The sequence below is a fragment of the Sorangiineae bacterium MSr11367 genome (assembly GCA_037157805.1).
Taxonomy (GTDB): Bacteria; Myxococcota_A; Polyangia; order Polyangiales; family Polyangiaceae; genus Pendulispora; species Pendulispora rubella.
Genome location: CP089983.1, coordinates 9,857,501 through 9,971,027, shown reverse-complemented (window position 1 = coordinate 9,971,027; position 113,527 = coordinate 9,857,501). Strand labels below are relative to the sequence as shown.

Here is a 113,527-nt window from a genome sequence, read left to right as displayed (position 1 = left end):
CCACCTCGGGGTGCGACGTGCTCTCCAGGCGAAAACCCTGTGTCTCCGACACGTGAAGATGAAAGTAATTCATCTTCAGGTATGCGAGCTCCTTGATGTGATTTCGTAGCCAATCCATGGAGAAATATTTGCGGCCCACGTCCACCATGAGCCCCCGCTCCGTATGACGTGGCCAGTCCCGCGCGACGCCTGCGCCGAGGCTGTGCGTTTGACGTAGCCATTGTAAGAGCGTGCGCGTGGCGTAAAACGCCCCGGTCGGGGCGTGCGCGCGTATCGAAATCGAAGGACCCACCTGCAACGCATACCCCTCGTCGCCGAGCAGGGGATCGCCTGGGTCGAGCTCCATCAGAATATCGCCCGGGAGCGCGGTGGCGCTCGTTCCGGGAAGGATGGCCGGCGTCACGCTGGTGAGAGCTGCGAGATCGCTTGCAAACACGGTGGCGGCTTCGGCCAAGCTCGCGGCGTCGTCAACGTGAACGATGATTCGGCTTCTCGACGTAAAGGCATATCCCTCGGACGATGCCGGAATCCATTCTTGCAAAGCGGGAATCGTGGGTGGAGGAGACGCCAGCGCCACGCCTTCCAGTGAGGAAGAAGACGTGGACGCAGTGTCGGGCACGGATGACGCACAACCGAGGAACAGCAATACCGCGACGGTTGCGATCCAACGCAACGTGTAAAGCATCGAACCTCCCTGCTGTCGTTGTTTGATAAAGTGGCTAGTTCGATGTCGTCGAACTTGTAGTGGTCGTCTTGCTTCCGTTACGAATTTCGAGACGCACGCAACGACATCGCCACGCAGGCCGATACACGGGCATGGATCGTCTCCGTCCCATCACTTTCGCGTTCTTGCTCGCAGCGCTTGGCTCAATCTCCGCGTGCACTTCGTTCGGCTCGTCCTTCGCGCCACGATCGTCGTCGGCATCATCCACATCGGCCTCCTTCCATGCACGGCACGCGCCGGAGGAACTTCGCGAGATCGTCCCGCCGAGCCATTCCGCGTACGCCAGCGAACCATTGCCCGTACTGCAGCGGCCCGACGGATTGGCCGCCGTGGTCGATCGCACCGTGGTGCGCCTGCTGCGCGAGCGCGGGGACACCTTTCATGCAGACGGGCGCATGTCGCAAGTTGCGACATGGGTTGCGACCCGCGACGAGATCCCGGCGAGCGGCTCCACGCTCGATACGATGTCACGCCGGGTTGGACACGCCGCCCCCACGCTCTGGCTCGTCTACGTGCGCGACGCCAACGTGACGGAAGCGCGCGTCGAAGACGCTCTCCGGCGTCAGCTCGAGACGGTGCCGCGCAACTTCCCCATCACGCGCTACGGCGTCGGCACCGTCCACGTTCCGGGCGGCGACATCGTGGCCATCGCCTTTGGACCCGTCGAGCTCGAACTCGATCCCGTGCCCAAGCACCTCGCGCGCGAAGAGCCCCTCCATCTGCGCGGCGCCGTGGGCGATCGCTTCACGCGCTCGACGGTCGCCATCACCCGACCCGATGGCACCGTGCGCACCTTCGAGAGCCGCACGCGCAGCTTCGCCATGGACTACGTCGTCACCGACGTCGGCCTCTACAAGGTCGAGGTGTTCGGCCAGGGCACGAGCGGCCCCGTGGTCGTGGCCAATTTTCCCGTGTACGTCGACGTGCGCGAGCCCGAGCCCCCGCCGCCCGCTTCCAGCGCTGAACAAGAGCCCGCTATGGTGCTCACGCCCGCCCTCGCGGATCTGCGCATGCTGACCCTGCTAACCGAAGCGCGAGCGGAAGCCCACCTCCCTGCCTTAATAGAAGATGAGGAGCTCTCGGCCCTGGCCCGGGCCCACTCGGAGGACATGGCCGATCACGGCTTCTTCGGGCACGTCTCCCCGACCACCGGCACCACCGAGGAGCGATTTCGCCGCGCGAACCTGCTCCTTCCGCTCTACGGAGAGAACGTGGCCCTGGGGGATTCGCCCGAAATGGCGCATCATGCCCTCATGGACAGCCCCGGGCACCGCGCGAACATGCTCGAAAGCCGCTTCACCCACGTGGGGATCGGCTCCGTCGTTCGCCCGGACGCCTTCGGCCATCGCATGCTCACGGTCACCCTAACCTTCGGCCGACGCCCCTCTCCGCCCAAGCATCGTGCCGAGAAGTAGGCTCCCACAGTTTTTTCCTTGCCAACAGCAGCGCCACGCGTAGAGTACGCGCCTCCAAGCCCCCCTGCGGGCAAGGTTCTCGCGGTCGTAACGGCCCCTTCTGTCGCTCGAACAAGAGCCTCGAAGCGGTACGACGAAGCACCTCGTTTCTCGTAGTCACGAAATCGTCGCAGTTGCAGCTAGCTCGAGCTGCCCGAGCTTCCACCCTGGAAGAGCGGGAATCGCAAGGCGGCTGCCTCGTTATGTACCGTCAGTCAGATTCGAAAGGCGTTCGAAAGGTCCACCATGGTTAGCAAAGCGATTGCCCGCTTCGCGCGGATCTCCCCGCGGAAGGCCCGAGTCGTCGTCGACCTCGTTCGGGGCAGGCAGGCCGGAGAAGCGCTGCAGCTTCTCGAGTTCACCCAGAAGGCGGGCGCGCCGGTGCTCAAGAAAGTCATCGAAAGCGCCGTTGCCAACGCGCGGACCCGCGCGCCGGGTGTGGACGTCGATGCGCTCTTCGTCGAGACCGCTTTCGTCGACAAAGCCCCCAACAAGTTCATGCGTCGCTGGCGCCCCCGCGCCATGGGTCGCGCTACACGGATTCAAAAAGGTATGAGCCACATCACCGTCATTCTCGGGGAGAGAGCTTAATATGGGTCAGAAAGTCCATCCGTACGGCTTCCGCCTCGGCGTCATCAAGACCTGGAACTCGAAGTGGTTCGAGGACAAGTCGTACGCCAAGTGGCTCCACGAGGACATCCGCATCAAGCGGGCCGTCAAAGACTACCTGATGAACGCGAACATCGCGTCCGTCGAAGTCGAGCGCGCCGCGAACAAAGCGAAGGTCATCGTCTACACCGCCCGCCCCGGCATGGTCATCGGCAAGGGTGGCAAGGGCATCGAGACCCTGAAGGTCGGCAACCTGAAGACGGCCGCCAAGGGCGAGACGCTCTTCGCGGGTGTCCAGTCCTTCACCGACAACGAAGTGTTCATCGACGTGCAGGAGATCCGCAAGGCGGAAACCAGCGCGCAGCTCGTGGCCGAGAACGTCGGCACCCAGCTCGAACGCCGCGTTGCCTTCCGCCGCGCGATGAAGAAGGCCGTTTCGACGGCGATGAAGTTCGGCGCCAAAGGCATCCGTATCCGCTGCTCCGGTCGCCTCGGCGGCAGCGAGATGAGCCGCGTGGAGACGTACCGCGAAGGTCGCGTCCCGCTTCACACCCTGCGCGCCGACATCGAGTTCGGCATCGCCGAAGCCCGCACGAAGTACGGCATCATCGGTATCAAGTGCTGGATCTTCAAGGGCGAGGTCCTTCAGCGCCGCGTCCGCCGGCCCATTTCCTAAGTGTAGAGAGCGATCACCATGCTTTCCCCCAAGCGAACCAAGTTTCGAAAGATGCAGAAGGGCAACAATCGTGGTCTTGCCCACCGCGGCTCGGACGTGAGCTTCGGCGACTTCGCGATGCAGGCCGTCGAGCCGGGACGTCTTACGTCTCGTCAAATCGAAGCCGCCCGTATGGCGATCACCCGTCACGTGAAGCGCGCCGGCAAGCTCTGGATCCGGATCTTCCCGGACCGTCCCGTCACCAAGAAGCCGCTCGAAGTTCGTATGGGTGGCGGCAAGGGCGGCGTCGAGGCTTGGGCCGCCGACGTGCTCCCCGGCCGCGTGATGTACGAGATTTCCGGCGTCGACGAGAAGACTGCCCGCGAAGCCTTCCGCCTCGCCGGCCACAAGCTCCCCGTCGGCTACAAGTTCCTCGCCCGCGGAGTGCTCTGATCATGTTGAAGGCAAAAGACTTGAACGAGCGCTCGCTCGAAGATCTGAAGGAGCTCGAGAAGAGCCTTCGCGCGGATCTGTTCCAGAATCGCCTGAAGAACTTCACCAACCGGCTCGACGACACGAGCAGCATCTCCAAAGCCCGCCGCGACCTCGCGCGCGTCCTCACTGTCCTCAAGTCCCGCGCGACGAAGGAAGGCTAACCGATGGCTACCGAGAACCCGAACAACGCCGTTCCGCCGCCGAAGCACTCGACGCTCGCCGTCGAGCGCACGGCTCACGGATTCCGCCGCAAGATGACCGGCTTCGTGATCCGCGACAAGATGGACAAGACCGTCGTCGTGGAAGTGGTCATCTCTCGCCGCGACCCGCTGTACGGCAAGTACATCCGCCAGCGCGCTCGCTACAAGGCTCATGACGAGAAGAACGAATTCCGCAACGGAGACCTCGTCGAAATTCAGGAGCACAGCCCGATCTCGCGCGATAAGCGCTTCATCGTCGTGCGCCTCGTCAAGAAGTTCGTCGAAGAGTAGGCCGGGAAGAGGAAATCGCCATGATTCAGACGCGAACCATACTGGAGGTCGCCGATAACTCCGGCGCCAAGCGTGTCCAGTGCATCAAGGTGCTCGGCGGGTCCCGCCGTCGCTACGCCAGCGTTGGAGACATTATCGTCGTCTCCATCAAAGAAGCTCTCCCGGGTACGAAGGTGAAGAAGGGTGACACGGCCAAGGCCGTCGTTGTCCGCACCAAGCGCGAGCAGTCGCGCCCCGACGGCAGCTACATCAAGTTCGACGAGAACAGCGCCGTTCTCATCAATGCCCAGTTCGAGCCGATCGGCACCCGCATCTTTGGACCGGTTGCCCGCGAGCTCCGTGGCAAAAAGTTCATGAAGATCATCTCGCTCGCTCCGGAGGTTTTGTAATGGCGGCGCGGCTGCACACCGGCGACACGGTCGTTGTCATCACCGGTAAGGACAAGGGCAAGAAGGGCAAGATTGCCCGCATTCTCCGCGAAGACAACCGAGTCGTCGTGGAAGGCGTGAATCTCGTTCACCGCCACACGCGCCCCACGCCCCGCAATCCCAACGGCGGGATCATCGAGCGCGAGCAACCGATTCACGCGTCGAACGTGATGCTGGTCGACCCCAGCACCGGCAAACCGACGCGGGTGCATTTCAAGACGGACGACAAGGGGAACAAGATCCGCGTCGCCAAGAGCGGTGAGGAAATCGTCGCTCCGAAGCGGGAGAAGAAGTGATGGCCAGCAAGAAAGACAAGAAAGAGCAGAAGGGCAAGCCTTCCGCCGCTGCTGCAGAGGCGAACGCCGACCGCGTTGTCTCGACGACGGAAGCCGTCGCGCCGCGCTTCGCTGCCAAGTACACGAAGGACATCATTCCTGCGTTGACGAAGCAGTTCAACTACAAGAACCCGATGCAGGTTCCCCGCCTGGAGAAGGTCGTCATCAACATGGGCCTCGGCGCCGCGGTGACGAACCCGAAGATCGTGGACGCGGCCGTCGAAGAGCTCCGCGCGATCACCGGGCAGAAGCCGGTCGTGACCCGCGCTCGCAAGGCCATCGCGAGCTTCAAGCTGCGCGCAGGCATCCCCATCGGTGCGATGGTGACCCTCCGCCGCGGCCACATGTGGGAGTTCATCGATCGCCTCATCACGATCGGCCTCCCGCGTACCCGTGACTTCCGCGGCGTCTCGCGCAAGGCGTTCGACGGCAAGGGGAACTACACGCTCGGTCTCAAAGAGCAGATCATCTTCCCCGAAATCAACTACGACCGGATCGACGTCATCAAGGGGCTCAACATCTCCTTCGTGACGACGGCCAAGACCGACGAAGAGGGGCGCGCCCTTCTCCAACACCTGGGCATGCCTTTCCGGGCAGCATAGTCGAGGACTGACCAATGGCTCGTGCGTCTCAATTCGCGAAGCTCAATCGCGCCCCCAAGTTCTCGGTACGCCACCGCAGTCGTTGCAAGGTGTGTGGCCGTGCGCGCGGTTACTACCGCAAGTTCGAACTTTGCCGTGTATGTCTCCGCCTGTTTGCACTGCGCGGTGAAATCCCCGGTGTGATCAAGGCCAGCTGGTGATCTCATGATGACCGATCCGATCGCCGATATGCTTACCCGCATCCGCAATGGCGCCCTCGCGCGGCACGACCGCGTGGAGATGCCGTACTCGCGCCTCAAGGAGCACTTGGGGCACGTGCTCAAGTCCGAAGGTTTCCTCGACGACGTTCGCGTCAGCGAGAGCGACGACCTCACGGCTCCGCGCACCCTGACCCTCATCTTGCGTTACGGGCGTGACCGTCAGAGCGCGATCGACGGTCTCCGTCGCGTCTCGACTCCGGGTCGCCGCGTCTACGTTCGCTTCGACCGCATCCCGCGCGTTCGCTCGGGCCTCGGTGTGTCCATTCTCAGCACGAGCCGCGGTGTTATGACCGACCGCGATGCGCGCAAGCAGCGCGTAGGCGGCGAGCTTCTTTGCGAGGTTTGGTGATGACTCAGCAAGCAACTGCGCCCACGGGAACCGTGGAAGGGCTGCGACAGTCCCGCATCGGCAAGCGTCCGGTGGAGCTCCCCAAGGGCGTCACCGTGGGGCTCAAGGACGGCATCGTCGAAGTCAAAGGCCCCAAGGGCTCGTTGTCTCGTCGTCTGCCGGACAATGTCTCGTTCAAGGTGGAAGGCACCACGCTCACCGTGTTGCCGACCATTCCGGGTCGTGACGGCGCCCGCTTCCAGGGCCTCGCCCGCGCGCTCATCAACTCGATGGTCGTGGGTTCGAGCACTGGTTACACCAAGACGCTGCAACTCGTCGGCACCGGCTACCGCGCCGAGCTCAAGGGCCAGGTTCTCAACCTGTCCCTCGGCTTCTCGCACCCGGTCAACTTCCCGATTCCCGCCGGCATCAAGGTGGAAATCCCGGGCGACTCGAAGGGCACCATCGTGATTCTCACGGGCGCCGACAAAGAAAAAATGGGCGAGACCGCCGCGAAGATTCGTGGCTTTCGCCCGCCGGAGCCTTACGGTGGCAAAGGCGTTCGTTACCAGGGCGAGAAGGTTCGCGAGAAGGCCGGTAAGGCCGGCGCCAAGGGCGGAAAGTAGGAACTGATCATGGCCATGCAGATTGTTGGGCGGGAGCGACGCAAGCTCCGTATCCGCCGAAAGATCAGCGGCACCGCCGAGCGTCCGCGTCTCACCGTGTTCCGCAGCGCGAAACACATCTACGCGCAGGCCGTCGACGATGCTTCGGGCAGCACGCTTGCCCACGTGTCGACGCTCGCGAAGAGCCTCAAAGGCGCCGACGGCACCAAGACGGACGATGCAAAGCGCGTCGGCCAGGCGGTCGCCAAAGCTCTCCTCGCCAAGGGTGTCTCCAAGGTCGTGTTCGACCGCAACGGGTACCTTTACCACGGGCGTGTTCGCGCTCTCGCTGACGGGGCCCGCGAAGGCGGCCTCGAGTTCTAAGACTCCCCAGGGAATACGAACATGGCTTTCGATCAAATCGACGAAGACAAGCTCAAAGAGCGCATCATCCACATCAACCGCGTGGCGAAGGTCGTCAAGGGCGGCCGTCGGTTCTCCTTCGCGGCGCTCGTCGTCGTCGGGGACGAATCGGGTCACGTGGGTGTCGGCCTGGGCAAGGCGAACGAAGTTCCCGAGGCGATCCGCAAGGGGAACGACCAGGCCCGCAAGAACATTTTCAAGGTGCCCCTCACGGGCGTGACCATCCCGCACGAGGTGCTCGGTCACTTCGGCGCCGGCCGCGTCTTCCTCCGTCCCGCCACGGCGGGAACCGGCGTTATCGCCGGTGGCGCAGTGCGCGCCGTGGTGGAGAGCGCGGGCATCCACGACATCCTCACCAAGTGCATCGGCAGCGCGAACCCGCACAACGTGGTGCGCGCCACCGTGAAGGCGCTCAAGTCCCTCAAGAGCGCCGAGATGGTCGCGCGTAAGCGCGGCAAAGAAGTGAACGACATCTACCAGGCCGACCGTAAGTCGACGGCAAACGTCGCCGCGGCAGTGGCCGGCGAGGCGTGACATGGCAGCACTCAAAGCCAATCTGAAGGTCGTGCAGACCCGCAGCGTCATCGGTCAGGAAGAGACGATGCGCCTGACGATCAAGGGTCTCGGCCTTCGTGGACCGGGGTCCAGCGTGACGGTGAAGAACACGCCGTCGTTCCGCGGTGCGATCAAGAAGGTGATTCACCTCGTGACGGTGGAGGAAGTCGATGGCTGACACTCTTTCGAAGCTCATGAAGCCCGTCGGCGCGAGCCGCCCGAAGACCCGCAAGGGTCGCGGCGTCGGTTCCGGCCTGGGCAAGACCGCTGGCCGCGGTCAAAAGGGCCAGTACGCCCGCAACGGCATCAAGCACGGCTTCGAGGGCGGCCAGACGCCTCTCATGCGCCGTCTACCGAAGCGCGGCTTCAACCCGCCGTTCCCGATAAAGACCGCTGAAATCAATGTCAGCGATTTGGAAGTCTTTGCGGCTGGCGCCAAGGTCGACGAGACCGCGCTGCGCGACCGTGGCCTCATCAAGGGCCCCGTCGATCGCATCAAGATCCTCGGCGATGGCGAGATCACCAAGTCGGTCATCGTGACGGCGCACCGCTTCTCCAAGAGCGCCGCGGCGAAGATCGAACAGGCAGGGGGCAAGGCGATCGTTCTCGGCGCCGAAACTCCGGTGTCCGCCTAACAAGGCAAAGACCCGAACATGGCTCTCTTTTCCGGTTTCGCGAACATCGGCAAGGTCCCGGAGCTGCGCAAGCGGCTCCTCTTCACCTTGGTCATGCTCGCGGTATACCGGATCGGTGTCTTCGTCACGATTCCGGGTGTCGACCGGAACGTGATGCAGGCCGTCGTCAGCAAGCAAGGCGGCGGTCTGCTCGGCCTGTTCAACATGTTCAGCGGTGGCGCGCTGGGTAATCTGTCGATCTTCGCGCTCGGCATCATGCCGTACGTCAGCGCGAGCATCGTGCTGCAGCTTCTCACCATGGTCTTCAAGCCGCTCGACGAGCTGCGAAAAGAGGGTGAGCAAGGGCAGCGCAAGATCAACCAGTACACGCGCTACGGGACGATTCTCCTGTCGGTCGTCCAGGCTTTCGGCATTGCGATGAGCCTCGAGGCTCTGAACAACCAGGACCTCTCCGACAGCGCGCGGGTGGGTGACGTGGTCGTTCACGCGGGCTGGGGCTTCCGCATCATGAGCATCATCACGCTCACGACGGGTACGGCCTTCATGATGTGGGTCGGGGAGCAGATCACCGAGCGCGGCATCGGCAACGGCATCTCGCTCATCATCTTCGCCGGCATCGTCGACGGCATCCCGACGGGCCTGTTCCAGTACTTCGCGACGAACAAGGGTAACATCCAGCCGCTGAACCTCGCGGCCGTTACCGCGGTCATCCTCGCCACGGTGGCCACCATCGTGTTCTTCGAGCGCGGCCAGCGTCGCATCCCAATCTTCTATGCACGACGAACCGTAGGCCGGCGCGTCTACGGCGGCCAGACGGCGCACCTGCCCCTCCGCGTGAACACGGCGGGAACCATTCCGCCGATCTTCGCCTCGTCGCTGCTCATGTTCCCGGCCACGCTCGCGAACTTCAAGGTTCCCGGCATGGCGCAGCTCCAGGGCGCGCTCTCCCGCGGCGACTGGGTGTTCAACGTCTTCTACGTCGGGCTGATCATCTTCTTCTGTTACTTCTACACGGCGGTCACATTCCAGCCGGTGGATGTGGCGGACAACCTGAAGAAGCAGCAGGCGTTCATCCCCAGCATTCGCCAGGGGAAGCAAACCGCCGACTACATCGACCACGTCATGTCGCGTCTCACCTTCGGTGGTTCGCTCTACGTCGCGGCGGTGTGCATCGTTCCGACGATCATCAGCGAGGCGTTCCACGTCCCGTTCCGATGGGGCGGCACCTCGATCATGATCGTGGTCGGCGTCGCGCTCGATACGGTCAACCAGATCGAAGCTCATCTCATCACGCGCAATTACGAAGGGCTCTCCGGCTCCGGCGGGAAAGCCACGCGCATTCGCGGCAGGAGGGACGTGTAGTCATGGCCAACACGCGACTCGTTTTGGTGGGCCCGCCGGGGGCGGGGAAGGGCACGCAAGCCAAGGTGATCTGCGCCCGTCTGGGCATTCCGCAGATCTCCACGGGCGACATGCTCCGCGCAGCCAAAAAAGCGGGGAAGCTGCCCGAAGAGTTGGTCAAGCAGATGGCGGCCGGCGGGCTGGTGCCCGACAGCGTCGTCCTCGGCTTGGTCGATCAGCGCGTGACCGAGGCTGACTGCAAGCCGGGCTTTTTGCTCGACGGCTTTCCGCGCACGACGCCGCAGGCTACCGGCCTCGACGACGTGCTCGCTAAAAACGGCGTGAAGCTGGACGTGGTGCTCGCGATCGATGTCGCGAAGGACCTTCTGGTCGAGCGTGCCGTGTTGCGCCGCACCGACAAACGCACTGGACAGATTTACCATTTGAAGTACAACCCCCCGCCGGCCTCCGTGGCGGAGGCGGATCTCGAGCATCGCCCGGACGATCATGAAGACGTCGTCGCCAAGCGCATCGACGTCTACGAAGCGATGACCGCCGAACTTCTCCCCTTCTACGAGAAGCGCGGCAAGTTGAAGCGGATCAGCGGGGTGGGGACGGTCGATGAAGTGACCCAACGAGTTTTGGCAGCGCTAGAAATCACCAGCCAAGAAGGACAAGCCGAGCGAGCATGAGTGAAAGACGCGAGCGCAAGGAGCCCAAGGGCGACAAGCTCGAGTTCGACGGCGTGGTGCAAGAGGCGCTGCCGAACGCGATGTTTCGTGTGAAATGTGATAACGGGCTCGTCGTACTTGCGACCATCAGCGGGCGCATGCGCCAGTTTTACATTCGCATCCTCCCCGGCGACCGAGTCACCGTCGAAGTTAGTCCTTACGACCCGAGCCGTGGGCGAATCACCTACCGGCACAAGTAGTTTTCGAGTATAAGCGCCCCCCCTTCCCGGTTTTCCGCATGGAGGCGGGGGGTCTCAAAAGACATAAAGGTTTTCGTCATGAAGGTTCGTCCGAGCGTCAAGAAAATTTGCGATAAGTGCAAGGTCGTGCGCCGCAAAGGCGTGGTCCGAATCATCTGCGAAAACCCGCGCCACAAGCAGCGTCAAGGTTAAGGAATACCCATGGCTCGTATTGCCGGAGTCGACCTCCCCCGTCACAAGCAAATTGCCTACGCCCTTCCGTACCTCTACGGGGTAGGTCATGCTCTCGCGCGCGTCATCTGCGAGCGGGCGAACATTCCCCCGACCAAGAAGACCGAGGAGCTGACGGAGGCCGAAATCAAGCGCATCCGCGAGTTCCTCGAGACCGACTACAAGGTCGAAGGTGACCTGCGCCGTGAGGTGCAGACCAATATCAAACGGCTGATGGACATCGGCTGCTACCGCGGTTTGCGTCATCGCAAGGGCCTGCCGGTCCATGGTCAGCGCACGCACACCAACGCCCGCACCCGCAAGGGGCCGCGCAAGGGCATTCTGTCGCGCGCGCGCAAACCGAGCTGATTTCCTTTCATCTATTCACCACCGAGTAAGAAGACATGGCCACTGCGAAGACGCAAACCACCGGCACGGGCCCGAAAGCCAAGGGCACGAAGCGCAAGGTGAAGAAGAACGTCGCGACGGGGATCGCGCACATCCAGTCGACGTTCAACAACACCGTCGTCACCATCACCGACGTGAATGGCAACGCGATTGCCTGGTCGAGCGCCGGTTCGCGCGGTTTCAAAGGCTCGCGCAAGTCGACGCCGTTCTCGGCGCAGCTCGCCGCCGAAGAAGCAGCCCGCCGCGCGATGGATCACGGCATGCGCTCCATCGCCGTCTTCGTGAAGGGCCCCGGCGCCGGCCGCGAGAGCGCACTCCGCGCCCTGCAGACGGCTGGCTTCAAGGTCACCTTGATCCGTGACGTCACGCCGGTTCCGCACAACGGTTGCCGTCCGCCGAAGCGCCGCCGCGTCTAATTCTCACCGGCCAGGTTCCACTGGCCACGGTGGTTCGCCAGAAAGGCGTCGATGCTTGCATCGGCGCCTTTCGTCGTTCATGCCCGCGGAGTACCTCCAAGTTGCGGCGAGAAGAACGGCTGGAGAAGTTCACAGGAAGACGCGAAGACGGGAAGGGAACCTGCGCGCGCGACGCGGAACGCTTTTTTTAGGGTTCCAGTTGGCCCATTCGGCGGATTGGAAACCTCAAAAACTTCCCGTCTTCCCGTCTTCCTGTGAACTCTCTCCTCCGGAAAGCGCTCCTCAGGGCTCGCAGGCGCACGCGTTCGTTGCGGCGCCTTGCAGGATCCAGCTCGAGATGCGCTGCACCTCGCCGACGGTGAGGTTCTCGCGGCGGTCGCCGCTCCCGGGATCCGGAGGGTAGGGCATCACGTTGCCGGGGATGAAGTCGGCGAGGCGCGCGCGTTCGGCCTCCGAGAGAACCGCGTACGACACGGGCGGCTGAAACCCGCCTTGCGGTGGGGTGCCCTCGGAGCCGTCGCACTTGCGCCGCACACTCGGCGGTGTGCCTGGAGGCGGGGGTGGCGCGATCAGCAGCTTGTAAAGGAGCCAGCTGTTCGCGGGCGACCCCGGATCCACGAGCGGCATGTCCACGCCGAACATGCGGCCCGGTGACTGGGCCTGCGTGCGCGGTCCGGTGTTGGAACCGATCGCGACACGGCGGGTGCCGATGCCGATGGCCGTCGACACGACCCCGGTGGCATTCTCCAGCACGAGGCCCGCGGCCGGATGCGACTGCCCGTCGGGAAAGCGCGAGCTCGGTGTCGTAGGCCCGGGCTCGCCATGGCACTGCGATGCCGAGCAATGCTGCTGAAAGATGGGCAGCACGTCGTTGCAGAAGTCCATGTGTGGTGCGCCGCTCGTCCCGCCCGCAACCGTGTCGGTGAAAAAGCCGATGACGCGCTCGGAGCCCGGATCGAGCGTCGCGCGGTCGATGGCCCGCAGCCCATTGTTGTCCTCGTCCCCGTTCGGGACGGTGAGCACGATCTTGTACGGCTGACCGGGCTTCAACCACTCGCCCGGGCGCGGACTGCCCAGGGTCACCACCCGCGTCACGGGGTCGTACTGCACCGTGGGGGAAAGGGCGACATTGAACCCGTCGAAAATGTAAATCGACTGCCGGACGATGGTCGACGGCAGCAGCAGGCGATCGAACGCCAGCAGCACTGCCCCGTCGGGCGGCAACCTTTTGCCGGGTCCGACGTTGGCAGCGACGAGGTGTAAGTAAGGTGCAGGGGAGGACGCGTCGTGCTGGACGCCTTGGTCACATCCCGATGTGGCAGCCAAGAAGGCGCCGGCGATCGCAACGAAGAAGGCGCCGGCGCTCCAAGTCCAAGAAGATACGGAGGCTTTCAGCTCTCCGAATAGAGGGACAGTTGCTCGCGGACGGTCTCTTCTTTGATTCCGTTGCGAATGTGTTCCTTCAGGCAGTCGGCCAGGGTGATCAACAAGTCGTCGACGCCCTTGTCCTCGATGAGCTTGGCCAAGAGCTGCTTCGCTTCCCGGCTTTCGTCGCCTCGGAGGAACTGGCGTACCTGGTCCAAGGTGATTTCCCCCTGGAAATCGAGGTAGAGATTCTCGAGTAGGTACCGCACAAGCTCTTTCACGTGGCTCCTCCTTCGACCTAGCCCGGCCCCCGGACATGTCGCTATACGCTGTCCACAGGAGCCGAGGCAAGGAAAAGAGCAGCGTTCTCAGCGGCATGGAGCGAGCACTCCGTCGTCCGGCATGTGGCAAACGAAGCAAGGTCGCGGATTTCTTCGCATCTGCGTTGCGCAACCCCCGGAAAATCCGCTCTTGTGAGGGTTGAATCCACCGCCAATTCCCGAGCCGCCATGGCAAACGACGCAATCGCGCTCGACGTGGCAGCTTACGCAGGCGTTCAGGTTTCGCTGCGCCTCGAACGCGTGGTGACCAGGCCGCCGAGGCGCGTCACTCCAGATGCCCTTGGGCGGGTGGAAGCGTCCCGACTCCCGGGTGGACGGTGGCCCCGACATGGTGATGCCGACCCGTTGGTGGCACCCGAGGCAAAAGTTCTGTTCGTTGTGGCAGCTGGTGCAGCGTTGCGTTTGCTGCCGCGCCTCGATGGGGTGCATCGAGAGGTAGTCGCTCGGGTGAATGCTCTTCGGGCGCACCCGACCGTCGTGGCACCCGACGCAGAAGTCCTCCTTGTGGCAGTTGGCGCAAAACTGCGAATCGTTTCCCGCCACGTACTTGTGCCGCTCGATGAAATCCGGCGTGTGCGCGGCATTGTGAAGCCAGCGCGGCGGCTCGAGCACCCCCGAGGCAAACGCCGTCTTGATGCGTCCACCCGGGTTTTCCGCCCGCACCAACGCATTCCGCGCCGGCGCGTCCCGGTCTTTCGGGTTCGACGGGATGTGGCAGGTGGTGCAATCGCTCTTGGCCTCACCCCGGGCGGCGGCATCCGGCATTTGGTGGCACTTGAAGCACCCTCGCATGCGCGGCAATTGATCGCGCGTCGCGAGCTCCACCTGATCGAGTGCACCGTGGCACTGCCCGCAGCCGATGTTCCGCACCGCGTGTTTCTGGTGGTTGAACACCATGTTGGCCCGCGGCACCACGAACCGCGCCACCGCATTGCCGTCCGACTCTTTGTAGCCGAGATGGCAAAACGCGCACTGCCCCGAGGCCTCCGGGCCCGCGATCACCTTGGCCAGGTTCGAGTGGTCCGATTGATGGCACGCATCGCAAACGGCGCCCTTGGGGGTCAAATGGTCCGCCACCGAGTTGCTGGTCAGCGCGCCCGGGTGGCACGTTTTGCAGGTGGCTCCCTCGGTGAGGTGCAGCTTGTGATTGAACTTGATGGTCAACTGCTGCGGCGGAAAGATGGCCTGACTCGGGCCTCGGTCGTCGTCGAAGGCGCCGGGCGGGAGTACGCGCGCCGACTTCGGCGGATCCCCGGCAATGGCCACGGTGGCCGCGAGAACCATCGCGATCACCAGCAGGACATAGCGCCCGATCATTTCGTCACCGCCACGGTCAGCCAGATCATGGCGCGGTTGCGCACGCCCACGAGCCGGTTCACGTCCGCCTGGTACTCGAAGAGAACCTTGCTCCGCGGCGCAAGGCGGTAGCCAACGGCGGCCACGGCGCCGTAGCTCGTGGCATCTCGGCCTTCGCGCAGGCGATCCTCCCAGTGCCAGATCGACGCGCGCCCCTCGAAGAGGTAGCGCCCATCGTAGACGCGGTTCACGAAGAGGTCGCCGCCCACACGGTTTCCTTCCTTGCCGAAATTCCCGTTCGAGCGAAGGCCATGCACATTCTCGCCCAGCTTTTGCGTGATGGACAGGTACCCGCCTTCGTCGAAGGTGGCGCCGCTCGAGGGGTAATAATTCGGGTCCGCGTCCGTGCGGATGTTCGGCGAGCTGTTCTCGTTGAAGCTCGACGTCTGCGTCTGGAAAATGCGCAAATTGAAGCGCGCCGCCGCGGACACGTCGTCGGTGATGTCCCAGTTGGCGCGGGCGGCGATGTCGTTCATCGGCGAGCCCGCGAAGAAGTTCCAGATGGAGTCGGCGTCGTACGTCGGCGAGTAGTAGTCGTAGTCCACGCTCAGGGTGAGCTTCCGCGTCACGAAGGCATCGACGGACGCGAAGATGCTCGCCATCTTCGCCATGTACAAATCGTAGGCGAACCCCGCCCGCGCCCCGAGTACGTCGGGCAAGGTGCCGTCGATGCTGTAGCCCACGCGCTCCTGCGAGATGCGGGTCTCGTCGTAATGCACCGGCGGGGTGAGGCCGCCGGCGAACTGGGTGACGGTGGATTCACCTGTATTGTACACGCGCCGGTAGGTGAGCCGTCCGTGCAGCCAGGTGAAGCCGGTGGTCTCGGCGGCGATGCCGATGGCCGGTGCAATCTGGCTGGGCTGAAACGACGGGTAGAGCGAGGCGTCGTACCCGCTGCGGTCGCCCCGCCACACACCGTTCTGCTCGAAGCGCGGTGTGGAGAGCGGCATACCTCCGCGCACTTCCAGTCCGCCGTAGGCCTCCAGCGCCAGGTAGAAAGGTGTGGTCACCCGAACCGAGGCGCCGTCGAAGGACCACCAGCCCAACGGGTCGACCATGTACTGCCTACCCAGCTTGAAGCCGAGCCAGCCACCGGCGAACTTTCGGCCTTCGATGTACGCGTACATCAGGTCGACCGGACCGCGGGAAAACCCGGGAACCAGGCTGGCGAAGTTGTTCGGATCGTCCACGCCCCCACCGGGGCCGTAGTCCGGGTCGTAGCGGAGCCTGGCCCGAAAGGTCAGCTCGGGCAGCTTCTCGCGCCCCTTTCGGTCGGGCTCCCTGTTCCCCAGTAAATCGAACGCGCTGACGCCCAGCGTGGTGGTGAGACGCCGTCGCGCCACGATGGTTTCGCCTGTTGGGCTGCGCACGTCGTAGAACTGAGCCGACGTATCGCTCGTGACCTCCGGCTCGATGGCGAAGGCTGGCCTTGTCGCCGCCGAAATGGTCGCGACGCTCGCAACAAGGAGGAAGAAAAGCCGGGGGCGCATCAACGCCGATCGCCTTCCTCTCGCGTATCAGCGCTTCCGCCCGCCGGACAAGACCCTTTCTTTCTGCCCCGTACACGTGCCCGTGCCCCTGCCCGTGCCCGGTCTTTTCCGGTCTCCGGGCACCGGCACGGGCACGTGTACGGGCACGGGGGACAGGACGGCAATCTCGCTGCGTGTGCTTGACCCTCGGACCCTGCGGATGGCACGCTAACGAACGAGCATGTCGGATTCCGCGCAGCGCTATCGCGTCATCGAGAAACTCGAGTCAGGCGGGATGGCCGAAGTGTTCCGTGCGGAGAGCGAGGGCCTGCAGGGGTTCAAGAAGCAGGTCGCCATCAAGCGCGTTCTGCCGCACCTGTCCGAGAAGAAGAAGTTCATCTCGATGTTCCTCGACGAGGCGCGTCTTTCCGCGCACCTCTCGCACTCGAACTGCGTGCAGGTCTTCGACATCGGTGTCGGCGACAACGCCTACTTCATCGTCATGGAGTTCGTCGACGGGGCGAACTTGAAGACCATCGCGGAATCGCTGAAGAAACAGGGGAAGCAGTTCCCCGTACCGGCGGCCGTCCTCATCGCCCACGAGATTTGCAAGGGACTCAGCTACGCGCACGAGCTCTGCGATCCCAACGGCAACCCGCTCAATATCGTCCACCGGGATATGTCCCCGCCCAACGTGCTCATCACGAAGTACGGCGAGGTCAAAATCGTGGACTTTGGTCTCGCCAAGGCCAACTCGCAGCTCGAAAAATCCGAGCCGGGCATCATCAAAGGCAAATTCAGCTACCTGTCGCCCGAGGCCGCAATGGGCCAGGACGTCGACCATCGGACGGACATCTTCGCGGTCGGCATCATCCTCTGGGAGCTGCTCGCCGGGCAGCGTCTCTTCTTGGGCGAGACGGATTTTCAGACGGTCAAAAAAGTCCAGCAGGCCGTGATTCCGTCGGTCAGCCAGTACAACCGTCACGTTCGGCCGGACTTGGAGCGGATCGTCAACCGCATCTTGGCGCGCGATCCGTCGCTGCGTTACCAGTCCGCGCGCGAGCTCGGGCGAGACCTTGCAAACTGCATGTTTCGCTTGGCCGAGCCCGTGAGTTCGTTCGACATCGAGTCGCTGGTGCACGTCGCCGTGCGCGACAAGCAGCGCGTTCGGCCGCAGCAGCCGTCGATCATCGACAAGCTCATCGAGGAGGCGCTCTTCGAGTTCACCTCCCTCAAGGACGACGACCGCAGTGCGCCCGAGTCGAAGCATGCGAGCCCCAAGGCCGCGCCGCTCAACCTGGGCGACTTCGAGGATCCGTCGCGCTGGATGAGTGAGATCAACACCGGGGAATTCCCGGGGACGGGGGCTCCCCTGGGCGGTGCGCTTCCGGGCGATGCCCTCGGCGAGGGGAACCTCTCCGCGCTGGAAGATCTCGAGGAGCCTCCGCGCCCACCGACCCCCATCCCGCGCCAACCGCGCTATCCGCTCCCGCCGCGTCCGCGAGGTGGCGGAGGAGGAGGAACTGGCGGTGGAACGGGCTCGGGCGGTGGCTTCGGCGGCGGCCCGTCGGGCACGATGCGCATGTCCGCGCTCCCGCCCATGGATTCACCGCTGGTGTCCACACCGACCCCTCCGTCGGTCGCGTCGCAGTTTCATCACCCCGCCGTGGCGGGTGGTGCGCCGGCCATGGCGATGAAGAAGCCCACCAGCACGGCCACCGTGGGGATCGTGGTGGTGCTCGCCGCGCTCATGGCGACGGGCGTCGCGTGGTTCGCGCACCTGATCCCGCATTTGTAAGGCGCACAGCGATTTCACCCCGCCCGCCCCCTTGCATGGAAGGCCGTGACCGGGTGATACCTCGGCCATGCTCAAGATCGATCTGACGGGGCGCAGGGCACTGGTGGCTGGGGTGGCGGACGATGGCGGCTTCGGGTTTGCCATCGCCAAATCGCTGGCGGAGGCCGGCGCGAAGGTGTGCGTGGGCACATGGCCGCCCGCGCTCGGGATCTTTCAGACGCTCCTGCGGCGCGGCAAGATGGATGCGTCGCGCAAGTTCGCCGATGGATCGCTCCTCGAGTTCGAGAAGATTTACCCGCTCGATGCGGCGTTCGACACGCTCGAGAGCGCGCCCGCCGAGGTGCGGGAGAACAAGCGCTACAAGGAGCTCGGCGACTTCTCCATCGCCGGGTTAGCTGCGCAGCTCAAGAGCGACTTCGGCGAGCAGCCGCTCGACATCGTGGTGCACTCGCTGGCCAATGGGCCCGAGGTGAAGAAGCCGCTGCTCGAGACGAGCCGCGCGGGCTACCTCGAGGCCGTGGGCGTGAGCGCTTACTCGATGGTGTCGATGGTGGCGAATTTCGCGCCGCTGATGAAGAAGGACGGCTCGTTCGTGTCGCTCACGTACATGGCCAGCGAGCGCGTGATCCCCGGCTACGGCGGAGGCATGTCCTCGGCCAAGGCGGCGCTCGAAAGCGATACGCGCGTGCTCGCCTACGAGGCGGGGCGCAAATACGGCGTGCGCGTGAACACCATTTCCGCGGGGCCGTGGGCCTCACGCGCGGCGAGCGCCATCGGCATCATCGACGCGATGGTCGAATACGCCTCGAACAACTCGCCGCTGACCGATGCCATGACCGCGGAAGACGTCGGCAACGCGGCGGCCTTTCTCGTGAGCCCGCTCGCGGCGGGCATCACCGGCACGACCATGTACGTGGACAAGGGCTACCACACGATGGGCAAGGCCACCGACGCGCGCTACGCCCCGCCGGGCGATCCTGGCCGCAATGCTTAATCTTCCCGTGTGACCGAGAGCGAGCTTCCACCCCGTATCGTCTTGTTCGATGGCGTTTGCGGCCTGTGCGACGCCCTCATCCAATGGTTCGTGCGCGTCGATCGCGCACGGGCCCTGCGCTACGCGCCCATTCAGGGCGAAACGGCGGCGCGTCTGCGGGCGATGCACCCGGAGATCCCGTCGGGGGTGGACACGGTGATCTTCGTCGACGAAGGCACCGTGCATCTGCGCTCCCGCGGGATCCTCGTGAGCATGCGCTACCTGCCGCCACCGTGGCGCTGGGCGCGGTTTCTCCGGTGGATCCCGCTCGCATTGTCGGACGCGGCGTATCGGCTGGTGGCGCGTTTCAGGTACCGCATCTTCGGCAAACGGGAGGCGTGCAGGGTGCCAGGCCCCGAGGAGCGAGCCCTCTTTCTCCCGTGAGCCTCACTCGACGCTCTTGAGCGCGACGGCCGACCCGGCCTTCAAGAACGATGCGTGCACGCTCGGCGGCAGGCCCGCGCGGTGCGGGGTGTCGAACTGCGCGTAGAAGCGGCCGTGGACCACGCCGCCGGCGTACTCCATCACGTCGTAGGGGAAGCCCATCGCGATGCGCGACACCTCGTCGAGGCGCGCGAGCTGCGCGGCGTCGAGCTTCACCTCGAGGCACGTGAGGTTCGACGCGAGTTGCTCTGGAGTGCGTGCTCCCACGATGGGCAGCACCCCCTGCGCGCGCAGCCACGCCAGTGCGACCGCCGCAGGCTCGTACCCAGCGTCCCGCGCGACGTCTTGAACGACGGCGGCGATGCCCAAGGCTCGCTCGTTCACGTTCGGCAAGGGCATGGCTTCGTGGCGGGTGGCCGCATGGGACGCGTTCTTGGCATTGTATTTCCCGGTCAAGACGCCGCCCGCGAGCGGACTCCAGGCGAGGACGCCGATGTCGAGGGCGCGCGACATGGGCAAGAGCTCGCGCTCGACGGTGCGCTCGACCAAGCTGTACTCGATCTGCGTGGCGATGAAGCTCGTCCAGCCGCGCAACTCGGCCAGCGTGTTGGCTTGGCTGACGATCCAGGCTGGCGTATCGGACACGCCGACGTAGAGGATTTTGCCCTGCCGCACCAGATCGTCGAGGGCGCGCATCACCTCGTCGACGGGTGTCGTGTACGACCATGCGTGGAGCCAGTACAGATCGATGTAGTCGGTGCCCAGGCGGCGCAGGCTCGCCTCCACGGCGCGCACCATGTTCTTGCGCGCATTGCCGCTGGCATTGGGGTTGTCCGCGTCCGTCGAGCAGGTGTACTTCGTGGCCAGCACCACGCGATCGCGCTCGTTGCGGATGCATGCCCCGACGATGCGTTCGCTCGCGCCGTTGGTGTAGAGGTTCGCCGTATCGATGAAGTTGCCGCCCGCCTCGCGGAATCTTCGGTACACGGCCTGGCTCACCTCGTCGTCGGCGCCCCATCCCCAATCCGTGCCGAACGTCATCGCACCGAGGCACAGCTCCGACACCTTGAGACCGCTTCTTCCGAGAAGTACGTACCGCATCGTGAAATCCTTTCCAGCGCCCGCCCCGTGCGAGCCGCGGAGAAGGTAGGAGCGAGCCCCAGGCCCTTTCTTTCGCCGGCTTGCCCTGACTTTCGCGATCTTGCTGCGTATTCTGAGAGCGAATGGCCGGCCAGGGACTGTCCTCCATCGCGTTCAAGACGGGCCGCCCCGGCTGCACCCTCCTGAGCAGCGAGCCGCACGGCTGGCGCGGACTTCTGGTGCGCTCCTACCTCGAGCCGGAGATGCAAGGCGAGCCGGTGCGCGTCCCACCGCTCGCGGCGCACCACATCGTCCTCATGACCTCGGGCTGGCTGCGTCTCGAGCAGCGCGATGCCGACGGCGGTGATTGGGAGCGCTTCGACGTGGGCGCGGGCGACATCTTCATCACGCCCGCGATGACGCCGACCTACGACGTCCAATGGCATTCGCTCCGTGACGAGCCCGTCGAAAGCGTGCACCTGCATCTCGAGCCCGGCCTGCTCGAGGGCATGGCCGCCGATCTACTGGACATCCCGGCCGACCGACTGCGGATTGCCACGCGCGACGGCGTTCGTGATCCGGTGATTCAGAGCATCGCATTGGAGTTGTGCCAGTCGCTCCAATCGCCTCACGCCGCGGATCGACTCTACGTCGACAGCGCAGCCCGCATGGTGGCCGCGCAGGTCCTTCGCCACCACATCGCGTCCGGCGCTTCGGTCGTCCTCAAAGACGCCCGCGGCGGCCTCCCACCGTCGCGCGTTCGCCGCGTCACGGATTTCATCGTGGCCAATCTATCGCAGAGTCTCGATTTGGAATCCCTCGCCGCCCAAGCGGAATTGAGCCCGTACCACTTCGCGCGCACCTTCAAACAATCCACGGGCGAAACACCCCATGGCTACGTCCTGCGCCGTCGCATCGAGAAGGCGAGGGAATTACTGCGCCAAAGCGCCAAATCCATTGCCGAGGTGGCGTTCGAAGTCGGTTTTTCGAGCCAGAGCCACTTTACGACGCAATTCCGTAAGCTGACGGGAAGCACGCCGCGGCAATATCGACGGGGATGAGAAGAGAGGATTGAACAGGGAGATCGGGAGATCGGGAGGTTTTGATTTGATTCAAGACGCGCCGGTTGATCCAATCAAAAAACTCAGCCCTCCCGATCTCCCGATCTCCCTGTAAAATCAATAATCGGTGACTGCGTAGAAACGCGTGAGCACTTTGGTCATCCGCTCCGGGTCCTTGGTGCCACCGAGTTCGCGGATGGAGTGCATGCTCAGCATGGGGTTGCCCACGTCGACGGTGGGGATGCCCAGTTTGGCGGCGGTGATGGGGCCGATGGTGGAGCCGCAGGGAAGATCGGTGCGGTGCGCGTAGCTTTGGACGGGGACGTCCGAGGCGCGGCAAAGGTCGTGGAACAAGGCGGCCGTTTTGGCCGAGGTGGCGTAACGCTGTTGGGAATTGACCTTGATGACTGGGCCGGCGTTGAGGGCGGGACGGTGGCGCGCCTCGTGGCGTTCGACGTAGTTGGGATGGACGGCGTGGGCCATGTCGGCCGAGACGCAGAGAGAGCCCGCAAAGGCGCGGTGCATGTCGTCCAGCGACTTGCCCAGGCCGAGTGCGATGCGCTCGAGATCGCGCGGCAGAAAGGCGGAACCGGCGCCGGTCGCGCTTTCGCTGCCCACCTCCTCGTGGTCGAAGAGCACGGCCACCGGCACCACCGCGTGCTTGTCCGCGTCTTGCGCGGCATCGATGAGCGCGAGGATGGCCGCGTGGCACATCGCCTGGTTGTCCAGCCGTGCCGAAAAGAGGAACTCGCCGTCGGCACCGCCCACGGTGGGCGGCACGATGTCGTAGAGCATGAGATCCGTCGCCACGATGTCCGCCTTCTCGAGGCGCAGCTCCCGGGCGCATAGCTCCGTGATGTCCGCGGTGCCGTCGGCCAGCCCGATGATGGGCGCGAGGTGCTCTTGCTTGTTCAGCACGAGCCCCTTGTCGCTGACATCGCGATCGAGGTGAATGGCCAGCTGCGGAACACGGCACAAAGGCCGGTCGAAGCGCACGAGCTTCGACTCGAGCTTGCCGTTCGTGCGCACGAGGACCCGCCCGGCCAGCGAAAGATCCCGATCGAGCCATGAGTTGAGGAGCACGCCGCCGTAGACCTCGACGCCGAGCTGCGCATAGCCCTCCTTCTTGTACTCGGGTTTCGGTTTCAGCCGCAGGTTCGGACTGTCCGTGTGCGCGCCCACCAAGCGAAAGCCGCGAACATCCCGCGTGGCGGGAATGACGAACGCCACCAACGCGCTCTCCCCATGGGCCACGAAGTACTTGCCGGGTGCCAGATCCTTCCAGGAATCGGTCTCGAGCAGCGCCTGGAATCCCGCGTCCGTGAGCCGCGTCGCAGCGCTCTCCACGGCATGGTACGGCGTGGGCGAATTTCGCAGAAAGGCCAGCAAATCCTTCAGGATGTCCATGTCACGTAACCCTACCACGCACCTCCCCCTCCCCTGCAGAGGGAGGGAGAATCCGGTTGTGCCGATGAGGAGGCGATTTTCCAGGGGTGCTCGGCTTGACGTGGCCCAAGAACCGAATACTTTGTGTGCGAAACATCCGCTTTCGAACATTTTTGAGGAGCGCCATGGCGAACGAGCTGAGGTTCGATGGGAAGGTCGTGATCATCACCGGGGCTGGCAACGGGCTTGGGCGCTCGCATGCCCTCCTGTTCGGCAGTCGCGGCGCGAAGGTCGTCGTCAACGACTTGGGTGGAGGCCACACGGGCGAGGGCAAGAGCTCCGCGGCCGCCGACAAAGTCGTAGAGGAGATCAAGGCGCTCGGCGGCGAGGCCGTGGCCAACTACGATTCGGTGGAAGACGGCGCGAAGATCGTGCAGACCGCGCTCGATCACTTCAAGCGGGTCGACATCGTGGTGAACAACGCCGGCATTCTGCGCGACGTCAGCTTCCCCAAGATGACCCAGGACGACTGGGACCTCATCTATCGGGTGCACGTTCTCGGCGCCTTCCGCGTCACGCATGCGGCCTGGCCGTACTTGCGCGATCAGGGCTACGGCCGCGTGATCATGACGGCATCGGCCGCGGGCATCTATGGCAACTTCGGCCAGGCCAATTATTCGATGGCCAAGCTGGGCGTGGCCGGTTTCGCCAGCACCCTGGCCATCGAGGGCAAGAAGAAGAACGTGAACGTCAACACCATCGCGCCCATCGCCGGGTCGCGCATGACGGAGACGATCCTTCCGCCCGAGTTGATCGCGTCGCTCAAGCCCGAGTACGTCACCCCGCTGGTGGCATGGCTATGCCACGAGAACTGTGAGGAGACCGGCGGCCTTTTCGAGGTCGGCGGAGGCTTCTTCGGAAAGCTGCGCTGGGAGCGCACCAAGGGCCAGACGTTCCGAATGGGTCGGGCCATCACGCCGGAAACGGTGAAGTCGTCGTGGGGTAAGATTACCTCCTTCGAGGAGACGGAGCATCCGGCCAATGTGATGCAATCCATGGCGCCGATCCTGGCCAATGTGCAGGCCGGGCCGAGCCTCGGCGGCAACGAGTTCGTCGACGTGGACTTGGCGCTGGGGTCGGAGCTGCCGACCATCGAATCGTCGTACACCGAGCGGGACGTGGCGCTGTACGCGCTGGGCATCGGCGCGGCGAAGGATCCGCTGGATGCCAAGGACTTGCAGTTGGTCTACGAGCTTCACGGGGAAGGGTTCCACACGTTCCCGACGTTCGGCGTGGCGCCCGCGCTGGGGGCCGTGCTCCAGTTGATGAAGGAAGGAAAGCAGGCGCCGGGTCTGAATTACGGCTTCGACCGCGTGCTGCACGGTGAGCAGTACACGGAAATAAAGCGGCCGTTGCCCACGAATGCCAAGTTGGTGCACAAGGCGCGCATCAAGGACATCTTCGACAAGGGCAAGTTTGCCCTCGTGGTGACCGAGATCAAGAGCTACGACGAGAGCGGCGAAGAGCTCATCGTCAACGAGATGACCACCTTCGTGCGCGGCGCCGGTGGTTTCGGTGGCAGCCGCGGGCCTGGCGGCGATCCGTACATGCCGCCGGAGCGTGCGCCGGATGCCGTGGTGACGGAGCCGATTCCCGAGAACCAAGCTTTGTTGTACCGGCTTTCGGGCGATTGGAATCCGCTCCATGCGGATCCGAATTTTGCGCAGGCGTTCGGCTTCCAAAAGCCGATTCTGCATGGCCTCTGCACCTTTGGGTACGTGGGGCGGCACGTGGTGCGGTCGTTCGCACCGAATGGGGATCCGCGGTATTTCCGCAGCATCAAGGTGCGGTTTGCCGATTCGGTGTTCCCGGGCGAAACGCTGGTCACCGAGATGTGGAAGCAGGAGCTTTCGGAAGGCGACAAGGCCAAGGGCATTGGGGCGCGTATCGTCTTCCAGGCCAAGGTGAAGGAGCGCGACAAGGCGGTCATCAGCCGCGCGGCCATCGAGCTGTACGAGAAGATCCCGCAGCCGAAACCAGCCGTCGCGGCCGGGAAAAAAGACGGCAAGGCCGAGGCGGCGCCGGCTGCCGGGGTGCAGCCGACGAGTGCGGACGTGTTCCAGGCCATTGGGAAATACCTGGAGGCCAATGCGCAATTGGCGTCGAAGGTTCAGACGGTGTTCCGATTCGTGCTGACCGATCCGGCGAGCGCGTGGACCATCGATTTGAAGAGTGGGAACGGGTCGGTCTCGACGGAGACGTCGTCGGCGGCGGATACCACGCTCGAGTTGAAGGACACGGACTTCATGGATATGTGCACCGGCAAGGCCGATGCGCAAAAGTTGTATTTCGGTGGGAAGCTCAAGATTTCCGGCAACGTGATGGCGTCGCAGAAGTTGGAATTCTTGAAGAAGCTGGATCCCAATCTGGTGTTGGAGGTGGTGAAGGCACGGGCGGGGGGAGCTCCCCCACCCCAGCCCTCCGCTGCGTTGAAAGTCGGACCCGGCGAGCCGGGTACCTCCGGAGGGGGAGGGGGCCCTGGGGCACCGTCAACTCCCGGCGCCAAGCCGTCTCCCACGGCTCCGACCAAGAATGCCGAGGCTGCGGGGATTTTTGCGAAGTTGAAGGAGCTGGTGGCGAAGGACAAACGGCTCGTCGATGAGGTCGGGGCGGTGTTGCAATTCCGCATTCAGGAGCCTGACGCCGCATGGGTGGTCGACTTGAAGAGCGGTGCGGTGAAGGAAGGGACGGACGCTGCGGCGACCACGGTGCTGACCCTGAAGGATGCGGATTTGGCGGCCCTGGTGAAGGGGACGGAGCAGCCGCAATCGCTCTATCAAAAGGGTGCGTTGCGCGTGGACGGGGACGTCCGGGTGGCGCAGCGGATTGGGTTCTTGAAGCAGTTGGCGTGAGCGACGGAAGGAAAAGAACAATGAGCAAGCGCGTGAATGTCATCGGCGTGGGGATGGTCAAGTTCGCCAAGCCGGGCGCCAGCGAGGATTACAACGTCATGGCCTCCAAGGCAGCACGCGCTGCCCTCGAGGACGCCAAGGTCAAATATGACGACGTCGAGCAGGCCTTTGCCGGCTACGTCTACGGCGACAGCACCTGCGGTCAGCGGGCCATCTACGATGTCGGCCTGACCGGAATTCCGGTCTTCAATGTGAACAACAATTGCTCCACCGGCTCCACGGCGCTCATGCTGGGCCGCCAGGCCATCGATGCGGGCGCGCACTGCGTGCTCGTGGTCGGTTTCGAGCAAATGGAGAAGGGCGCCCTCGGGTCGAAGTTCACCGATCGGGTCAATCCGCTGGAACAGCACGCCGGCGTGATGTCGCGCGTTCAAGGTGTGAACCAGGCACCGTTCGCCGCGCAGATGTTCGGCGGGGCGGGGCGCGAATACCGCTGGAAGTACGGAACGAAGAAGGAGACCTTCGGCAAGGTCAGCGAGAAGGCGCGCAAGCATGCGAGCAAGAATCCATACGCGCTCTTCAACGAGGTGCTCTCACTGGAGGAGATCATGGCCTCGCAAGAGGTCTTCGATCCTCTGACCCGCTACCAATGTTGCCCGCCCACGTGCGGTGCAGCGGCGGCCGTTCTATGCTCGGACGAGTTCGCGAAGAAGAACGGGATTGCCAAGCCGGTGTACATCGCGGCGCAGGCGATGACCACGGATTATGCCTCGAGCTTCGGCGACAGCATGATCAAGATGGTCGGCTACGACATGGCGGTGAAGTGCGCCGAGAAGGTGTACGAGCAAGCCGGCCTGGGCCCCAAAGACGTGGACGTGGTGGAGTTGCACGACTGCTTCACGGCCAACGAGGTGCTCACCTACGAGGCACTCGGCCTCTGCAAGGAGGGTGAGGCGGAGAAGTTCATCTGGGAAGGGCAGAACACGTACGGCGGGAAATACGTGACGAATCCGTCGGGCGGGCTCCTCTCCAAGGGTCATCCGCTCGGCGCCACTGGACTTGCACAGTGCACGGAATTGGTGTGGCAGCTTCGCGGGCAAGCCGATCAGCGCCAGGTGCCCGATGCCAAGGTCGCGCTTCAGCACAATCTAGGATTGGGCGGCGCTTGCGTCATTACGATGTATCGACGAGATTAGTGGCATGATCTTCGAGATTAAGCTCGCACACCCCGCGAAGAACGCGCTCGACTCGACGCTGATGGCGTACCTGCTCGAGCAACTGCGGGAGGCCGCCGGCCGCCCCGTCCTCATCACGGGAAGCGACAACGCGTTCAGTGCCGGGCTCAATCTGAAGACGGTGAGCCGGTTCGATGGACCTGCCATGCGCATGTTCCTCGACCGGCTCGAGCATTTCATGGCCGCGGTGTACCTCTATCCGGGACCCGTGGCCGCGGCCATCAATGGGCACGCCATCGCTGGCGGCTGCGTCCTCGCCTTGTGTTGCGACTACCGGGTGGCGCTGGCCGACCCGAAGATCAAAATCGGCCTCAACGAGGTGGCATTGGGGGTCCGTTTCCCCCCGCGCATCCACACCATCGTGAGCCGCCGCGTCCCCCCACAGCACCACGAGCGCGTCATCCTCGGCGCCGAGTTGTTCGATCCGATCACCGCCTTCGAACTCGGCTTGCTCGACGCAGTATCCGAAGACCCCTTGCAGAATGCACGCGATCGACTGACCACCTGGGGCGCTCTCCCCCAAGACGCGTATTCCGCAACGAAACGCGATCTGCGCGGCCGAGGCGAAACCGACTTGTGCCCCGAAGCGGAACACAAAAAGCGCCTCGACGAAGCCGTGGAGGCATGGATCACCGACGACGTAAAAAACCGCATGCTCGCCGCCCTCCGCCGCTGAAGAGAGAGAGAATGGACATGAAGGCGGGAAGGCGGGAAGGTTTTGAGGTTTTCAGTTAGGCCCGAAGGCCAACTGGAAACAAAAAAACGTTCCGTGCCGCGCTCGCCGTTAGTCCTTCCCGCCTTCCCGCCTTCATGTCCATCTCATTCGGATTTCACTGCGCAGCCCGCGATGGATAGGACGAGGACGCCCGCGTCGGACGTCTTGGGGCCGCTGCCGGGGGTGACGCGGACTTTGCAGCCGCCGTCGCCGCGCGAGGCGGATACCGTGTAGCTCGCGTTGGGGGCGAGGCCGTTTACGATGTGGCGGGCGGCGTCTTCGGGGGCGGTATAGTCGAAGCCGGTGGGCAGCTTTTGGACGGCGGAGCGGAGGAAGACGTAGGCTTCGCCGTCGAGCGAGGCGCCTTCCACGGCGTCGCCGCGCACGGCGCCCAAGGCAGCGCGGGGGGCGTCGGCCGAGGAGGCCGTGATGACGTGAAGGAAACGGCGGTCCGTTGCGCCGGTGGGGGAGGGGATCTCCAAGCGGGTCGCGCGAAGGCCTTTCGCGGGGGCGTCGTTGGTCCAGAAGCTGTCGCTCTTTTCCGAGCTGGGCTCGCGCGCGAGTCGGGCCTTGGGTTCGGCCGGTGCCACCGTGTAGATCTGCGCCGCGGAGCTGCCGACCGTGAAGCGTGTGGGGCTGGCCTCGCCGCCGGTGTGTGCGATCCAGGTGACCGCGAACGCGGGCTTTGCCACCGTGATGCGATCGTAAATCACGAGGCGGGACGAAGCGGCGTTGCTCGCGACCGGGGTGCGCGAAAACAGGATTTCCCGCTCGGCGTGGGTCACCGACCGTTTCCCGGTGTCGCGTTGGGGGGGCGGATCGTAGGCCGAGGTAAAGTCCCCGAGCGCGTGCACGAAGGTGCCGTCGTCGGAGAAGCGCGTGACCGTCGCGCGGGATACCGGCACCTGGTTCGGCGCATAGACCAGGGTCTCTTTGCCGTCGTCGACCAAAATGGAATTGTGGCTCGTGGTGGAGCCTGACCCGTACGCGCCCGGATCGGAGATGAGCACGTCCTCGCCGCGCACCAGCTCGAAGTGCCCCTGATCGAGGTGCTGATGATCCGAGAGGTACGGCCCGCTCTGAAACGCGAACCACACGGCCTCGGGCGTCCACGCCGTGCGCGCGAACAGCGTGCCCGTGCCGGCGGCGAGGTAGCTCTTCGTCCCGCGCCGCGGATCATCCTCCGCGCGGACCGGCGCGGACGCATCATCGACGAGCGCCTGCACCCAGCCGAACGGGTCGTCGCGCTTGCGCACCGTCTTCGCCGCCAGCGTGCGAGCTTGCGGCGCCAGTGGATCCGCGTCGAACGCCAGCGCCACGGCGTCGAGCTCCGCGCCCGCGGCGACGGCCGGCTTTTCGCTCCAATCGCCGTTGTCGTAAAGATGGATACCATCCGGCAACAGCGCGTGCGTTCGATACCCGAGGATCTGCCGGAGCCAGGGCAATTCCACGTGCTCCGTCGTCGCGTACAGCGCCATCGTCACCGCCGGGCCGCCGCCGTATTGCCAGCTCTCGGGCCATTGCCCGCCGTCCAACTTGGCATACGCCGGTCCGATATCGCGCAGGAACATGCGCTGCGCCTGCGCGCGAAACTTGGTCGCCCGCGGATCGTCGCCCTCGGCGGCGATGCCGGTCATGGCCACTGCCCCGAAATACCCTGCATAGTAATTGGCAATCGGCTTGTCGCGCATGTACCCCTCGCGGCCGTACCAATCGATCCACGAGGCCAGTCGATCGACCACGTGCTGGCGCAACTCGGTCGTCATGCCCGGGGCATCGTGCAACCAATCGTAGGCGAGGGCGCCGAGGAACCCGCGCGTGCGAATCGCATATCCATTGTCGTGACGAATGGCGGTGTCGCCGCCTTCTCCGTCACCCACTTTGGCCTTGTCGTCCACCAGCGCGCGCAAATACAGGACGCCGGTGCGTGCCGCTGCCTCGTCTCCCTGAACCTGATGCACCAGTGCACACGAAAGGGCAGCGTTGGTCCAATCCCAGGCTTCGTAGCCGCTGGGAATGCGCTTCGCGGTCGCCTCCTCGCACAAATGGCCCATGCGCGTCCACGACGGCGCATGCTGTGCCGCGTTGCGCTTCATGCGCGCGCGCCGCGCCGGGGTGAGCGCGATGCGCGGATGCTCGGGCAAACGCGCCAGCGGCGGCAACGGCACCAGTGGCGCAGGACTCCCCGATTCCCCGCCGGCCGTCGCTTCGTCCGAGCCTTGCGCTGCTGTGCCACTCGGCGTGGGCTTGATGCTCTCACCGCGCACGCACCCGCGCACCATGCGCTTGCATGCGCCGACGGGCCCGATGGAAAGACCGAGGCATACCGCGCCCACCACGAACCGCGCCGCCGTCATGGAGCTCCTTTGATGCGGGTGTAGACGAAGAGAAACACCAGGATCAACAGATTGACCCCGAACACCGCGGCGTATTCCTTCCAGCGCAGCTTGATCTGGAACGACTGACTCGTCTGTTTGACCGCGCCGTAGAGCGCCCCCGCGAGGCCCAGGTAAATGAACAGCATCGCGTGGTAGCAGAACGACAGAAACGTGATTCCGATGAGAATGCCGGAGAACGCCACGAACAGCGAAAGCGCGAACGGGCGCAGCCGTTGGTCCACGTCTTCCGCCGGATGGAAGGCGACCACGTAGGGGATCTTCATCGATACATAAATGAGGAGGCTAAAAAGGAAGAGCCCGGGAAGTCCCAACTCCGCCGCCGCGAGCAAATACGAATTGTGGGCGGTGATGAAGTAATGCTCCGCGAATTGCCCTTGTCCCACGCCGAATACCGGCGAGGCGCGGAACATGTCCACACCTTCGTAAAGCGCACCGAGGCGCTCCAGTGAGGAGGACTCGGCCTCTTCGCCGCCGCGTCCGCCGAGCATCACCAATGGCAGCGCCATGGTCGCGCCGGCGAAGGCTCCCTTGAAGCCATAACGTCGCACGAAGAAGACGCCGAGCACGGCGGCCAACACGAGAACGCCGCCGCGCGATTGCGTCTGAATGACGCAAAACGACGCCATCGCGAGCGCGCCCGCGAAGAAGATGTGCCTCAATTTGGATTGCGCCGTGCTGTACAGGGCAAAGCAAAACGCGAACGCGGCGCCGATGGCCAAAGCCAGCTCGTTGGGATCGGCGAGAACGCCGCGCCAGCGCACGCGCCCGTGGCCGATGGTGAAGGTCTGAAACGGCCCCGGTTTTTCGCAGAGAAACTCGGAGCCGGGCGCCATCTCCATGGCATCGCGCCGCGCGTCCTCGTCGCATTCGCGCGGGCTGAGCACACACGCTCGCCCGGTGGCGATGCCGGTGCTCTTGTCGCCGGCGGCGAGGTCCTCCCCGGAAATGAGGATGCACTCGAACTCGCCCCGCGATTGGACGAAGCCAAACGACGCAAGCGCGATCGAAATGACCACCAGCGTCGTCGCGATGACCGCGAAACGCGCATAGCTGCGCGCGGCATACGCGATGACCAACATGAACACGGTGGAAAACACCACCGTGTTGACCGTGTGATCGAGCTCGCTGCGCCCCGTTTTGACCACGGTGCAGACGAAGCACCAGCCGGCGAAGGCGCCCAGGTACGGCAGCTGCGGCGTCCATGCGGAGCGCGTCCGTCCGGTGGCGAATTCGATGATGATGCCCAGTACAGCGAGGCCCGTCACGATGTTGAGAAAACCGATCCCTTGCAGCAGCGGAATGACTTCCTGCGGCCGCAAAAAAACGGTCGTGACGAGGAGGATGGCTCCGAGGAGTCCCAATCGCGTTCGGGGCTAGCGCGCCGCCATCCCCGCTCCGTTCAGGTTAATCGAGGTGGAAGGTGCATCACTGCTGTCGGATGGAGACTCATCCAGATACTCGATGGGGCCCCAGTCCGGTTTGAAGGCATATTGCACGAGCCCCACGGCGAAGCCAGCTCCGTGCGACGCGTGCAGAACGGGAAAGATGCTCCAGATGACCGGAATCGCCGTTGCCCCGAGCTTCCTCCCGACGCGCACCGCCTCGGCCAGGGTGCCGAGGGCGTAGCCGCCGAAGGCGAACGGTGTGAACGGCTGCAGGTGCGACGTGAGAAGAAGCCCCACGCCGCCGGTTAGTGCGAAGAACGGAAGCGCCGGCCGCAGGGTGAGAAACTTGCCGTGCTTCCAGAGGGTGCGCGCGCGCCCTTTCCCATATTTGAAATACTGCCGCGCCAGCGCACCCAGCGATTCGCGCGGGTAATAGTGCACGATGATGCGTCGGCTCAAATAGACTTTTCCACCCGCGGCATGGATGCGCTGGTTGATCTCCGCATCCTCGTTGGTAATGGCCTTGCGATCGAAGAGCCCCGCCCGCGCGAACACTTGCCGCGGGAAGGCACCGGGAAAGACCGTGTCGACGAAGCCTTCCGCATCGACTTGGCGGTATTTGGAATTGCCGATGGCGAGCGGACTCTCCAGCGCCGCGGCGAGGGCGCGCTGGAAGAAGGTGTGTGCGCGCGGGCGGGCGGCGCCGCCGACATTGCTGGCCCCCGTTTCCGCGAGCACCAGCACGCACTGGCGGACGAAGTCAGGGTTGTATTCTGCATGTACATCCGCGCGGACGATGACGTCGCCCTTGGAGGCGCGGATGCCTTCGTTGAGGCCGGCGGCCTGAATGCGCTCCGGGTTGTCGATGACGCGCACGCGCGCATCTTCGTCCATGATGCGCGCGAGGATCTCGCGGGTCGCATCGGAGCTCATGCCGTCGACGACGAGGATCTCGAGCTGGTCCTTGGGGTAGTCCTGCGCGAGGAGCGAACGGATGCACGCTTCGATGTACGCCTCCTCGTTGAGGCAGGGCACGACGAGGCTTACCAAGCGGGGGAGGGAGGCGTCCTGGTCCATTGGGAAAACCGCTTCTTAGATGTCGCGGGCTACGGTACCGGTTCGATCTTTCCGTCCTCGGATACGCGGAACGCGAGGATGCCTTGCGCGCTTGCCTGCATTTTCGTGCCGTTTTCCCCATCGGGCACGGCACGCACGGTTCTGCCCTGCGCGAGGAGCGCGTAGCTCGCATTGGGCGGCACATCCGCGATGACATGCAGCGCGGCCGTGGGCACCGTGTACGCGAACGCGCCCTCGATGCGGTTCGCCTCGTCGGGCGCGGCCACGTAGACGTAGGCAGCGTCCTTGCGACGAAGCAGCGCCCCGCGTGCTTTGCCCTCGGTGAAGGCGACCAGCGATGGCGCGGCGACGTCTTGCGGTGAGGCCGACGCGTCGAACACGGTGCACCATCGCTGGGTGCGCGCTTTTGCCGGGGGGCGAATTTCGGCGCGCCACACTTTGTGCACGCCGAAGATGTCCACCGTCGTCGTTTTCGCGCCGCGCGGCAGCAGTGGAATCAATGCGCCGCCGTAGTCGTCGGCATCGCCCGCGTCGACGCGCGCGTGGTGCGTCACGTGGGGACGCTGCGAAAGATGAAACGCGAGCCACTGGTCCGCGCGCCCGTTCGCGGCCTCGGTGCGGTCGTCGAGGACGAAGAGCGAAGGCCGGAAGAAGGCGATCTGGCGCGTCCAGGCGGCCACGGTGCCGGGCCGGTACGTCTCCTCGAGGCGATCGCCGCGGACCACGACGAAGGGCTCGCGATCCTCGAAGACACCGACGGACGTCTTGGCCGACACGTTGGCAATTTGCCCCGGGCGAGGGCCGTCCGGTGGCTTGGCGTAGAACACGTTGAAGAGTGCGCGCTCGGCCTTGTCGCCGAACAGCGCCGCGTACACCTGGTTCTCCACGCGGGCGCCGTCCTTCGAGCCCTTCACGAGACGGGTCGGCGCATAGGCGAGCAGCGGCCGATCGCCCCGAACGACGGAGAGCGAGCCCTGATCGAAGAGCATTTCCCCCGAGTCGGGGTTGTTCACGTACGGCCCCGCGCTGAACGAAGCCCACACCGCGTCCTTGCGCCACGAGGAGCGCATGGCCACCGTTTGCATCCCCTTGGCGAGGTAGGCACGCGGCTGATCGTCGAACGGTGCGTCCGCGCCCTGTTCGTCCCAGAGAAGCATGCCCACCAGCGGCTCCAAGAACGTGGGCGGCCCGCCCGCGGCCTCTTTCACCTCGCGCGCGAAGCGGTGGAAGGCCGGCGCGATGGGATCCTTCCACATCGAGGCAAAGCCCCACGCACCGTACGCGAGTGCGGGATCGAAGGCGGACGGCGTGTCGCTCGCGTGGATCGTTCCGCGATCGTCGAGGGTTCGACGGTTGGGCCACGAGAAATGGAAAAGGTACTTGGCCTGGTCCACCGGGTACGTGAAGCCGGCGCGGACCAAGTCGACGTCCTTCGCGGTTCGCGCTGCCCACGCGGGAAGGCTCATGTTCAAGCTGGCCAGCGTTCCATAGCCCCAACCCTCGGGCCATCCGCCGCCGGCGAGGTGCGCCGCATAGAACGGCGCCACGCTCTTCTGGTGCACGCGTTCGAAGAAGTCGCGCCAGCGCTCGTTGGCGTCGGTGCTCTCGCTGCTCTCGCTACCTAGCGCGGAGAGGGCTTTGGTGGCGTAGTACCCGGCGAAGTAGTTTCCCTGTGGGTGATCGCGCCCGAAGCCGCGCTTCTCGTACACCTCGATCCACCGCTGGACGGCGTCGTCGATGCGGCGGCGCTGCTCGGGGCTCATCACGGCGTGGAGCCAGTCGTAGGCGATGGCCATGCCGGCGCCGAAAAAGCGGATGCCGTAGACCGAGTCGCGCTCCATCGGCACGGCGTGCGGGCCGTCCTTCTCGCTCATCTTGTCGAGCACCTCGAGCGCCTTGCGCGCGTACACAGTCGCGCGGTTCGCATCGACCGTGCGGAGGACCTGATGGCACAGCGACAACTCGAGCAGCGGGCCGAAGTAGCCTTGGCCCTGGTACCCCTCGCCGATGTTCCCTTTGCTGGGGTAGTCCGCGCCATCGGGGTAGGCGACCTGCGCGTCCGCGTAGTCGTCGCATCGAGCTCGAAGCGCCACCCAGCTCGGTGCATTGCCGCGCGCCCGTTCGCGCAACGCGGTGAGCACCTCCGCGGTGAGAAAGAGGCGCGGGCGGTCCTTCGCCGCTGTGTCGCTGGGCGGTGGAACCCAGGTCGAAGCGGAGGCGTTGCCCGCGGGCGTCGCAGGCGCAGGTGAAGCGGGCGTTCCTGCGGGAGAGCCCCAATCCTGCGCGGCGCATGCGGCGAGCGATGCCGCCCACGTCAGGCAGGTAAGCCATGCAACCGTGAGACGACGCCGCGGTTCGGCCATGAACGACAATGATGCTACGAGGGGGACGGCGGATGCATCGCATGGTAGGAAAATGGATGTGCCGCATTCGGACGAACGAAGGACGACCGCGGCGAGCCCCGCGTCGGTGACCGCGCCGGCTGATTGGCTGCGCGCCTTGATCGTGGCGTACAGCTTTCCTCCCGTGGGGGGGGCCGGCGTGCAGCGCATGCTCAAGTTGGCCAAGTACTTGCCCGAGCACCACGTCGTTCCCACGGTGCTGACGGTGGCGAATCCCTCGGTGCCACTCACCGATGCGTCGCTCCTGCACGATCTGCCGCCGGGCATCCAAGTGTTGCGCGCCCGCACCCTCGAGCCGGGGTATGCTCTCAAGCGCGCCGCGTGGAGCGAGACGGCGCACCATCGCAAGATCCGTCTGGGCGCGCTGGCCAAGGAGTTGCTCGTGCCCGACGCCCAGATCCTCTGGCAGCCGGGTGCGCAGGCGGCCATGCTGAAGAAGCTTTATTTCTCGGGCCCGCCGCCGCAGGTGGTGCTCATCAGCGCGCCGCCGTTTTCGCAGTTCTTGCTGGCCCCGGTCGTGCGTCTGCTGCGGCGGAAGGTGGCGGTGATTCTCGACTACCGCGACGAGTGGAGCACGTACCGCACCGCGTACGAGATGATGGGTGGCCGCATCGGCTCGAAGATTGGCGATCCGCTGGAGTCTGCGCTGCTCCGCACCGCGCACGCGGTCATCACGGCGACGGAGGAGTTCCGCGAGAACCTGCTGTCGCACTTTCGGTTCCTCGACCCCGGGCGCGTGCACGCCATCCCCAATGGCTACGATCCGGACGACTTTCCCACGGACCTTCCGTCGCCGCCGCGCGACCGCTTCGTCATTGGCTACGCGGGCACCGTGTTCAAGCTGACCAGCGTGCGCGGTTTTCTCGGGGCGGTGCGCCTGCTTCACGAGCGCTCGCCGGAGCTCGCGCGGCATCTTCACGTGCGCTTCATCGGACGCATCGTCGACACGGAGCTCGATGCCTTCGAGGGGACGGAGGCGCTCGGCGTCGAGCGACTCGGTTACCTCGAGCACGCGCAATCGCTCATCGAGCTGGCCCGCAGCCATCTCGTTTTGTGCACGCTCGACGAGGTGCCCGGCGTCGAGCGCATTTACCCGGCGAAGATTTTCGAGCTGATGTGCCTGGGGCGCCCGTGCCTCACGTTGTCGCCGCCGGGGGCGCTCACGCGGCTGGTCTCGCGCCATCGTTTGGGGGACGTGCTCCCACCGCGCGACGAGGCGGGCATTGCGACCTACCTCGAGGCGCGCCTGCGCGCGTTCCGCGAAGGCAACGGCCACGCACGGCAGGCCGCGGCATCGTTTGCGCCGCGCGGCATCGAGCGCTATACGCGGCATGCACTCGCCGGTGAGTTCGCTGCGGTGATGCGCGAAGCCTCCCGGCTTGCAGACTGAAGAGGCGTGCGGTACGAGCGAACGCGTGTCGCGCACGCACGAGCCGCGCATCGCGGGTGGGGCCTTGGTGGCCGGGGTCGTCCTGGGCTGCGTGGCCGTGTCCTTTTTCATCATGCGCGCGAGGACCGGCGGCTCTTTCGTCTATCCGCTGGACGATAGCTACATCCATCTCGCGCTGGCCAAGAACCTCGCCGACCAAGGCGTCTACGGCATCACGTCGCACGAGTTCACGCCCGCGTCGTCCTCCATCGTGTGGCCGCTGCTTCTCGCCGCGCTGCGCCCGTTCTCCAAGGGCGAGCTCGGGCCGCTCGCGCTCAACATGGTGTTCGCCGCGCTTCTCGCGACGGTGGTGGACCGCGGACTGCGCCGCGATGGCTACGGCGCAAGTGGGCGCGTTCTCGTCGGCAGTGCGATCCTGCTGGCGACGCCCATCGTGTCGAATGTGCTCATCGGCATGGAGCACACGCTCCATATGCTCGCGACGTTGCTGCTCGTGCATGCGGCGGTGGATGCGCTCGCGGCACCGGAGGCGACCCGAGGCCGCGGACTCGCCGCCATGGCGCTCTTCGCGATGATCGCCACCTCGGCGCGCTACGAGACGCTGTTCGTCGTGGGCATTCTGGGGCTGCTCGCGTTGATCCGGCGAAGGCTCGCCATGGCGGTGGCGCTGGGCGTGGGCGCGGCGGTGCCGGTGGCCGGCTTCGCGCTGTTCTCCGTAACCCATGGCGCGGCGGCGTTTCCCTATCCCGTGCTCCTCAAGCGCCACCACTTCGGCGCGGCCACGTCGCTTGTCGACTTCGCGATGCCCTACGTTCGCGAGCGGCACCTGCTCGCGCTGCTCGTGCTGCTCGGCTTGGCCTACGCGGGGGCGCGGGCGCAACCTTGGTGGGGGCGCGGCAAGCTGATGCTCGTCGTTGCCGCCGCGGCCATGGTTCTCCACACGAGCTTTGCCAAGGTGGGGTGGCTCTTTCGCTACGAGTCGTACCTGGTTTTGCTGAGCCTCGTCGCGCTCGCGGAGCCCATGCGGGCGGCGTGGGGACGGTTTCGCGTGTACGCGCTGGCGTTCGTGCTGTTGCTGGTGCCCGTGGTGACGCGCAGCGTGCACTCGTTCATCAAGACGCCCACGGCGAGCTACAACATTTACGAGCAGCAGATGCAGATGGCCCGCTTCGTGGCACGGTACTATCCGGATCAGCCCATCGTGATCCAAGACGTCGGCGCCATTGCCTATTTCAGCGATCCGCCGGTCGTGGACCTCATCGGCCTGGGCAGCCCCGCCGTCGCACGCCTCAAGCTGGCCGCGGTCTTTCACGGCGATGCCATCGATGGCGTCGTGCAGGGCCACAAAATCGCCATCGTTTACGACAAGATGGCCCGCCCCGCATGGCAGAAGGTTGGAAGCTGGGGCATCGCCGACAACGTCGTGTGCGAAGAGCCGCGCGTCTCGTTCTATGCCATCGACCCCGGCGAAGGCGCGCGCCTAGTTGCCTCGCTGAGGGAATTCGCCCCGTTGCTTCCTGCCACGGTCGAGCAGTCGGGCGAATACACACGCTGAGCTAGAAGAATTGTCGCGCCCGTGAGTGAGATCACGGAAGCGGCGCCACCACCTTCAGCATCGAACGGGTGACAGGTCCGCCCTATGCGCCCCCTCCCCTCCTTGCCCTCGCGGCCATTCGCCTGCGCGTTGTTCGGTCTCGCCCTCGGTTCTGCCGCTGCAGTCTCGGCGTGCGGTCCATCCCCAACGTACAACTGGCCGGCGGAAAGCGCGCTCGGCTACAAGGTTGGGCCGGGCGATATCCTCAAGATCAACGTGTGGAAACACGATGAACTGAGTCAACAAGTCACGGTGCGGCCGGATGGGGCATTTTCGCTACCCCTTCTCGGCGACGTTCCCGGGAACGGCCGCACGGTCACGGAGATCACCGCCGATATCCAATCGAAGCTCAAACAGTTTTTCCAGGAGCAACCCCCGGCCAACGTCCAAGTGTCCGAGGTGCACTCCTATCGAATTTACGTCGTTGGCGAAGTCCAGCGTGGCGGAGAATTCACGCCCAGCGGCGAGGTCACGGTTTTGCACGGTCTGGCGCTCGCCGGCGGCTTCACCCGTTTTGCCAACCCAGCGCGCATCGTCATCGTCCGGCGTGACGCGCGCGGTGAAAGGCGGATCCCCTTCGATTTCGATGCCGTCGTCGAAAAAGGTGAGCTTCAGCAGAACCTGGCACTGCAATCGGGCGATACCGTCATAGTGCCCTAAGTCGATAAGATCCCTGGCATTTAGTTGCAAAGGAGTATCGCTGCAGCCGGGGCAGCGAATCGAACGGAGCGATGGTCGAGCTATTACGTTCACCAAGGCGCCTCCTTCTCTTCGCGTTCGAAGGAGTTCTCGTGGCGATCGTGCTGATCGTCGCGGCGTGTGTCCGTCTAGGCCTCCACGACGGGCTCACCTATCCTCATATCGCGAAGAAAGCCCTTCTGGTCGGCTTGGTCGTCCAGGGCGCCGCTTATTACGCAGGCCTTTACGAGCTGCATTCGGTCCAAACAGCCCGCGCGTTGTTCAGCGGCATGCTCAAAGCCTTGGCGCTGGCGAGCGTCATCCTCTGGGGGCTCTTCTACGCCGTGCGTCCGCTGGAAATCGGGCGCGGCATCTTCGTACCCGCGATTGCCATCACGGCCGTGACCGTGCCCACCTGGCGCCTGCTTTACAACCGGATCTCGTCCAACGCCGGCTTTTTGCGGCGTACGCTGATCCTGGGCAATGGCGATCTGGCGCACGAAATTGCCACACTCATTCGCGAGGCGCCGGACTGCGGGCTCGAGCTGGTGGGTCTGCTATCGCGCGACCGCATCTCCATGACGCACGGACAAGAGGGCGTCATCGGCACCTACGCCGAGCTGCGCGACGTCGTCGAGCGGCAGGAGATCAAGTCCGTCATCGTGGCCTATCCGGACCGCCGCGGCACATTGCCCGTGGAGCAATTGCTCGAGGTGAAGTTCCGCGGGGTCGAGGTCGAAGAGGGCGTGAGCTTCTACGAGCGCATGGCGGGCAAGATCTTCGTCCGCGAGCTCAAGCCGAGCCAGCTGATCTTCGCCGAAGGCTTCACATCGCGACCGACGACCCGCCGCTTGAAGCGCATTTTCGACGTCATCGTCGCGGGCATCGGCCTCGCCATGGCGGCGCCGTTGATGCTGCTGACGGCGCTGGCCATCAAGCTCGATTCACCGGGCCCGGTTCTGTACACGCAGACGAGGGCAGGGGAGTTCGGGCGGCTGTTCACGATTCTGAAGTTCCGTTCGATGCGCACCGACGCCGAGAAGAACGGTGCCCAATTCGCCAAAGAGAACGACGATCGCGTGACTTTGGTGGGTAAATTCATTCGCAAGACGCGGCTCGACGAACTGCCGCAATTGTGGAACGTGCTCCGCGGCGACATGAGCATGGTCGGCCCGCGCCCCGAGCGCCCCGTCTTCATCGAGCAACTGGACCAACAGGTCCCGTTCTTCAAGCAGCGCCTCTACGTGAAACCGGGTGTAACCGGTCACGCGCAAGTGCGCTGCAAGTACGGCGCAACCGCCGACGACATGATCGAGAAACTGCAGTACGATTTGTACTACATCAAGAGCTACTCGCTGCTCTTCGATCTGTCGATCATGCTGGACACGATCAAGGTCGTCTTGCTGCGGATTGGCGCACGGTAGCCGTCCCGGCGTCGTAAGTTACGTGCATTCCTGGGAACGGCCGACCATGGCCGTGCACGCCCCACCTTCCTCGAATGCTGCGCAGGCGTCGGCCTTTGCCGCCTTGTAGCACTTGAGGAGCTCCGACACGGTGATCGAACAAGATGCCGGGAATTTCTGGGCAACGCACTCGTTCTTCGCGTTCACCTGGAGATATTGGCCACTCTGCGGGCCCGACTTGCATTCGAACTTGGCGCCCGAAGACGAATCGATCGCTTCCAACGTCAAATTGCACATGTCAGCCTTCTGCGCGTCCGACAGCGCGCCGAGGGCACAGTTCGTAATATCACCACTGCAGCGACCTGGCTCCTGCTCTCCCGGAGGCGGCTCTTTCGAGTCGCCATCGTCGTTCGAGGAGCACGCCGTCATGGCTGCCAGAATAGAAAAGAGAAACGCTTCGACCTTCATGAAATGAACCTCACTTGTTCGTGGGATCGTCGATGTGCGGGCTGAAATTGATCTTGCGCGAACGATCGCCGCGACGAGAGCACGATCCGTACCGGCATGGCATGCGATCCCCCGCGCCGCGACTTTCGGCCAATATTGCGCATATGCTCGCAGCGCGCGACGCGATGCACCGCGACTCCAGCCTGGTATGATCGGCGCGGTCATGGCATGACAATTTCTGTCATCGTTCGGTTGGATTCACTGCGCAGTAGCCTGCGGGGGCGTCTCCCGAATGCACGTCCTCGTCTCCCCCACGCACGTGTCCGCGAGTCCGCCATAGCCCAAGGAAGGTCACTCACGGGCGAGGGCTTGAAAGCGGCCTTGGAGACTCGTTCGTGAGGCGCCCGATCGCACTATCGCGCTCGAACGGTCATGGCTCGGATGGTGATTGAGAACTACTCCGGACCAGGAGTCACTTGAATCGGGCGAACCCCTTCGCCCAGTAACTGGAAATCGAATTTGTGGTACACCGCAATGGGCTGCCCATCGCGAACGATCGGCCGAAACCGATATGTCTCCTGAATCGTCGTGATGGCGTTTGCTACCGCTTCGTCGCACCCCACGGGCTCCACGGCCGGAAAAGACCCGCAATCCGAGACGCCGCCATCGGTGCCCACGATGCAAGAGAGGCTTACGACGGCCGTTGTCTTGGGAGGTACGCAGATGCCGCCGCCCTGTTGAAAGGATGGTGGGCTCCCCGCAATCTGTCGTAGCGTTTCACCGGGCTTCAAATTTTGCACGTCCGTGCGCGGCGACCGATCAGGCATGGGACGATTCGAGCGCCGCAGTGGAACACTCCCGACACCATCGCCGTGAAATTGCAAAGAGTACGTGAACGAAACTTCCTTGGGCTGACCATCGGACAGCAATGGCCGATACCGATACGTCTTTTCGAGATTCGCGACGAGGTTTGCGAACGGATCTTCGCAATTCGTGAGAATGCTTTTGGCTCGACACGTCGATAGGCTGCCATCGACCTGGAGGGTGCACTTGATCCGGACGAGCGCCGCGGTGTCCGGCGGCAGGTAGCAAGGGAATCTCTGGGCCATGTCATTCAGCGGCTCGCCCGAAATGAGCTTGGGACGCACCATGCCCGTCGCGCGGTAGTCACTGCCGTAGTCCGCGGGCGTCCACGTCCGCGGTTCGGAGCTGCTCGCGCATCCGAGCGCGGTCGTCAATATGGCGAGGGTGGAGAGAAGGTATCCGGCGATGGGTCTCATGGAAAGCCCGCCATTGTCTCTCTGCGTATCCATTTTGTCGAGCATTCGGCCGGGGAGAGCTCGCGCCCGAGGACCCGGTCGGCAGACGAAACCGTATTTCCCGACGAACCGCGTCGAATGACATGAACGCGATGTTCGCGCTGGCCATGAAAGAGGCGCCGTGTCTCGCAGGGGACGAAGTCGCGGTTCTTCGCGGAACCGCGAAAACCTCATTGAACCCCTTCCACAGCCCACATCGGAGCTATCCATGCGTTCGTCCATCCTTTTGTGCAGTGTTCTCTTCGCATCCGCAGGTTGTTCTCTCGCGCCCGATGAATCGGTACCGTCCGACGAGCGGGCCGGCGCGGTAAGACAACCGGATCGAATCTCGCCGGCGGACGATCCGACCGGCTTGTTCCCGCCCGTCGCGGGATTGCCGTCCTTTTCCCCGTTGCTGAACGACAACATTTCGAATGCCGATGTCGGTAAGACATTCGGCACCGACGACCGGCACGTGCCATATCCCGATACGTATTGGCCATACAGCGAAAATGGCATCGACGTGCGATGGCAAGGCAGCGACACGCAGTCGCCACTCGAGAAGCTCATTACCGTCACGAATCCGCAATACATGGACGCCGCGAAGGAGTGGAACTGGCGAAATCATGGCCAGGGTGCGCACGGCGGCCAGATCCAGAGTTGGGAGGGCATCTGCAACGGCTGGACGGCTGCGGCGACGGCGAATGCCCCACTGAAACACGCCGTGTTCGCCAAGCGCGGTGCGGGCGGTGGCATCGCCGCGTGCGCCGAAGGCACGCCGGACTGCGTGAAGTTCGAGATTGGCGACGTGAATGCGCTCATGGCCGAGGCGTACTACGACGCGCGCTCACGCTTGATCGGGAGTCGATGCGACACGATGAACGTCGAGCGCGACGAGTATGGACGTATCGTGCGCAAGGTCACCTCCAGCGGTGCGTCGGTCGGATGCCAGGGGCTCAATGCGGGGGCCTTCCTCATCGTGCTCCATCGTCAGCTCAAAGAGCAAAGGAAGCCGTTCGTGCTCGACGTTCAGCACCCGAACACCACGGCGCAAATTTGGAATCAGCCGGCATTTCGATACACGATCAACAGGTACGAGGCGCTGAACGAGGCGGAGGCGGCCAACCTGGTCGCGACCGGCCGTCGCACGGGGGCATTTACGCGTTATCAATGGGATGACCAAGCCAAGGGATTCGTCTTCGTCGACGCGAGTGTCTTTTGGGTCGCCGAATCCGGACCGAACGTTGCGCCCGTGTCGGGCCTGCAGTCGATGCAGGAGCTGCGCGTCGTCGCGGTCATCGAGCTCGATAGGCCGGCGACCGACAACAGGGCGAAGATCATCGGCGGTGAATATTTGGACGATCCCTCCGTCGGCGCCAATCGACTCGAGGTCGCGCCCTTCGCGTGGCTGGTCACGGATACGCTGCCCGACAACGTCGTAGATCCCGTAGGCCCGCGCAATCACTACGTCGACCCCAGCGTCGTCAAGAAGCTCGTGGCCATGGGGCAGCGCTAAGTCGACGAATCATTTCGCTCCTCGAACCAACCCTCACCCAACTACGTTAGGGAAACTCATGACCTTTGCTCGTATTCTCATCGTGGCCACCTCCCTCCTTGCGGGCACGAGCGCCCTTGGGATGGCGGCCCCCGCAGATGCATCGCCTTTGCTCGCGGACGAGTTCGATGCTCCGAACTGCTATCCAGTGCAATATCAAGATACCGTGGGTGAGAGCATCGTCTCCTTCACGGAGACATGCCTCAGCGTCATTCCGGAGTCGCCGAATATCTACGTGACCATCCGCGGAAAGGGCGCGGGCGTGGACGGCATCGTGCACGTGCAGGTCGTCATGGACGGGCAGGAATTCGCCAAGAGCGATGCCCATGTCGAGAACCCCAGCGCATCGTCGCCGTGGGGGGTGGCGGTCGTACTTCCACCGTCGCCGCCGCCCGGCCCCGCGGGCCGCAGCTGGTACACCATCAAAGCGTGGACCTCGCACGGTAGCAGCACCGCCGGCTACACCTGGACGCAAACCCGCATCGGCCGCTCTTGACGCACTCGGACGGGCGCAGCCTTCGCGCTGCGCTCGTCCGCAGGGGGACAGCAACGAGCTCGATCAGCGCTTTTTCAAACTATCGACGAACTTGTCGAAATCAGCACGGGCGGCTTTGACGCTTTTTTCGGGGCCCGTCATTTTGAAGAAGGTGCTGTCCTGGCCGTCGGCCACGATGGCGCCGAGCAAGGCGTAGTGCTCCTTGGGGCCGGCCGCGGCAGGCATTCCAGGGCCGGTCATCCCACCGCCGTAGGTGCCTTTGATCTCGACGACGCTCACGTTGAGGTTGGACACGGAGCGCTCTTTCTTTTCGATGGAGGCGCCGGACGAGAATTGCCCCACCCATCGCTCGATGTTCGCCGTGGCGGAGCCGCCGGCCACGATGACGCTGAGCTCCGTGTCGTCCGTGTCGCCCGCCGCTTTGGGAATGCGGTAGGTGGCTTTGCGCATGGTGCTGGGATTGGCCACCTTCTCCCAGGACGGTGGTGCGTCCCACACGATCTCGTGGCCCGTTGCCTGCGTGGTGGTGGCCGTGGCGGAGAGTGCGGCCGGCGCCTGCGGAGCTGGGGCAGGCTCGTGTTTTTCCGGCTCTTGGGAGCGCGAACAGGCGGAGACGAGAAGAACGGCGAGGAGGGCCGAGGTACGGATCATCATGGCGTCGAACTGAGTAGCACGATCCCGAAAGGCCCCGTAGGTTCCGTGCAAATGTGCACGAGCCGCGGCGCACATGCGCATCGACGGCATGGGCGAGTTGCCCACTGTCTTGGGCATGTCCTACCCGGCCATCGAATTTTGGTATCGCCCTACAGATGCGCGCGCCATCACCGTGGCGCCAGGATTCACGGCGATCGCCAGAACCGAACGTCTCCTGGCGACGATCGAGCATTGCCTCGCCGTTGGCTCGGTGGTGGTCGCCGCGCTGGAGCGTCGAACGTTGGTCGGCTATGCCACGCTCGTTCCATCGACCGCCGCGGTGGAAGACCGGTGGCGCGACGTACCGGACCTCTGGGAGCTCGGCGCGATCGAAGTGGCCGAGCATGCGCGTCGTCAGCACGTGGGCACCATGTTGATGGGCGCGCTCGAGCGGGCGCTGCCCTTGCCATCGCTCGTGGTTTTCGCGCGTGGCATCGTGGACCATTGGGCGTACGTACGCGGTGGCGTGACCCCCACCTGCTACCGCGGGCTCTTGCTCGCTTTGCTTGGCCGCGCGGGGTTCTCCCTCCGGCCGACCGACGATCCCGAGGTGGGAGAGCATCCACTGAACTTCCTGGCGACTCGCTTCGGTGAGCGCACGTCACCGGCGACGCTTCGGTCCTATTTGGAGCGGGAGAAGACGACCCCGCGAACGGAAATTTCTCTCTTTTGACGCACGGCCGGAGATTGCATGATGAGGGAATGGCGAAGGAATCGAAGCCGTTGCTCGACGATGACGAGGTGCTGAAGGACGTGCTCTCGCGATGGGATGCTTGGCTCGAGGGCCAGCCAAAAGCCCTCCAGCGCATGCTCGCACCCGGAGCCGAGCATGCACAGGTTTCGTCGGCCGGGCAGCAGCTTGGGATCACGCTGCCCAGCGCCCTGCGCATCCTTTACCGATGGCGGAACGGTGAGCGTCGTGGTGGCACCATCTTCGATGCCGTTCTTCGAAAGGAAATGGAGGCGGCGGCGTATCGTGAGGAGGTCGGGCCGATCCGGTTTCTCTCTCTTGCGAACGTGACCCTATTCGGCCTCGAGGATGCCGTCGTCGAATCCGCGGGGGAGGCGCACCGCTTTGGGCATTACGATCGTGACCAAGGGGGCGCGCCGAATGCGCACTTCGTGCCCTTCATGTGGATACCCGAGCAGCCTCGCGCACTTTCGCTTCTCGAGGAGGACGAAGAGAAAGCGGCGGAAGGTCCAGGCGACGGCGATTGGGTTTTCGCCGTGGACACCCACGTTCAGGCCGTGTGGTTCTTCGAATATGCCAATGAGGAGCTCGAAGGCACGTTCTTGCAAGCTCCCAATCTTGCGACGTTCATGAACGACGTTCTCCAGGCGCTCATGTCAGGGCGTGCCGAGGTGACCCTTCCTCGCCTCTCGGCGCGCGAGGCCGCACCCCGTGACGTGACGAAGGAAGCGGAAATTCTCTTGTCGATTCTCGTGCAAAAGGGCGTGATTGCACTCTCCGAGGCCGAGCCCGTCGACGCGGTGAGGCGCCGCCTCGAGGTCCGGCTGGCGCGCAAACCGCGCAAGCGCATGCTTGATGAGGTCGTCGCCTTCTTCGAGGAGGACGGCGGCATCGAGGAGACCTACGAAGAGCCCGATGTCATGCGGGTCATCGTGGAAGAAGTGGTGTGAAGGTTTCATCCGTAGGAGACTTCGGATGAAATGAGCGCCATGCGGCGTTTTCACCCCGTGCATCGTAGTCATTTTCCTGGATTTTCGTGTGCCGTGCTTGCGGCGGCTGTCGCGCTTGCCGCGTGCGGGCGCGAGGCGACGCCCTCACTTTCCGCCGCAGGGTCGGCCCCCGTTGCGGACGCGTCCGCGTTGGATGCCGCCATCGCCAACCTGCCCGAGGACGCCAGCACGCCGGCCCCCGCCGACGCCGGAGCGAGCACGCACCTCGATGGCGCGTGCTCGACGAAATCGTGCACCGTGCGCGTCTCCCGTGATGGCCGGGCCGTCGCCACCACCGACGGCAAACGCGCCGTTTTCGTCGAGCCGGATACGAGCGCGCAGACCGAGCTCGCCGCCAAGGATGGCGAGAGCTTCGTCACCGTGTCCGCCACGCATCGCTTGGCGCTCGTTCGCAAAGGAAATACGTTTTCGCTGCGCGGGGCCGATGGCAAGGACAACGCGATTTCGCGCAAGCTGGCCGGTGCGTCGAAGGTCATTCTCTCGGAGGACGGCGAGCGCGTGGTCGTCTTCGCAAAGGGGGACACGTCCGTGGCCGACGACTCGTGCCCCAAGCGATGGATCGATCTCGGCACCAGCAAAGTGCACCCCATCGTCATCCCCAGCGTTGCGGCGGGCGGGTCTTCCGAAACCTGCAAATGGGTGCGCCGCCGTGGAGTGCAAATTTTTCAAAGTCGCATTGGAATGGCCTTTGCGGATTATACGACCGCGCGCGCCAATATTTCGGAACGAAAAGGGCTCTATATTCTCGATAATTTCGGATTCGTCGTGGACAATGCGCGCGATGTCGGCGTATTGCTCGGCGCCGATATCGACGAGAACGCCCACACCATTGCCATTGCGCGCATTCCGGCGATGCCCGAGAAAATTGGCCGTGCACCCATCGTGGAAATTGCCCCGGTGGACACGAAGAAGAAGCAGGCTACGAAGCGCTGGCCCATCGAAGGCCATTTTCTCGCGCTCTGGCTCAGCCCCGATGGTTCGCGCCTCTTGCTTCGCACCAAGCAGAACGACGCGACGTCGCTCAGCGTTTGGGATACCAAGGAGGGCACCAAGTTGGGACAACTCGATTTCGACTGGGACGGTTTCGAGTTCAGCTCGGACGGCAAGCGCCTCGCGGTGGTCTCGAAGGGGGAGCTTCGCTTCGTCGAGTTACCTTGACGATGCCCGCGTCGCGGCCTCGCACTGCCGCGCGTACGTTGCCGGCGTGAAGCCGATTTGCGCGCGGAAGTCGCGAATCAAGTGCGCTTGATCGTGGTAGCCGAGCTCCTGCGCCACCGCGGCCCAATCGACCTTCGCTCCACCGGCCACGCGTTCGGCGGCTTCTTGGACGCGTGATCGGCGCACGATCCATTTGGGCCCGACGCCCACGTATCGCTCGAAAAGACGATGCAGCGAGCGCACGGAGACGCCGGCGACGCGCGCGAGATCTTCGGCGCGCGCGATGCCGCGATCCTCCTGCGCACGAAGCACGAGGCGATTCACCAAGTCGATATCCTCGTCGGGCGTCGGTTCGAAGCTGCGCAGGAACGATTCCACGATGGGCCGCACCACGGCGGGATCGGCGCTCTCGGGCACGGCCACGGTACGACCCGTCGCCTCCTCCAACGAAACGACGCGATCGACGAGTGTGCGCATGGGCACCTTCGCGAACGCGAAGAACCCTGCTGGCGTGAACTTGGTCCCGTGCACCTGCCCGCGTCCGGAGAGATGGGCCACGAAGCGGCGCGTCCCCGGGCCATGGACCTCGAAATCGAGGGTCGCGAAGGAGATGTGCGCGCAGGGGTACGGCAAGGTCTCCTGCTCGAACGGTGGCTGGCCTTCGAGATCCCAGCGCACGCTCCAGTAGCGGTCCACGAAGGGAGCGAGATCGTCCGGTGGCGGCTCCCGCGCGAGCGCGAAGCGGGTGAGCCCTTCGGCAGGGTTCAAGATTCCGCGCGTGCCGTCGAGCCCCATGGCGACGGCATTTTCGGCGCGGCTGGCGCACTTTTACAATACGAAACGTCGGCCTGGGCACACTCTCTCGCACGGGAGGCAACACATGGGAGAGACGAAGACGTATTCCGGCTCGTGCCACTGCGGCAAAACTCGCTTCGAAGTCACGGCGGATATCCAGAAGGCGAGCTCGTGCAACTGCTCGATCTGCGGGCGCACGGGCTGGTTGATGGCATCCGTGCCGTCGGACGCGTTCACGCTGCTGTCGGGGACCGAAACCCAGGTGGATTACCAATTCGGCTCCAAAACGATGCATCATTCGTTCTGCGGCACGTGCGGTATCCGTGCCTTCGGCACCTACGCGGTCGATGGGCAGGAGAAGGTGGTGGTGAACCTGCGCTGTCTCGACGGTCTCGATGTCGACGCGCTCGACGTGCAAAAATTCGACGGTAAGAGCTACTGACGCGAAACCCTTCGCGAAAGTCGAGCGTCGCGCATTTTTGTCCAAAGAGACGCGGCACCGTTTGCGTAAGGGATCATCAGCATGAAAATCAGGCGTATCGCGTGCGGTGCCTTCGCGACGGGGCTCGTGGCCGTTCTTTCAGCAGCGTGTGGAAGCGAGTCGGAGGGAGCGGGGAAGGACGCACTCGATCCGGGAGCTTTGGACGCCTCGGGCGAGGGGGACGGTGGGCCCGGTAGCGGCAACGTCGACGGCGGGCCGGGTGGAAGTTGCGGCGGCACGGTGACGTCGTCGCACAAGCTCGTGCCGATCAACCTCGCCGTCATGTTCGATACGTCGAAGAGCCTCGTCCAGGATCCCGATGGCGACAATACGCAGACGCGATGGGAGCCGGTCAAGCGGGCGATGAAGGCATTCTTCGCGGACGCACAGACCGCGGGCATGAATGCATCGCTCCACTATTTCCCTATCGTCGATCGCGGCGAGTCGCGCTGTGTTCCGGCGATGTACGCCGAACCCGTCATCGCGCGGACCGCGCTTCCCAGTGCGTCGTTCGCCGCGTCGATCGACCAGAGAGTGCCGCTCGGAGGAAGTCCCATGGAGCCCGCCATGCGGGGCGCGGTGGACGCTGCCGATCGGCTCGCAAAGGCGCGACCCGGCGAAAAAGCCGTGGCCGTCCTGGTCACGGACGGCGGTCCGAACGACTGCAACAGCACGTACACGAGTGTCCTCAACGTGATCTCCAAGGCCAGGGCGGCATCCCCGTCGATTTCGACCGTGGTGGTCGCCGTGGGACCCGAAGCCGGCAATCTCAACAGGCTTGCCGAGGTCGGGGGAACGCAGAAGGCCATCGTGGTATCGCCCGCCGATCCGGCCAAGGCCGCGCAAGATCTCCGCGCGCGCGTGGCCAGCCTTCAGGGGATCCCCGCATCCTGTTCGCTGGCGCTTTCCGCGACCGAGGGCCGCACGGTCGATCGCAACGCCGTCACGGTGACCTTCACGCCGGGAGCGGGTCAGCCTGCGGCGTTGGCCTACAACCCGACGTGTGCTGGCAACACGGGCTGGCGCTTCTCCGACGCCGCGGGGCCAGCCACGGTGGCCCTCTGCACGGCATCGTGCAACACGCTCGTCGGCGACACCAAAGCCAGCGTCTCCGCCTCCTTCGTCTGCCTGCCGCCCTGAGGCGTCGTATTTTCCGACAGCGGCGTCGGCGAATGTGGCCAACTACGGAGGGCCATGAGAACTTCGTCGATTGCGCGGGTCCTCTCCACGATGGGCCTCATGGGAATGGTGGCTTCGGTGGCCTTCGTGGCGTGCGGTTCGAATGACTCGAACGACACGTTCCGTGGGGCATCGCTGGACGCCTCCGTCGATGCGTTTTCCGACGTCTCCGCGACGAGAGCGGATGCGGGCTTGGGACGTCCCTTGGTGTACGTGGGAAGCAACGACGGAAAGATCCGCACGTATTCGTTCGACACGGGCACGTATGCGTTCACCTTGCTCGACACCGTGGATACGGCGCGGAGTCCGTCGTTTTTGGCATTCGACCCGGACCACCAGTACGCGTACGCGGTCGCCGATCGGCAGGGGCAGGTCCGCGCGTTCTCCGTGGGGCGTTCGAACGGAAAGCTTACCCCACTTCAAACCATCACCGAGCTACGTGGGCTTGATTTACCTCACGGAACCTCGCATCGACTGAATGGCACCGCTCCGTTCGATTCAATCCATTTCATCAGTAGAACTCATCGAGGAGTCGATAAAAGGCGATACGTTCGTCGGCCGGGTCAGCTCCGTATCGGGTGAAGAATCGCTGGACGTCGTCGTCGTCATATTGCTCGTTCATCGGGCTGGCCAGGCTGCGTGACATCAAGGCGAGGTCCGCGTAGCGATCGGCGAGGCCGAGGCGCCCGACGTCGAGCAGGCCGGTGACGGTGGTGCCGTCGTCGGCGACGAGCACGTTGGGGAGGCAGAAATCGCCGTGGCATACGACGACGTCCTCGTTCGAGGGCTTGGTCGCGTGCAATTCACGGAGCAGTTGCTCGATGCTCCACCCCGCGCGGTCGTCGTCGAGATCCTCGAGATCCACGAGGCCCGCGGCAGCGCGTTGCTCGGCTTCGGGGATGATCCGCGACAAGCGCCGGTCGAAAGGGCAATCGGTGGTAGGGAGTGCGTGTAATCTGCACGCGATGTCGGCCATGCTCTCGGCAATCGCACCGCGCCGGTCCGTCGGCCACACTTCCGCTGCGGAACGGCCCGGCAGCGCGCGCGTGATCAACCATATGCCATCGCCGTCGGCCCTCAGTTCGACGACCTCCGCGACGGCGATGCCCTGGCCCCCGAGCCACGCGAGACGCGACGCTTCCTGCGCGAGCCCCTCCGCCACGTCGGGCTGCGTGCTTTGCGAAGCGCTCTTGGCATAGAGCTGCGGCCGACCGGTGTCGTCATCGAGCCGAAACACCTTGGCACCGGACTGGCCAATCGTGACTGGCGTCCACGTGTAGCGACTGTATGGCGGAGAAGGTAATTTCGTCATGGCGAAGACGTCACGGAGGATCGCCGCAGCGGTCGTCCGCCATTCCGGGGACGCGGGTCCAGGTTTGGCCGCGGCCTTGGGCGCCGCGGGGCGTGTACGAGAGGTTCACTTTGGTCCCGCTTCGCGTGACGACCAATTTGACGGGGATCTCGGCGTTGCCCTCGCGCGATTGCATCGACTCGAGCACGTCGCCCTCGCGGAGGCCGGCCTTGGCGGCGGGGCCGTCGGGGCGGACGCCGACGACTTTGCCCTCGCGGTCGGCGCGGGTTTTCTCGATGTCGAAGCCCGGATCGTAGGCAACGTAGCTGCCGTTGCCGGCGCGGAAGCATGGGCCGAAGGCGTCGGCGGGGAACGTCACGGGCTCGCCGCGCACCACGATGGACTCGAAGGTCTTCGCCGCGTCCGGGTCGTCCTTGGAGAGCGCGTCGACCCATTGCTGGGCGGTGAGGGTGCTCCGGGACGGCTGCCCCGGCCGCACTTTGTTCCGTGCCGCGAGCATGAGCGCGACAATCTCATCTTCGAGGCTGTCGTGTTTCGTCTCTTGCTTGGCCCGCCGTGCCCGCGCGCGCAGGGATGCCCCCTCCCGCGCGGCATAGAGCGCACCTCGCGCGGTCAGTGTGGCCCGCGCGATCGCATTGCCCTTTTGCGCCAGCGCCGATAGCTCGGCGTTGCCAATCATACGATGCGGCGACGTGGCCAATACCGCGAGCTCGCCGGCGATGGTGTCGCGCCACTGGTTCGGCGTGAGCAGCCCGAGCCGGGTCAGGAGACGGATGCTCACGTGGCGTGCGACCCCTTCGGAGAACCACCAGCCTTGTGCGTCGTCTCCGCCCTCGTTTGCGATGCGGAGCTCTCCGCCAATCCACGGGCGCACGAGCTGTTGGGCGATCGCAACGCGCAGCGGGGCGCCCCATGCCTCGTCGGGGCCGAGCAGCACCAGCGTGCTTCCCGCGCGCGGCGTGGTGCTGAACGACCCGATGGGACGCGCCTGTGACATGAACAGGTACGTCCACGGCGCAAGAGGGACGTCAGCCTTGAACAGCTCGCCGAACGCCGTTCGCGTCTGCGCGAGTTCGGCGATGGCCGGGCGCGGATCGAATTTCGTGTATCCAAGCCATGCGCCCTCGTCGTGACCTTCGATTCCATCGAACGCGCCAGACCCGAGGGAGCCTGCCATGAAGGTCGCATACCGCAGCGCACGCGGCCGAGCCTTCGTGCTCCGAACGCGGCCGGCGCCCAAGCTGGACGCGGCGCCACGCACCCGCAGCGCTTCGGGATCGATGGTGACGGTGATGCTCAGCTCGGCATCTTCCACCGCTCGAGGAAGCGCGACGAGGCCCTCGCCCGCACCGCGAAAGCGATCTTCCAGCACGACGATGCCGACCGGATCGTCCACGGCACCGTCGCCGGCGCGAACGTCGTAGCCAAGGTGCACCGCCCCCTCGGGCCGGCGCTCGAGCACGATGTCCGCGGATCCATCTGCGGCAGCGGCCACGCGAGCCGGCAGATTCCCCTTGCCGTCGCGCGCCACGACGTCGGTAATCCGCTCCGGCGAGCCGCGCTGAATCTTCCACGTCGCAAGCTCCGCGTCGGCGCCATCGAGGTCAATCTCCACATGCACCCGCGGCGCGGGCTGCGCGCTTGGGCGGAGCACGATGGACAGGCCAAGCTCGTGTACCTGCTTTTTCTCCACCGCACTGGAGGTCCCCGCAGGCGCGGCAGGAGGAGCCGACACCGCCGTCGCAGGGGCGGGCGTGTGGGCGCAAGCGGCCAGTGCGAGGCCGGCCAAGCAAGTAGCTACGACACGTCTTCGTGAAATGGGCATCGATCGATTACTCCGCGCGGGCCGGCGGCATGGTTGCAACGAACAGGCTGCTCTCGTCAAGGATGTGCGCTCACATCCTCGGTATGTCGACCGAGCGAGCAAAATGTTCCGAACTTTTCTACCGTGTCAGTCGAAGGCAAGTCGGCTGCGAAAGTCATTCAAGCGTTGCGACAGAACCTGCCGCAACGATTCGAGTTCCGCTGACGATAGCGGCTCCGGTCGCCAATCCGTTACGATGGCGGCGACTCCAGACAAGAAGAATACGTGATTGTAGAGGTCAAGGTGCTGGCGGTCCATCGCCATGAACTCGACTCCGTTCACGGACGAGGCCACGTCGACGAACAAATTCCACGCGTCCAGTCCTTCGTCGGGTTGCAGGTGTTCGGCGCCTCGAATGAAGGCCTCGATGTGATCGAGGTTATGCCGTCTCGGCTTTTCCGCTTCTAGCGCAAGATTTTGGCCCGTTGCATATTCTCGCGCTGCGCCCTCGGTGCGCCAAGCGGGGATTCTTCCCGCGAGTGCCCAAACTCCGTCATCGTCGTCCGAAAACCAAAGCAAGTACCTATCCTGCTGGTCGAGTTTGAACCAAAGGACATAGTATTGGACTTCCGTATGGGGAGTTGTCATTGCAGGTTAGGCCCGCATAAATGAAGATAGGGCTCGTTCACTTCTCCTGTGGAGGCGTGGACGGGCCGGTCGTGGGGGGCGGGGTTCCTGGACCGGCGGGGCGCGCGGCGGAATAACACTGGGTCCCGTATTTGGGACCCGTTTGGCAATGTGTCCCTTCACAGGCCACGAGTGCGAACGCGGACAACGCCAGGAGGTACACGGCAAACTGCAGGCTCATGCCGGTACGATAGCAACGCAAGCGGTGCGCGCTAGTACGATGTCAGCCCGCGCAGCGGCTTGACCCATCGTGTGCGCGCGTGAGGCCGAAACCCGAGGCGCAAATACAGATTGGCGGCCCGCGCGTGCGACGCCTCGATCTCCAGATCGACCGCGACGCACCCCCGTTGCTGCGACGCCTCCAGCGACGCCGTCAACAATGCGCGCCCGATGCCCCGGCTCCGATGATCCGGGACCACGTAAAGCACGTCGAGCCAGGCGGATACCCCGCCGTGCTCCAAGGTCCACATGAAGGACAGGTATGCGAGGCCCACCACCACATCGGCCGGTGACGACGTCGGGGCCGGCGGGATGGGGGCGCCCGGGTACGGCGCGCGCTCCGACACGGGGTCCGGTCGGGGGCCGGCGAGGCGGGCGACGATGAACAGTCCGCGCGTGGGGTCACCCAGGACACCGTCGACCGAGACGGCGAGTTGCTCGGGGGTCAGCCGGATGTCGTGCTCCAGAAATTGCGCGCGGAGCAACGTGATCAGCGCGGCGCGGTCCGCCGGTTCGGCGCGGCCGAGTGACCATGCGGGCTTGATTGCGGCTACGTTCATGTCCCTCGCCTCATAGAGTGCCATCGAGCCCGTTCCCCTTCCACTAAGCTCCAGCGGAGATCGATGCTGCGTGCTCGACCAGCGTCGCTCGTATTTTTTGCAATTCCAAGGGCCAGCCGCTTTGAGTACTAAGAGCGATCATGACCGCCTCCGAAGCCCCCGTCGAGAATGCTTTCGATCCCGTCCCGGCCATTGCCGAAGAGCTAAAGCTCGCTCCGGCGGCCGTCCGTGCCGTGGTCAAGTTGCTCGAGGAGGGCGCCACCGTCCCGTTCATCGCGCGCTACCGAAAGGAAGCCACCGGCGGCCTCGACGAGGTGCAAATCCGCACCATCGAAGAGCGCCGCACCTACCTTCTCGAGCTGCACGAGCGGCGCACCGCCATCCTGTCGGAGATTTCCTCGCAGGGAAAATTGACGCCGGAGCTCAAAAAGAAGATCGAGGCGGCCGCCACCAAGGCCGAGCTCGAAGACCTCTATCTGCCGTACAAGCCCAAGCGACGTACGCGCGCGACCATCGCCAAGGAGCGCGGCTTGGAGCCTCTGGCCAACCTCATTTGGTCGCAGGCGCGGGAGGGCCATCCGCTGGTGAACGCGGCCACCTACGTCGACGCCGCGAAGGAAGTGCCCGACGTTCAGGCGGCGCTCGCGGGCGCCCGCGACATCTGCGCCGAGCGCGTGGCGGAGCAGGCCGAGGTCCGCAAGTTGGTGCGGGAAACCTTCGCGCAACATGCCAGCCTTTCCGTGGGCAAGACCAAGGACTACGCGGACAAGACGACCAAGTTCGATGCGTACGCCAAGTTCGAAGAGCCGGTGTCGAGCATCCCCTCGCACCGCTTCTTGGCCATCCGCCGCGGCGAAAATGAAGGTGTTCTCCGCGCATCCATCGAGCTTGCGGCGGAGGTGGTGCTTCCGAAGATCGAGCGCATGGTGGGCATCGTCCAGGGGACGCCTTTTGCAGGCGAACTGACGCAGGCCACGCAGGATGCGTACAAACGACTCATCGTGCCAAGCACGCAGGTCGACGTGCGGGTGGAGCTCAAGTTGCGCTCCGATCGGGCTGCGGTGGACGTGTTCGCGCAGAACCTCCGCGAGCTGCTCCTCGGTGCGCCCTTCGGTCCGCGCACCGTGTTGGCCATCGACCCGGGGCAGCGCACGGGCTGCAAGTGCGCCATGGTGGACTCCACGGGCAAGCTTCTGGCGCACGAGACGATCTACCTGGTGCAGGGCGCCGAGGCGACGGAGCGCGGCAAAAAGGTGCTGCGCGAGCTTCTGGGCAAGCATCGGCCGAGCGCCGTCGCCGTGGGCAACGGTACGCACGGGCGCGAGACGGAGCTGTTCGTGCGCGAGCTCCTGGTGGCCGAGGGCCTCAAAGAGGTGCCGTGCGTCCCGGTGAGCGAGGCCGGGGCAAGCGTGTACTCTGCAAGCGATGTCGCGCGCGAAGAGTTCCCCGATCTGGACCTCACCGTGCGCGGGGCCATCAGCATTGCGCGCCGGCTGCAAGACCCGCTGGCCGAGCTGGTGAAGATCGACCCGAAGAGCATCGGCGTGGGGCAGTACCAGCACGACGTGCTGCAGACGCTGCTCGCGCGAAAGCTCGACGAGGTGGTGGAGAGCTGCGTGAACCGCGTGGGCGTGGAGCTGAATACGGCGAGTGCGCCGCTCCTGGCGCGCGTCGCGGGCATCGGTGCCTCGCTGGCGAAGAAGATCGTCGAGTTTCGGCATGCGCGCGGGGCTTTCAAGGATCGGCGCGCCCTCTTGGAGGTGCCCGGCGTGGGGCCGCGCACGTTCGAGCAGGCTGCGGGCTTTTTGCGCATCCACGGCGGCGACAACCCGCTCGATGCAAGCGCGGTGCACCCCGAGCGCTACCCGCTGGTGGAGCGGATGGCGACCGATCTGGGCGTGCCCGTGGGCACGTTGGTCGGCAAGGGAGATCTCATCGATAAGATCGACCCGAAGCGTTACCAAGAAGGCGACGTGGGCAGCTTCACCTTGCAGGACATTTTGAGCGAGCTGCGCAAACCGGGGCGCGATCCGCGTGCGACGTTCGAGCCGCCCAAGTTCCGCGACGACGTCCGCACCATGGAGGACTTGAAGCCCGATATGGAGCTCGAGGGTGTCGTCACCAACGTGACCGCGTTTGGCGCCTTCGTGGACATCGGCGTGCACCAGGACGGGCTCGTCCACGTGTCGAAGCTGACGGATCGCTACGTGAAAGACCCGAACGAGGTCGTCAAGGTGGGCGACAAGCTCAAGGTGCGCGTTCTCGAGGTCGATTTGGTGCGGAAGCGCATTTCGCTGACGGCGCGCAAGGAAGCCTCGGGCAACGCGGGCGGTGCACATGGGAAACCGCCGCAGCCGCAGCAACCCCGCAACCAGGGGCAGGGGCCTCGCAACCAAGGGCCGCAGGGCAAGAACGATCGCGGGCGAGGGCAGGGCGGAGCACCGCGGCCGCAGGAGAAGGGCTTTACGAACAATCCGTTCGAAAAGCTTTTGCGGAACAACAAGCCGTAACGTCGTTTAGATGGACTTCGCGCAGCGAAAACCGATCCCGTGGCTCCGTGCCTCGGGATCTTGCGCGTAGCGAAACGAGGGGAGGAGCCAATCGGCGAAGGCTCCATTCCAGGCGCCGCCGCGGATGACCCGGCGGTCGCCGGTTTCTGGGCCGACGGGGTTTTCGGCTTCGGCGGCGCCATAGTCGCCGTACCAGTCGGCGACCCATTCCCATACATTGCCGGCGACGTCGTAAAGGCCATAACGGGATTTGCCCGAGGGGAATCTCCCGACGGGGGCCGTGGTGGGGTATCCGTCGTTGGCCGAATAGAGCATATCGAGCGCGGTGCCTCTGGACTTGCCCCACGCGCTGCATTCCGTGCCGCAGGCATTCACGTGGAGCGGCGTGGGGGCTTCATCGCCCCACGGGTACGTGCGGCCGTCGGGGCCGCGCGCCGCGTATTCCCATTCGGCCTCGGTGGGCAACCGCTTGCCGCGTGCCGCGCAATAGGTCGAGGCCATGGACCAGGTGATGCAATTGATCGGGTGATTGGCGAACGGATGATCGCCTTTGTCCGGGTCGGCACCCGTGCAGGCCGAGGAATAAGCTTTATGCTCTTTCGGGGTGATGCCCGGCCAATCCACGTCGGCGGGCGCCCGGCGGCATTGGCCAATTTCGGAGCATGCTTTGTAGTCTTGGGCAGTGACCTCGTGGACATCCATGCAGAATGCACTCAACTTGACGTGGTGCGAGGGCTTCTCGTTGGGCTGCGCGCCTTTGCGGTCGGAGCCCATGAAATACTGACCGGCGGGGATTTGGATGGCATCGTCAGGGCACGTTGGGACGACGGCGGCCGCAAGCTCCGGAGCTGCAGGGGGCGCCGTGGCGGGGGTGGGCGCCGCCTCCTCGGGCTTGGTTTTCTTGGTTAGAATGAAGAATGCGAGGGCTGCGATGAGGGAGGTGGCGGCGAGGGCGGCGATGATGCGGACGGCTCCCCCACCCCGACCCTCCCCCCGGGGGGGAGGGGGCCCTGGCGGTATTGCCGAAATCGAGATGGATTGCTCCACGGGAGGCGGCACGGGCTGGATGGCGGCTTCCAACGCGAGCCAGAAGGCGCCTGCGCTCGCGTAGCGCTCCGTCGTTTGCACGGCGAGCGCCCGGGCGAAGACGCGCTCCACGTCATCGGAGACCTCGGCGCCGAGGTTGCGCGGTGTTGGCCGGCGATCCACGGCGCAGGCGGAATACGCGAGTTGCGCGACGTCGTCGCCATCGAGCGCGCGGCGCCCGGTCAACATGCGCACCGCCACCAGCGCCAGCGCGAACACGTCCGTCCATGGGCCGGTGGCGCCGTAGTTGCGCGTGAATTGCTCCGGAGCGCCATACGCCGGCGTGAACGACTTGATGTTCGTCCCCGTCTTCGCCAAGGCTGCTTGAAGCTGCGATTCGTCGGCCATCATCTTGGCCAATCCGAAGTCGAGAATCTTCACCACCGCGCCGATGCGCGCATTCTGCCCGAGCACGAACAGGTTGCCCGGTTTGATGTCCCGATGGGCCACTCCGCGCGCGTGCGCCACCTCCAGCGCCGCGGCCACCGGCCCCAGAAAGGTCATCAACTCCCCCAGCGACCAGGGCGGCTGGTTCGAAGCGCGCTCCTCCGCGAGCACGCGCGCCAGGGTCACCCCCGGGAGCCACTCGAGCACCATATAGGGAAGCCAGTGCCCATCCGGCGATGTGTACGTGCCAACGTCGCGCGCCTGCACGATGTTGGACGAACGGGCGCTCAACTCGGTGAGGAGCGCTCCCTCCTGAATGAACGCGGCCATGAACCGATCGCGCTGGTCCGGCAGCACGTTGGCCAGCGCGGTGAATAGCTTGATGGCCACCGGCTTGTTCCAAACCGTGTGCATCGCCCGATAAACCAGGGCAAACCCTCCCTGGCCGACGAGTTCCTCGACGCGGTATTTCCCATCGATGGTTCGCCCGAGGATATCGAGCGCATCAACGGTAACGGGAATGGACGTCGACTTCACGGACCGGAACGATGGCATCGGAAGGCGGACGCCGCAACCTCCACGGTAATCGGTATTGGACATCGAGCCCGTGATGGCATCGCGCTTTCCTAAGCCTCGCGGCGCACGTGGCCCGTGAGCCAGCAGCCGTTGGTTCCGTCGAAGGTCACCTCGATCTGCGACGGTTGGCCCATGGCCCGCCCCTGTCGCACGTGAATCGGTCGTTCGTCGGCGGTGACGAGGCTGGCCTCCAGCAGCCCGAACGCGAGCGCGCTGGCCGCAATGCCGGTGGCCGCGTCTTCGGGGTAGCCGACCGCCTTGGGGAATTGGCGCGCCTCGAAGATGCGCTTCTCCAGGTCCACCGCGGCGTACGGATAGAGCCCCGTCGAGCCGATGTCCTCGCAGAGCGCCTCCATGCGCGCGAAGTCCGGACGGAGCGCGTTCACGGCGTCCTCGCTCTTCAAAGGCACCAGCGTTTTCACCCGGCTCGTGGCCGCGTTGCGGATCGGCCCTGCGAGATCGCCCGGGCTGATGCCCAGCACCGAGGCAATCCGCGTCGTGTGCGTGTCCGGATCCGGCAAGGCCACCACGTGCCCCTTGGGCTGTGAAATCTCGATGCGCGCACCTTTGTCCCCCTCGACGAGCCGCCCCGTCACAGGACCGCTCTTCGTCGATACCGCGACACTGCGACGCGTCGCGGGCCAAAGGCCGAGCTCGCGCAGGAGCCAGAGTGCGCCCAAGGTGGCATGGCCACACATCTCCATTTCGTGGTTTGGCACGAAAAAGCGCAGCGCAAAGTCGAACTCCGACCCGGCCGGGGGCGCGGAGACGAAGCCGCTTTCATGCCCCGACCGCGCCGCAATGGCCCGCATGTCCTCGCTGGATAGGGCATCCGCGTGGATCCCGATGGTGGTCGGATTGCCACTCGGACCGGTGGTGCCGGGGACGGCGAAGACGTGAAGCACGTGGAACGGCGCGTTCGAGGTCATGGCCCCCGTCCTTAGGTTCGACTGCACGCCGCGTCCAATGGGGCGTAACCTTGCAAGAATGTCATCCGCTCTTCTTTCGGGCGAGCGCTACCAGTCCGCGCGCACCCGACTTTGCCGCCTCGGGGCCGTGTGTGCGGCCCTCGTCATCCTGCTGCAAGGCTTCCAGGAGATCGCATATTGGTCCTTCATTCCGGTCGCGGATTCGCCCGCGGCAAGGATCGCCGTGCGCGCGATGCCCATCGATATGGCACGCGGGGCGGCGGTCTTCACGGCCATCGTGTGCATGTCGTTCGTCTTCGCAGCCACCGCATTCGAGCGCTTGCCGCGCGCCCCTGGCGCTGCCCTGGTGGGCTTTGCCAACATGCTCTTATTTTGCTGTTTCGAATTTGGATATCGCGCGGTCGACATGCTCTTCGTCAGCCGGTGTTGGGCGCAAGCGTATCAAGCGTCACATTCCGAGTCCGTCCGTGCCATGCTCGCCGAACGCGCGGCCCAGTGGGATGCGGTGGTGGAAGCTCTCTATATGCCGCTGGTGCTCACCGCGGCCATCGGGGCCACTTGTTTCGCCCTCTCGCTGCGCGGCGAGCGGACCTTTGCGGCGCGCCTCGGTCTCGTCGGCTGGACGCTGAACGCCGTGCGTCTGGGCATTCGCGTTCTCAGCTTCGCCGGTGTGGATCCGCTGAAGGGCCTGAGTGAGGCTCTCTACTTTCCCCTTGTGGCGGTCATCTATTCCTTGCTCGCCACGTGGCTATGGCAGACCGCCTCCGTGCAAACTCCCGTCGGCCGGCCCCACCACGAACCGGGTGAAGCGCACCTCCAGGCCGGCGCGTTGCGGTGAGCAGCAGAAGGGGCCCGCGCTGGCCACGGCATCGGGCGCGAGCGGTGTCACGCGCACCAATTGCCAAGGTCCTTCCCCTTTGCGCGCGCGGATGGTCAGCGCATCCCCCGAGCGGCTGGCGCGCAACGTAATCGGTAGTCCCGTCCAATCGGGGGCGGGGGCCAATGACCAATCCGAGTATTCCCGCGTGGCCACGGCACCCAATTGCGGGAGGCCATCGGCGAACTCCACGCCGGCCTTGACCCATGTGCGCTCGTCGACCCGCACCATCACGCCGGCCTGGTCGAACTGTGCCTCGAAGCGCGCCTCGTAGGTGATCTCGACGGCCGATCCATTCGGCAGAGGTGCAAGGAGCGCGTGCCCGTTGTCGTGGATGAAGCCGTAGCTCGTCTTTCGCCAAAAATCGCCGTTCGAGGCCGTGGCGACCACGAGATGCTCTCCATCGATATCCACCCGCGGCGGCTCATTGAGCCATTGCGCCTCGTGCCATGCCACCTTGCGCGTGTCCATGCTCCGAAGGGTCGTCCGAAACGACCTTCTTGGCAATCGCTCACCGAGGACGCCCATGCACTATTATCCAAGGCCGGCAGTTCAATGAGGCTACTTCAAGGGGAGTCGCCAAAGCCGATAGGGCTCGGTGCGGCGGTCGACTCCTTGATTGAAGCGCGGGGCATGTTCGATTTGCGATGCCGTGATGTAGAGGTCATTTCCATCTGGTGAAAAGGCCAGGGAGTCGGGCCAATCGAGCTGCGGCCCGCGTGCAACGACCTGCGGCGGTGCCGACGGGGCACGCGGGTCGAGGCGCACCACGGCGCTGTCTTCGATGTCCGTCAAAAAGAGCTGCCCGCTGGCATCCATTTCCATGCCGTCCGGCGGATGCGTCCGTGCGACGAGCTCGACCCGCGCGCCCAGCGCCTGCGGCGTCAGCGATGCATCGCGCAGATCGGCCGTCTTGGCGCGGTACAGAGAGCGCCCTGTGAGTGCGTGCCAATAGAGCCACGTTCCCGTGGGATCCAGGGCAATGCCGTCCGAATGGACCTGCGGCCGATCGCCATTGGCGACGACCAGCGTTTGCCCGGCCACGGAGACGGGGTCTTTTTCCGCCTTGGTCGAGGCATGCTCCGCGAGCACCCTGCGCTGCGTGCCATTCGCCAAATCCACCACCACGATGGCGCCGAGCCCCGAGTCGGTCAAATAGCCGAAACGGCGCTCGCGATCGAAGCGCACGTCATTCAGATAGCTCTTCACTGGCGCAACGTCTGCGCCGAAGCGAATGGTGCGCACCACCGTGTTGGTCGCCAGATCGACCTCCACCATTTTGGCCGCGCCGGGCACCACACCTTGGAACATAGGCGACGCCGGATCGAGAATCCACAAATGGTCCGCGCTGTCGACGACCACGCTTTGCACGCAGACGAAGCGGTCCGCGGCCGACGCCGGCTCCCACGTATTGCGCACTTCGTCCGGAAATGGCGTCACTTTGCCGGAAACGACTTCCGCGACGGAATAGCGGACCTTGTCGCTCCACCTCGGGAAGTTGACGAAAATACGTCCATTTTTGGCCGCGGCGACGCCCGTTGCCTGTTGGTCGCCGAATTCGGCAACCATTTCGAGTTTCTTCTCCGAGGCCTCGGCGTTCGCGGTCTGGGAGGGCGTCGTCGGAGCGCAATGGGCGACGCAGGCCACGATGAGTGTCGGAAGGACGGCTTTCATGGCGCCGATCTACCACGCGGGTGTGCCATTGCGTCGTCGTGTGCCGGCCTACCGTGAACGAACGACCTCACCTGGCCCGAAGTTAAGGAGGAAACCCCGCCTTTTTCGCCGCTACGAGCTCTGGCGTGGCGCTTGCGATAGGCGAATGCGATAGCACGAATCCCGTAATCACTTGGCGTCCCAAATTGGGTCGCATTTCCGGAGATATCCAAATAATGGGCATTCCTTTTGGCCGTATCGGCATCTTGGGCTTTGGTGTTGCGTGCGCAATTCTTTTCGCTCCTGGCAGCGCGTCTGCGCAGGAAGGTGGCTTTGGGCGTTCCCCGGTGGTCAGCGTGGGGCTCGAGCGCGTGGGTGGGGTGAGCTATTCGAAGCTCACCGCCGACAATAGCGACGACTCGGCATCGCTCACTGCATTTGGCTTGGGCAGCGTCAATGTCAATCCGTACACCGCACCGCGACTCGGGATCGATTACATTTCGCCCGTGGGTGTCACCGTCGGTGGTGGCCTGGGCTTTGGCCATTTTTCTCTTTCCACGAAGAATGGCTCGCGCTCCGAGGACCAAGGTTCGCTGACCGTGTACACGTTCACGCCGCGGATCGGATACCGGATTCCCGTTGGCCCGCGGTTCGATTTGACCCCGCGCGCCGGGGTCACCTTTGCCGGCGGCAAGCTCTCCGATGGCAACAGTGATGCGAGCAATGGCGTCTTCGCCGTGGCCCTATCGGGCGAGGCCGTGGGGACGATACGCCTCACCCCGTCGTTCAATATCCTCACGGGGCTCGGGTTCGATCACACCGTGCACGCCTCCACGTCGTCGACGCGTTCGTCTTCCGGCGGCGGCACGTCGACGAACACCGATGACATCAAGGGCGCCCTCTTCACCGCGCAGCTCTGGTTGGGTGTCGGCGGCTATTTCAATTAGGGCCGCGCCCATGGGGGCACGTCTTCGGGCGTGTCCCAATCGTTCCACGCGGCGCGTTCCTCCGCCGAAAGCGGCCATTCCGTCACGTCGCAGGTGCTGAAAAGGCGCTGGAACGAGCGCCCGCCACCACGGAGGTACGCTTCGAGCGCGCCGCCGGTGCGATGCACGTCGTAGCGCGCCAGAAAGGGCTCGAACGGCCCGTCCGCCGTGCGCCGCGCGGCCACGATGGTCGCGTGCGAAGGGTGTGCGCGAAGCCGCTGCAGCACCTCGCGGGTGACGAAGGGCATGTCGCACGCGACCGCGATGACGTGGCCCTCGCGCGCATGGGCCAGAAGCGCCGCGAGGCCCCCGAGCGGGCCGATGCCCGCAGGAGCATCAGCCAACGCGACGACGCCAGGGGCCTCCTCCGCGTACGCCGCGGCCTCGCCGACGAACACGGGCGCCATGCTCATCTCGTTTCCGAGTTGCACGAGGTGCTTCACGATCGACGTCCCGCCCGTATCGCCTGCCGCGGACGCGAACAAGCGACCCTTCGGGAATCCGTTCATGCGCCGCGCGGCGCCTCCCACGAAAATGCCGAGGAGGACGCGCGGCGCCGCGGTCACGGGAGCAGCCCGAGCTCCTGCAGTACCCAGGAGAACTTGCGCGGATCGCGTTTCGGCTCGGCCATCTTCATCAACGCGTAGCGCGATTCCTCGTCCAAGGCCGTCCATTGCGACGGCTGCAGCGCAAAGCCCATGGCATCGAGCCGCGCTTGTACGCCGGCGGGAGGTACGGGGCCGTTCCACTGCGTGCGGTCCGAGGCTTCGGTGGGCAGCGGCGAGAGCGGGACGTTCGCTCGTTCGGCGAAGGACTCGAAGACCTCGCGGTAGACGTCGATCGCACCCGGCTCGTCCACCGGCAGATGGCAGAGCGAAAGTCGCTCCGCGCGGGACAGCGCTTGCCAGCCGGCCAGCGAGATCTTGAGCCCTGCGAGGTCCAGCTTGCGGCGCACCGTGAGGGGCACGCACTCGAGCGATTCGTGTGTGCTGCCCTCGAACGCGAAGCGTTTGTAGCTCATGGATCCGTGTATTTACCATAGCGCCCGCCGGCCCGGGCGCGCGGGAAAGGGGGCGCGGCCGTAGAAGCACAACTTGCTGCCACGCGGGGGTCGCGAAATTGTAATCTGCCGGACATGGCCGAACCGCGCAGGTGTACCCCGGGCGTCCCGTTGTTCCTACTTGGTGCGCTCGCGTCCGTCGCTGCGTTGACCGGTGCAGGCTGCAAGAAGAACAGCGCCCCGTTCGAGGGCGAAATCGGCCTGCGCGTCCAACGGCAAACCGGCGCGCCCACCGACATGGTGGTCTCTGCTGCAGGCGAGCGCGTCCGGCTCGACCTCACCTCGATCGACGGCCGAAAGTCGTACACCCTCGTGCGACCCGACGGCAAAGCCATCCTGGTCATGGATTCCGAGCATGCCTGGACCGAGATGGATCTCCTCAAGGCCGGTGCCGCCGTGGCCGAGGCCGATCCCGGTGGCAACCCCACCGTGACGAAGACCGGCAAGACACAAACCGTGGCCGACCGCGATTGCGAGATGTGGGAGATCAAGCACGCAAACGGCTCGCGCACCGAGTCGTGCATTGCCGAAGGCCTCGCCGCGTTCGACTTCGGCGGGCTGCTCCCGGGCGGCGCGCCCCTGAAGACGAGCGGGCCGCCGGGCAACGAAGTGCATCAGAAAAAGATGTTCCCGCTTCGTTCTGTCGAGTTCGATCCTTCGGGCAAAGAAACCTCGCGCATGATCGTCACCCGGATCGAGAGCATGAAGATCGATCCGGCACGATTCGAGGTCCCGGCGAATTACTCCCAGATCAAACGCCCTTGAGAAGAGCGCGCGCGGTAGGTCTTCTCTTGGCGGTTTCCGCATGCGGGAACTCGTGCCAGAAGCAAGATACCGTGCAGGCCGTGGCATGTGGCATCTCCGCGGTCGATACGGGTGGGCCGAACATGCCCGCCGAGCTCTACGCGATCGTCGACCTTCCGCGCATCGCGCGCACGCGGGAGCTCTCGGGCACCGCGCTCGACGAATCGACGAACACGCTCTACGCGCTCGAGGACAAGCGACCGTGGATCGTGTCGCTCGTCGCCAGCCCGACGTGGCGAACGTGGACGGTGGGGCCGAGGATCACGCTTTCGTATCCTTTGGCGCTCACACACGGAACACACACCGGCTATTTCGAAGACGCGTGGGACGGCGAAGGCTTGGTGCGCACCTCCGATGGCAGCTTCTACGTGGTGGCCAACGAGCGGGCGCCGGCGGTGGCGAAATTCGATGGGCACGGTGTCTTCATCGAAAAGGTGGACGTGCCGGAGCACTACTCCCGTCAGGCGCCGAACAAGGGCATCGAGAGCCTCGCGCTCTCGCCGGACGAGCGTCACCTGTTCATGGCGAACGAGGCGTCGCTCCTGTCCGACGGGCCGGCCGCGACGAAGACGCGCGGAACCATGGTGCGCATTTTACGGCGCGAGCGCGCCACGTCGAAGGACGAGGAATTTGCCTACCGCACCGAGCCCCTCGGCGGCGGCAAGGGCGGCGACATGGGCGTCTCCGAGGTGGCCGCGCTCTCGGGGGATGATCTTCTCGTGCTCGAGCGCGGTTTCCAGCACGGCTATGGCAACACCGTGCGCGTCTTCCGCGTGAACCTCGCCGGCGCGAAGAATGTGATCGACGTCCCTTCGCTCGACGACTCCGTCGTCACCTTGGAGAAGACGCTGGTCTTCGACGTGGAGACGCTCCAGTGCTCGGGCGCGAAGCATCGCGGCCCCGAGCGCAACCCGGTGCTGGAGAACTTCGAGGCGATGACCATCGGCCCCGCGCTACCGGACGGCCGCCGCCTCCTGTTTCTCACGTCCGACGACAACGGCCGCTCGGATCAGGTGCCGCGCATCCTGATCGTCGCGGTCAAGTTGGACTAGGGGGCCGCTCGTCGCGGTGAATCGAGCCTGGGGCTCGCAACGGGATGAGAGGGCTGCGAGGGGCAAGGGGGGGACAAACGGCGGCGTGATCGCGCGTTCCGCGCAACCTCACACGGTCTTCTTCTGGCTTTCTCTGCCAGACAGAAAATGAGGGGTAAGAAAGTTCCGGTGGATGCGAGCAATTTTTGCGCTGCTTCCCCAACGTGGAATTCGGCCACCGGTCCGCGCCCACAGCGCTTCCCTTCACCGCTCCGCATGTTGTTCCCGCTGGCTGGACTCCCGTAGGAGTGGCTCCGCGCGTCAACGGGCATGTGGAGGGCTGTTGCCTCCCAATCGTACCTTGCGGCAACCCATCATCTCAGTCTGCGACCTTGGGAGCGTGGGGTTCCGGAACACCACGCACCAAGGTCTGAGCCGACGCATTGCGAAGGCAGTGCCAATCCGCGTCTCACGCGAAAATGCGTGAAACCGCGCTCTACCCCCCTGTCCCGGACGATCGGCGCGTGTCCCCGGACACCCCACGAGCCGCACGAGCCGCAGCTCTGAAAGCGGACGATGTCTGCCCCAACGCCCCTGGCGGCTCGCTCCATGGACTCAATGGACTCAATCGTTTGGCGATTAGTACGGCCGAAGCGCGCGGTGCGGCGGGTCGGTGAAGCCGTAGCGACGGACCACGCCTTCGCGTGAATTGAAGGCATCGATGACCCAGCCTTCGCCCTCATAGATGGCCACGTGCCCGGGCCACCAGAGGATGTCGCCCGCCTGCGCCTCCTCCATGGGAACCTCGGGCAGGTGTTCGGCCATGTCGTGCGAGGTTCGCGGGATGCGCAGGCCTGCGCGGCTGTAGGCCATTTGCGCCAGCCCGGAGCAATCGAAACATCGGGGGCCTTCGCCTCCCCAGCAATATGGCTTCCCGAGTTGCGCCTCCGCGAAGGTGAGCACCCGGCCAACCTGCATCGAGCGCGCCTCGGGGGTGCGGTTCGGTGGCGCGGTCGTCATGTTGCGCGCGTCGCGGGGAAGCCTGCGATGCCCCGAGCGGGCGCAACCGGCGGTGAAGGCTCCCCCCAGGAGCACGATGAGGATCACGAGCAGCATCCGCATGGGCGTTATCGTGGCGCGGCCGCCTTGGAGTGGCCGAATTTTCTACAAAGCGAACACTTCGCGAGATTGTCGCGGCGTCCGCTTCCACGTGGTGTAAAGACTCGCCCCGTGTCGGGACCCCGCGCTCGCATCGACGATCGAAACATCTGGATCATCAACGGCGCGATTCTGCTTCTGGGGATCGCATACGGCGCATCGCTCGCCGTGTTGGCCATTCACCTGAACGCGCACGGCATCCCCAAGCTGGCCATGGGCGGTCTCTCGGCGGCGTTTGCCGTGGGCATCGCGGGTATGTCGATTCCCTCGGGATGGCTCATCGCGCGCTACGGTTCGAAGAATACGCTGATGACGGCGCTGCTTGGATACGCCGCGTGCGTGCTGGCGTTTCCCTTCCTGACGACGGTGACGAGCCTCACGTTGGTGCGCCTGTTCGACGGCGGGTTCTCCGTGGCGGTATGGGTGGCCACCGAAACCGCGCTTCTCGCGCGCGCGGGGCCCACGAACAAGGCGTACGTGATGAGCCTCTACACGATTGCCGTCGCCGTGGGGTACGTCGTGGGGCCGCTCGTGGCGCGCGTGGTCGTCGCCGGCTTGGGCACGGGTGCCGCGTTCATCGTGGCCGCGGTGCTGGCGTGCGTGGCGGCGGGCGTCGTGCTGCTGCTGCTCGACGGGGACGATCGCAAAGGGGCGGGCGCACACGAGGCCGCGGGCGCTGGCTCCGGCGAGCCTGCGCGCACCGTGTTCTGGCGCATCAAGACGGCGTGCCTGGCGACGTTTTCCTACGGGTATTTCCAGTCGTCCGTGGTGCTCTTTTTACCGCTGTACCTGGTCGAGAGCAAAGGCATCGAGGAGAAGCAGACGATCCTCATCACGGCGTTCTTCGCCTTTGGTGCATTGCTCGCCGTGGCGTCGATGGGGCGGCTCGGGGATCGCTACGGGCATCTGCTGATGATGCGTGCGCTCGCGGCGGTGGGGGGAACGTTGGTGGCGAGCTTTCTCTTGCTCACGTCGTTTCCGATGATGTGCCTCACCGTGTTCGTCGCCGGTGCAACCTTGGCGTCCATCTCGCCGCTCGCATTGGCATTGCAAGGCGTGGTGACGCCGGCGGCGGATCTCGGGCGCGCCAATGCGTTTTACAATGCGGCGTATGCCATGGGGATGCTCGTCGGGCCGCCGCTTTCGAGCGTGCTTTTCACGAAGATTGGAGGCGGTGCGATGCTGGTGCACCTCGCCGCGATGTGGGCGTTCTTCGTGATGGTGACGCTGGTCTTCGCGGCCGATGATCCGCGCCGGGTGGCGGCTTCGAGCCCGAGCCCCGAGCCCGTGAACGACCACGGGCTCGGGTAGCGAGTCGCTCAGTATTTCAAGCCGAACCCATACGGAAACAGCGGATCGTAGCCCGCGTCGTCCTTGTGGCTCGGGAGCTGCGCGGCGGCCTTCGGCCACGTGATGGGCAGCTTGCCCTTGAAGTTGCGGTGCCCGAACAGCACGTCGGCCACGCCTTGGCCCTCGGTGCCCGGGAGCCAGGCGGCGACCAGCGCGTTCATCTTGTTCACGCGGTCGGTCACGATGAGCGGCCGCCCGGAGACCACGATCACGACGCACTTGGTGGCGCCGCACACGTTGTCGACCGCGGTTTGGTCCTCGGCCTTGAGCGGGAAATCCTTGCGGTCCCCCACGCCCTCTGCGTACGGCGTCTCGCCCACCACCACGATGCCCACGTCGTAGCCGGCCGACTGCTCCGCCGTCGGCGTCTTCACGTAGTCCACCGTGCTGCGCGTGTCGACCGTCTGGCGGATGCCCTCCAGGATGGTCGTACCCACGGTATTTTTGCCGCTCTTGCCCTGCCAGGTGATCGTCCAGCCGCCCGTCTGATTCCCGAGATCGTCGGCGTTGGTGCCCGCCACCAGAACGCGGGTGCGGTGCGCGTCGAGCGGCAGCACACCGCCCTCGTTCTTCAGGAGCACGAGCGACTCTTGAACCGCTTTGCGCGCGACCGCACGGTGCGCTTTGCCGCCGAATTCGTCGGCGTAGCGATCGCTCGAGTACGGATGCTCGAACAGCCCGAAGCGGAACTTCTCGCGCAGGATGCGCGACACCGCGTCGTCGATGCGGCTCTGCGGAACGTTGCCTGCGAGCACTTCTGCCTTCAACGTCGCGATGAACTTCTTGTACTCGAAGGGCACCATGATCATGTCCAGGCCCGCGTTGATGCCCGTGCGAACTTGGTACGCGTAGTCGCCCGGGATCTGCTCGATGGCGTGCCAATCGGAGATGATGAAGCCCTTGAAGCCGAGCTCCTTCTTCAGCACGTCCGTGAGCAGGTACTTCTGCCCGTGCATCTTCGTGCCGTTCCAGCTCGAGTACGACACCATCACCGTGGAAACGCCACGCTTGATCGCCGCCTTGAACGGCGGCAGATGCCGCTCGCGCAGCTCCTCCTCGCTCACCTGCGTGTCGCCCTGGTCGAGGAGGTAATTCGGGTTCGTGCTGGTGCCGAACTTCGTCCCGCCGTCGCCGACGAAGTGCTTCGCCGTCGCGAGCACGGTGCCCGGCCGCCCCGGATTCCCCTGGTAGCCATCGATGATCGACGCCAGCGACGAGGCGATCTCCGGCTCCTCGCCGAAGCTCTCGTACGTGCGGCCCCAGCGCTCGTCCTGCGCCACGCAAAGGCACGGGCTGAAGGTCCATTGCGCACCGGTGGCCGAGACCTCTTCCGCCGTGGCGCGCCCGATCAGCCGCGCGAGGTTCGGATTGCGCGTGGCGCCCAGCCCGATGTTGTGCGGGAAGACGGTTGCACCATACACGTTGTTGTGGCCGTGCACGGCGTCGACGCCATAGACGAGCGGAATGCCCAAGCGCGACGACAATGCCTGCTTTTGGAACTCATCGACCATCTTGCGCCACGCCTCGGGCGTATTTCCCGCGGGCGTGCTTCCACCGCCGGAAAGGAGGCTCCCTAGGCCGTAATCGCGAATGTCCGTGACCGGATTTTGGTCATTGAATGCCAATCGCTCGGCCTGGGTCATTTGCCCGATTTTCTCGTCGAGCGTCATTTGGGCGAGCAGATCGCGCACGCGCCTATCGAGCTTCGCCTCGAGGGAGGCTTCCACTTCTATCTCGATAGAAACCGGTGTCACTGCATCCGCCGTATCCTCGCCATCGGCATCCCGCAGGCCCGATTCGGAGCTACACGAAACCAGAGAAGAGAGAGTGGCCGCGGCCAGGAACAGGCCACGCGGCAATCGACCGAGATGTCTCATAAGCAACCTCCCGAGGGTTGTGCGTCGTGTTGACGAGTGCGAGAACGACTCAACCCATAGACGAAATGGCAAGTCACATGCGTGAAATTACGCGCCGCGCCGGCCTTTTCTCGCACGAGAAAAACTCGACCGATTGGCAAGTTTCAACGCGTTGCGCCATTGGAAATGGATTGGCGCGAATGGGACACTCGAGACCAATTGGCATTTCCGCCTTACGGAACACTCGGTCCGTAAAGTGGTATTAGCCGCCCGCAGGGCGAAATGGCGAATTGAGAAGCTGAAGAACGGGAATGGTTCCATCCGTGGTCAGAAACCCGGAGAGACCCACGAAGAGGATTTGACGGAAAAACGGCACCAAATCCGCCCCCGAGGTCTGAATCGTCGACAGGCGAATGTCATAACCGGCGCTCAATCCGAGGCCTTTCGTGAGCGGATATCGCCCTTCGATGGATACGCCCGCCGCATTGATGTTCGTCGATGCCGAGCCCGACGCTTGGAGTTGCGCGTGCGAGGCAACGGTTTGCACTGTCATCATCAAATTACGGAATTTGCCATGCGGGTAGGGAGTGCCCACGAGGGAAGCTTGCCCCGTCAAGCTGGGACCCGATCCCAAACGAGGGGTCACGCTGCCGTACGAGAAGGCGGCCGACGCAATGAACGCCCAGCGCTCGTTGGTGAAGTGCACTTCCTCGGACAGGATGGGCAAAATGACGGGCTTGTTGCTGTCGCTGAAGTTCGGCGCGGAGGAGACGCTCAGACCGACGCGCGAAAGCCCGAGCCAATAAGGGCTGAACATGTGCGTGAGCCCGATGTCGGGGATCACTTGGTGGATGCGTTGCGGACCGGCGGCGCGCGGCGGCGAGGAGCGGAAGTCGAGCGAGTACGGCGCGTACGTGTACCGGTACATGAACGAGATGTCGCCGGTGTCCCGCGCGGAGAAATCATGGAGCACGCTGGTCGTGCTGAACGGCTGCACGCCATCGATGCCTTTGCGATCGAGCACCTGCCCGCCGGCCAAGATGAATGGCGGCGCCGAGACCGTGCTCGTCACGAGGATGCCGCCGCTCTGGCGAAAACGCCATCGCTGGTTGAGCTCCTGCACGAAGGTGGCGCTTCCCTGCGTGAGGGTGAAGGTCGTCTGCGTCGTGCTCGGGTCGACGGTGAAGAACAAGGTGCCGTCGCCGACGCGCGCGGAGGTGAGGGCGGTGATGGTGTTCGACGCCGAAAGCGTGATGGTGGAGAACCGTGACAGCGTGATGGAGCTGGAATAGACGGCCTGAAAGGTGCCGTCGGGATCGGCCGCCCGCGTGCCGTCGAGCGACTGGTAATACTGGCCGCGCACGCGCAGTCGCAGGCCGTGCACGTCCGTGTCGGGCTCCGTGATGCGGAAGGTGAAGGTGCCATCGAGGCCGGTGAACGTGGCCGGGTGCCGATCGATGTCGCCGCTGTTGTCGGTCGTCTGAATGACGTTGTCGTTGACGCCTTGGACGATCGCCGCGGTCGCCGCGACGTCGGTCACGTTACCCGCGGCGTAAATGGGGAGGGCGAACATGGGCGCGCGGAGCCGAGGAGGAGCGGGGAGGGGAGGAAGACGAGAAAAGAGGGAGGAAAGCTTCGACTATGCGATCGATGCTAGAGTCTGCTCCTTGGTGGCGCGCGATCGCGCGGCCCGATAAAGGGTTTCGTACCGGTCCGTCATTTTATCCAGAGAGAACTGCTCGAGCGCCTGCTTTCGGGCGGCCTCGCCCATGCGGTTGCGTCGCTCCACATCGTCACGCAGCGCGAGCATGGCGCGCGCCAGCCCATCCACGTCGCCGTGCGGTGCGAGCAGCCCCACACGCTCCGAAACGATGCTGGGCAGCCCGCCCACCGCCGTCGCGACGACGGGCAGCGCGGTGGCCATCGCCTCGGGGATGACGAGGGGCAGCCCTTCCGTGCGCGATGTCAGGCTGAAGACGTCGAACGCGGTGAGCAGATCCGCCACGTCCCGCCGGGTCCCCGTGAGTGTGCAAAATGCATGCTTCTCGCCGGGAAGCTCCGCGATGGCCCGCTCGATGTCCCCGCGCGAAGGCCCATCACCTACGAGCACCAGGCGCGCACGCGGCCCGAGCACGTCGCGCATGGCCCGCACCATCAGCGGGTAATCTTTCTCCGGGGCAAGCCGCCCGACCGAGCCCACGACGTAGGCATCGTCGGGAATGCCGAGCTCGCGCCGCACGCGCGCGCGGGTGTCCGCGTTCGGCCCGAAATCGTCCAGCGGGATGCCGTTGGGAACGACATGGAGCAGCGCCGGCGGGACGCGCTCCTTGATGCGGGCCGCGTCCGCCGTGCCCTCCGACACCGCGACGAACGCGGTCGTGAACCGCGCCACCACCCGCGCCGCATGCAGGGAGCGCTTACCGTAGATGTTCGCCCCGTGCTTGGTGTGCACGATGGCCTTCACCCCGAGCAAGCGCGCCGCAGGCACCGCGTAAAACATGGGCGACGGGTTGTGCGTGTGCACCGCGTCGGGCGCAAAATCGGAGATGGCCTTGGCCATGCGGGCGATGACGAAGGCGTCGAAGCCGTCGTGCCGCGGCACATCGAACACCGCGATGTCCTGGCCGAACTCCGCCCGCAGCACGCCGCCAAGCGTCAGCGACGCGACACCCACCTCGTGTCCCCGCGCGCAGAGGGCGCGGGCAAGGTGCAAGATGAGCCGTTCCTGCCCACCCATCTCCAACGATTGCACGATGTGAAGGATGCGCATTTGATGAGGGTTTAGGGGTTAGGGTTTAGGGTTTAGGGTTGGAGAAAGCAGGAATTAGATGTTGGAGCCGCGTCGAGCATTCTCCCCTAATCCCTAACCCCTGATCCCTACCCCCTTCTCAAATGCGTGTTCTAGCGATCACGAAGATTTTTCCCAACAGCCTCGAACCGTTGAGTTCTCCCTTCAACCGGCAACAGTTCGTCGAACTGTCGAAGCTTTGCGATCTGACGGTGGTCGAGGCCATCCCGTACGTGCCGCTGGCACATCGCACGCACATGCCGGAGCGCGCCGCGAAGCTGTCGGCGCTGCCGAAGCGCGAGCGTGTCGCGGGCATCGACACGCACTACCTGCGGCAGCTTTATTTGCCGCGCGTGGGCACGTCGGTGGCGCTGCCGCTGTACCTCGCGTCGTTGGCGTCGCAGCCCGCGCTCCGTCGCTTGGTGCGCGAGAGCGACGTCATTTTGGGCACGTGGGCCTACCCCGATGGGTGTGCGGCCACGGTGATCGCGCGCGCCTTCGGCAAACCGTGCGCGGTGAAGGTGCATGGCTCCGACGTGAACATCGTGGCCAAGATGCCCTCGGCGCGCGCGTACATGCGCCGCGTCCTTCCGCGCGCGAACGCGATGATCTCCGTGGCGCGTCCGCTGTCACGGCTGCTCGAGGACATGGGCGTGCGCGCGGGTGCGATCCATCTGGTGCGCAACGGGGTCGACACGTCGCTGTTCCTTCCGCGCGATCGCGCCGCCTGCCGCGACGAGTTGGGCATCGCGCGCGATGGTGCGCTCATCGTCTTTTGCGGACGCATCGAGCCGCAGAAGGGCGTGGGTGAGCTGCTCACCGCCTTCGAGCGCGTGCGCGCAGCCCGGCCCGATGCCCGGCTCGCCCTGCTCGGCGACGGCGTTTCGCGCGAGCTGATGCAACGGGTCCGCACCGCCCAGTCGGGGCTGCCGGAGGGCACGCTGATCGCCCCGGGGCCGCGTCCTCTGCGCGAGGTGGCGACATGGGTCGGGGCCTGCGACGTCTTCACCTTGCCGAGCCACAACGAGGGAACGCCCAACGTGGTGCTCGAGGCCCTGGCCAGTGGCCGGCCGGTGGTCGGCTCCGACGTGGGCGGCATTCCCGACTGCCTCGCGGATCCGCATTCGGGGCTCATCGTCCCCGCGCGGGATGCCCCGGCGCTCGCGACCGCATTGATCGAGGCACTCGCGCGCACTTGGGAGCCCGAGGCCATCGTTCGTACCGGGCCCGGCAGTTGGGAAGAGAGCGCCCGTTCCCTGTATGGGGTGCTCGAAAAAATAGTGTGACGTGTGGGGAGAACTCGGAGGTCGCCGCGTATCACCCGGCCAGACCACTTGATGACATCCGATCGGTAGACGATCGAACATCACCCGAGAAGAGGTTTCCCATCCATGAACCGAGCGCTGACTGAGAAATCGATTGCAGATAAGGCCTATGAGGGCCGCAAGGCCCGAATGAATGCCAAACTTGCGCTTTTCGCTGCTCTTGCTGCCGTTGCCACCTTTGCTCCCGCCGTCGTCGGATGCGCGGCCGATGAGTCGAACCCCACGGAGGAGACGGCAACGACCGAGGGCGCCCTCGCCATCGGCATCCAGACAGTGAACCTGTACGCGAACTCGCTCGATCTGGGCGCTGCACAAGGGCAGGACAAGGCCTCGCCCGTGGCGACCTTCAAGTTTGCGAAGGGGAGCATCAAGTTCAACACCTTCACCGGGACGCTTTCCTCGGTGGTGACGCCGAACGGCACCCTTTCGCAGGACATCGCGGACCTTGCGGTGATCCTCAAGCTGGGCACCTTCCAATTTCCCGAGGGCGCCGCCGGCAGCACCTACTGGCAATTCACCAACGGCTACGTTCGCACGCGCAACGAGACGGGTGAGCTGCTCGACGTGGGCTTCGGCACCGACGGCAACTGGAAGACCGTCCGCGCGAAGGCCGCCCTCGCCGCGGCGCACAGCCGCATCGGCACGTTCGTCAGCGTCACCGAGTCGGGCAGCCTCACGACGGCGAAGTTCAGCGCCGGCGCGGTGAAGTACAACACCGCCACGGGCGCCATCGACGACGTGACCCTCACCGGCATCGCCGGCGCCGTGAAGAACGCGGCCAGCAAGCTCGGTCTCGGCGCCCACGTGCGCTCGGGCCACGAGCGCGGCGTCGATCACGAGGTGTACGCGAACGGCACCGTCGACTTCAACACGTTCACCGGCAAGATCAGCGGCCTGTCCGCCAAGGGTTCCCTCGAGGCCCCGAACGCGCTGCCGACCTACGTCGTCGACCTCGCGCTGAACCTCAAGCTTGGCGCCTTCGTCTCCTCCGACGGAGCCTTGGGCACCCAGACCGAGAGCTTCCAGAACGGGGTGATCGTCTGGAACAACCACGAGGACGTCCTCAAGAAGATCACCGTCAAGACCTCGGCCGGCGATTCCATCGAGGTCCCGCTCCCCGTGGCCAACGCCGCCGCCGCCAACGTCTTCGGCACCGTCACCGCCGTCGAGGGCGCCGCCGGCAGCGCTTACTACTCCTACGCCGATGGCGTCATTCGTTGGAGCAACGTTTCCCAGAGCCTGGCCGAAGTAACGCTCAAGTAATCGACTTTCTCCCCTTAGCTTCCTTCAAAAAGGCCCGCGGTCCCCCCGCGGGCCTTTTTGTTTGAGATTCACAGGAAGACAGGAAGACGGGAAGGACTTACGGCACGAAGCGCCGCGGAACGCTGTTTTGTTGTTTCAGCTGGGCAAGTTGGCCGATGTGAAATCCAAAAAAAACTTCCCGTCTTCCCGTCTTCCTGTGAATTCTCTCTCTTCGGCCGAACAAAACGCCAACGGCCACCATGGAGAACCATGGCGGCCGAGAGGTGCGGCGCGGAAAACTAGATCAGGCGTCCTTCTGGTCGCGGACGCGGGCGGCCTTGCCTTGCAGGTCGCGGAGGTAGAAGAGGCGGGCGCGGCGGACGATGCCCTTGGAGACGACTTCGACCTTGTCGATGCGGGGGGAGTGCGTCAGGAACACGCGCTCGACGCCGACGTTGAAGCTGACTTTGCGCACGGTGAAGGTGCTGCGGGCGCCGGCGCGATGGCGCTTGAGAACGACACCCTGGAAGACCTGGATGCGGTCCTTGTCTCCTTCCACGATCCGGTAGTGCACGCGGACCGTGTCACCCACGCGGAAATCGGGGAGCCCCGAGCGAAGCTGGCTCGACTCGATTTCGGCGATTTTCGGGTGCGTATTCATGGGATAGCCTTCTTTCAGAGCTCTAGGAAAAACGGGGGGGCGGGACGAATCGGACGAATCGGATGCCGGTCCCGGGAAGTAGGGTGCGGCCTTAAAGCATTTGGAAATGACTCTGTCAACGCGGCCAGGCGGCTGATAGAGCATGAGAACCATGACCGACGGAGCGCTCGCAGCCGGCCAAGAAGCCCCTGATTTCGAAGCGAAGGACACGAAAGGCGAAGCCTTTCGCCTCTCGGACTACCGCGGGAAGAAAAACGTCGTCCTCTACTTTTACCCGGGCGACTTCACCCCCGTCTGCACCCGCGAGGCCTGCGGTTTCCGCGATCTTTACGAAGATCTCCGCGGAAAAGATACCGAGGTCATCGGGGTGTCCTCCGACACCGAGGCCAGCCATCGCGATTTCGCGGCCCGTCACCATCTTCCGTTCCCATTGGTCAGCGACCCGGAGAAGCGCATCGTGCGGATGTATGGCGCTGACGGCTCCATCTTCGGCCTCCTCGAGCGCACGAAGCGGCTCACCTTCGTCATCGACAAGCAGGGCAAGATCGTACGGATTTTTTCCGCCGAGCTGCGTGCAGGAGTGCACCTCAGCGGCGTTAAAGAAGTGCTTTCGACGCTGCCCTGATCGAACTGAGGGCTTTTATCGAAAGAAACCGGGCCGTTTCGCGTTATGGAACGTACGAGACGACGGAGTTGGCGTGCGCCGCCGCGGACGGGTCGATCTTTATGCGAGGCAAAAACCCCTACAAGAAGCCGGATCACTTCACCAAGACGGCGAAAGCACAAAAGTTTCCGGCCCGTAGCGTCTACAAGCTCGAGGAGATCGACCGGCGGGTGCGCCTGCTTCGCACGGGCATGCACGTGCTCGACCTGGGGGCGTCCCCGGGAAGCTGGGCCATGTACGCCGCGCAAAAAATCGGTCCGAGCGGCAAGCTGCTCGCCATCGATCTGAAGCCCATCGAGATCACCCTGCCTCCCCACGCCACCTTCAGCGTCGGCGATGCGCTGTCACTCGAAAATGACGCCCTGGCTATCCACGCCCCCTATGACGTGGTCCTGAGTGACATGGCCCCCAACACCACGGGCAATCGGTTGGGTGACCAGACGCGAAGTTTCGAGCTTTTCATGCGCGCCCTCGCGGTTGCAGCTAGTCTTTCGAAGGTGGGTGGAGCTTTCGTCGGAAAGATCTTCATGGGGGAGGACCTGCCCATTGCGCGTGCGGAGTTGCGAAAGCACTTCTCTAGCGAGCGCATCATCCGGCCGGAGGGGACTCGAAGCGTGAGCTACGAGGTCTTCATCATTGGAATGGGCCGGCGCGGGGCGGAGGGGGCGCCTTGAAGCCGTGATCCCTTCACCTCTTTCATCGGTCGTGGGGGAGAGGTTCGAGGTCGAGCGCGAAGTTGGGCGCGGCGGTGTCGGGATCGTGTACCGAGCCTACGACCGCGTTTCGGGCGCATGGGTCGCCCTCAAGGTGATCGCGATCCCCGGGGTCGACGCCGGAGAGGAAGCCCGCTTCTACCGGGAAGGGCGCGTTCTCGCTGGACTGGTACACCCGGCGATCGTGCGCCTCGTCGCGTTCGGGCAGCTCGAAGAAGGGCAGCCCTACGTTGCCATGGAGTGGCTCGACGGTGAGGACATCGCGCAGCGGCAAAAGCGCAATCCGCTGACCGTGGGCCAATGCCTCGAGGTGGCCGCCCAGATTGCCGACGCGCTCTCGGCGGCCCACGCCGCAGGCATCGTCCACCGCGACGTAAAGCCGTCGAACGTCATTCTTCTGCGCAGCGGTGCTTCGCGCAGCGGTCCGCCGTCCGGGCCCCTTTGCGTGAAGCTCGTCGACTTCGGTGTGGCCTCCGCGGAGGACGCGAAGCTGACCCGCACGGGCGCCATCGTGGGAACGCCCGCGTACATGGCGCCGGAGCAAGCGCGCGGCGATGGGGAAATCAGCGCGTCGGCCGATCTGTATGGGCTCGGCGCCACCTTGTTCGAAATGATCGCGAACCGCCCGCCCCACGTGGGGCCGACGCCGGTGGCGATTCTGGCGCGCCTGGTCACGACGCAGGCGCCGCGCCTCTCGGAGGTGGTGGGCCAGGTGCCGGTCGCGCTGGACGAGCTGATGTGGCAGCTCTTGCAGACGAATCCCTCGGATCGCCCGCAGAGCGCGGAGGCGGTCGCTCAGGAGCTGCGCAAGCTGGCCTCGGAGCTCGTCATGGACACGCACCACATCGTGCGCGTCGGAGGCGTCCCCGAGGATGCGATGGCCACCGCCCCGAGCATGCCCCCGGCGAGCGGTGTCCTCACGCCGTCGTCGTACGGTGGCTCGCGGTTGGTGACGTCCATCCTGGCGACGCACATCCCCAAAGGGGCACCGCGCGCGCGGCTGCTCTCGCATCTGCGCGCCCGCGGGGCCGATGCCACGGAGCTCGGTGGCGACGCGGTGGTGGCCCACTTGGGCGTGCGCAAGGCCTTGGGCGATGAGGCCGCGCGCGCACTGGATCTGGCGATGCGCCTCGCGCGCACGAATGCGGCGGTGGGTGTGGCGACGGGCCGGACGCGCATCGATCGCACGCGGCCGATGGGCGAGGTGGTCGATCGCGCGGCGGCGCTTGCACGCGACTCGAAGCGCGGGCAGGTGCTCGCCGACACGACGACGACCGAGCTCGCACGTGGGCGGTTCGAGTTCCTCGTGCGCGAGGACGGTTCCGCGTTGGTGGGCGAGCCGGTCCCAGGTAAGCATGAGGGCGCCGGTGGCGCGCCGTTCGTCGGGCGCGAGGCGGAGCTCGGGCAAGTGCTCGCCTCGTTCGAGCGATGCGTGGACGATGCCACGCCCGTGGTGACGACCATGACCGGCGCACCGGGCATCGGCAAGACGCGCTTGCGGCAGGAGGCGCTGCTCCGCGTCTCGTCGCACGTGACCGCGCCCCGCGTGGTGCTCGTGCGCACCGAAACGTTCTCCAACGCGCACGCGCTGGGCATCATCTCCAGCATTGCGCGCGGCCTGGCCGGCGTCTCGAATCAACGGGTCGACGAGTACGAGGCCATGGTGGCCATCAAGGACTTGGTCAGCGAGGGCGATGGTCGCGAGCTCTTGGCGCTGATCATTTCCAACCAGCCGCTGCCCGCACTGGCCGAGGCACGCGCCGCGCGCGACTCGCTCTGGATGGCGCTCACCGAGTTGGGCATGTCGGTGGCCAAGCAGACGCCGTTGGTCATCGGCATCGAGGACCTGCAGTGGTGCGACGGCGAAAGCCTCTCCATGCTGGATCACCTGCTTGGACGCGCGGTGGGGCTCCCGCTTTGGGTCTTCGGCACCACCCGGCCCGGCTTGTGGCGGGAGAATCCCGCGCTGTTTGCCTCGCGCGATCACGTCCGCGTGGAGCTGCGGCCTCTGTCGAAGAAGAGCGTGCGCCTCATCGCGCGCGCGCTGCTCGGCGACGTGGTGTCCGAGGCCGACAAGGTCAGCGACACCATCGCGGCGCAGGCGAGTGGCTCGCCGCTGTTCACCGAGGAGCTCGCGCGGCTGGCCACCAAGGGCCGCGATGCCGCGGCGGCGCCGACCATCGAGGCGGCGATGCAGGTGCACCTCGACGCGCTCGACGATGCGGCGCGCGATGCCGCGGTGAAGCTGTCGGTCTTCGGGTTCACCGGCTGGGAAGCGGGGTTGTCCGAGTTGCACGTTCCCGAAGCGAGTGCGGCCCTGCGCGCGCTCGCCGCGGCCGACGTTCTGCGCGAGCAGGCGGTGAGCCGCTTCCAAGGAACCCGCGAGTGGGCGTTCAAGCACGCGTTGATGCGCGAGGTGGCTTACGCCTCGCTCGGCGACGACGCGCTGAAAGATCTGCACGCGTGCGCGGCGCGCTGGCTCGCCAAGATGGGCGAGGACGATGCCATCGTGGCGCGCCACTTCGAGCTGGGCGGGCGCAGCGCGGAGGCGGCCGCGTACCTCGAAAAGGCGGCGGCGCGCGCGCTTGCCGCGAATGCTCTGGCGGATGCCGTGTCGATGGCCGAGAAATCGCTGGCCTTCGCCGAGGACAAGGCCACGGCGTTCGCGCGGGCGCAGATCCTCGACGAAGCGTGGAGCCGCCTCGATGCGCGCGCTGGGGAGCGCGATAGTGCAGTGCGCTCGATGGAGGAGAACGTTTACGACGCGTCCAGCGAGCTACGGGCGCGGGGGGCGCGCCTTCGCTACGAGGATGCGCGCGGCGGCGACCATGAGACGAGCGCGCGCCTCGAACAAGTGGGGCGCGAGGCGCGGGAAGCGGGGCTCTGCGACGAGGAGGCGCGCTCGGCGGCGGTCCTGGCCGCGCGTTTCGCTTACGCGGGCGAGCACGACCAGGCGGCCACCGTGGCCGATCGGCTTCTGACCATCGCGCACGAACATGCCATCCCCGCGGCGGCGGTGGATGCGTGGCAGACGTTCGCGGTGGTGTACCAGGCTCGCGGTGAGGTGGGCGCGGCCCTCGAGGCGCGGCGGGCCGCCGCGGAGGCCGCGAGTGCTGCGGGGCTTCGCACACGCGAGGCCATGCTCACGATCAACATGGGGTTTGCCCTCTGTACGATCGGGGCCAAAGACGAGGCGCGCGCCCAGATCGAGGCGGGCATCGGCATCGCGCAGGCCATCGGCTCGCCCGGTACGGTGCGGCACGGGCAGATGAACCTCCTCTGTTGGGCGGCCACGTTCGGGCCCGATCCGGCGTTGAACCACCTGCTCGAGGAGCCGCGTTCGATCGCCGAAGGCGCGCTCACGGGAAGCTGGGTTCCGCACGACCGCGCCACCCTTGGTGTCCTTTTTTACCGCGGCATGGAGTTTCTCCGGCTCGACAACATCGCGAACCCGAACTTGGACGTCGGAACGGCGTCCGAGAACGCGCAGCACGCGCGCACGTTGTTCCGCATTTCGGCGCAGGGCTACGAAGCGACGAAGATGCTCGACGTGCTCCCCGTCGCGCTGGGATTTCTCGCCGAGGCCGAGCGTCGTTGCGGGGCCGCCGAGCGCGCGCGCGAACTGGCGCAGCGGGCGTCGGCCCTCGTCGATCAAGGCTCCCCCAGCTTGCTTAACGAGACGCCCATCTTCCTGGCGCTGCACCGCGTGTCGGCCGACATGGGCCGACCCGAGGACGCGCGCGTGGCCATCTTGCGCAGCGTCCCGCGCCTGCTCACACGGATGCGCGCTCTGGAAAAGACACCGTATGTTCGCGGCTATTTGAAATTGGCCACGAACGAGATGATCCTCCAGGCAGCCAGAGGCTACGATTTGGTGCCGGAAGAAATCCGCGCGGTACTCGAAGCCGACCTGGCGTGACCCTAGAGGGCGTTGTGCTATTTCCCACGCGGCCCCGGGTCGAAAGCGAAGGTGTAGTTGAAATCTCGGATCAAGAGCGCGAAGGAACCTGATTTCGTCCAGGTCATCGGTGCGCGCGAGCACAATCTCAAGATCGACGAAATGGCGGTGCCCAAGCGAAAGCTGGTGGTCTTCACGGGGCCCAGCGGTTCGGGGAAATCCAGCTTGGCGTTCGATACGCTGTACGCCGAAGGGCAGCGCCGTTACATCGAGACGTTGAGCGCCTACGCCCGGCAATTTCTGGGGCAGCTCGAACGCCCCAAGGTCGAGCACCTGCGCGGCCTGTCGCCGACCATCGCCATCGAACAAAAGAGCGCATCGTCCAACCCACGCTCCACGGTGGGGACCATCACCGAGGTGTACGACTACCTCCGCGTGCTCTACGCGAAGCTCGGCGAGCAACACTGCCCGAAGTGCGGAAAGAAGGTCGCCGCCCAGGGCGCGCAGGCCATCACGCGCGAAATCGTCAAGCTCCCCGACGGCACCGCGGTGACCTTGTTCGCGCCGCTGGTCACGCACCGCAAGGGCGAATTTCGCGAAATCTTCGACGATTTGCGCACCCGCGGCTTCGTGCGCGTACGCATCGACGGAAAGATCACGCGCCTAGAGGACGTCACCTCGCTCGACAAAAAGAAGAAGCACACCGTCGAGGTGGTGATCGACCGCATCGTGCTCAAAGAAGAGGACCGCGCCCGCGTGGCCGAGGGCGTCGAGCTCGGCCTGCGCGAAGGCAAGGGCGAGCTGCGCGTCGACACCGGCAAGGAGGAGATCCTCTACAGCGAAGCGCGCTCGTGCTGCGGCATCGCCTTCCCGGAGCTATCGCCGCAGAGCTTCTCCTTCAACTCGCCGCTCGGCATGTGCCCGTCGTGCAACGGCCTCGGCATCCGCGACGAAGTGGATCCCTCGCTGGTCATTCCCGATGCCTCGCTGTCGATCCGCGGCGGCGCCATAGCGCCGTGGGCGCCGGCCATGCAACGCGGGGAAGGGTGGACGTCGCGCATCATCGACGGCGTGGCCAAGGCCTTCGCCGTCAATTTGGACATGCCTTGGAAGAAAATCCCCAAGGCGAAACAGGAGCGCATCCTCTTCGGCAGCCAGGATCGCATCAACGTGCGCTGGGGCAAGGAAGGCCAGAACACGTGGGCGATGAAGTACGAGGGGGTCATCCCCAACATCGAGCGCAAGTTCCGCGAGACGGCCTCGGAGGCCGCGCGCGACACCTACCGCCGCTACCTGCGTGAGCGCCCGTGTGAATCGTGCGGCGGCAAACGCCTGCGCGCGGAGAGCTTGGCGGTGCTCGTCGCCCGGAAAAACGTGACCGAGGTCACGTCGATGACCATCGCCGAGGTGGCCGCGCACTTCGAAGGGATCGAGTTGCCCTCGTCGGATCGGCAGATCAGCGAGGGCGCGCTCTTGGAGATCCAGAGCCGGCTGCGCTTCTTGCTCGACGTGGGGCTCGATTACATCACCCTCGATCGCAAGGGACCGACGTTGAGCGGTGGCGAGGCGCAGCGCATTCGCCTCGCGAGCCAATTGGGCAGCGAGCTGTCCGGCGTCATGTACGTGCTCGACGAACCGAGCATCGGCTTGCATGCGCGCGACAACACGCACCTGATTGCCACGTTGCAGCGCCTGCGCGATCTCGGCAACAGCGTCATCGTCGTGGAGCACGACGCGGAGACCATTCTGGCCTCGGATCACGTGGTCGACTTCGGCCCCGGCGCCGGGCACATGGGCGGGAGCATCACCTTCAACGGCACGCCCGAGGAGCTGCTCGCGAGCGACAGCCTCACCGGCGAGTACCTCTCGGGCAAGAAATCCATCGACGTGCCCGCGGAGCGGCGCAAACCGCGCACGTGGCTCGAGGTGAAGCGCGCCCGCGCCCACAATTTGCGCGGCATCGACGTGAAGATCCCGGTGGGCATCCTCACCGCGGTGACCGGCGTGAGCGGTGCCGGAAAGAGCTCGCTGGTGAACGGCATCCTCTTGCCGGCGCTTGGCCGCGCGCTCCACGACAGCTCGGATCCGGTGGGCGAGCACGACTCCATCGAGGGCCTGTCGGCCTTCGACAAGGTCATCGCCATCGACCAAAAGCCCATCGGTCGCACCCCGCGTTCGAACCCGGGGACGTACACCAAGGCCTTCGACATGATCCGCGAGATCTTCGCGGAGCTGCCCGAGGCACGCACGCGCGGCTACAACGCGGGACGATTCAGCTTCAACGTCAAGGGCGGGCGCTGCGAGGCGTGCGGCGGCGACGGCACGGTCAAGGTCGAGATGCACTTCTTGGCCGACGTGTACGTCCCGTGCTCGGCGTGCGAGACGAAGCGCTACAACCCGGAGACGTTGCAGGTGCGCTTCAAGGGCAAGTCGATCCACGACGTGCTCGAGTCGAGCATCGACGAGTGCCGCGAGCACTTTCAGGCCTTCCCCGCGCTGACGCGCATCCTCGACAAATTGGTGGAGGTCGGCCTGGGCTACATGAAGCTCGGGCAGCAGGCCACCACGTTGAGCGGCGGCGAGGCGCAGCGCGTGAAGCTCAGTCGCGAGCTGGGCAAGGTGCAGACGGGGCGCACGCTCTACGTGCTCGACGAGCCGACGACGGGCTTGCACTTCGACGACATCAAGAAGCTCCTCGCGGTGCTGCAACGCCTCGTCGACGCGGGCAACACGGTCGTGGTCATCGAGCACAACTTGGACGTCATCAAGTGCGCCGACTGGATCATCGATCTCGGGCCCGAGGGCGGTGCACGCGGCGGTACCTTGGTGGCGGAAGGCACGCCGGAACGCGTGGCGGGTATCGCCAAGTCGTTCACCGGGCAGTTTCTCGCTCCGCTTCTGGTGACGAAGATCACGCGAAAGGCCGCACCATCGCCGGCGAATGGCGCGAAACGGCGCGTTCGCTCTCAAAATGGCGCACCGGCGGTGGAGTAAGCCGTCTATCGTGCCAGGCACGATTTTTACGCGACATTTGAAACCTGGGAGCGTCTTGTTCGTGATGAGAAAGTTCGTGCAGCTGTGTGCGCTTGGTGGGGCGATGGCCGTGTCCATCGCGGCGTGCTCCGATTCGTCGGGCTCGCTCTCGGGGCAGGGGGGCGACGAGCCGGCGCCGGGCATCGCGCAAGCCGGGCTCACGGTGTCGGGCTGGAACAAGCTCGATGCGACGTTGCGCACCCGCACGCTGTCAGGTGGATCGGCGGGGCCGGCCCTCTCGAGCGTGGCGTCGCCGCCGGTGTCGCTGTTCGTGCAGACGAAGGATCCCGAGGGCACGCGCCGCCTCATCGAGGACGCGGGCGGAACCGTGGGCACCGTGGCGGGCGACGTCCTGACCGCGCGCGTGCCGCCCGAGGCCGTCGCGACCATCGCCAACAACGCGATCGTGTCGCGCATGGAGGGTGGCCGGCCGGTGCAGACGAAGCTCGACAAAGCCTCCGTCGCCGTGCGCGCCGATCAAGTGCACGCCGGTGCGGCGCCGCTTCCTTCGCCCTTCAAGGGCAAGGGCGTCATCGTCGGTGTGGTCGACAACGGCATGGACTTGAGGCACTCCGCGTTCAAGAAGGCGGACGGCAAGACGCGTCTGCGCTCCCTCTGGGCTCAAGGCGCGAAGGGCGCGAAGCATCCCGCCGGCTACAACTACGGCGGCGAATGCGACGCCGCCGAAATCGATTCGCAGAAGTGCGGATACACCGCCACGACGGAGTACCACGGGACGCACGTCATGGGCATCGCCGCCGGCGCGCCCGTGCAGGGTGTGCCCTACGTCGGCATGGCCCCGGAGGCGGACCTCGTCTTCGTGGACATCGGCACCCCGCCCGACGCGGGCAGCTTCGAGGAGGCCTTTACGACAGCCGTGTGCGACGGCGTTGGGTACATCTTCAAGATCGCCGACGCGGCGAACATGCCCGCCGTGGTCAATCTGAGCCTCGGCGAGCACACGGGCCCGCACGACGGCTCGTCGTTGGCCGACAAGTGCCTCGACAACCAGATCAAGCCGGGAAGGCTCGTCGTGGCCGCGGCGGGCAACGAGGGACGCGGCACGCTCAACCCGTTGAAATCCACGCGGGTGGCCGTGCATGCGACGGGCACGGCATCGGCGACGCCCATCGTCCTTCGCTGGCTTCCGGGGCGGGGCAGAGATCGCAACGACGGCCAATACTACGCGTCCCAGGTCGTGAGCCTCTGGAGCGACGCGGGCTCGGATCTCGGGGTGCGCGTGGGCTTCGTGCCCGCCGCGGGGGGCGCGCCAACTTACGCGACGGGCTCCGTCACCGTGGATCAGCCGCTCAAGAACACCTTGATCTCCGACGGGGTTGCCGCGTTGGGCCCCGTGGGCGCCTTCGGCAGCGTGTCGTCCCCCTCGGGCGCGCGCAACATCTTCATCTCGATGGTCGACAACGACGGAGACCACAATGAAGAGAACGTGGTGTGGGTGCTCGAGATCACCGGCAAGGGGAAATTCGACGCGTTCATCGACACGAACTCCGCCGGTGGCTTCCTGCTCACGGGCAACGATCCCGCGGTCACCGTCAACCACGACATGACCATCGGCTACCCGGCCATCGCGTCGAAGGTGCTCGCCGTCGGCTCGTACACGACACGCAACACGTGGACCGCGGTCGACGGCTTGGAGCGGCAGAAGAAGGGAATCGAGGGCAATGTGGTGCCCGTCGGCGCGCTCAGTGAGTTCTCCAGCCACGGTCCCTCGCGCAACGGCGTGGGCCCGATGAAGCCGGACATCGCCGCGCCGGGCGAGCTGCTCGTCTCCGCGCTCAACGCCGGGGTGCCGATCGCCGATGTGCGGGTCGAGCGCGTGGTGAAGTCCAGCCCCGACGGCTACGCCGCCTTCGAGGGAACGAGCATGTCGTCGCCGGTGGCGGCGGGCGTGCTCGCGCTCATGTTGCAGCGCAACCCGCAGCTCACCATCGACGACGTTCGCGGCGTCTTGAGCCGCACCGCCGCGAAGCCCGACGGTGCAACGGTTCCGAGCCCGACGTGGGGCTACGGGAAGCTCGACGCGCTCTCGGCGTTGAGCGATTCGACGGTCGCGCCGCCGAAGTCCGACTCGAAGGACGACAGTTCGGTCAGTTGCAACGTGTCCTCCCCCTCGGGCAGCCTCGCCTCGGGCATCATCGCGCTGGCCATCGGTTTGGCGATGGTGATTGTCCGCCGGAGGGGTCGCGCATGAGGGCGTTGCTTGCAGTCGTCGCGCTCACCCTCATGGGCTGCCCGAACAAGGCGTCCGATCCGGCGCCTGATTCCGCGCCCTCTCCCGCAGCCGGAAAGGCGACCGACGCATCGGAGCGAGGTGACGTGATCCGCGCTTACCTTCAAGTCGACCCTGCCCGCGTCACCCGTGAAAAACTCGCCGCCCTCGGCGTCGAGGTGGACACCGTCGCCGGCGACATCATGACCGCGCGCATCCCCGCGGGCGCCCTCGACCGGGTACGCGCGACCGACGGCGTGCTCCACGTCGAGATCGCCCGCCCCGTGTACCCGCGCTCGGATGCTGGCGCGATCGATCCATCGAAGGACGGCGGAAAGCGCGACTAAATCGCGCGATTCTCACGCGACATCGGGAAGGAGTAGGCGTCTCCATCCTTGATGAAAAAATTCGCACATGTGTGTGCCTTAGGAAGCTTTCTCGCTTTTCCGGTGGCGGCTTGCTCCGATTCGGCGCCCGCCGTCGTGGGGAGTGGAGACGATGCGGTGGAGACGCGTGTCGCGCAGGCGGGGCTGACCGCCCTCGGGTGGGGCAAGCTCGACGCCACCCTGCGCTCGCGTACGCTCGACGACGCACCGGCCAGCGAAGCGAGCGCGCCATCCGTGGCGCTTTACGTCCAGTCGAAGGAGCCCGAGGTTACGCGGCGGCTCATCGAGGCGGCGGGAGGGAGCGTTGGAACCGTCTCGGGTGACGTGATGACGGCGCGTGTGCCCGCCGGCGCGGTGGCCACGATCGCGAACAACGTCAGCGTGTCGCGGATGGAAGGCGCCACCCCGGTGTACGCCAGACTCGACAAGACGATTGCCGCGGTGAAGGCCGACCAGGTGCATGCGGGGGCTGCGCCACTTCCTTCGGCCTTCAAGGGCGCGGGGGTCATCGTGGGCGTCGTCGACGGCGGGATGGACTTGAAGCACGCCGCCTTCAAGACGAGCGACGGCAAGACCCGAATCCGCTCCCTCTGGCACCAAACGGCCAAGGGCGGCAAGCCGCCTTCAACCTACGGTTACGACTACGGCAGTGTGTGCGATGCCGCGGCGATCGACGCGGGAACGTGCAACTACACGAGCAAGGAGCACCACGGGACGCACGTCACCGGCATCGCGGCGGGGTCGCGCGTTGCGGGCGTGCCTTACCTCGGCATGGCGCCCGAGTCGGATCTCGTGTTGGTGGACGTGGATCTCGCCAATCAGAACAGCCCCGACGCCGTTCCCGTATCGACCGCCATTTGCGATGGGGCCGGGTACATCTTCAAGATGGCAGAGGCGGCGAACAAGCCGGCCGTCGTCAACATGAGCCTCGGCGATTTCAGCGGCCCGCACGATGGCTCGTCGCTCGCCGACAAGTGCCTCGACAATTTGACCGGGCCCGGAAAAATCATCGTGGCCGCTGCCGGAAACGAAGGGCGAGCAAAGATCAACCCCCTGGCGTCTACGCGGACGTTTGCACACGCGACGGCGGTCGCTTCGACGAAGCCGGTCGTCGTGCGGTGGCTGCCAGGGCGGGTGATGGAATCCAACGGCCAATTCTATGCGGACCAGATTCTGAATCTCTGGAGCAACTCGGACGTGAACCTTTCGGTTCGAGTGGGCTTCGTGCCCGTCGCGGGCGGAACGCCGACGTATTCGAAGGCCATCCAGGTCGACAAGCCGCTCGCGAGGGCCACGCTCACCGATGGGACCATCACCGTTGGGCCCGTCCAGGGCGCCGGGAGTGTGGAAGCTTCGGGGGCGCGCAACATTCGCGTGGGCACGTGGGATGGAGATGGTGACCACCGAGAAGATGGGCTGGTCTGGCTGCTCGAAATCACCGGCAATGGGCGCTTCGATGCCTGGATCGACTCCACGAGGGGCGGCGGCTTCATCATCGACGGACAGGAGCCCGGCGTGAGCGTCAACCACGACATGACCATCGGTTTCCCCGCGACCGCATCGAAGGTCATCTCGGTGGCCTCGTACACCTCACGCAACTCTTGGACGGCGGCGAAAGATGGTCAGGAGTGGAAGCCAACTGGCGCCGACGGCAAACCCTTGACCATCGGTGCGATCAGCGAATTCTCCAGCCGCGGGCCGCTTCGCAACGAAGCGGCGCCGATGAAGCCGGACATCACCGCCCCGGGCGAAATGGTGATCTCGGCGTGGAACACGTCCGCTCCCATCGACACCGGCACCCCCGATCGCATCGTCAAAGCTCCACCGAATGGCTACGCCGCGTACGAAGGGACGAGCATGGCTTCGCCCGTCGTCGCCGGCGTGGTGGCACTCATGCTGCAGAAGGAGCCGAAGCTCACGGTCGAGGATATCCGTGGCACCTTCCAGCGCACGGCCGTGAAGCCCGACGGGGTGACGGTGCCGAGTTCGACGTGGGGCTACGGAAAGCTCGATGCGTTCGCCGCGGTGGGCGATGCGAAGGTCGCGCCGCCTCCTCCGAACGATGGAAATGGCGACGCGAAGGGCGAAGAGAAGAGCAAGAGCGGATGCAACGTGGCTCCTACCGGCGGGCTCTTCTCCGGACTCGGCGCGGGAGCTCTTGCATTGAGCATGATGCTCGTGCGCCGACGCCGCCGCGGGTGAGTCGCCCGCGCCGTTGCATCCAAACGGCAGGACGATTTCTCGGCCGCACGCTCTTCTTTGCGAAGTCGCATCTCGGTGGTGCGCAGGTGCGAACATCATGACGGAGTGAGCACGGAATCCGACGCACGCGGCGCTTTTCAAGCCGCGTGCGTTCGCGTTTGTGGTGAGAATGCACCCTCGTCGTCGAAACGACATGGCCCAGTGAGGAGCCTTCACCATGAAACACTTCCGAACGATGTGTGCCTTGGGCAGTGCGATGGCCGTTGCCATCGCCGCGTGCTCCGATACATCCGTCACGCCGGGTGGCGATGAGAGCGTGCCGCCGGGGGTCGCAAAGGCGGGGCTCACCGCCACGGGCTGGTCCAAGCTCGATGCGACCCTGCGCATGAGTACCCTCGCGGCCGCGGCGCCGGAAAGGAGCGAGGATGCGGAGAGCGCGGCGCCGGAGCTGTCGTCGCTGTTCGTGCAGTCGAAAGATCCTGCGGCGGCCCGCCGGATCATCGAGGAGGCGGGAGGAACGGTGGGAACCGTTGCGGGCGACGTTTTGACCGCGCGTGTGCCCAGCTCGGCGATCGCGATGCTCGCGAACGGTGCGGCCGTGACGCGGATGGAGGGAGCCCTCCCCGTTCATCCGAAGCTCGACAAGGCGGCGACGGCCGTGAAGATCGATCAAGTGCATGCGGGCGTGTCGCCGCTGCCTTCTCCGTTCAAGGGAAAGGGCGTCGTCGTCGGCGTGATCGACGGGAGCGTCGATCTGGCGCACGACGCGTTCAAGAAGGCCGATGGCACCACGCGCGTGCGCGGCATCTGGGACCAACGCCAGAAGGATGGCACCCCGCCTCTGGATTTCAAATACGGCACCGGGTGCACCGCCGCGCAGATTGACGCGAAGACGTGCGCGTACCAACGGACGGGAAGCCACGGCACCCACGTGCTGGGTATCGCGGCGGGTGGCCCCGTCGCGGGGGTGCCGTACATCGGCATGGCCCCCGAGGCCGACATCGTTTGGGTGGAGCCTGGAAACGCGCCCGGGGTTTCCGGGCCGGATACCCTGACGACGGCCATCTGCGACGGCGTCTCGTACATCTTCAAGATCGCCGAGGAGGCGAAGATGCCCGCCGTCGTCAACATGAGCCTCGGCCAGCACAACGGATCGCACGATGGGCTGTCGCTCGCGGAGAAGTGCCTCGACAATCTGACCGGGCCGGGAAAAATCTTGGTCGCGGCCGCGGGCAACGAGGGGCACGGGAACGTCAACTCTGCACTCGACAAGACGCCGGTGGCGGTGCACGCGTCGGCGACGGCTTCGGCGACGCCGGTCGTTTTGCGGTGGCTTTCGGGCTCCGTCGCGGCAGCCGATGGGAAGTACTACGCCAGGGAGGTCATCAACATCTGGACCGATCCTGACGCGGAGCTCTCCGTGCGCGTCGGCTTCGAGTCGACCACCGGCGGTGCGCCCACGTACTCGAAGAGCATCGTCGTGGAGCGGCCGCTCGCCGACACGATGCTCACCGACGGCACCATCACTCTGGGAAATGTGGCCGGCAGCGGGGCCGTGTCCCCGACGGGCGCACGCAACTACAGGGTGACCCTGAGGGACACCAACCAGGACGGGCTCGAAGACAAGCGTCCCTGGCGCTTGGAGATCCTGGGGAAGGGCAAATTCGACGCGTTCATCGATACGACCAACCAGGGCGGGTTCCTGCTCACGGATCAACAGGCTGGTGTGACGGTCAATCACGACGTGACCATCGGCTACCCCGCCATCGCGTGGAAAGTGCTCGCCGTGGGCTCCTTCGTCACGCGCGGCGAGTGGACGTCGAGCGACGGAAAGCCGCAGCAGCAGCAGACCTTCGTCGGCGGTGTGCCCATCGTCGCTGGCGCACTCAGCGACTTTTCCAGCCACGGTCCTGCGCGCAACGGCGTGGGGCCGCTAAAGCCGGACATCACCGCGCCCGGCGAGATGATCATCTCGACATTGAACACCAGCACGCCGGCGGCCCAAGTTCGCGCCAAGAACCTCATCAAGCCCTCGCCGAACGGTTACCTCGCCGAGGAGGGCACGAGCATGGCGTCCCCGCTCGTGGCGGGCGTGGTCGCGCTGCTGCTGGAGCGCGATCCGAAGCTCACCGTCGACGACATTCGTGGGATCTTCGATCGGACGGCGGTCAAGCCCGAAGGCGTGGACAATCTGCCCAACGTGATGTGGGGGCGCGGGAAGCTCGATGCCCTCGCGGCATTGAGCGATGCCCACTTCGCGTCGCCCATCCCGCCGCGTTCGGAGGACGGCGGTACCGGCGGCAACGCCAACACCGGCGGCAGCTCCGACGATGGGTGCAATGTGTCACCGAGCGGAGGGCTGTTCTCCGGGCTCGGCGCGGGCGTCCTCGCATTGGGGATCACCCTCGTGCGCCGCAGGCGCCGCGATCAGTCGAACGATGCCGGGAAGCGCGACTGAATCTCGCGCGTCCAGCGCTCGTCGCCGTGGAACACGTCGCCGCAGAGCATCGACGTGATGGAGCGCTTCAAGAAGGGATGCGGCTTGTCCGCAAACAGGTACTCGGTGAGGGTGCCCTGGTAGAACGCTTGGACGGCGCCGAGAAAGAGCTCGGCGCCCCGGCGTACCTGTTTTTCCCACGCGACGAAGCGGTCCACGCTCTCCCCCGACTCGAGCGCCGCATGGATGGCCTCGGCCCCGTGGTAGCCGCCATAGATGGCCAGGTGCGCGCCCGTCGAAAAGAGCGGATCGATGAAGCCGCCCGAATCGCCCACGGCAAGCCATCCGGGGCCGGCGAGGCGCTTCACGCGAAAGCTGAAATCGGCGGTGGCGCCTGCGGGGAAGAGCTGTTCGGCGCCTTCGAGCATCCGCGTGGCGACGTCCGACTCGCTCACCGCGCGGCGGTAGAGGTCGTCCACGGTTTGGCCGGGGGTGCGCGTCTTCATCCACGCGCTGGACACGACGGCGCCGACGCTGGTGCGGCCATCCTTGAAGGGGATGAACCAGAACCAACCCGCCGGAAACACGACAATCTGGATGTCGCCCTCGCGATCGCCCGTGTCGCGGTGCGCGCCGCGGAAGTGCGTGAACAGGGCCGTCTTGTCGAGGTGCGGCACCCGGATGGTGCTGCGCGTCGTGTGCGCATGCATCGCGTCGCGTCCGGTGGCATCCACCACGAAGGGCGCGGCGAGCGAGTGCGTGACCCCGTTGGGATCGCGCGCTTCCACGCCGACGGCGCGGTCGTTGTCGAAGACGATCCGCGTGACCGTCCACCCCTCGCGCACCTCCGCGCCCAAGGTCGAGGCGCGGCGAAGGAGCACGTGATCGAACTCGTCGCGCGGCACCTCGAACGCCGATTTGACGCTCTTGTCGAAGGCCTCCGCGAAGTCGTACCGGGCGGTCTTGCCCGTGCCGCTCAGGTGGAAGTTGGCGCCACGCTTGACCAAGAAGCGCTGCTCCAGCGCCTCCAGAACGCCGACCTTCCCGAGGATGGGCATCGACTGCGGGAGGAGCGACTCCCCCAGGTGAAAGCGGGGAAAGGGCGTCTTCTCCAGAACGAGCACCCGCCGGCCGAGTTGCGCAAGCCGTGACGCGGTGACGGAGCCGCCTGGCCCGCCGCCCACGATGATCACTTCATACGACATGGATTATTCTGCGGTTTTCGGCGGCGGCCCGAGCTGAATGCGCTCGCCGATGTACGCGCCCACCAAGGTGAACAAGACCCCGATCGAGGCCATGATCACATAGAGGAAGGTGGGGATCATGCGCACGGTCTGGTTCTGCACGAGCACGAACGTGGTGGGGATGGCCACGACGAAGCTGGCAACCACCGGCTCGATGAAGGTACGCCCGGGCGAGACCATGCCGATGAGCAACCCGCCGAGGAACCAGACGGGGATGCACACGATCATGCCGTTACCGCCCTCGAAATCGAGCGCGCCGACGACGACGGGCAGGCCGAAGACGAGCGCGGCCGTAAGGACGACCTGCACCAGCAGGGCAATGAACATCCATTTGATGCTCAGCCCTTCTTGCTGGTACCTCCGCTCGAGCTCTTCCTCGCGCGTACGACCGCTTCGGCCGATGGCCTCCATCTTGGCGCCGCACGAGGCGCAGCGCACCGCATTCGGGGGATTTTGGGTAAAGCCACAACTCGGGCAAGCGGAGGCCTTGGCCATGGCAAAAAGCCTACCCTGCCTGCGGCGTGGCCGACGAGAAAAATTACGGAACGTTCGTGCTCGTGAGATGTCAACCTGGATGTGCGTCCGATGAGCCATTCCCCCGAAGCCCTCGTAGAGTTTGCGGAGCCGGTCGATCCGGAGCTTCTGCAGCTCCCCGATCCGCCGCGGCGCGAACGTACATGGACGCTGCTCCTCCTCCTCGTGACCGCCCTGGCGTCGCTGGCCATGGTCGTCTCGCTGGCCCGCGATGCAGCATATGCGTTTGCGCCGAGTAGTCCCTTCGACGCGGGGGAGCTTCTGGCGCTCAAGCTGGAGGAGGTCGGTCAAAATCGGCTGGTGCACGCCCGCGGCATGCTGGGGGCGAGTGGCGCCATCCGTTATGAGCGGCCCCTCGAGTCGGATTCGTACCGGCTCGCACCGGTGGCGGGCCGATCGGATCTCTGGGTGGAGATCCGCGTTCCGTCGGGGCAGGAGAGCGCGCGGTTCGTTCCGCCGAGCACGTTTTCCGGGCGGCTGGTGCGCTTCGATGCGGTGGGCCCGCGGCACCGTAGCTTGCGCAGCCACGTGCCCTCGAGCGCGTGGCTCCTGGTCGATGGCGAGACGCCGGAGCGGGCGCGTTGGTCCGTCGGCTTGATGGTGCTCTTCGTCGGGTTCGCGGTGTGGAACGTGGCGACGTTGGTGCGTTTGACTCGAAGAGTGCGCTAGGCGCCTTTGCAAATCCCCCCTCCCAGCGAAGGGGGAGGGGCCGTAACGGCGCTGTGCTAAAGGCTGGGGCATGCGGGTAGCGGTCATTGGCGGTGGAGTCATTGGTTGCGCGACAGCGCTGGCGTTGGCGAAGCGTGGTGCAGACGTGGTGCTGCTCGAGCGCGCGGTTCCGGGCTCGGAGGCTTCGAGCGCTGCGGCGGGGATGCTCGGCGCGGGCGCGGAGGTGGAAGAGGAGAGCCCCGAGCGCATTTCGTACTTCGTGCGGGCGCGCGACAGCTACGCGGCATGGTCCGAGGAGTTGCGCCGCGAGACCGGCATCGACGTCGGCTACCGCGTGTCGGGCATTCTCCACGTGCTGCCGGACAGCGGCGAAGAGCGCGACAAGATCCTGCGCATCGTATCGGCCCAGCGCGAGCTCGGACAGCGCGCGGAGATCCTCGACGCCGCCGCGGCGCGCAGCATCGAGCCCGAGCTCGTGGCGAATGCCGGGACGTGCGCCTACTTCCCCGACGACTCGCAGGTCGATCCCCCGGCGCTGCTCCGCGCCTTGGTCGCGTCTCTCGGCAAGATGCGCAACGTGACGATGCGCATCGGCGCCGTGGTGGAGCGCGTTCTGCTCGAGGGCGATCGCTGCACCGGCGTCTCGCTCGCCTCCGCACCGGATGACGGCGAGACGACCGTGCGCGCCGACGCCACGGTGCTCGCCGCAGGCAGCTGGTCCTCGCTCATTCCTGGTATCAGCGGCGCGTCCGATCTCGCGCCGGTGCGACCCGCGCGCGGGCAAGTCGTGCAGCTCGAAGAGCGACCGCCGCGCCTTCGCACGATGATCGTGAACGGCCACTCGTACGCGGTGCCGCGCGGCGATGGCCGCGTCTACTGCGGCTCCACCGTCGAATTCGTCGGCTACCGCCGCGAGGTCACCGCCGGCGCCCTGCGCGACATCCTCGACGGCACCATTGCCGCCGTTCCGTCCCTCGCGAATGCCGCCTTGTCGGCGACGTGGGTCGGCTTCCGTCCCCACGCCGATCGCCCTCTCGTCGGCCGCTCGAGCATCCCCGGCCTCTATTGGGGCACGGGCCACTACCGCAGCGGCATCGTCCTGGCCAAGATCACGGCCGACGAGATCGCCCAGTCGATTCTAGGTTAGCCCCGCTTGAGGACCACCGCCGCCGCGGGCTCGAGCACGCGGAAGGTGAAGGACTCGGTGATGTAGAGCTCCACGGTGCGCTTGTCGTGGAAGTGGTAGCCGATGGAGAGATCCTGGCCCACCGTGAGCTCGTAGTCGCCGCCGCGCGTGGAGAGGAGTACGGCGCCTTGGATGGCGGGCGCCCAGACGAAGGGGCCGTCGATCAAGGTGCGCTCGATGCGCTTGCGCAGCGGGTAGCCGTCCTCGCTGCCGGCGGAAAGCTCGTCGTACGCTTGCTTGCCGAGGGCGAGGGCATACGGCCCCGAGACGCCGGCCGCGCGAAGGATCTCCTTCGCTTGCACGATGCTCTGCGGCCACGATTCGATGGCGCGCACGTCGATGGGCGTGTGCGGGCTCGTCTCGATGATGCCGTCGATCTGGCCGGCCTTGTAGCCGTTGAAGATGGCGCTGTCCTCGGCGTGCGCGATGCGCTCGGAGGCTTTGACGACCTCCGACAGATCGGGATCGTCCGCTCCGCGCGCGACCGAATCCAGATCGAGAATGTCCAGCTTGAACATGGTGCGCAGCTCGATGAGCGGCTGCACCGAGCGCACGCCCGCGGCGACGTCGGGGGCCGGGGACTCCTTGAGAAACTCGAGGCGGCCGGTGTTCACGGCCGCGTATTTCCAGCCGTGCGGACCTTTGAAGTCGACCAACTTGCGACCGGCGAGGTTCAACTTGAGGACGCGCGTCGCTTCTTCGTCGATGGCTTCCCATGCGTCGGGAAGGATGGGGGCAAGCTCTCGTTTCAGAAGATTCATGGAGTCTCCTTCAGGCTTCCGATGGCGAGCGATCCGTCCGTCCCCCGCGGCGCGGTCGTCGTCGTTTCCTGCGGCTGTGTTTCTCCGGCGGTCTCCGCTTCTTCGATCTCCGTGATGGGCTCGGTCTTCATCAAGTAGGTGCGAAGGTTCGCGTCGAAGCGCGGGTTGTTGCGGCGGATCCATTCGAGCGTCATCGACGCATGCTCGATTTCCTCGTCGCGGTTGTGTTCGAGCACGGCTCGCAGTGCATCGTCCGTCGAGGCCTCGGCCCGCTGTTGGTACCAGTCCACCGCCTCGAGCTCCTCGATGAGCGAGACGATCGCGCGGTGCATGTTCTTCGTTGGCTCGGACAGTCGGTCTTCCGGCTCGTGCAAGCTTTCGCTGGACATAGGAGAATTGAATAACCCGATTCCGTGAGGATGACAGCCTTGATGCACTCTTTGTTGCCGGCGTCTCTCTTCATGAGCTGCATCGGGACGGGCTCCTCGGTATAACGTTCGGACATGATCGAGCCGTTGGACTTGTCGACGTTTCTCACGGTCCGTGACCTCGAGCGCGCGGCACGTCCGCAGCTGTCCCCTTCGACGTTGGGCTACTTCCTGTCCGGGGCGGACTCGCAGACCACGCTCCGCGCCAACCGCCGCGCCTTCCGCAAGTGGGCCATCGACTACCGCATCTTGGTCGACGTCGGCCGCATCGACACACGCACGCGGCTCCTGGGGCGCGAGGTCGCATCGCCCATTCTCGTCGCGCCCATGGCCTACCATTGCTTGGCGCATCCCGAAGGCGAGCTGGCCAGCTCCCGCGGCGCGGCGAAGTCGAGCACCGGCTACGTGACCAGCACCGTGGCCACGATGCCTCTCGAACGGATCGCCACCGAGTTCGACGCCGCCAAGGCTGTCGACGCGGGCCCGAGCGCGCCGCGCTGGTTCCAACTTTACGTGAACAAGGACCGCGGCATCACGCGCTCGCTCATCGAACGCGCCGACGCCGCGGGCTACCAGGCCTTGGTCGTCACGGTCGACGTGCCGATCATGGGGCGCCGCCTGCGCGATGTCCGCAACGCGTTCACCCTGCCACCCGGCATGGTCGCCGCCAACTTGACCGACGTCGCGCAGGGGGGCAAGGAGGCGTACCATCACGCGTACGCGACGGGGCGGCACGATTCCTCGCTCACGTGGCGCGACATCGAGACCTTCCGCACGATGACGCGCATGCCCATCTTGTTGAAGGGCGTGGTGCGCGGCGACGATGCACTTCGGGCCATCGACGCCGGGGCCTCCGGCGTGGTCGTCTCGAACCACGGCGGCCGCCAGCTCGATTCCGCGATCGCCTCGCTCGATGCCCTTCCGCGCGTCCTCGAGGCCGTGGCCTCCCGCCAGTCCGCCGGCTTCGAGGTCATCGTCGACGGCGGCATCCGTTGGGGCACCGACATTTTCAAGGCCCTCGCCTTGGGTGCCCGCGCCGTGATGGTCGGCCGGCCCATCCTCTGGGGTCTCACCCTCGCTGGCGAAGCCGGCGTCGCACGCGTACTTCAAATCCTGCGGGGCGAGCTCACCTCCGCCATGGCCCTGGCCGGCTGCCCGGACATCGCCTCCATCACGCGCGACATGCTCGTGCGTGCGTGATCAAAGCTCCACGCCGAGCACGGCGCGCGCTTCGCTGCGGAGTTCCTCTTCGCTGCCGGTGAGCTCGCGGAGGGTGTCGAGCACCATCACGCGGAACTCGCGCCGCACATAGCTCAGTCGGTTCGTCACGTCGGTCACCGAGATGCCGAGCAGCGCACCCGCCTCGGCGTAGCTCGGTTTCTCGGCGCCGTCGCCGAGGTGAAAGAGCTCGAACACGCGGAAGTGCACGTCCTTGCCCTTGCTCGCGCATGCCGCGCGCAGCGCTTCGACGGCGAGCCCCAGCACGCTCCGAACCCAGTCGACCTCGAAGAGCTTCTCCGGATCCGACACCATCGCGTAGTCGCTGGAGATTTCCCCCTCGGCGCCGGGGAAATCCAATTGCAGAAAGCGCACCCCATGACCGCGTTTGATCGCCGACTGGTGCCGTTTCTGGTCGACCACGAACCGGTCGACGCACACGCGGACGAAGGTGCGAAAGCGCGCCTGCTCCGGGTCGTAGGAGGCGAAGGTACTCTTGTCGATGGCGCGCAGGAAGAACGACTGCGTGAGCTCCTCGGCCTCGGCCGGTGTCTTGCGCCACTTGCGCCGCAGGTACTTGTAGACCGGCTTCCAGTACGCCTTGGTCAGCCGCTCCAGGGAACGCGTTTTCTCGGCGGAGTCCGCACTCTTCAACCCAAATGGGATGGAGTGCTGGGTCGTCGGAAAGTTCTCCCCTTTGCGGTTATGCTCCGCCATGCTTGCAACTGCTATCCAATGGTATCACGAGCAGAACCAATCATACCAGACAGGACAGCCTATGTCGTACCTTGGCCAAAATCGCGACGTCGGCCGGGGGAAAATCCGCAGATTCGAGCTCGTCGGCCGTAGCCCAGCGCAGTGCCGCCACGTCGATGGCGCTTGGGTCGGGCGAATCGGTCGTTCGTTCTGCGTCGTAGAAGAGAAGAAGCACGGCCTTGTTCGCGTCGTCGTAGCGGTGGAACGTTACATCGACAATCTCACCGATCCGCACAACGATGCCCACTTCTTCCGCGAGCTCGCGTGCGAGGGCTGCCTTGGGGTCTTCCCCTGGCTCCACCTTTCCGCCCGGAAATTCCCAGGAGCCCGCGAGGTGAGCACCCGCCTTGCGCTGCGTGAGCAGGACACGGCGCCCCTCGATCAAAACTGCGGCGGCGACGATGACGGTATGCATTCTTTTCCTGGCTGGTGTTCCGCTCTGATATCGTCCTTCCGGCGATGCAAGGCAATGATTACGATGTCGAGGAAGGAAACTTCAAAAAAGGTGCCTTCAAGCCGATAGCCATTGGCATCGGTGTTCTCGCGGTCGTCGGTGGGGCCGTGTTTGCGGTGCTCGCGGCGAAGGGGGAATCGGAGAAGCTCGGCGTCAAAGAGATCGCCTCCGAGCGTAAGCACATCTACGTGATGTCGAAGGCCGAGGCCGTCCCGAAGTGGCGCTCGTGGGCCGCCCGCAACGACGTCCCCGCGCTCCAGCAAGAGGCGTTCGCCGAGCTGGCGTGGGCGAAAGATCCCACGGGCCTCGAGCTCATCATCAAGGGCCTCGCGTCGGACGATCATCGCGTGCGCGGCACGGCGGCGCAGGCCATCCTGGAATACGGTTCGCCCACGGCGGATGCGGCGAAGCCCGCGCTTTTGAAGGCGCTGCAGGAGGCGGATAGCAGCGACAAGCCGCAGATTTCCTGGGCCCTGGCCACCTTGCACGAAGCCTCCGCGTTCGAAGCCGTGCTCTCCGAGTACCGCCTGGGCCACCTCTCCAAGGTGCAGCGCTTGGACGGCGTTCCGGCGTTCGATCCCGAGCTGCTCGCCGGCATGGTGCCACTCGAAAAATTGGCCACCTACGCGACCGACGAGAGCGAGAGCGTGCGCCAGCTCATTGCCACGGTGCTCTCGCGCAATGGTGATGCGAAGTGGACGGCGGTGCTCATCAAGCTGGTGCAGGACAAATCCGTCGAGGTAGCGCGTGAGGCGGCCGTCGGGTTGGGCCGCATCGGCAACGAGGATGCGGTGGGGCCGCTTCTCGATGCGCTATCGCGGGCGGACAAGAATTCGCGGCTGAAGTTCCTCGAGGCGCTGCGCGACGGTGTGGGCGCCAAGGGCCTCATCTTGGCGATCCGCAGCGTGTCGCACGATAACCCGGAGCGCGAGAAGGCCCAGACGCGGCAGCTCTTCGAGATGATGCGCGAGCTGTCCGATCCGCGCGCGGGCGACATGCTCGTGCAGTACATCGCGTCGAACCCCAAGCCGCACTGGAAGACCGAGGCGGCGCTGCGTTTGGCGGAGATCGGTGACGCGCGTGCGGCGACGACCTTGGGCTGGCGTCTCAAGCAGGACCCGCTCAAGCTTTACAACAAGGTCGACGATCCGGAGCTCGTGCGCGACGACAACGAGCGGGTGGTGTCCGCGCGCATGCTGGCCGATCTGGCGGTGCTGCATCCGGACAAGCGCAACGACATTCTGTCGGTGGCCGAGGACGGCGCCGTGTTCTGGACGACGGATCTTCCGCAGCCCCACGCGAACGGCATGCGCTTTCTCGCGGCCGCGGGCTCGGCGCGCGGGCTGACGTTGCTGCGCAAGTGGGGTGACCCGAGGGAGCCGTTGCCCAAGGAAGGGCAGCAGGATTTTCCGCCGACGTGGGCCACTGCCCAGAGTGCCCTTCGCTATCTCGGCATGACGAAGGATCCGGCGAGCTGGGGGATCCTCGACAAACAGCTGAATCGCAAGCCGGCCAAGGTCGACGCCACGATGGATTCGCTGATGCAGGGCGGCCTGGCGGTGCTGGGCATGACCCTGCGCGGGCTCGGCGTGGGCGCATCGGACGGCTTCGCCGAATGGGGCGACCCGAAGGCGTATTCGATTCTGACGAAGTACATCGAGAACCCGGAGAACAACGAGCAATCGCGCGTCGAATCGTGCTTTGCGCTCTCCTGGGTCGCGACCGACGATCAACTCGGCGAGGTCGTGAAGAAGGTGCACGAGTTCAACAAGCCGGACCCGAAGAATGCGCTCATCCGGGCCTGCTACCTGGAGACGTTGGTGCACCGCCCGGTGCAATCCGCGACGCGCGGTCTGGTGAATCTGCTGGACCCGAACGTGCCGCTGGAGGTGCGTCATCAAGCTGCTCGCGCCATTGGCTTCGGCGGCGTGACGCCCGACGTGGCCAAGCAGCTCGAGGTCAAGTTGACCGATCCGAACACGCGCAGCGATGCGGTGTTGGCCTTGCTCATTGGCGGCGAGGTGGACCAGGCCACTCGCGCCGTGGCGTCGTACAACGACGTGGCGGCGGAGGCGCTGGAAGAGATCAAAGACATTTACAATCGGTCCTTCGGCTATTGGAGCGACAAGAATTACGAGAAGGGCGACGTCGCTCGGTGGATCCGCAACGCGCAAGCGTGCGCCCACGTGAAGGTGAATGGCGCTCTTCAAGATTGGCCGAAGTTGATCCTGTCGCGCGCGCTGCAAGGCATCGAGACCGACAACGGTCCGCACTCGGTGACGCGCGTGAATCTGCGCGTGCGGCTGGTGCGCGACGCCAAGAGTGCGGACGCGCAAAAACGGGAAGATGCGATTGCGATTCTGAAGTTCATGAAAGAGAAGGGCGTGCTCCTCGCATTGCGCAGTGAGCCAGCGCCTCTCGGGGAGCTGGCGCGCCAGGCGTTCTTCGAGGTGATGAACCCCAAGGCCACCGACGAGCGCATTCCGGCGGCCGCCGCGAAAAACGGCGAGAAGGACAAGCCCCAGTAGTGAGGGGCTAAGGCTGAAGGGAGCGTACGCGGCGAGCGTACGCGCTCTTCGGGTGGGCTTCGAGGAAGGCGCGCGCGAGCGCTTCGGCGCGCGTGCGATCTCCCGCCGCGTGAAGGGCTTCGATGCGGAGTACCGTGGCCTCTTCGCGGAAGGTCGTCTTGGGAAAACGATGCTCGAGATCGTCGAGCGTTGCCAGTGCCCGCGCAGGGGCATGGGCGGCGAGTGAAGCGCGTGCGGCGTCGAGCAGGGCCATCTCTTCGAGAAGCGAGGAACGTCGCTCGGTCTTGGCGGGCGCCTTCTTCGCGGGATCAGGCTTCTTCGAAGCGTCTTCCTTTGGTGGCGAAGAGACTTTTTCTTCGATGGGATCTTCTCGGTCGGCGTTTTCTTCGAGGAGAGAAACTTTTTCTTCTTCGACCGAAGAGACTTTTTCTCGCGGGGAGAGCGCGACCGAGAGCACGATGCTGGCCGCGCCAAGGGAGGCGAGCGAGAGCCACTTCAGGAGGCCGAAGCCCGATGGGCCGAGTCCCAATGCGGCTTTGGCGCGGGCGCGGGCACCTTCGGGCGGAGCATCGATGCGCACCGACGCCAGCAGCGCGAGCGCCAAGCGATCGCGGGTTTCGTCCTTCAAGCGACGCGGATCGTTCGGGTGGCTCATGATTCGGTCCCTGCCTGCAAGGCTTTGACGCTCGATGCAAAGAGCTCGCGTGCACGCCGCAGTCGCGATGCAACCGTCCCCGCGGGGATCTCCAACGACGTGGCGATTTGGGCCATGGTGAGCTCTTCGAACTCGTACAGAACGAACACGGTGCGCAGATCCATGGGCATCGATGCCAGAACGTCGTCGAGCAACACGCGGGCGCGGCGCGCGTCGAGGAGTTGCTCCGCGTCGTAGTCCGACGATGCATGCTCGTCGGCCGCGGTGGCCGAGGGGACCTCGCGCGAGCGCGAGGCACGCTTGCGCAGATCCGAAGCGACCCGTACCGCCGTCCCATACAGATAGGCGCGCTCGGAGCCCTCCGTGACGGCGTCGAGTCGGTTGGAGAAGACGATGAACACCTGCTGCGCGGCGTCCTCCACGTGGGACTCGGGCACCCCGAAACGGCGCAACGCCCGCCACACCGCATCGTAGTGCTCGTCCATGCACGCGCGCAGGCGCTCCCGCGTGCGTGGCGACGGGGGCGTCAACGGAAGGTCGAGATCCGAAACGGTGCTCATGGGGAAAGGCGCTGCCGTCCCTTAATGGACGGACCTGGCCGTTTTGATCACCACTCGAGCCCCAGCGCGAGGTCCGCCTCGGCTCCGAGCACGGCCGCGCGGTGGATCGTGATGTTCGGCTGGAAAAAGAAGCGATCTCGCGTCAGCGGCACCATGGCGGCCACCCCACCCTCGACGAACAGGCGCTGCCCGGGGACCAACCAGCGCACCCGCGCCGAAGGTCCGACCGCGACCCACGGGCGCACGTCCGACGTTGCCCGAGCGATGTTCTGCCCTTCCGCGCGCAGCGCCCCCACCTCCAACTTCGCGCACGGAAACAGCGACATGCGGCCGAGCCGCATGCGCAGCGCGCAGCCTTCCAGGCTTGCCGTCCATCGCGCAAAATGCGCCTCGGCGGCATCGACCGACGCGGGCGCACTGCTCGAATAGGCGACGCCGGCCCGCAAACTCGGCTCGAACGCGAGCGGTGCCGTCCACGTTGCCGCAAGCCCCGCGCCCCAGAGCACGCCGGGTGCCACGCCCGTGGCCATGACGCCTTCCGCCGCAAGCGCGGCGCGAACGCGCGGTGTGCGCTTTGGCGGCGCCGGCGCTGGGCGGACGGGGGCCGGGGGTGGGGGGGCCGGTTTGGCATTCGCGATTCGCGATTCGCGATTCGCGAATGGCGAATCCGCCGGATCCCCCTCCGGCGCCGGCCCGAGCGACACGGTCGGGTCCACCGCAATGGCCACGGCCAGCGCCAGCGCCGACCCCACCTCACCGCAATCCTCGCCGGACACCGTGCGCACGGCCTCCGCGCCGTCGCTGTCCCGGATGGAAAGACGCCCGCGTGTCTCGGTTCGCGTCGCGCGCATGTCCACCGTGAAGCGTCGAAACGGCTCGCCGGCGCGCGGTGCACGAAGCTTCGTCGTGCGTTGCCGCACCTGTTCGAGAAAGGCCGTCTCCGTGGGGCACGCACCCGACGCCGGCGCGCGGTACAGGAGAACCACCGGCTCGCTCTGCTCCTCGGCGCGCGCCAAATGCGGCAAGGTGAAAACGCCGAACGCGACCCAGGCGAATATGCGAAAAGAGGACCGCATGAGAAGGAAGACGACGCATAGGTGTAAGCGGCCTCTGCGAAGCGCGCAATCCATCGCGTTGCTCGTCGCGGCCTTCGTTGGGGCCTGCGGACCCAGCGCGCGCTCCGCCAAGTTTGGCGCGGACCTGAAACCGCGATCCATCGTCGCGCCCCCCGGCGTCTCCCTCGTCAGCGCATGCACCCCCACGGGCCCGGAAATCTGCTTCAACGCCATCGACGACAACTGCAACGGCGTCCTCGAAGAGGGCTGCGGCCTCGGCACGGGCCTTCTGCAATTCATCGTGGCGTGGGGTGACAGCCCCGCCGACATCGACTTGAGCGTCACCGATCCCTCGGGCAGCAGCGTCACGGAATCGAACCGCACCAGCGCCAGCGGCCTGCACCTCGACCGCGACTGCCCCGGCACGGGCAACCAGAGCTGCTACTCCCAAAACGTCGAGAACGTCTATTTCGAAGGCATGGAGCCCCCGCGCGGTTCCTACGTCGTAAAGGTCAAGCTCACGGACATCCACGGCGCCCCCGCGCCCGTCAAAGCGCGCTTGGGCGCCCGCATCGGCAGCCGATCCTACGGCGTGGATCTCGAGGTTTCCCCCACCGACGACCAGAAGTCCTTCACGTTCAACTTGTGAGAGGGTGCAATTTGTGAGGGGGGCAGTTTGTAACCCGCCCCCGCCGCCGATTTGGAGTAGACTGAATGGCGATTCAGTTAACCCCTTCGGAGGTCGGTCGTTTTGAGTGCGTTGGCGATGACAGTGTTGCTGGTGGTGGCGTTCGGAGCATTCGCCATCGCAGCCGGGCGCAGGTGGCTTCTACTTCGAACCGGGCGTTCCGCGGATCGCTTCGATCGTCTCGGCGATCGGGTGAAGGCGGTGTGGCGCTACGCCTTCGTTCAAGAGAAGATGGACTATTACCAGCCCGCTGGCATCGCCCACAAGCTGATCTTCATCGGCTTCGTGGTGCTGCTCCTGCGCACGCTGATCCTCTGGGGCCGCGGTTTCAGCCCCACGTGGAACCTCCTCGTGCTCGCCCCGTGGATGCCGCTCGGCAAGGTGTACGAGTTCATGAAGGACACCGTGGGCGTCATGGTCATCACGGGCGTCTGCATCTTCTTCTACTACCGCGTGGTCCGTCCAATGAAGCGGACCACCTTGAGCACGGAAGGCCTGGTCATCCTCGGAATCATCTTCACGATGATGGTCGCCGACATGGTCTACGACGGCGCCGCGTTCGTGCTCGCCGAGCGTGACACGTCGCTCTGTGGCATCACGGGGCACGAGCTCGTCTCGGCCGATCAGTGCAAGGCCATCGCCACCATCGTGGCGCCGTATGGCGACGAGGGGCACGTCGGTTGGTCGCCGTTCCCGTCACCCGCGGGCACCTTCTTCTCGATGCTCTTCCAGGGCCTTTCGCCCACGTTGCTCATCGTGTTCGCGCATGCGGGCTTCTGGATCCACTCGGCCCTCGTTCTCCTCTTTTTGAACCTGCTCCCGCACTCGAAGCACTTCCACGTCATCACGGCGATCCCGAACGTCTTCTTCCGCGATCTCGCCCCGGCGGGCCGGCTTCCGATGATCACGGCCACGTTGCCGACCCCTGCGCCCGCCGCCGATGCTCCTCCAGCAGAAGGGGCCGCGGAGGGCACGACGGAGGCCGCACCGCCCGAGAAAAAGCCTTATTCCGAGACGCTCATGGAGCTCGTGGGCGCGGCTGGTGAGTCGGAGGATCCGACGGCGCTTGCCATCGGCGTGGGGCGCATCGAGCACTTCTCGTGGAAGGCGATTCTCGACTTCTACACGTGCACCGAGTGCGGTCGTTGCTCGGACAACTGCCCCGCCCACCGCACGGGCAAGGTTCTCAGCCCGAAGCACCTGACGCTCGATCTGCGCAATCATCTGTATTCGCGCGAGAAGGAGTTCATTCATCAAAAGGACTCCACTCCTCAACCGAAAAAAGAGGATGAATCTTCGCCGGCGAATGCCGAAGGCACGGCCGAAGCGGCGAAGACCACCAACGGCATTGCGGCCATCGACCTGGTGGCGAACATCATCCACCCCGACGTGCTCTGGGGCTGCACCACCTGCCGCGCCTGCGAGGAGCAGTGCCCGGTGATGATCTCGTACGTCGACAAGATCGTCGATATGCGGCGCAACCTGGTGCTCGTCAAAGGTGAGTTCCCGCACGAGCTCCAGAAGCCGTTCCAGGGCATGGAAGTGAACGGCAACCCGTGGAACCTCTCGCGCATGGATCGCGCGGGGTGGGCGGAAGGCTTGGAAATACCGACGTTTGCCGACCGGCCGAACACGCCGGTGCTCTTCTGGGTCGGTTGCGCGGCCAGCTACGACGATCGCGCGAAGAAGATTGCGCGCGCGACGGCGCGGCTGTTGAAGAAGGCGGGTGTCGACTTCGCGATTCTCGCCGAAGAAGAGAACTGCACGGGCGATCCGGCACGGCGCGCGGGCAACGAGTTCCTCTTTGCGATGCTCGCGGAGACGAATGCGGCGGTGCTCAACGGCTACAAGGAGCAGGGCGGCATCCGGCAGATCGTGACGACGTGCCCGCACTGCTTCAACACGTTGAAGAACGAGTACCCGGACTTCGACGCGAAGTTCGAAGTCGTTCACCACACCGACTACCTGCTCGGGCTCTTGGCGCAGAAGAAGCTCGACCCGCAGAACCCGGTGACCGGGCGCGTCGTGTACCACGACAGTTGCTACCTCGGTCGCTACAACGGCATCTTCGACTCGCCGCGCGACATCCTTCGCGCCATTCCGGGGGTCGAGCTGGTCGAGGCGGAATATTGGACGCGGCAGCGCGGTCTTTGTTGCGGAGCCGGCGGCGCGCAAATGTTCATGGAGGAGCAGAATCAAAACCGCGTGAACGTGAAGCGCACCTTGCAGCTGGTGGACGCGGTGAAGGAAGGCACCGTGGCCAGCGCGTGCCCGTTCTGCATGACCATGCTCACCGACGGTCTCAAGAGCCAGAACCTGGAAGAGCGCTACACGACGATGGACGTGGCCGAGCTCCTCGATCGAAGCTGCGAGGAAACGGCCATTGCGCTGCCGCCGGGGGACCTGCCTGCGGTGGACTTGTCCATGGCGGCCAATGCGGACGCCGAGATCAATGCGCCGCCGCCGGGTGAATGAACCATGCGGTGCCCCATCTGCAACAAGACGCTGACCGAGGCGATGCGTGAAGCGCGGCCGTTTTGCTCGTCGCGCTGCAAGCAGGTCGACCTCGGGAAATGGTTGAACGGCGAGTACGCCATCCCGGGTACCGAGCAAGATAGCTCGGACTCGGGCGAAGTGCCCCAGCAACCAAAGGACGAAAAATGAAGAACACGGCGGCGTTCCTCGCAGCTCTCACTGCCCTCGCCGCCGCCTCTTCATCCCACGCACAGGGCCTCGCCCCACCCCCACCTCTCCCTCCCTCCCCCCCCGGGGGAGGGCCGGGGTGGGGGAGCCCTCAACCCAATTACGTCCCAGCGCCCTCGTACGTGCCGCCGCCCGCCGAACCCGAGAGGGAAAAAGACAGCGGCCGCGGTCTCGAATTCTTTTACGCCAACGTCAGCGCCGGGGCCGGCCTCGTCGGGCTCACCACCTTCAACTCGTCCGATCTCGCCCTCGAGCGCACCAGCGCCGTCGGCCCCGTGTTCGACGTGGGCCTTGGCCTTCGCCTGCTCATTCTCACGATTGGGCCGCGACTCCGCTACACGGCGCTGAGCCCGTACGACCTTTGGCAAATCAACGCCGAGGTCGCGTTCCACATCCCCATCGGCCGATGGGACCCGTACATCGGGCTCTACGGCGGATACAGCTTCCTCGGTGCGCTGAGCCAAGACGCCATCGGCACCCGCGCGAACTCCAACGACGTGCACGTGCGCGGCTTTGACGCAGGGCTCCAACTCGGGCTCGATTACTATTTCACGCCGCATCTTTCGTTTGGCGGCGAGTTTTCCTCCGAGTTTCTCGCCATGTGGCGCCCTTCGGTCGACGGAAGTGCCGACGTGGAATACGGGAAAAGCGGCGGCTCCGCGGGCTTCGGTGGACGCCTCCTACTCCACGGGGGTATCCATTTTTAGGTCATGAGCACCTCCACGCCCTCCCACCATGCCTCGAAGGCCGCTGCCGCCAACCTCGAAGCCGCTGCCACCGCGCTGGTCGCCGTTGGGCGCGACTTCTACGGTCGCGGTTGGGCGCTTGCCACCGGCGGCAATTTCTCGACGCGCTTGGGCGAGGGCTCGATGATGATCACCGCTTCGGGCCGGGAAAAAGGTGCCCTCACGCCGCAGGACATGGTCGTTCTCGATCTGGACGGCCACGCGATCCCGCCGCCTTCGGTGGGCTCCAACGGCAGCCGGGCGCGTCCCAGCGCCGAGGCCAAGCTGCATGCGCGCCTGTACTCGCGCATCCCGGAAATCGGCGCCGTGTTGCACGTGCATTCGCCGTGCGCCACCGTGCTCTCGCGGCTCGATGCCGCGCAGGGCGTGCTCGAGATCAGCGGGTACGAAATGTTGAAAGCGCTATCCGACGTGCGCACGCACGAACACAAGGAGCGCGTGCCGATCTTCCACAATTCGCAGAACATGGACGATCTCGCTCGTGAGGTCGACGCATGGATGGACGCATTCGGGACCGAGTCGATCCACGGTTACCTCGTGGCGGGGCACGGCCTCTATGCGTGGGGGCGTCATATGGACGAGGCCCGGCGTCATGTCGAAGCCTTCGAGTTTCTCTTCGATTGCACCCTTCGCTCTCGCGCCTGTCAGCCCATCGCAGTTGCCTGACGGCGCTGCGAGGAGGAATGCACCATGAGCCGTTTGCGCGTTTACCGAGACGATACCCGCCCCGACGTTTTCGACGAGTATTCCACCTTCGAATCGATCCGCGATGCCGCGGCCGAGGCCAAGATTCGCTTCGAGCGGTGGGACGCGTCGCGCGTTCTTGCCGAGGATGCTTCGCAGGAGGACATCCTCACGGCGTATGCCGACTCCATTCGCAAACTGGAGCACGACTGCGGATTCGGCACCGCCGACGTCGTTTCGGTGAAGCCCACGACGCCGAACCACTCCGAAATGCGCAAGAAGTTCCTCGACGAGCACACCCACTCCGAGGACGAGGCGCGCTTTTTCGTCGAGGGCTCCGGGCTCTTTTGCATCCACTACGAACGCGCCGTTTACGCGCTCGAGTGCACCAAAGGTGACCTCATCAACGTCGTCGCCGGCACGCGCCATTGGTTCGACATGGGGCCCGAGCCGCGCTTCACCGCGATTCGCCTCTTCACCGACCCCAAAGGCTGGGTGGCCAACTTCACCGGCACCGACGTTGCGGGCCGCTTTCCTCGTTACCAGAGGGCCTGAGGCGCATGGCTCCGCCGCCGCAGGTCGTGCTTCTCGATATCGAGGGAACGACGACGGACATCTCCTTCGTCCACGACGTCCTCTTCCCGCTCTCGCGCCGCGCCTTGCCCGAGTACATCGCCGAGCATTGGAACGACGACGAGGTGCTCCGTGCGCGCGAGGCGACCGGCGCGAATGACATGGCGGGGCTGATCGACCATCTGACGGCGTGGATCGATGCCGATCGGAAAGAGCCCACGCTCAAGGCCATCCAGGGGAAAATCTGGCGCGGCGCGTTCGAGTCGGGCCAGGTGAAGAGCCACGTGTACCCCGACGTGCCCGCAGCCTTCGAGCGGTGGAAGGCGCGCGGGATCCGCATCGCGATTTTTAGCTCCGGATCGATCGAGGCGCAGGAGCTCCTGTTTCGTCATTCGGAGCACGGCGATCTCACCGGCTTTCTCAGCGGCTACTTCGATCCAACGACGGCGGGGCCCAAGCGCGAGGTGAGCGCGTACGAGGCCATCGTGCGCGCGCTGGGGACGAACGAGGTGGCGTTTCTCTCCGACGTGAGCACCGAGCTGGAGGCCGCTCGCGCGGCCGGGCTTTCCACGTGGCAGCTCGTCAGGCCGGGCATCGCCGACGATGCGGCGAGCACGCACGCCAAAGTTCGCAGCTTCGCCCTCGACGAACTCGGTTTCTGAACGGGAGGTGCCGTGGTTTTCTCGTTCTTGAGATGGTTCCTCCCCGCGGTGTTGCCCGCGGTGCTCTTGGTGGTCGGCGTCTACCACACCGACGAAGAGAAGGAGCCCATCTGGCTGGTGAGCCTGGTGTTCATCCTGGGCGCCATCTTTGGCGGCGTGGCCTTCTACATCGAGGCGAGGGCCGCCGCCTGGACGGGGCTGGACATCCGCGCCTCGGTGTCGGGCGAGGCGGGCGCGCTCCTCTTTTTGTTCGCCGTGGTGGCGCCCGTCCGCGAGGCGGCCAAGGTGTCCGCGACATGGGCGGCGTTTCGAACGCGTCACTTCGACGAGCCGTACGACGGCCTGGTCTATGCGAGCGCAGCGGCCCTGGGGTTCACCGTCGTGGAAAATGCGCTGCTCTTGCGCGCGCACCCCACGGGGGGCATCTGGCTCGCGCGTGCGGCGTTGGCGCTTCCGGCGCACCTCTTTTTCGCGTGCGCGTGGGGCTATGCGCTCGGGCGCTCGCGGCAGCTGAAAACACCGGGCGCGCTCTTTCCGGTGACCTGGGTGGGCTCCGTGGCGGCGCACGGGTTGTACATCCATTTCGTGTACGGCCGCGGGCCGGGCGCCCTCATTGCGACGGTGCCACTGCTGATCGGCATGGCCGGCGTCGCATGGATCGGCGCGCGCGATTTGCGGCGGCGCAGCAATGAGGGGCCGGTGTCGTCGGGGCCGGGCTCGAGCGACCTCGGTCCGCGCATCTCGTTCATGCCGCTGGAGGCCCTGTCGCAGCCGCCGAGCCTTCGCGCCGTGCGGGAGGCCCTGCGACGGAGCGAGCAGCCGGTGAAGTACCGGTGGATTGCCTATGGGGCGCTGGTGACGCTGGGGGCCATGCTGGTGGGCCTCGTTCTGTCGATCCTGTTCGGCAACTGGGCCAACGTGGACTTCTCGCTGGTCGACGAGCACACGGTGTCCACGACGGCGCCGGTGGCGCTGCTGGGGGCCGGGCTTCTGGGGGCGTTTCCGGTGAGCGGGTACCTGGTGGCGCGCGCCTCGAACGCGCGGACACTGCTCGAGCCCGCTTTGGCGACCGCGCTGGCGCTGCTGGCGACCCTGCTGGTGCTCGGCTTGGCTGCACCGGTGGCGCTGGTGTTCGCGCTGGCCTTTTCGCCCATTGCCTGGGGTCTAGCGTGCGCGGGCGCTTGGGTGGGGCGCGGCGCGAAGGCTTGACAAGGGCCCGCCTTTCAATAGAGTGCGCCTCCCGCAGAACTTCGTTCTGCTCCATTTTCCCGGTTTCTCGAAGGAATCATCGTGGCCAATCATCCCTCCGCAGAAAAGCGCAATCGCCAGCGCGTCAAGCGCACGAACCGTAACCGTTCCGTGAAGAGCGCCGTGCGCTCCCTCGTGAAGCGCGTCCGCACCGAGGTTACGGCGAAGAATCAGGAAGGGGCGAAGTCGGCCCTTGCTCTTGCGATCCAGGCGATCGACAAGGCCGCCGGCAAGCGCGTCTTTCACTTCAAGGCAGCATCGCGCACCGTCGCGCGTCTCTCCGCCGCCGTCCACAAGCTCACGACCGGCGCCTGAGCCGTCTCGCGGGGAAGGCTGGGGGTGGGGACGCCGCCGAATCGGTGGTAAAACCGCGTTGTGCAAGGCATTTCCCCCCAACAGCGGGAAGATGAGCTTCGCAGCCTCGTCGGCCAAGTGGTCGACGAGCGCTACCGCATCATCGAGCTTCTCGGCGCTGGAGGCATCGGCGCCGTCTATGAAGCCGAACATCTTGGCTTAGGGCGCAACGTCGCCATCAAATTCATCGACCGCGAATACGCGCAGGTCGATGCGGTCGCCAGTCGTTTCACGCGCGAAGCGCGCGCAGTGGGACGCATTCGGAGCGATCATATCGTCTCGGTGCACGACACCGGCTCGAGCAACGGCCGTCCCTACCTGGTGATGGAGCTGCTGCGCGGCGAGGATCTGGGTTGCCGCCTGCGCCGCCTCGGCAAGTTGTCGATAGGCGAGACGCTCGATGTTGCCGCGCAGACGCTGCGTGGCCTGGCCGACGCGCACGAGGCGGGCATCGTCCATCGCGATCTGAAGCCGGACAATGTCTTCTTGGTGTCGCGCGGGGCTGGCCGCAGCCTCGTGAAGATCGTCGACTTCGGCATGTCGAAGATGGAGTGCACCGACCATCGGGTCAGCTTCATCACGCGCGCGGGCACGGTGGTCGGCACGCCGTTGTACATGTCCCCGGAGCAGGCGCAGGCCGTGGCCGACGTGGATGGGCGGGCCGATTTATTTAGCCTGGGCGCCATTCTGTTCGAGTGCATCACGGGCCGCCCGCCGCACGTGGGGGAGGGCTACGAGCGGATCATTTTGTCGATCTGCATGAACGATGCGCCGGATTTGCGGACGCTCGATGCAAGCGTATCCCCCGAGGTGGCGCGCTTGGTCGAGCGGGCGTTGCGCCGCGATCGCACGCGCCGCTTCGTGTCCGCGCGGCAGATGCTCGTCGCGGTGACGACGCTGCGCGAGTACGGCGGCGGTGCCGTGGAGGCCGCCGAGCCGCTCGGGGCGAAGACGCTTCTCGCGGGCGGTGCCGCGGAGCCTCTGTTGCGCGCCCTGCGGGCGGTGGAGCCGGTGCGGGACCTTCCGGTCCACACCGTACCGATAGCCGCCACGCCGTCCCCGTTGCCCTCCCCGGAACAAGTGGACGCTCCGTCGCCGCCCGCGGCGCCCCGCGGGCGCAGGGCGCCGGTCATCATCGCGGGCACCCTCGCCGTGATAACGGGCGCCACCATCACGATGTTGGCCCTGCCCAAACTTTTCTCCCCGGCCACCCACGACGAAACGAG

General features: G+C 65.4%; 109 protein-coding genes (2 of these 109 cut by a window edge). 71 read left to right on the top strand and 38 right to left on the bottom strand.

Features of this window, described 5'->3' with window-relative positions; genetic code table 11:
* Positions 1–685, bottom strand: partial view of a family 20 glycosylhydrolase gene (locus tag LVJ94_38415; protein ID WXB02774.1) — the start only. The gene continues 857 nt to the left of window position 1, outside the view; only the first 685 of its 1,542 coding nucleotides appear in the window; it begins with the start codon at positions 683–685; the stop codon falls past the left edge of the window.
* A gap of 332 nt (positions 686–1,017) precedes the next feature.
* Here LVJ94_38415 and LVJ94_38410 point away from each other — a divergent pair, with 332 nt between their 5' ends.
* The 22 genes from LVJ94_38410 (at position 1,018) to rpsK (ending at position 11,905) form a co-directional block, all read left to right on the top strand.
* Positions 1,018–2,139 (top strand): CAP domain-containing protein, encoded by a 1,122-nt coding sequence (locus LVJ94_38410; GenBank protein WXB02773.1) that lies wholly within the window; start codon positions 1,018–1,020, stop codon positions 2,137–2,139.
* Between the two features lie 285 nt (positions 2,140–2,424).
* A complete protein-coding gene (rplV, locus tag LVJ94_38405; protein WXB02772.1) occupies positions 2,425–2,769 on the top strand; it encodes a 50S ribosomal protein L22 in 345 nt (114 codons plus the stop codon).
* A gap of 1 nt (position 2,770) precedes the next feature.
* Positions 2,771–3,463 (top strand): 30S ribosomal protein S3, encoded by a 693-nt coding sequence (gene rpsC / locus LVJ94_38400; protein ID WXB02771.1) that lies wholly within the window; start codon positions 2,771–2,773, stop codon positions 3,461–3,463.
* Between the two features lie 18 nt (positions 3,464–3,481).
* Positions 3,482–3,895 (top strand): 50S ribosomal protein L16, encoded by a 414-nt coding sequence (rplP, locus tag LVJ94_38395; protein WXB02770.1) that lies wholly within the window; start codon positions 3,482–3,484, stop codon positions 3,893–3,895.
* Positions 3,896–3,900: 5 nt separating this feature from the next.
* Positions 3,901–4,098 carry a 50S ribosomal protein L29 gene (rpmC, locus tag LVJ94_38390; GenBank protein WXB10784.1) on the top strand — a complete coding sequence of 66 codons (198 nt, stop codon included), beginning with the start codon at positions 3,901–3,903 and terminating at the stop codon, positions 4,096–4,098.
* Positions 4,099–4,101: 3 nt separating this feature from the next.
* Positions 4,102–4,428, top strand: coding sequence for a 30S ribosomal protein S17 (gene rpsQ, locus LVJ94_38385; GenBank protein ID WXB02769.1), 327 nt, complete (start codon positions 4,102–4,104; stop codon positions 4,426–4,428).
* Positions 4,429–4,448: 20 nt separating this feature from the next.
* Entirely contained in the window at positions 4,449–4,817 is a 369-nt protein-coding gene (gene rplN / locus LVJ94_38380; GenBank protein WXB02768.1) for a 50S ribosomal protein L14, read from the top strand.
* On the top strand, positions 4,817–5,152 hold the full coding sequence (gene rplX / locus LVJ94_38375) for a 50S ribosomal protein L24 (protein WXB02767.1): 336 nt from the start codon (positions 4,817–4,819) through the stop codon (positions 5,150–5,152). The genes rplN and rplX overlap by 1 nt, the downstream gene beginning before the upstream one ends.
* Complete coding sequence (gene rplE / locus LVJ94_38370) at positions 5,152–5,793, top strand: 50S ribosomal protein L5 (protein WXB02766.1); 642 nt, start codon at positions 5,152–5,154, stop codon at positions 5,791–5,793. Before rplX ends, rplE begins: the two co-directional genes overlap by 1 nt.
* A 14-nt stretch (positions 5,794–5,807) precedes the next feature.
* Complete coding sequence (locus tag LVJ94_38365) at positions 5,808–5,993, top strand: type Z 30S ribosomal protein S14 (GenBank protein ID WXB02765.1); 186 nt, start codon at positions 5,808–5,810, stop codon at positions 5,991–5,993.
* A gap of 4 nt (positions 5,994–5,997) precedes the next feature.
* The gene (gene rpsH / locus LVJ94_38360) at positions 5,998–6,402 is read left to right on the top strand and encodes a 30S ribosomal protein S8 (GenBank protein WXB02764.1); all 405 of its coding nucleotides are present in this window, start codon (positions 5,998–6,000) and stop codon (positions 6,400–6,402) included.
* The gene (rplF, locus tag LVJ94_38355; GenBank protein ID WXB02763.1) at positions 6,402–7,007 is read left to right on the top strand and encodes a 50S ribosomal protein L6; all 606 of its coding nucleotides are present in this window, start codon (positions 6,402–6,404) and stop codon (positions 7,005–7,007) included. The genes rpsH and rplF overlap by 1 nt, the downstream gene beginning before the upstream one ends.
* Positions 7,008–7,016: 9 nt before the next feature.
* Positions 7,017–7,370, top strand: coding sequence for a 50S ribosomal protein L18 (gene rplR, locus LVJ94_38350; GenBank protein WXB02762.1), 354 nt, complete (start codon positions 7,017–7,019; stop codon positions 7,368–7,370).
* Between the two features lie 21 nt (positions 7,371–7,391).
* Positions 7,392–7,943, top strand: coding sequence for a 30S ribosomal protein S5 (gene rpsE, locus LVJ94_38345; GenBank protein WXB02761.1), 552 nt, complete (start codon positions 7,392–7,394; stop codon positions 7,941–7,943).
* A gap of 1 nt (position 7,944) precedes the next feature.
* Entirely contained in the window at positions 7,945–8,142 is a 198-nt protein-coding gene (gene rpmD / locus LVJ94_38340) for a 50S ribosomal protein L30 (GenBank protein ID WXB02760.1), read from the top strand.
* Positions 8,135–8,599, top strand: coding sequence for a 50S ribosomal protein L15 (gene rplO, locus LVJ94_38335; protein WXB02759.1), 465 nt, complete (start codon positions 8,135–8,137; stop codon positions 8,597–8,599). The genes rpmD and rplO overlap by 8 nt, the downstream gene beginning before the upstream one ends.
* Positions 8,600–8,617: 18 nt before the next feature.
* Complete coding sequence (gene secY / locus LVJ94_38330; protein WXB02758.1) at positions 8,618–9,961, top strand: preprotein translocase subunit SecY; 1,344 nt, start codon at positions 8,618–8,620, stop codon at positions 9,959–9,961.
* 2 nt (positions 9,962–9,963) lie between these two features.
* On the top strand, positions 9,964–10,632 hold the full coding sequence (locus LVJ94_38325; GenBank protein ID WXB02757.1) for an adenylate kinase: 669 nt from the start codon (positions 9,964–9,966) through the stop codon (positions 10,630–10,632).
* Positions 10,629–10,871 (top strand): translation initiation factor IF-1, encoded by a 243-nt coding sequence (gene infA / locus LVJ94_38320; GenBank protein ID WXB02756.1) that lies wholly within the window; start codon positions 10,629–10,631, stop codon positions 10,869–10,871. The genes LVJ94_38325 and infA overlap by 4 nt, the downstream gene beginning before the upstream one ends.
* Positions 10,872–10,949: 78 nt before the next feature.
* Positions 10,950–11,063, top strand: a complete 114-nt coding sequence (rpmJ, locus tag LVJ94_38315; GenBank protein ID WXB02755.1) for a 50S ribosomal protein L36 — start codon at positions 10,950–10,952, stop codon at positions 11,061–11,063.
* Positions 11,064–11,072: 9 nt separating this feature from the next.
* Positions 11,073–11,450: a 30S ribosomal protein S13 gene (gene rpsM / locus LVJ94_38310; protein ID WXB02754.1), complete on the top strand. Its 378-nt coding sequence runs from the start codon at positions 11,073–11,075 to the stop codon at positions 11,448–11,450.
* Positions 11,451–11,485: 35 nt separating this feature from the next.
* Positions 11,486–11,905, top strand: a complete 420-nt coding sequence (rpsK, locus tag LVJ94_38305; GenBank protein WXB02753.1) for a 30S ribosomal protein S11 — start codon at positions 11,486–11,488, stop codon at positions 11,903–11,905.
* 282 nt (positions 11,906–12,187) lie between these two features.
* Here the strand turns inward: rpsK and LVJ94_38300 are convergent, their stop codons facing one another.
* From LVJ94_38300 to LVJ94_38285, 4 genes are all read right to left on the bottom strand, one after another.
* A complete protein-coding gene (locus tag LVJ94_38300; GenBank protein ID WXB02752.1) occupies positions 12,188–13,111 on the bottom strand; it encodes a hypothetical protein in 924 nt (307 codons plus the stop codon).
* Between the two features lie 185 nt (positions 13,112–13,296).
* Positions 13,297–13,551, bottom strand: a complete 255-nt coding sequence (locus tag LVJ94_38295; GenBank protein ID WXB02751.1) for a hypothetical protein — start codon at positions 13,549–13,551, stop codon at positions 13,297–13,299.
* Positions 13,552–13,638: 87 nt separating this feature from the next.
* A complete protein-coding gene (locus LVJ94_38290) occupies positions 13,639–14,928 on the bottom strand; it encodes a cytochrome c3 family protein (protein WXB02750.1) in 1,290 nt (429 codons plus the stop codon).
* Complete coding sequence (locus LVJ94_38285) at positions 14,925–16,457, bottom strand: hypothetical protein (GenBank protein ID WXB02749.1); 1,533 nt, start codon at positions 16,455–16,457, stop codon at positions 14,925–14,927. Before LVJ94_38285 ends, LVJ94_38290 begins: the two co-directional genes overlap by 4 nt.
* Positions 16,458–16,677: 220 nt before the next feature.
* Between LVJ94_38285 and LVJ94_38280 the strand changes: the two genes are divergently transcribed.
* From LVJ94_38280 to LVJ94_38270, 3 genes are all read left to right on the top strand, one after another.
* Positions 16,678–18,234 (top strand): serine/threonine protein kinase, encoded by a 1,557-nt coding sequence (locus tag LVJ94_38280; GenBank protein ID WXB02748.1) that lies wholly within the window; start codon positions 16,678–16,680, stop codon positions 18,232–18,234.
* 67 nt (positions 18,235–18,301) lie between these two features.
* A complete protein-coding gene (locus LVJ94_38275; protein WXB02747.1) occupies positions 18,302–19,228 on the top strand; it encodes an enoyl-[acyl-carrier-protein] reductase in 927 nt (308 codons plus the stop codon).
* A gap of 9 nt (positions 19,229–19,237) precedes the next feature.
* Positions 19,238–19,651, top strand: coding sequence for a DCC1-like thiol-disulfide oxidoreductase family protein (locus LVJ94_38270; protein WXB02746.1), 414 nt, complete (start codon positions 19,238–19,240; stop codon positions 19,649–19,651).
* A 3-nt stretch (positions 19,652–19,654) separates the two neighbouring features.
* Here LVJ94_38270 and LVJ94_38265 read toward each other — a convergent pair whose 3' ends face one another.
* Complete coding sequence (locus LVJ94_38265; GenBank protein WXB02745.1) at positions 19,655–20,752, bottom strand: aldo/keto reductase; 1,098 nt, start codon at positions 20,750–20,752, stop codon at positions 19,655–19,657.
* Positions 20,753–20,874: 122 nt separating this feature from the next.
* On the opposite strand from LVJ94_38265, the gene LVJ94_38260 reads away from it, so the two are divergent.
* The gene (locus LVJ94_38260) at positions 20,875–21,792 is read left to right on the top strand and encodes an AraC family transcriptional regulator (protein ID WXB02744.1); all 918 of its coding nucleotides are present in this window, start codon (positions 20,875–20,877) and stop codon (positions 21,790–21,792) included.
* 117 nt (positions 21,793–21,909) lie between these two features.
* Here the strand turns inward: LVJ94_38260 and LVJ94_38255 are convergent, their stop codons facing one another.
* On the bottom strand, positions 21,910–23,199 hold the full coding sequence (locus LVJ94_38255; protein ID WXB02743.1) for a M18 family aminopeptidase: 1,290 nt from the start codon (positions 23,197–23,199) through the stop codon (positions 21,910–21,912).
* 164 nt (positions 23,200–23,363) lie between these two features.
* On the opposite strand from LVJ94_38255, the gene LVJ94_38250 reads away from it, so the two are divergent.
* Genes LVJ94_38250 through LVJ94_38240 form a run of 3 tightly spaced genes read left to right on the top strand, consistent with a single transcriptional unit; the run spans position 23,364 to position 28,001 of the window.
* Complete coding sequence (locus LVJ94_38250) at positions 23,364–26,090, top strand: SDR family NAD(P)-dependent oxidoreductase (protein WXB02742.1); 2,727 nt, start codon at positions 23,364–23,366, stop codon at positions 26,088–26,090.
* A gap of 20 nt (positions 26,091–26,110) precedes the next feature.
* Positions 26,111–27,286, top strand: coding sequence for a lipid-transfer protein (locus LVJ94_38245; GenBank protein WXB02741.1), 1,176 nt, complete (start codon positions 26,111–26,113; stop codon positions 27,284–27,286).
* 4 nt (positions 27,287–27,290) lie between these two features.
* Entirely contained in the window at positions 27,291–28,001 is a 711-nt protein-coding gene (locus LVJ94_38240) for an enoyl-CoA hydratase/isomerase family protein (GenBank protein ID WXB02740.1), read from the top strand.
* 143 nt (positions 28,002–28,144) lie between these two features.
* Here the strand turns inward: LVJ94_38240 and LVJ94_38235 are convergent, their stop codons facing one another.
* From LVJ94_38235 to LVJ94_38220, 4 genes are read right to left on the bottom strand one after another with little or no spacing between them, the layout of a single operon-like run.
* Entirely contained in the window at positions 28,145–30,397 is a 2,253-nt protein-coding gene (locus tag LVJ94_38235) for a heparinase II/III family protein (GenBank protein ID WXB02739.1), read from the bottom strand.
* Positions 30,394–31,800, bottom strand: coding sequence for an O-antigen ligase family protein (locus LVJ94_38230; GenBank protein WXB02738.1), 1,407 nt, complete (start codon positions 31,798–31,800; stop codon positions 30,394–30,396). Before LVJ94_38230 ends, LVJ94_38235 begins: the two co-directional genes overlap by 4 nt.
* Positions 31,801–31,812: 12 nt before the next feature.
* Positions 31,813–32,901, bottom strand: a complete 1,089-nt coding sequence (locus LVJ94_38225; GenBank protein ID WXB02737.1) for a glycosyltransferase family 2 protein — start codon at positions 32,899–32,901, stop codon at positions 31,813–31,815.
* Positions 32,902–32,930: 29 nt separating this feature from the next.
* Positions 32,931–35,264: a hypothetical protein gene (locus LVJ94_38220; protein WXB02736.1), complete on the bottom strand. Its 2,334-nt coding sequence runs from the start codon at positions 35,262–35,264 to the stop codon at positions 32,931–32,933.
* Between the two features lie 58 nt (positions 35,265–35,322).
* Between LVJ94_38220 and LVJ94_38215 the strand changes: the two genes are divergently transcribed.
* The 4 genes from LVJ94_38215 (at position 35,323) to LVJ94_38200 (ending at position 40,389) form a co-directional block, all read left to right on the top strand.
* Positions 35,323–36,693: a glycosyltransferase gene (locus tag LVJ94_38215; GenBank protein ID WXB02735.1), complete on the top strand. Its 1,371-nt coding sequence runs from the start codon at positions 35,323–35,325 to the stop codon at positions 36,691–36,693.
* 25 nt (positions 36,694–36,718) lie between these two features.
* Positions 36,719–38,248: a hypothetical protein gene (locus LVJ94_38210; protein WXB02734.1), complete on the top strand. Its 1,530-nt coding sequence runs from the start codon at positions 36,719–36,721 to the stop codon at positions 38,246–38,248.
* 84 nt (positions 38,249–38,332) lie between these two features.
* Positions 38,333–38,947 (top strand): polysaccharide biosynthesis/export family protein, encoded by a 615-nt coding sequence (locus LVJ94_38205; GenBank protein ID WXB02733.1) that lies wholly within the window; start codon positions 38,333–38,335, stop codon positions 38,945–38,947.
* A gap of 71 nt (positions 38,948–39,018) precedes the next feature.
* Entirely contained in the window at positions 39,019–40,389 is a 1,371-nt protein-coding gene (locus LVJ94_38200) for a sugar transferase (GenBank protein WXB02732.1), read from the top strand.
* A gap of 18 nt (positions 40,390–40,407) precedes the next feature.
* Here LVJ94_38200 and LVJ94_38195 read toward each other — a convergent pair whose 3' ends face one another.
* Positions 40,408–40,836, bottom strand: a complete 429-nt coding sequence (locus tag LVJ94_38195; protein WXB02731.1) for a hypothetical protein — start codon at positions 40,834–40,836, stop codon at positions 40,408–40,410.
* A gap of 434 nt (positions 40,837–41,270) precedes the next feature.
* Positions 41,271–42,095 carry a hypothetical protein gene (locus LVJ94_38190; protein ID WXB02730.1) on the bottom strand — a complete coding sequence of 275 codons (825 nt, stop codon included), beginning with the start codon at positions 42,093–42,095 and terminating at the stop codon, positions 41,271–41,273.
* 247 nt (positions 42,096–42,342) lie between these two features.
* On the opposite strand from LVJ94_38190, the gene LVJ94_38185 reads away from it, so the two are divergent.
* Positions 42,343–43,629, top strand: a complete 1,287-nt coding sequence (locus LVJ94_38185) for a hypothetical protein (GenBank protein ID WXB02729.1) — start codon at positions 42,343–42,345, stop codon at positions 43,627–43,629.
* 58 nt (positions 43,630–43,687) lie between these two features.
* A complete protein-coding gene (locus LVJ94_38180) occupies positions 43,688–44,164 on the top strand; it encodes a hypothetical protein (protein WXB02728.1) in 477 nt (158 codons plus the stop codon).
* A 63-nt stretch (positions 44,165–44,227) separates the two neighbouring features.
* Here LVJ94_38180 and LVJ94_38175 read toward each other — a convergent pair whose 3' ends face one another.
* Complete coding sequence (locus tag LVJ94_38175; protein ID WXB02727.1) at positions 44,228–44,818, bottom strand: hypothetical protein; 591 nt, start codon at positions 44,816–44,818, stop codon at positions 44,228–44,230.
* A gap of 73 nt (positions 44,819–44,891) precedes the next feature.
* On the opposite strand from LVJ94_38175, the gene LVJ94_38170 reads away from it, so the two are divergent.
* The 3 genes from LVJ94_38170 to LVJ94_38160 all read left to right on the top strand — a co-directional run bounded on the left by LVJ94_38170 (position 44,892) and on the right by LVJ94_38160 (position 47,716).
* The gene (locus LVJ94_38170) at positions 44,892–45,530 is read left to right on the top strand and encodes a GNAT family N-acetyltransferase (protein WXB02726.1); all 639 of its coding nucleotides are present in this window, start codon (positions 44,892–44,894) and stop codon (positions 45,528–45,530) included.
* Between the two features lie 29 nt (positions 45,531–45,559).
* The gene (locus LVJ94_38165; GenBank protein WXB02725.1) at positions 45,560–46,498 is read left to right on the top strand and encodes a hypothetical protein; all 939 of its coding nucleotides are present in this window, start codon (positions 45,560–45,562) and stop codon (positions 46,496–46,498) included.
* Positions 46,499–46,591: 93 nt separating this feature from the next.
* Entirely contained in the window at positions 46,592–47,716 is a 1,125-nt protein-coding gene (locus tag LVJ94_38160) for a hypothetical protein (GenBank protein WXB02724.1), read from the top strand.
* Here the strand turns inward: LVJ94_38160 and LVJ94_38155 are convergent.
* Positions 47,708–48,511, bottom strand: a complete 804-nt coding sequence (locus LVJ94_38155) for a helix-turn-helix domain-containing protein (protein WXB02723.1) — start codon at positions 48,509–48,511, stop codon at positions 47,708–47,710. The two genes, LVJ94_38160 and LVJ94_38155, sit on opposite strands and share 9 nt — an antisense overlap.
* An 85-nt stretch (positions 48,512–48,596) precedes the next feature.
* Between LVJ94_38155 and LVJ94_38150 the strand changes: the two genes are divergently transcribed.
* The 3 genes from LVJ94_38150 to LVJ94_38140 all read left to right on the top strand — a co-directional run bounded on the left by LVJ94_38150 (position 48,597) and on the right by LVJ94_38140 (position 50,753).
* Entirely contained in the window at positions 48,597–48,953 is a 357-nt protein-coding gene (locus LVJ94_38150; GenBank protein WXB02722.1) for a GFA family protein, read from the top strand.
* Positions 48,954–49,034: 81 nt separating this feature from the next.
* Complete coding sequence (locus LVJ94_38145) at positions 49,035–50,132, top strand: VWA domain-containing protein (protein WXB02721.1); 1,098 nt, start codon at positions 49,035–49,037, stop codon at positions 50,130–50,132.
* A 54-nt stretch (positions 50,133–50,186) separates the two neighbouring features.
* A complete protein-coding gene (locus LVJ94_38140; GenBank protein ID WXB02720.1) occupies positions 50,187–50,753 on the top strand; it encodes a lactonase family protein in 567 nt (188 codons plus the stop codon).
* Here LVJ94_38140 and LVJ94_38135 read toward each other — a convergent pair.
* From LVJ94_38135 to LVJ94_38125, 3 genes are all read right to left on the bottom strand, one after another.
* Complete coding sequence (locus LVJ94_38135) at positions 50,683–51,483, bottom strand: aminoglycoside 3'-phosphotransferase (protein WXB02719.1); 801 nt, start codon at positions 51,481–51,483, stop codon at positions 50,683–50,685. The two genes, LVJ94_38140 and LVJ94_38135, sit on opposite strands and share 71 nt — an antisense overlap.
* A gap of 10 nt (positions 51,484–51,493) precedes the next feature.
* Positions 51,494–53,272 carry a hypothetical protein gene (locus tag LVJ94_38130; GenBank protein ID WXB02718.1) on the bottom strand — a complete coding sequence of 593 codons (1,779 nt, stop codon included), beginning with the start codon at positions 53,270–53,272 and terminating at the stop codon, positions 51,494–51,496.
* A gap of 914 nt (positions 53,273–54,186) precedes the next feature.
* On the bottom strand, positions 54,187–54,753 hold the full coding sequence (locus LVJ94_38125; protein ID WXB02717.1) for a GNAT family N-acetyltransferase: 567 nt from the start codon (positions 54,751–54,753) through the stop codon (positions 54,187–54,189).
* A 140-nt stretch (positions 54,754–54,893) separates the two neighbouring features.
* Between LVJ94_38125 and LVJ94_38120 the strand changes: the two genes are divergently transcribed.
* Positions 54,894–57,263 carry an RNA-binding transcriptional accessory protein gene (locus LVJ94_38120; GenBank protein WXB02716.1) on the top strand — a complete coding sequence of 790 codons (2,370 nt, stop codon included), beginning with the start codon at positions 54,894–54,896 and terminating at the stop codon, positions 57,261–57,263.
* Positions 57,264–57,269: 6 nt separating this feature from the next.
* Here LVJ94_38120 and LVJ94_38115 read toward each other — a convergent pair whose 3' ends face one another.
* Positions 57,270–59,273, bottom strand: a complete 2,004-nt coding sequence (locus LVJ94_38115; GenBank protein WXB02715.1) for a bifunctional serine/threonine-protein kinase/formylglycine-generating enzyme family protein — start codon at positions 59,271–59,273, stop codon at positions 57,270–57,272.
* Between the two features lie 89 nt (positions 59,274–59,362).
* Positions 59,363–60,241: a PhzF family phenazine biosynthesis protein gene (locus LVJ94_38110; protein WXB02714.1), complete on the bottom strand. Its 879-nt coding sequence runs from the start codon at positions 60,239–60,241 to the stop codon at positions 59,363–59,365.
* A 58-nt stretch (positions 60,242–60,299) separates the two neighbouring features.
* Here LVJ94_38110 and LVJ94_38105 point away from each other — a divergent pair, with 58 nt between their 5' ends.
* On the top strand, positions 60,300–61,079 hold the full coding sequence (locus LVJ94_38105; protein ID WXB02713.1) for a hypothetical protein: 780 nt from the start codon (positions 60,300–60,302) through the stop codon (positions 61,077–61,079).
* On the opposite strand, the gene LVJ94_38100 is transcribed toward LVJ94_38105, so the two are convergent.
* Positions 60,990–61,589 (bottom strand): DUF1349 domain-containing protein, encoded by a 600-nt coding sequence (locus LVJ94_38100; GenBank protein ID WXB02712.1) that lies wholly within the window; start codon positions 61,587–61,589, stop codon positions 60,990–60,992. The two genes, LVJ94_38105 and LVJ94_38100, sit on opposite strands and share 90 nt — an antisense overlap.
* Before the next feature lie 90 nt (positions 61,590–61,679).
* Positions 61,680–62,792 (bottom strand): major royal jelly family protein, encoded by a 1,113-nt coding sequence (locus LVJ94_38095; protein ID WXB02711.1) that lies wholly within the window; start codon positions 62,790–62,792, stop codon positions 61,680–61,682.
* 215 nt (positions 62,793–63,007) lie between these two features.
* On the opposite strand from LVJ94_38095, the gene LVJ94_38090 reads away from it, so the two are divergent.
* The gene (locus LVJ94_38090) at positions 63,008–63,718 is read left to right on the top strand and encodes a porin family protein (GenBank protein WXB02710.1); all 711 of its coding nucleotides are present in this window, start codon (positions 63,008–63,010) and stop codon (positions 63,716–63,718) included.
* On the opposite strand, the gene LVJ94_38085 is transcribed toward LVJ94_38090, so the two are convergent.
* Together LVJ94_38085 and LVJ94_38080 are read right to left on the bottom strand one after the other, a co-directional pair.
* On the bottom strand, positions 63,715–64,323 hold the full coding sequence (locus LVJ94_38085) for an NTP transferase domain-containing protein (GenBank protein ID WXB02709.1): 609 nt from the start codon (positions 64,321–64,323) through the stop codon (positions 63,715–63,717). The genes LVJ94_38090 and LVJ94_38085 overlap by 4 nt on opposite strands.
* The gene (locus LVJ94_38080) at positions 64,320–64,778 is read right to left on the bottom strand and encodes a nitrate reductase associated protein (GenBank protein WXB02708.1); all 459 of its coding nucleotides are present in this window, start codon (positions 64,776–64,778) and stop codon (positions 64,320–64,322) included. Before LVJ94_38080 ends, LVJ94_38085 begins: the two co-directional genes overlap by 4 nt.
* A 114-nt stretch (positions 64,779–64,892) precedes the next feature.
* On the opposite strand from LVJ94_38080, the gene LVJ94_38075 reads away from it, so the two are divergent.
* Together LVJ94_38075 and LVJ94_38070 are read left to right on the top strand one after the other, a co-directional pair.
* A complete protein-coding gene (locus LVJ94_38075; protein WXB02707.1) occupies positions 64,893–65,582 on the top strand; it encodes a DUF4412 domain-containing protein in 690 nt (229 codons plus the stop codon).
* Positions 65,583–65,653: 71 nt separating this feature from the next.
* Positions 65,654–66,673, top strand: coding sequence for an esterase-like activity of phytase family protein (locus tag LVJ94_38070; GenBank protein WXB02706.1), 1,020 nt, complete (start codon positions 65,654–65,656; stop codon positions 66,671–66,673).
* 618 nt (positions 66,674–67,291) lie between these two features.
* Here the strand turns inward: LVJ94_38070 and LVJ94_38065 are convergent.
* Positions 67,292–67,774: a C40 family peptidase gene (locus LVJ94_38065; protein ID WXB02705.1), complete on the bottom strand. Its 483-nt coding sequence runs from the start codon at positions 67,772–67,774 to the stop codon at positions 67,292–67,294.
* Between the two features lie 108 nt (positions 67,775–67,882).
* Between LVJ94_38065 and LVJ94_38060 the strand changes: the two genes are divergently transcribed.
* On the top strand, positions 67,883–69,121 hold the full coding sequence (locus LVJ94_38060; protein ID WXB02704.1) for an MFS transporter: 1,239 nt from the start codon (positions 67,883–67,885) through the stop codon (positions 69,119–69,121).
* Between the two features lie 8 nt (positions 69,122–69,129).
* Here the strand turns inward: LVJ94_38060 and LVJ94_38055 are convergent, their stop codons facing one another.
* The 3 genes from LVJ94_38055 to LVJ94_38045 form a co-directional block, all read right to left on the bottom strand.
* Entirely contained in the window at positions 69,130–70,887 is a 1,758-nt protein-coding gene (locus LVJ94_38055) for a glycoside hydrolase family 3 protein (protein ID WXB02703.1), read from the bottom strand.
* A gap of 391 nt (positions 70,888–71,278) precedes the next feature.
* On the bottom strand, positions 71,279–72,589 hold the full coding sequence (locus tag LVJ94_38050; protein WXB02702.1) for a hypothetical protein: 1,311 nt from the start codon (positions 72,587–72,589) through the stop codon (positions 71,279–71,281).
* 66 nt (positions 72,590–72,655) lie between these two features.
* A complete protein-coding gene (locus LVJ94_38045) occupies positions 72,656–73,786 on the bottom strand; it encodes a glycosyltransferase (protein WXB02701.1) in 1,131 nt (376 codons plus the stop codon).
* Positions 73,787–73,908: 122 nt separating this feature from the next.
* On the opposite strand from LVJ94_38045, the gene LVJ94_38040 reads away from it, so the two are divergent.
* Entirely contained in the window at positions 73,909–75,090 is a 1,182-nt protein-coding gene (locus LVJ94_38040; protein ID WXB02700.1) for a glycosyltransferase, read from the top strand.
* Positions 75,091–75,258: 168 nt separating this feature from the next.
* A complete protein-coding gene (locus tag LVJ94_38035; protein WXB02699.1) occupies positions 75,259–76,392 on the top strand; it encodes a hypothetical protein in 1,134 nt (377 codons plus the stop codon).
* Between the two features lie 283 nt (positions 76,393–76,675).
* On the opposite strand, the gene rplS is transcribed toward LVJ94_38035, so the two are convergent.
* Complete coding sequence (rplS, locus tag LVJ94_38030) at positions 76,676–77,032, bottom strand: 50S ribosomal protein L19 (protein WXB02698.1); 357 nt, start codon at positions 77,030–77,032, stop codon at positions 76,676–76,678.
* A gap of 151 nt (positions 77,033–77,183) precedes the next feature.
* On the opposite strand from rplS, the gene LVJ94_38025 reads away from it, so the two are divergent.
* The 8 genes from LVJ94_38025 (at position 77,184) to LVJ94_37990 (ending at position 92,616) form a co-directional block, all read left to right on the top strand.
* Entirely contained in the window at positions 77,184–77,657 is a 474-nt protein-coding gene (locus LVJ94_38025) for a peroxiredoxin (GenBank protein WXB02697.1), read from the top strand.
* Between the two features lie 101 nt (positions 77,658–77,758).
* Positions 77,759–78,370, top strand: coding sequence for an RlmE family RNA methyltransferase (locus LVJ94_38020; protein ID WXB02696.1), 612 nt, complete (start codon positions 77,759–77,761; stop codon positions 78,368–78,370).
* Positions 78,371–78,374: 4 nt separating this feature from the next.
* On the top strand, positions 78,375–82,328 hold the full coding sequence (locus tag LVJ94_38015; protein WXB02695.1) for a protein kinase: 3,954 nt from the start codon (positions 78,375–78,377) through the stop codon (positions 82,326–82,328).
* Positions 82,329–82,385: 57 nt separating this feature from the next.
* Positions 82,386–85,301, top strand: coding sequence for an excinuclease ABC subunit UvrA (gene uvrA / locus LVJ94_38010; protein WXB02694.1), 2,916 nt, complete (start codon positions 82,386–82,388; stop codon positions 85,299–85,301).
* A 64-nt stretch (positions 85,302–85,365) separates the two neighbouring features.
* Positions 85,366–87,552, top strand: a complete 2,187-nt coding sequence (locus tag LVJ94_38005; protein ID WXB10783.1) for a S8 family serine peptidase — start codon at positions 85,366–85,368, stop codon at positions 87,550–87,552.
* Complete coding sequence (locus LVJ94_38000) at positions 87,549–87,917, top strand: hypothetical protein (GenBank protein WXB02693.1); 369 nt, start codon at positions 87,549–87,551, stop codon at positions 87,915–87,917. The genes LVJ94_38005 and LVJ94_38000 overlap by 4 nt, the downstream gene beginning before the upstream one ends.
* Positions 87,918–88,019: 102 nt before the next feature.
* A complete protein-coding gene (locus LVJ94_37995) occupies positions 88,020–90,158 on the top strand; it encodes a S8 family serine peptidase (GenBank protein WXB02692.1) in 2,139 nt (712 codons plus the stop codon).
* Positions 90,159–90,375: 217 nt separating this feature from the next.
* On the top strand, positions 90,376–92,616 hold the full coding sequence (locus tag LVJ94_37990; GenBank protein WXB02691.1) for a S8 family serine peptidase: 2,241 nt from the start codon (positions 90,376–90,378) through the stop codon (positions 92,614–92,616).
* Here LVJ94_37990 and LVJ94_37985 read toward each other — a convergent pair.
* Both LVJ94_37985 and LVJ94_37980 read right to left on the bottom strand, forming a co-directional pair.
* On the bottom strand, positions 92,586–93,800 hold the full coding sequence (locus LVJ94_37985; GenBank protein ID WXB02690.1) for an FAD-dependent oxidoreductase: 1,215 nt from the start codon (positions 93,798–93,800) through the stop codon (positions 92,586–92,588). The genes LVJ94_37990 and LVJ94_37985 overlap by 31 nt on opposite strands.
* A 3-nt stretch (positions 93,801–93,803) precedes the next feature.
* A complete protein-coding gene (locus LVJ94_37980; GenBank protein WXB02689.1) occupies positions 93,804–94,334 on the bottom strand; it encodes a hypothetical protein in 531 nt (176 codons plus the stop codon).
* A gap of 90 nt (positions 94,335–94,424) precedes the next feature.
* On the opposite strand from LVJ94_37980, the gene LVJ94_37975 reads away from it, so the two are divergent.
* Both LVJ94_37975 and LVJ94_37970 read left to right on the top strand, forming a co-directional pair.
* Entirely contained in the window at positions 94,425–95,042 is a 618-nt protein-coding gene (locus LVJ94_37975; GenBank protein WXB02688.1) for a hypothetical protein, read from the top strand.
* Positions 95,043–95,112: 70 nt separating this feature from the next.
* On the top strand, positions 95,113–96,189 hold the full coding sequence (locus tag LVJ94_37970) for an FAD-binding oxidoreductase (protein ID WXB02687.1): 1,077 nt from the start codon (positions 95,113–95,115) through the stop codon (positions 96,187–96,189).
* On the opposite strand, the gene LVJ94_37965 is transcribed toward LVJ94_37970, so the two are convergent.
* Positions 96,186–96,989: a bacteriocin family protein gene (locus LVJ94_37965; protein ID WXB02686.1), complete on the bottom strand. Its 804-nt coding sequence runs from the start codon at positions 96,987–96,989 to the stop codon at positions 96,186–96,188. The two genes, LVJ94_37970 and LVJ94_37965, sit on opposite strands and share 4 nt — an antisense overlap.
* Positions 96,986–97,378, bottom strand: coding sequence for a ferritin-like domain-containing protein (locus LVJ94_37960; protein WXB02685.1), 393 nt, complete (start codon positions 97,376–97,378; stop codon positions 96,986–96,988). The genes LVJ94_37965 and LVJ94_37960 overlap by 4 nt, the downstream gene beginning before the upstream one ends.
* A 114-nt stretch (positions 97,379–97,492) precedes the next feature.
* On the opposite strand from LVJ94_37960, the gene LVJ94_37955 reads away from it, so the two are divergent.
* A complete protein-coding gene (locus LVJ94_37955; protein WXB02684.1) occupies positions 97,493–98,617 on the top strand; it encodes an alpha-hydroxy-acid oxidizing protein in 1,125 nt (374 codons plus the stop codon).
* Here the strand turns inward: LVJ94_37955 and LVJ94_37950 are convergent, their stop codons facing one another.
* Positions 98,618–99,352, bottom strand: a complete 735-nt coding sequence (locus LVJ94_37950) for a sigma-70 family RNA polymerase sigma factor (protein WXB02683.1) — start codon at positions 99,350–99,352, stop codon at positions 98,618–98,620.
* Between the two features lie 40 nt (positions 99,353–99,392).
* Positions 99,393–99,806, bottom strand: coding sequence for a (deoxy)nucleoside triphosphate pyrophosphohydrolase (locus tag LVJ94_37945; protein ID WXB02682.1), 414 nt, complete (start codon positions 99,804–99,806; stop codon positions 99,393–99,395).
* A gap of 44 nt (positions 99,807–99,850) precedes the next feature.
* On the opposite strand from LVJ94_37945, the gene LVJ94_37940 reads away from it, so the two are divergent.
* A complete protein-coding gene (locus tag LVJ94_37940; GenBank protein ID WXB02681.1) occupies positions 99,851–102,373 on the top strand; it encodes a HEAT repeat domain-containing protein in 2,523 nt (840 codons plus the stop codon).
* Positions 102,374–102,380: 7 nt separating this feature from the next.
* On the opposite strand, the gene LVJ94_37935 is transcribed toward LVJ94_37940, so the two are convergent.
* From LVJ94_37935 to LVJ94_37925, 3 genes are read right to left on the bottom strand one after another with little or no spacing between them, the layout of a single operon-like run.
* Positions 102,381–103,028, bottom strand: coding sequence for a hypothetical protein (locus LVJ94_37935; protein ID WXB02680.1), 648 nt, complete (start codon positions 103,026–103,028; stop codon positions 102,381–102,383).
* Positions 103,025–103,588: a sigma-70 family RNA polymerase sigma factor gene (locus tag LVJ94_37930; protein ID WXB02679.1), complete on the bottom strand. Its 564-nt coding sequence runs from the start codon at positions 103,586–103,588 to the stop codon at positions 103,025–103,027. The genes LVJ94_37935 and LVJ94_37930 overlap by 4 nt, the downstream gene beginning before the upstream one ends.
* Before the next feature lie 47 nt (positions 103,589–103,635).
* Positions 103,636–104,664 carry a hypothetical protein gene (locus LVJ94_37925; GenBank protein WXB02678.1) on the bottom strand — a complete coding sequence of 343 codons (1,029 nt, stop codon included), beginning with the start codon at positions 104,662–104,664 and terminating at the stop codon, positions 103,636–103,638.
* Between LVJ94_37925 and LVJ94_37920 the strand changes: the two genes are divergently transcribed.
* From LVJ94_37920 to LVJ94_37875, 10 genes are all read left to right on the top strand, one after another.
* Entirely contained in the window at positions 104,663–105,292 is a 630-nt protein-coding gene (locus LVJ94_37920; protein WXB02677.1) for a hypothetical protein, read from the top strand. The two genes, LVJ94_37925 and LVJ94_37920, sit on opposite strands and share 2 nt — an antisense overlap.
* Before the next feature lie 117 nt (positions 105,293–105,409).
* Positions 105,410–107,806 carry a (Fe-S)-binding protein gene (locus LVJ94_37915; GenBank protein ID WXB02676.1) on the top strand — a complete coding sequence of 799 codons (2,397 nt, stop codon included), beginning with the start codon at positions 105,410–105,412 and terminating at the stop codon, positions 107,804–107,806.
* A 3-nt stretch (positions 107,807–107,809) separates the two neighbouring features.
* The gene (yacG, locus tag LVJ94_37910; protein ID WXB02675.1) at positions 107,810–107,995 is read left to right on the top strand and encodes a DNA gyrase inhibitor YacG; all 186 of its coding nucleotides are present in this window, start codon (positions 107,810–107,812) and stop codon (positions 107,993–107,995) included.
* Positions 107,992–108,741, top strand: a complete 750-nt coding sequence (locus tag LVJ94_37905; protein WXB02674.1) for a hypothetical protein — start codon at positions 107,992–107,994, stop codon at positions 108,739–108,741. The genes yacG and LVJ94_37905 overlap by 4 nt, the downstream gene beginning before the upstream one ends.
* Positions 108,742–108,744: 3 nt before the next feature.
* A complete protein-coding gene (locus LVJ94_37900) occupies positions 108,745–109,446 on the top strand; it encodes a methylthioribulose 1-phosphate dehydratase (GenBank protein ID WXB02673.1) in 702 nt (233 codons plus the stop codon).
* A 24-nt stretch (positions 109,447–109,470) separates the two neighbouring features.
* Positions 109,471–110,019, top strand: coding sequence for an acireductone dioxygenase (locus LVJ94_37895; GenBank protein ID WXB02672.1), 549 nt, complete (start codon positions 109,471–109,473; stop codon positions 110,017–110,019).
* 5 nt (positions 110,020–110,024) lie between these two features.
* Entirely contained in the window at positions 110,025–110,699 is a 675-nt protein-coding gene (gene mtnC / locus LVJ94_37890; GenBank protein ID WXB02671.1) for an acireductone synthase, read from the top strand.
* A 12-nt stretch (positions 110,700–110,711) separates the two neighbouring features.
* Positions 110,712–111,908: a PrsW family intramembrane metalloprotease gene (locus LVJ94_37885; protein WXB02670.1), complete on the top strand. Its 1,197-nt coding sequence runs from the start codon at positions 110,712–110,714 to the stop codon at positions 111,906–111,908.
* An 81-nt stretch (positions 111,909–111,989) separates the two neighbouring features.
* Entirely contained in the window at positions 111,990–112,262 is a 273-nt protein-coding gene (gene rpsT, locus LVJ94_37880; protein ID WXB02669.1) for a 30S ribosomal protein S20, read from the top strand.
* A 60-nt stretch (positions 112,263–112,322) separates the two neighbouring features.
* Positions 112,323–113,527, top strand: partial view of a protein kinase gene (locus LVJ94_37875; GenBank protein ID WXB02668.1) — the 5' portion only. It continues 67 nt past the right edge of the window; 1,205 of the gene's 1,272 nt are visible here — the first part of the coding sequence; the start codon lies at positions 112,323–112,325; the stop codon falls past the right edge of the window.

Bases quoted from the DNA above. Each gene is read 5' to 3' on its own strand.
- rplV (WXB02772.1), top strand. From the start codon at position 2,425: ATGGTTAGCAAAGCGATTGCCCGCTTCGCGCGGATCTCCCCGCGGAAG.
- rpsC (WXB02771.1), top strand. From the start codon at position 2,771: ATGGGTCAGAAAGTCCATCCGTACGGCTTCCGCCTCGGCGTCATCAAG.
- rplP (WXB02770.1), top strand. From the start codon at position 3,482: ATGCTTTCCCCCAAGCGAACCAAGTTTCGAAAGATGCAGAAGGGCAAC.
- rpsQ (WXB02769.1), top strand. From the start codon at position 4,102: ATGGCTACCGAGAACCCGAACAACGCCGTTCCGCCGCCGAAGCACTCG.
- rplN (WXB02768.1), top strand. From the start codon at position 4,449: ATGATTCAGACGCGAACCATACTGGAGGTCGCCGATAACTCCGGCGCC.
- rplX (WXB02767.1), top strand. From the start codon at position 4,817: ATGGCGGCGCGGCTGCACACCGGCGACACGGTCGTTGTCATCACCGGT.
- rplE (WXB02766.1), top strand. From the start codon at position 5,152: ATGGCCAGCAAGAAAGACAAGAAAGAGCAGAAGGGCAAGCCTTCCGCC.
- LVJ94_38365 (WXB02765.1), top strand. From the start codon at position 5,808: ATGGCTCGTGCGTCTCAATTCGCGAAGCTCAATCGCGCCCCCAAGTTC.
- rpsH (WXB02764.1), top strand. From the start codon at position 5,998: ATGATGACCGATCCGATCGCCGATATGCTTACCCGCATCCGCAATGGC.
- rplF (WXB02763.1), top strand. From the start codon at position 6,402: ATGACTCAGCAAGCAACTGCGCCCACGGGAACCGTGGAAGGGCTGCGA.
- rplR (WXB02762.1), top strand. From the start codon at position 7,017: ATGGCCATGCAGATTGTTGGGCGGGAGCGACGCAAGCTCCGTATCCGC.
- rpsE (WXB02761.1), top strand. From the start codon at position 7,392: ATGGCTTTCGATCAAATCGACGAAGACAAGCTCAAAGAGCGCATCATC.
- rpmD (WXB02760.1), top strand. From the start codon at position 7,945: ATGGCAGCACTCAAAGCCAATCTGAAGGTCGTGCAGACCCGCAGCGTC.
- rplO (WXB02759.1), top strand. From the start codon at position 8,135: ATGGCTGACACTCTTTCGAAGCTCATGAAGCCCGTCGGCGCGAGCCGC.
- secY (WXB02758.1), top strand. From the start codon at position 8,618: ATGGCTCTCTTTTCCGGTTTCGCGAACATCGGCAAGGTCCCGGAGCTG.
- LVJ94_38325 (WXB02757.1), top strand. From the start codon at position 9,964: ATGGCCAACACGCGACTCGTTTTGGTGGGCCCGCCGGGGGCGGGGAAG.
- infA (WXB02756.1), top strand. From the start codon at position 10,629: ATGAGTGAAAGACGCGAGCGCAAGGAGCCCAAGGGCGACAAGCTCGAG.
- rpmJ (WXB02755.1), top strand. From the start codon at position 10,950: ATGAAGGTTCGTCCGAGCGTCAAGAAAATTTGCGATAAGTGCAAGGTC.
- rpsM (WXB02754.1), top strand. From the start codon at position 11,073: ATGGCTCGTATTGCCGGAGTCGACCTCCCCCGTCACAAGCAAATTGCC.
- rpsK (WXB02753.1), top strand. From the start codon at position 11,486: ATGGCCACTGCGAAGACGCAAACCACCGGCACGGGCCCGAAAGCCAAG.
- LVJ94_38290 (WXB02750.1), bottom strand. From the start codon at position 14,928: ATGATCGGGCGCTATGTCCTGCTGGTGATCGCGATGGTTCTCGCGGCC.
- LVJ94_38285 (WXB02749.1), bottom strand. From the start codon at position 16,457: ATGCGCCCCCGGCTTTTCTTCCTCCTTGTTGCGAGCGTCGCGACCATT.
- LVJ94_38280 (WXB02748.1), top strand. From the start codon at position 16,678: ATGTCGGATTCCGCGCAGCGCTATCGCGTCATCGAGAAACTCGAGTCA.
- LVJ94_38275 (WXB02747.1), top strand. From the start codon at position 18,302: ATGCTCAAGATCGATCTGACGGGGCGCAGGGCACTGGTGGCTGGGGTG.
- LVJ94_38265 (WXB02745.1), bottom strand. From the start codon at position 20,752: ATGCGGTACGTACTTCTCGGAAGAAGCGGTCTCAAGGTGTCGGAGCTG.
- LVJ94_38260 (WXB02744.1), top strand. From the start codon at position 20,875: ATGGCCGGCCAGGGACTGTCCTCCATCGCGTTCAAGACGGGCCGCCCC.
- LVJ94_38255 (WXB02743.1), bottom strand. From the start codon at position 23,199: ATGGACATCCTGAAGGATTTGCTGGCCTTTCTGCGAAATTCGCCCACG.
- LVJ94_38250 (WXB02742.1), top strand. From the start codon at position 23,364: ATGGCGAACGAGCTGAGGTTCGATGGGAAGGTCGTGATCATCACCGGG.
- LVJ94_38245 (WXB02741.1), top strand. From the start codon at position 26,111: ATGAGCAAGCGCGTGAATGTCATCGGCGTGGGGATGGTCAAGTTCGCC.
- LVJ94_38240 (WXB02740.1), top strand. From the start codon at position 27,291: ATGATCTTCGAGATTAAGCTCGCACACCCCGCGAAGAACGCGCTCGAC.
- LVJ94_38235 (WXB02739.1), bottom strand. From the start codon at position 30,397: ATGACGGCGGCGCGGTTCGTGGTGGGCGCGGTATGCCTCGGTCTTTCC.
- LVJ94_38225 (WXB02737.1), bottom strand. From the start codon at position 32,901: ATGGACCAGGACGCCTCCCTCCCCCGCTTGGTAAGCCTCGTCGTGCCC.
- LVJ94_38220 (WXB02736.1), bottom strand. From the start codon at position 35,264: ATGGCCGAACCGCGGCGTCGTCTCACGGTTGCATGGCTTACCTGCCTG.
- LVJ94_38205 (WXB02733.1), top strand. From the start codon at position 38,333: ATGCGCCCCCTCCCCTCCTTGCCCTCGCGGCCATTCGCCTGCGCGTTG.
- LVJ94_38200 (WXB02732.1), top strand. From the start codon at position 39,019: ATGGTCGAGCTATTACGTTCACCAAGGCGCCTCCTTCTCTTCGCGTTC.
- LVJ94_38195 (WXB02731.1), bottom strand. From the start codon at position 40,836: ATGAAGGTCGAAGCGTTTCTCTTTTCTATTCTGGCAGCCATGACGGCG.
- LVJ94_38190 (WXB02730.1), bottom strand. From the start codon at position 42,095: ATGAGACCCATCGCCGGATACCTTCTCTCCACCCTCGCCATATTGACG.
- LVJ94_38185 (WXB02729.1), top strand. From the start codon at position 42,343: ATGCGTTCGTCCATCCTTTTGTGCAGTGTTCTCTTCGCATCCGCAGGT.
- LVJ94_38180 (WXB02728.1), top strand. From the start codon at position 43,688: ATGACCTTTGCTCGTATTCTCATCGTGGCCACCTCCCTCCTTGCGGGC.
- LVJ94_38175 (WXB02727.1), bottom strand. From the start codon at position 44,818: ATGATGATCCGTACCTCGGCCCTCCTCGCCGTTCTTCTCGTCTCCGCC.
- LVJ94_38170 (WXB02726.1), top strand. From the start codon at position 44,892: ATGCGCATCGACGGCATGGGCGAGTTGCCCACTGTCTTGGGCATGTCC.
- LVJ94_38165 (WXB02725.1), top strand. From the start codon at position 45,560: ATGGCGAAGGAATCGAAGCCGTTGCTCGACGATGACGAGGTGCTGAAG.
- LVJ94_38155 (WXB02723.1), bottom strand. From the start codon at position 48,511: ATGGGGCTCGACGGCACGCGCGGAATCTTGAACCCTGCCGAAGGGCTC.
- LVJ94_38150 (WXB02722.1), top strand. From the start codon at position 48,597: ATGGGAGAGACGAAGACGTATTCCGGCTCGTGCCACTGCGGCAAAACT.
- LVJ94_38145 (WXB02721.1), top strand. From the start codon at position 49,035: ATGAAAATCAGGCGTATCGCGTGCGGTGCCTTCGCGACGGGGCTCGTG.
- LVJ94_38140 (WXB02720.1), top strand. From the start codon at position 50,187: ATGAGAACTTCGTCGATTGCGCGGGTCCTCTCCACGATGGGCCTCATG.
- LVJ94_38135 (WXB02719.1), bottom strand. From the start codon at position 51,483: ATGACGAAATTACCTTCTCCGCCATACAGTCGCTACACGTGGACGCCA.
- LVJ94_38125 (WXB02717.1), bottom strand. From the start codon at position 54,753: ATGAACGTAGCCGCAATCAAGCCCGCATGGTCACTCGGCCGCGCCGAA.
- LVJ94_38120 (WXB02716.1), top strand. From the start codon at position 54,894: ATGACCGCCTCCGAAGCCCCCGTCGAGAATGCTTTCGATCCCGTCCCG.
- LVJ94_38110 (WXB02714.1), bottom strand. From the start codon at position 60,241: ATGACCTCGAACGCGCCGTTCCACGTGCTTCACGTCTTCGCCGTCCCC.
- LVJ94_38105 (WXB02713.1), top strand. From the start codon at position 60,300: ATGTCATCCGCTCTTCTTTCGGGCGAGCGCTACCAGTCCGCGCGCACC.
- LVJ94_38100 (WXB02712.1), bottom strand. From the start codon at position 61,589: ATGGACACGCGCAAGGTGGCATGGCACGAGGCGCAATGGCTCAATGAG.
- LVJ94_38095 (WXB02711.1), bottom strand. From the start codon at position 62,792: ATGAAAGCCGTCCTTCCGACACTCATCGTGGCCTGCGTCGCCCATTGC.
- LVJ94_38090 (WXB02710.1), top strand. From the start codon at position 63,008: ATGGGCATTCCTTTTGGCCGTATCGGCATCTTGGGCTTTGGTGTTGCG.
- LVJ94_38080 (WXB02708.1), bottom strand. From the start codon at position 64,778: ATGAGCTACAAACGCTTCGCGTTCGAGGGCAGCACACACGAATCGCTC.
- LVJ94_38075 (WXB02707.1), top strand. From the start codon at position 64,893: ATGGCCGAACCGCGCAGGTGTACCCCGGGCGTCCCGTTGTTCCTACTT.
- LVJ94_38065 (WXB02705.1), bottom strand. From the start codon at position 67,774: ATGCGGATGCTGCTCGTGATCCTCATCGTGCTCCTGGGGGGAGCCTTC.
- LVJ94_38050 (WXB02702.1), bottom strand. From the start codon at position 72,589: ATGTTCGCCCTCCCCATTTACGCCGCGGGTAACGTGACCGACGTCGCG.
- LVJ94_38045 (WXB02701.1), bottom strand. From the start codon at position 73,786: ATGCGCATCCTTCACATCGTGCAATCGTTGGAGATGGGTGGGCAGGAA.
- LVJ94_38040 (WXB02700.1), top strand. From the start codon at position 73,909: ATGCGTGTTCTAGCGATCACGAAGATTTTTCCCAACAGCCTCGAACCG.
- LVJ94_38035 (WXB02699.1), top strand. From the start codon at position 75,259: ATGAATGCCAAACTTGCGCTTTTCGCTGCTCTTGCTGCCGTTGCCACC.
- rplS (WXB02698.1), bottom strand. From the start codon at position 77,032: ATGAATACGCACCCGAAAATCGCCGAAATCGAGTCGAGCCAGCTTCGC.
- LVJ94_38025 (WXB02697.1), top strand. From the start codon at position 77,184: ATGACCGACGGAGCGCTCGCAGCCGGCCAAGAAGCCCCTGATTTCGAA.
- LVJ94_38020 (WXB02696.1), top strand. From the start codon at position 77,759: ATGCGAGGCAAAAACCCCTACAAGAAGCCGGATCACTTCACCAAGACG.
- LVJ94_38005 (WXB10783.1), top strand. From the start codon at position 85,366: ATGAGAAAGTTCGTGCAGCTGTGTGCGCTTGGTGGGGCGATGGCCGTG.
- LVJ94_38000 (WXB02693.1), top strand. From the start codon at position 87,549: ATGAGGGCGTTGCTTGCAGTCGTCGCGCTCACCCTCATGGGCTGCCCG.
- LVJ94_37990 (WXB02691.1), top strand. From the start codon at position 90,376: ATGAAACACTTCCGAACGATGTGTGCCTTGGGCAGTGCGATGGCCGTT.
- LVJ94_37985 (WXB02690.1), bottom strand. From the start codon at position 93,800: ATGTCGTATGAAGTGATCATCGTGGGCGGCGGGCCAGGCGGCTCCGTC.
- LVJ94_37980 (WXB02689.1), bottom strand. From the start codon at position 94,334: ATGGCCAAGGCCTCCGCTTGCCCGAGTTGTGGCTTTACCCAAAATCCC.
- LVJ94_37975 (WXB02688.1), top strand. From the start codon at position 94,425: ATGAGCCATTCCCCCGAAGCCCTCGTAGAGTTTGCGGAGCCGGTCGAT.
- LVJ94_37970 (WXB02687.1), top strand. From the start codon at position 95,113: ATGCGGGTAGCGGTCATTGGCGGTGGAGTCATTGGTTGCGCGACAGCG.
- LVJ94_37965 (WXB02686.1), bottom strand. From the start codon at position 96,989: ATGAATCTTCTGAAACGAGAGCTTGCCCCCATCCTTCCCGACGCATGG.
- LVJ94_37960 (WXB02685.1), bottom strand. From the start codon at position 97,378: ATGTCCAGCGAAAGCTTGCACGAGCCGGAAGACCGACTGTCCGAGCCA.
- LVJ94_37955 (WXB02684.1), top strand. From the start codon at position 97,493: ATGATCGAGCCGTTGGACTTGTCGACGTTTCTCACGGTCCGTGACCTC.
- LVJ94_37950 (WXB02683.1), bottom strand. From the start codon at position 99,352: ATGGCGGAGCATAACCGCAAAGGGGAGAACTTTCCGACGACCCAGCAC.
- LVJ94_37945 (WXB02682.1), bottom strand. From the start codon at position 99,806: ATGCATACCGTCATCGTCGCCGCCGCAGTTTTGATCGAGGGGCGCCGT.
- LVJ94_37940 (WXB02681.1), top strand. From the start codon at position 99,851: ATGCAAGGCAATGATTACGATGTCGAGGAAGGAAACTTCAAAAAAGGT.
- LVJ94_37935 (WXB02680.1), bottom strand. From the start codon at position 103,028: ATGAGCCACCCGAACGATCCGCGTCGCTTGAAGGACGAAACCCGCGAT.
- LVJ94_37930 (WXB02679.1), bottom strand. From the start codon at position 103,588: ATGAGCACCGTTTCGGATCTCGACCTTCCGTTGACGCCCCCGTCGCCA.
- LVJ94_37920 (WXB02677.1), top strand. From the start codon at position 104,663: ATGAGAAGGAAGACGACGCATAGGTGTAAGCGGCCTCTGCGAAGCGCG.
- LVJ94_37925 (WXB02678.1), bottom strand. From the start codon at position 104,664: ATGCGGTCCTCTTTTCGCATATTCGCCTGGGTCGCGTTCGGCGTTTTC.
- LVJ94_37915 (WXB02676.1), top strand. From the start codon at position 105,410: ATGACAGTGTTGCTGGTGGTGGCGTTCGGAGCATTCGCCATCGCAGCC.
- yacG (WXB02675.1), top strand. From the start codon at position 107,810: ATGCGGTGCCCCATCTGCAACAAGACGCTGACCGAGGCGATGCGTGAA.
- LVJ94_37905 (WXB02674.1), top strand. From the start codon at position 107,992: ATGAAGAACACGGCGGCGTTCCTCGCAGCTCTCACTGCCCTCGCCGCC.
- LVJ94_37900 (WXB02673.1), top strand. From the start codon at position 108,745: ATGAGCACCTCCACGCCCTCCCACCATGCCTCGAAGGCCGCTGCCGCC.
- LVJ94_37895 (WXB02672.1), top strand. From the start codon at position 109,471: ATGAGCCGTTTGCGCGTTTACCGAGACGATACCCGCCCCGACGTTTTC.
- mtnC (WXB02671.1), top strand. From the start codon at position 110,025: ATGGCTCCGCCGCCGCAGGTCGTGCTTCTCGATATCGAGGGAACGACG.